Source organism: Aridibaculum aurantiacum, assembly GCF_017355875.1.
GTDB lineage: Bacteria > Bacteroidota > Bacteroidia > Chitinophagales > Chitinophagaceae > Segetibacter > Segetibacter aurantiacus.
In genome coordinates, this window is record NZ_JAFEWC010000002.1 from 115,344 (window position 1) to 230,686 (window position 115,343).

General features: G+C 43.1%; 89 protein-coding genes and 2 tRNA genes (2 of these 91 cut by a window edge). 54 read left to right on the forward strand and 37 right to left on the reverse strand.

Features of this window, described 5'->3' with window-relative positions; translation table 11 throughout:
- The 5 genes from J4N22_RS12145 to J4N22_RS12165 all read left to right on the forward strand — a co-directional run.
- Nucleotides 1-786: the 3' portion of a ribonucleotide-diphosphate reductase subunit beta gene (locus J4N22_RS12145; RefSeq protein ID WP_207494913.1), read on the forward strand. It extends 189 nt beyond the left edge of the window; the window shows 786 of its 975 coding nt (coding positions 190-975); the start codon falls outside the window, past its left edge; its stop codon occupies nt 784-786.
- A gap of 37 nt (nt 787-823) precedes the next feature.
- Complete coding sequence (locus J4N22_RS12150) at nt 824-2,509, forward strand: ribonucleoside-diphosphate reductase subunit alpha (protein WP_207494915.1); 1,686 nt, start codon at nt 824-826, stop codon at nt 2,507-2,509.
- Between the two features lie 419 nt (nt 2,510-2,928).
- The gene (locus J4N22_RS12155; protein ID WP_207494917.1) at nt 2,929-4,023 is read left to right on the forward strand and encodes a hypothetical protein; all 1,095 of its coding nucleotides are present in this window, start codon (nt 2,929-2,931) and stop codon (nt 4,021-4,023) included.
- 221 nt (nt 4,024-4,244) lie between these two features.
- Nucleotides 4,245-5,474 carry an SIR2 family protein gene (locus J4N22_RS12160; RefSeq protein ID WP_207494919.1) on the forward strand — a complete coding sequence of 410 codons (1,230 nt, stop codon included), beginning with the start codon at nt 4,245-4,247 and terminating at the stop codon, nt 5,472-5,474.
- A 225-nt stretch (nt 5,475-5,699) separates the two neighbouring features.
- The gene (locus J4N22_RS12165) at nt 5,700-6,332 is read left to right on the forward strand and encodes a hypothetical protein (protein ID WP_207494921.1); all 633 of its coding nucleotides are present in this window, start codon (nt 5,700-5,702) and stop codon (nt 6,330-6,332) included.
- 96 nt (nt 6,333-6,428) lie between these two features.
- Here the strand turns inward: J4N22_RS12165 and J4N22_RS12170 are convergent, their stop codons facing one another.
- On the reverse strand, nt 6,429-7,595 hold the full coding sequence (locus J4N22_RS12170; RefSeq protein WP_207494923.1) for a serine hydrolase domain-containing protein: 1,167 nt from the start codon (nt 7,593-7,595) through the stop codon (nt 6,429-6,431).
- A 369-nt stretch (nt 7,596-7,964) separates the two neighbouring features.
- Here J4N22_RS12170 and J4N22_RS12175 point away from each other — a divergent pair, with 369 nt between their 5' ends.
- The 4 genes from J4N22_RS12175 (at nt 7,965) to J4N22_RS12190 (ending at nt 12,563) form a co-directional block, all read left to right on the forward strand.
- Entirely contained in the window at nt 7,965-8,468 is a 504-nt protein-coding gene (locus J4N22_RS12175) for a succinate dehydrogenase/fumarate reductase transmembrane subunit (protein WP_207494925.1), read from the forward strand.
- Nucleotides 8,469-8,766: 298 nt separating this feature from the next.
- Nucleotides 8,767-10,044, forward strand: coding sequence for an amidohydrolase family protein (locus tag J4N22_RS12180; RefSeq protein WP_207494933.1), 1,278 nt, complete (start codon nt 8,767-8,769; stop codon nt 10,042-10,044).
- A gap of 654 nt (nt 10,045-10,698) precedes the next feature.
- Nucleotides 10,699-11,052, forward strand: coding sequence for a GIY-YIG nuclease family protein (locus tag J4N22_RS12185; RefSeq protein ID WP_207494935.1), 354 nt, complete (start codon nt 10,699-10,701; stop codon nt 11,050-11,052).
- 404 nt (nt 11,053-11,456) lie between these two features.
- Nucleotides 11,457-12,563, forward strand: coding sequence for a glucose 1-dehydrogenase (locus tag J4N22_RS12190; protein ID WP_207494937.1), 1,107 nt, complete (start codon nt 11,457-11,459; stop codon nt 12,561-12,563).
- Nucleotides 12,564-12,593: 30 nt separating this feature from the next.
- On the opposite strand, the gene J4N22_RS12195 is transcribed toward J4N22_RS12190, so the two are convergent.
- Nucleotides 12,594-13,034, reverse strand: a complete 441-nt coding sequence (locus J4N22_RS12195; protein ID WP_207494939.1) for a hypothetical protein — start codon at nt 13,032-13,034, stop codon at nt 12,594-12,596.
- Between the two features lie 308 nt (nt 13,035-13,342).
- Between J4N22_RS12195 and J4N22_RS12200 the strand changes: the two genes are divergently transcribed.
- The 3 genes from J4N22_RS12200 (at nt 13,343) to J4N22_RS12210 (ending at nt 15,517) form a co-directional block, all read left to right on the forward strand.
- On the forward strand, nt 13,343-14,140 hold the full coding sequence (locus tag J4N22_RS12200) for a CPBP family intramembrane glutamic endopeptidase (protein ID WP_207494941.1): 798 nt from the start codon (nt 13,343-13,345) through the stop codon (nt 14,138-14,140).
- Nucleotides 14,141-14,324: 184 nt separating this feature from the next.
- Complete coding sequence (locus tag J4N22_RS12205) at nt 14,325-14,816, forward strand: DUF4188 domain-containing protein (protein ID WP_207494943.1); 492 nt, start codon at nt 14,325-14,327, stop codon at nt 14,814-14,816.
- A 263-nt stretch (nt 14,817-15,079) separates the two neighbouring features.
- The gene (locus tag J4N22_RS12210) at nt 15,080-15,517 is read left to right on the forward strand and encodes a response regulator (protein WP_207494945.1); all 438 of its coding nucleotides are present in this window, start codon (nt 15,080-15,082) and stop codon (nt 15,515-15,517) included.
- Nucleotides 15,518-15,623: 106 nt separating this feature from the next.
- Here J4N22_RS12210 and J4N22_RS12215 read toward each other — a convergent pair whose 3' ends face one another.
- Complete coding sequence (locus tag J4N22_RS12215) at nt 15,624-16,028, reverse strand: hypothetical protein (protein ID WP_207494947.1); 405 nt, start codon at nt 16,026-16,028, stop codon at nt 15,624-15,626.
- Nucleotides 16,029-16,254: 226 nt separating this feature from the next.
- On the reverse strand, nt 16,255-16,701 hold the full coding sequence (locus J4N22_RS12220) for a response regulator (protein ID WP_207494949.1): 447 nt from the start codon (nt 16,699-16,701) through the stop codon (nt 16,255-16,257).
- Nucleotides 16,702-17,258: 557 nt separating this feature from the next.
- Between J4N22_RS12220 and J4N22_RS12225 the strand changes: the two genes are divergently transcribed.
- The 4 genes from J4N22_RS12225 (at nt 17,259) to J4N22_RS12235 (ending at nt 19,048) form a co-directional block, all read left to right on the forward strand.
- Nucleotides 17,259-17,495, forward strand: a complete 237-nt coding sequence (locus J4N22_RS12225; RefSeq protein WP_207494951.1) for a hypothetical protein — start codon at nt 17,259-17,261, stop codon at nt 17,493-17,495.
- Nucleotides 17,496-17,668: 173 nt separating this feature from the next.
- Entirely contained in the window at nt 17,669-18,262 is a 594-nt protein-coding gene (locus tag J4N22_RS12230; protein WP_242692210.1) for an AraC family ligand binding domain-containing protein, read from the forward strand.
- A gap of 44 nt (nt 18,263-18,306) precedes the next feature.
- Entirely contained in the window at nt 18,307-18,552 is a 246-nt protein-coding gene (locus J4N22_RS19935) for a helix-turn-helix domain-containing protein (RefSeq protein WP_242692211.1), read from the forward strand.
- A gap of 4 nt (nt 18,553-18,556) precedes the next feature.
- On the forward strand, nt 18,557-19,048 hold the full coding sequence (locus tag J4N22_RS12235; protein ID WP_207494953.1) for a DUF983 domain-containing protein: 492 nt from the start codon (nt 18,557-18,559) through the stop codon (nt 19,046-19,048).
- A 231-nt stretch (nt 19,049-19,279) separates the two neighbouring features.
- Here the strand turns inward: J4N22_RS12235 and J4N22_RS12240 are convergent.
- From J4N22_RS12240 to J4N22_RS12255, 4 genes are all read right to left on the reverse strand, one after another.
- A tRNA-Asn gene (locus tag J4N22_RS12240) sits at nt 19,280-19,353 on the reverse strand.
- Nucleotides 19,354-19,434: 81 nt separating this feature from the next.
- Nucleotides 19,435-19,794 (reverse strand): Rieske (2Fe-2S) protein, encoded by a 360-nt coding sequence (locus J4N22_RS12245; RefSeq protein ID WP_207494957.1) that lies wholly within the window; start codon nt 19,792-19,794, stop codon nt 19,435-19,437.
- Entirely contained in the window at nt 19,794-20,984 is a 1,191-nt protein-coding gene (hflX, locus tag J4N22_RS12250) for a GTPase HflX (RefSeq protein WP_207494959.1), read from the reverse strand. The genes J4N22_RS12245 and hflX overlap by 1 nt, the downstream gene beginning before the upstream one ends.
- A 92-nt stretch (nt 20,985-21,076) precedes the next feature.
- On the reverse strand, nt 21,077-21,823 hold the full coding sequence (locus J4N22_RS12255; RefSeq protein ID WP_207494961.1) for an outer membrane beta-barrel protein: 747 nt from the start codon (nt 21,821-21,823) through the stop codon (nt 21,077-21,079).
- A gap of 252 nt (nt 21,824-22,075) precedes the next feature.
- Here J4N22_RS12255 and J4N22_RS12260 point away from each other — a divergent pair, with 252 nt between their 5' ends.
- The 4 genes from J4N22_RS12260 to J4N22_RS12275 all read left to right on the forward strand — a co-directional run bounded on the left by J4N22_RS12260 (nt 22,076) and on the right by J4N22_RS12275 (nt 24,279).
- Nucleotides 22,076-22,837 (forward strand): response regulator, encoded by a 762-nt coding sequence (locus tag J4N22_RS12260; RefSeq protein WP_207494963.1) that lies wholly within the window; start codon nt 22,076-22,078, stop codon nt 22,835-22,837.
- Nucleotides 22,838-22,867: 30 nt separating this feature from the next.
- Complete coding sequence (locus J4N22_RS12265) at nt 22,868-23,233, forward strand: response regulator transcription factor (protein ID WP_207494965.1); 366 nt, start codon at nt 22,868-22,870, stop codon at nt 23,231-23,233.
- 120 nt (nt 23,234-23,353) lie between these two features.
- Nucleotides 23,354-23,716, forward strand: a complete 363-nt coding sequence (locus tag J4N22_RS12270) for a response regulator transcription factor (protein WP_207494967.1) — start codon at nt 23,354-23,356, stop codon at nt 23,714-23,716.
- Nucleotides 23,717-23,829: 113 nt separating this feature from the next.
- A complete protein-coding gene (locus J4N22_RS12275; protein WP_207494970.1) occupies nt 23,830-24,279 on the forward strand; it encodes a response regulator in 450 nt (149 codons plus the stop codon).
- Nucleotides 24,280-24,321: 42 nt separating this feature from the next.
- Here J4N22_RS12275 and J4N22_RS12280 read toward each other — a convergent pair whose 3' ends face one another.
- The 6 genes from J4N22_RS12280 to J4N22_RS12305 all read right to left on the reverse strand — a co-directional run bounded on the left by J4N22_RS12280 (nt 24,322) and on the right by J4N22_RS12305 (nt 35,872).
- Nucleotides 24,322-27,837, reverse strand: a complete 3,516-nt coding sequence (locus J4N22_RS12280; RefSeq protein WP_207494971.1) for a PAS domain S-box protein — start codon at nt 27,835-27,837, stop codon at nt 24,322-24,324.
- A gap of 22 nt (nt 27,838-27,859) precedes the next feature.
- Entirely contained in the window at nt 27,860-28,321 is a 462-nt protein-coding gene (locus J4N22_RS12285; RefSeq protein ID WP_207494973.1) for a response regulator, read from the reverse strand.
- A 1-nt stretch (nt 28,322) separates the two neighbouring features.
- A complete protein-coding gene (locus J4N22_RS12290; protein ID WP_207494975.1) occupies nt 28,323-29,474 on the reverse strand; it encodes a sensor histidine kinase in 1,152 nt (383 codons plus the stop codon).
- A gap of 315 nt (nt 29,475-29,789) precedes the next feature.
- Nucleotides 29,790-30,236, reverse strand: a complete 447-nt coding sequence (locus tag J4N22_RS12295) for a response regulator (RefSeq protein ID WP_207494977.1) — start codon at nt 30,234-30,236, stop codon at nt 29,790-29,792.
- 147 nt (nt 30,237-30,383) lie between these two features.
- On the reverse strand, nt 30,384-31,013 hold the full coding sequence (locus J4N22_RS12300) for a response regulator (RefSeq protein ID WP_242692212.1): 630 nt from the start codon (nt 31,011-31,013) through the stop codon (nt 30,384-30,386).
- A 29-nt stretch (nt 31,014-31,042) separates the two neighbouring features.
- Nucleotides 31,043-35,872, reverse strand: a complete 4,830-nt coding sequence (locus J4N22_RS12305) for a PAS domain-containing sensor histidine kinase (protein ID WP_207494979.1) — start codon at nt 35,870-35,872, stop codon at nt 31,043-31,045.
- 217 nt (nt 35,873-36,089) lie between these two features.
- Between J4N22_RS12305 and J4N22_RS12310 the strand changes: the two genes are divergently transcribed.
- Nucleotides 36,090-38,984 carry a patatin-like phospholipase family protein gene (locus tag J4N22_RS12310; protein WP_207494981.1) on the forward strand — a complete coding sequence of 965 codons (2,895 nt, stop codon included), beginning with the start codon at nt 36,090-36,092 and terminating at the stop codon, nt 38,982-38,984.
- A gap of 435 nt (nt 38,985-39,419) precedes the next feature.
- Here the strand turns inward: J4N22_RS12310 and J4N22_RS12315 are convergent, their stop codons facing one another.
- Entirely contained in the window at nt 39,420-40,034 is a 615-nt protein-coding gene (locus J4N22_RS12315; RefSeq protein ID WP_207494983.1) for an HAD family hydrolase, read from the reverse strand.
- An 87-nt stretch (nt 40,035-40,121) separates the two neighbouring features.
- Between J4N22_RS12315 and J4N22_RS12320 the strand changes: the two genes are divergently transcribed.
- Nucleotides 40,122-40,195 (forward strand) — tRNA-Ile (locus J4N22_RS12320).
- A 345-nt stretch (nt 40,196-40,540) separates the two neighbouring features.
- Here J4N22_RS12320 and J4N22_RS12325 read toward each other — a convergent pair.
- The 6 genes from J4N22_RS12325 to J4N22_RS12350 all read right to left on the reverse strand — a co-directional run bounded on the left by J4N22_RS12325 (nt 40,541) and on the right by J4N22_RS12350 (nt 55,377).
- Nucleotides 40,541-44,725: a T9SS type A sorting domain-containing protein gene (locus tag J4N22_RS12325; RefSeq protein WP_207494985.1), complete on the reverse strand. Its 4,185-nt coding sequence runs from the start codon at nt 44,723-44,725 to the stop codon at nt 40,541-40,543.
- 35 nt (nt 44,726-44,760) lie between these two features.
- Complete coding sequence (locus J4N22_RS12330) at nt 44,761-47,700, reverse strand: PKD domain-containing protein (protein ID WP_207494986.1); 2,940 nt, start codon at nt 47,698-47,700, stop codon at nt 44,761-44,763.
- Nucleotides 47,701-47,796: 96 nt separating this feature from the next.
- Nucleotides 47,797-50,292 (reverse strand): Ig-like domain-containing protein, encoded by a 2,496-nt coding sequence (locus tag J4N22_RS12335; RefSeq protein ID WP_207494987.1) that lies wholly within the window; start codon nt 50,290-50,292, stop codon nt 47,797-47,799.
- A gap of 57 nt (nt 50,293-50,349) precedes the next feature.
- The gene (locus J4N22_RS12340; RefSeq protein WP_207494988.1) at nt 50,350-52,305 is read right to left on the reverse strand and encodes an OmpA family protein; all 1,956 of its coding nucleotides are present in this window, start codon (nt 52,303-52,305) and stop codon (nt 50,350-50,352) included.
- Nucleotides 52,306-52,346: 41 nt separating this feature from the next.
- Nucleotides 52,347-53,372 carry a PorP/SprF family type IX secretion system membrane protein gene (locus J4N22_RS12345; protein ID WP_207494989.1) on the reverse strand — a complete coding sequence of 342 codons (1,026 nt, stop codon included), beginning with the start codon at nt 53,370-53,372 and terminating at the stop codon, nt 52,347-52,349.
- A 322-nt stretch (nt 53,373-53,694) separates the two neighbouring features.
- Nucleotides 53,695-55,377 carry a hypothetical protein gene (locus tag J4N22_RS12350; RefSeq protein ID WP_207494990.1) on the reverse strand — a complete coding sequence of 561 codons (1,683 nt, stop codon included), beginning with the start codon at nt 55,375-55,377 and terminating at the stop codon, nt 53,695-53,697.
- A 320-nt stretch (nt 55,378-55,697) separates the two neighbouring features.
- Between J4N22_RS12350 and J4N22_RS12355 the strand changes: the two genes are divergently transcribed.
- The 6 genes from J4N22_RS12355 to J4N22_RS12380 all read left to right on the forward strand — a co-directional run bounded on the left by J4N22_RS12355 (nt 55,698) and on the right by J4N22_RS12380 (nt 65,047).
- Nucleotides 55,698-59,006, forward strand: a complete 3,309-nt coding sequence (locus tag J4N22_RS12355; RefSeq protein ID WP_207494991.1) for a peptide-N-glycosidase F-related protein — start codon at nt 55,698-55,700, stop codon at nt 59,004-59,006.
- A 369-nt stretch (nt 59,007-59,375) separates the two neighbouring features.
- Nucleotides 59,376-60,419, forward strand: a complete 1,044-nt coding sequence (locus J4N22_RS12360) for a glycoside hydrolase family 53 protein (protein WP_207494993.1) — start codon at nt 59,376-59,378, stop codon at nt 60,417-60,419.
- 103 nt (nt 60,420-60,522) lie between these two features.
- A complete protein-coding gene (locus tag J4N22_RS12365; protein ID WP_207494995.1) occupies nt 60,523-61,296 on the forward strand; it encodes an energy transducer TonB in 774 nt (257 codons plus the stop codon).
- A gap of 39 nt (nt 61,297-61,335) precedes the next feature.
- A complete protein-coding gene (locus J4N22_RS12370) occupies nt 61,336-62,346 on the forward strand; it encodes a pectinesterase family protein (RefSeq protein ID WP_207494997.1) in 1,011 nt (336 codons plus the stop codon).
- Entirely contained in the window at nt 62,346-63,992 is a 1,647-nt protein-coding gene (locus J4N22_RS12375; protein ID WP_207494999.1) for a glycoside hydrolase family 43 protein, read from the forward strand. The genes J4N22_RS12370 and J4N22_RS12375 overlap by 1 nt, the downstream gene beginning before the upstream one ends.
- A 77-nt stretch (nt 63,993-64,069) precedes the next feature.
- Nucleotides 64,070-65,047 (forward strand): alpha/beta hydrolase, encoded by a 978-nt coding sequence (locus J4N22_RS12380; RefSeq protein ID WP_207495001.1) that lies wholly within the window; start codon nt 64,070-64,072, stop codon nt 65,045-65,047.
- A 117-nt stretch (nt 65,048-65,164) separates the two neighbouring features.
- Here the strand turns inward: J4N22_RS12380 and J4N22_RS12385 are convergent, their stop codons facing one another.
- On the reverse strand, nt 65,165-65,605 hold the full coding sequence (locus J4N22_RS12385; RefSeq protein ID WP_207495003.1) for a hypothetical protein: 441 nt from the start codon (nt 65,603-65,605) through the stop codon (nt 65,165-65,167).
- A 320-nt stretch (nt 65,606-65,925) separates the two neighbouring features.
- On the opposite strand from J4N22_RS12385, the gene J4N22_RS12390 reads away from it, so the two are divergent.
- On the forward strand, nt 65,926-66,597 hold the full coding sequence (locus J4N22_RS12390) for an SdpI family protein (RefSeq protein WP_207495005.1): 672 nt from the start codon (nt 65,926-65,928) through the stop codon (nt 66,595-66,597).
- A gap of 57 nt (nt 66,598-66,654) precedes the next feature.
- On the opposite strand, the gene J4N22_RS12395 is transcribed toward J4N22_RS12390, so the two are convergent.
- A complete protein-coding gene (locus J4N22_RS12395) occupies nt 66,655-68,208 on the reverse strand; it encodes a peptide MFS transporter (protein WP_207495008.1) in 1,554 nt (517 codons plus the stop codon).
- A gap of 290 nt (nt 68,209-68,498) precedes the next feature.
- On the opposite strand from J4N22_RS12395, the gene purD reads away from it, so the two are divergent.
- From purD to J4N22_RS12430, 7 genes are all read left to right on the forward strand, one after another.
- Nucleotides 68,499-69,785: a phosphoribosylamine--glycine ligase gene (gene purD, locus J4N22_RS12400; RefSeq protein ID WP_207495010.1), complete on the forward strand. Its 1,287-nt coding sequence runs from the start codon at nt 68,499-68,501 to the stop codon at nt 69,783-69,785.
- A 283-nt stretch (nt 69,786-70,068) separates the two neighbouring features.
- Entirely contained in the window at nt 70,069-71,094 is a 1,026-nt protein-coding gene (locus J4N22_RS12405; RefSeq protein WP_207495012.1) for a rod shape-determining protein, read from the forward strand.
- A gap of 76 nt (nt 71,095-71,170) precedes the next feature.
- On the forward strand, nt 71,171-72,022 hold the full coding sequence (gene mreC / locus J4N22_RS12410; protein WP_207495014.1) for a rod shape-determining protein MreC: 852 nt from the start codon (nt 71,171-71,173) through the stop codon (nt 72,020-72,022).
- Nucleotides 72,019-72,552: a rod shape-determining protein MreD gene (locus J4N22_RS12415; protein WP_207495016.1), complete on the forward strand. Its 534-nt coding sequence runs from the start codon at nt 72,019-72,021 to the stop codon at nt 72,550-72,552. Before mreC ends, J4N22_RS12415 begins: the two co-directional genes overlap by 4 nt.
- Nucleotides 72,553-72,762: 210 nt before the next feature.
- Nucleotides 72,763-74,850, forward strand: coding sequence for a penicillin-binding protein 2 (gene mrdA, locus J4N22_RS12420; RefSeq protein WP_207495018.1), 2,088 nt, complete (start codon nt 72,763-72,765; stop codon nt 74,848-74,850).
- The gene (gene rodA / locus J4N22_RS12425) at nt 74,847-76,196 is read left to right on the forward strand and encodes a rod shape-determining protein RodA (RefSeq protein WP_207495020.1); all 1,350 of its coding nucleotides are present in this window, start codon (nt 74,847-74,849) and stop codon (nt 76,194-76,196) included. Before mrdA ends, rodA begins: the two co-directional genes overlap by 4 nt.
- A gap of 128 nt (nt 76,197-76,324) precedes the next feature.
- Nucleotides 76,325-77,074, forward strand: a complete 750-nt coding sequence (locus tag J4N22_RS12430) for an MBL fold metallo-hydrolase (RefSeq protein WP_207495022.1) — start codon at nt 76,325-76,327, stop codon at nt 77,072-77,074.
- Nucleotides 77,075-77,207: 133 nt separating this feature from the next.
- On the opposite strand, the gene J4N22_RS12435 is transcribed toward J4N22_RS12430, so the two are convergent.
- The 6 genes from J4N22_RS12435 to J4N22_RS12460 form a co-directional block, all read right to left on the reverse strand.
- Nucleotides 77,208-77,615 (reverse strand): hypothetical protein, encoded by a 408-nt coding sequence (locus J4N22_RS12435; protein WP_207495024.1) that lies wholly within the window; start codon nt 77,613-77,615, stop codon nt 77,208-77,210.
- A gap of 11 nt (nt 77,616-77,626) precedes the next feature.
- Nucleotides 77,627-78,388, reverse strand: coding sequence for a hypothetical protein (locus J4N22_RS12440; protein ID WP_207495026.1), 762 nt, complete (start codon nt 78,386-78,388; stop codon nt 77,627-77,629).
- Nucleotides 78,389-78,430: 42 nt separating this feature from the next.
- Entirely contained in the window at nt 78,431-78,976 is a 546-nt protein-coding gene (locus J4N22_RS12445) for an RNA polymerase sigma factor (RefSeq protein WP_207495028.1), read from the reverse strand.
- A 103-nt stretch (nt 78,977-79,079) separates the two neighbouring features.
- Nucleotides 79,080-80,135 (reverse strand): UDP-glucose 4-epimerase GalE, encoded by a 1,056-nt coding sequence (gene galE, locus J4N22_RS12450; protein WP_207495030.1) that lies wholly within the window; start codon nt 80,133-80,135, stop codon nt 79,080-79,082.
- Nucleotides 80,136-80,189: 54 nt separating this feature from the next.
- Nucleotides 80,190-81,209: an inorganic phosphate transporter gene (locus J4N22_RS12455; RefSeq protein WP_207495032.1), complete on the reverse strand. Its 1,020-nt coding sequence runs from the start codon at nt 81,207-81,209 to the stop codon at nt 80,190-80,192.
- 30 nt (nt 81,210-81,239) lie between these two features.
- Nucleotides 81,240-81,887: a DUF47 domain-containing protein gene (locus J4N22_RS12460; protein ID WP_207495034.1), complete on the reverse strand. Its 648-nt coding sequence runs from the start codon at nt 81,885-81,887 to the stop codon at nt 81,240-81,242.
- Nucleotides 81,888-82,135: 248 nt separating this feature from the next.
- Here J4N22_RS12460 and J4N22_RS12465 point away from each other — a divergent pair, with 248 nt between their 5' ends.
- The 6 genes from J4N22_RS12465 to J4N22_RS12490 all read left to right on the forward strand — a co-directional run bounded on the left by J4N22_RS12465 (nt 82,136) and on the right by J4N22_RS12490 (nt 90,042).
- Entirely contained in the window at nt 82,136-84,913 is a 2,778-nt protein-coding gene (locus J4N22_RS12465) for an outer membrane beta-barrel protein (protein ID WP_207495036.1), read from the forward strand.
- Between the two features lie 29 nt (nt 84,914-84,942).
- Nucleotides 84,943-86,310, forward strand: a complete 1,368-nt coding sequence (locus J4N22_RS12470) for a hypothetical protein (RefSeq protein WP_207495038.1) — start codon at nt 84,943-84,945, stop codon at nt 86,308-86,310.
- 69 nt (nt 86,311-86,379) lie between these two features.
- Nucleotides 86,380-86,865, forward strand: a complete 486-nt coding sequence (locus J4N22_RS12475; RefSeq protein ID WP_207495040.1) for a hypothetical protein — start codon at nt 86,380-86,382, stop codon at nt 86,863-86,865.
- Between the two features lie 138 nt (nt 86,866-87,003).
- Nucleotides 87,004-88,209: a hypothetical protein gene (locus tag J4N22_RS12480; protein ID WP_207495042.1), complete on the forward strand. Its 1,206-nt coding sequence runs from the start codon at nt 87,004-87,006 to the stop codon at nt 88,207-88,209.
- Nucleotides 88,210-88,719: 510 nt separating this feature from the next.
- Nucleotides 88,720-89,808: a DNA topoisomerase IB gene (locus tag J4N22_RS12485; RefSeq protein WP_207495044.1), complete on the forward strand. Its 1,089-nt coding sequence runs from the start codon at nt 88,720-88,722 to the stop codon at nt 89,806-89,808.
- A 9-nt stretch (nt 89,809-89,817) separates the two neighbouring features.
- The gene (locus tag J4N22_RS12490; protein ID WP_207495046.1) at nt 89,818-90,042 is read left to right on the forward strand and encodes a hypothetical protein; all 225 of its coding nucleotides are present in this window, start codon (nt 89,818-89,820) and stop codon (nt 90,040-90,042) included.
- A 122-nt stretch (nt 90,043-90,164) separates the two neighbouring features.
- On the opposite strand, the gene J4N22_RS12495 is transcribed toward J4N22_RS12490, so the two are convergent.
- The 3 genes from J4N22_RS12495 to J4N22_RS12505 form a co-directional block, all read right to left on the reverse strand.
- Entirely contained in the window at nt 90,165-90,587 is a 423-nt protein-coding gene (locus J4N22_RS12495) for a hypothetical protein (RefSeq protein ID WP_207495048.1), read from the reverse strand.
- 5 nt (nt 90,588-90,592) lie between these two features.
- On the reverse strand, nt 90,593-90,937 hold the full coding sequence (locus tag J4N22_RS12500; RefSeq protein ID WP_207495050.1) for a phage holin family protein: 345 nt from the start codon (nt 90,935-90,937) through the stop codon (nt 90,593-90,595).
- Between the two features lie 63 nt (nt 90,938-91,000).
- Complete coding sequence (locus J4N22_RS12505; RefSeq protein WP_207495052.1) at nt 91,001-91,402, reverse strand: YtxH domain-containing protein; 402 nt, start codon at nt 91,400-91,402, stop codon at nt 91,001-91,003.
- 230 nt (nt 91,403-91,632) lie between these two features.
- On the opposite strand from J4N22_RS12505, the gene J4N22_RS12510 reads away from it, so the two are divergent.
- From J4N22_RS12510 to J4N22_RS12545, 8 genes are all read left to right on the forward strand, one after another.
- Nucleotides 91,633-92,214: a DUF4142 domain-containing protein gene (locus J4N22_RS12510; RefSeq protein WP_207495054.1), complete on the forward strand. Its 582-nt coding sequence runs from the start codon at nt 91,633-91,635 to the stop codon at nt 92,212-92,214.
- A 13-nt stretch (nt 92,215-92,227) separates the two neighbouring features.
- On the forward strand, nt 92,228-92,503 hold the full coding sequence (locus J4N22_RS12515) for a SemiSWEET transporter (RefSeq protein WP_207495056.1): 276 nt from the start codon (nt 92,228-92,230) through the stop codon (nt 92,501-92,503).
- A gap of 48 nt (nt 92,504-92,551) precedes the next feature.
- Complete coding sequence (locus J4N22_RS12520; protein WP_207495058.1) at nt 92,552-92,719, forward strand: hypothetical protein; 168 nt, start codon at nt 92,552-92,554, stop codon at nt 92,717-92,719.
- Nucleotides 92,720-92,921: 202 nt separating this feature from the next.
- Complete coding sequence (locus tag J4N22_RS20205) at nt 92,922-98,111, forward strand: translocation/assembly module TamB domain-containing protein (RefSeq protein ID WP_483413485.1); 5,190 nt, start codon at nt 92,922-92,924, stop codon at nt 98,109-98,111.
- Complete coding sequence (tamL, locus tag J4N22_RS12530) at nt 98,095-100,365, forward strand: translocation and assembly module lipoprotein TamL (protein WP_207495062.1); 2,271 nt, start codon at nt 98,095-98,097, stop codon at nt 100,363-100,365. Before J4N22_RS20205 ends, tamL begins: the two co-directional genes overlap by 17 nt.
- A 114-nt stretch (nt 100,366-100,479) precedes the next feature.
- Nucleotides 100,480-101,439 carry a hypothetical protein gene (locus J4N22_RS12535; RefSeq protein WP_207495064.1) on the forward strand — a complete coding sequence of 320 codons (960 nt, stop codon included), beginning with the start codon at nt 100,480-100,482 and terminating at the stop codon, nt 101,437-101,439.
- Nucleotides 101,440-101,572: 133 nt separating this feature from the next.
- Entirely contained in the window at nt 101,573-103,450 is a 1,878-nt protein-coding gene (locus tag J4N22_RS12540; RefSeq protein ID WP_207495066.1) for a transglutaminase-like domain-containing protein, read from the forward strand.
- A gap of 3 nt (nt 103,451-103,453) precedes the next feature.
- A complete protein-coding gene (locus tag J4N22_RS12545) occupies nt 103,454-105,709 on the forward strand; it encodes a DUF3857 domain-containing protein (protein ID WP_207495068.1) in 2,256 nt (751 codons plus the stop codon).
- Between the two features lie 3 nt (nt 105,710-105,712).
- Here J4N22_RS12545 and recO read toward each other — a convergent pair whose 3' ends face one another.
- Nucleotides 105,713-106,450 (reverse strand): DNA repair protein RecO, encoded by a 738-nt coding sequence (gene recO / locus J4N22_RS12550; RefSeq protein WP_207495070.1) that lies wholly within the window; start codon nt 106,448-106,450, stop codon nt 105,713-105,715.
- Nucleotides 106,451-106,461: 11 nt separating this feature from the next.
- Nucleotides 106,462-107,913, reverse strand: a complete 1,452-nt coding sequence (locus tag J4N22_RS12555) for an SLC13 family permease (RefSeq protein WP_207495079.1) — start codon at nt 107,911-107,913, stop codon at nt 106,462-106,464.
- 181 nt (nt 107,914-108,094) lie between these two features.
- On the opposite strand from J4N22_RS12555, the gene J4N22_RS12560 reads away from it, so the two are divergent.
- Entirely contained in the window at nt 108,095-109,807 is a 1,713-nt protein-coding gene (locus J4N22_RS12560) for a glycosyl hydrolase family 28-related protein (RefSeq protein WP_207495081.1), read from the forward strand.
- Between the two features lie 72 nt (nt 109,808-109,879).
- Here the strand turns inward: J4N22_RS12560 and carB are convergent, their stop codons facing one another.
- Nucleotides 109,880-111,520, reverse strand: a complete 1,641-nt coding sequence (gene carB / locus J4N22_RS12565) for a carbamoyl-phosphate synthase large subunit (protein WP_207495090.1) — start codon at nt 111,518-111,520, stop codon at nt 109,880-109,882.
- Nucleotides 111,521-111,974: 454 nt separating this feature from the next.
- On the opposite strand from carB, the gene J4N22_RS20105 reads away from it, so the two are divergent.
- Together J4N22_RS20105 and J4N22_RS12575 are read left to right on the forward strand one after the other, a co-directional pair.
- The gene (locus tag J4N22_RS20105; protein WP_207495092.1) at nt 111,975-113,681 is read left to right on the forward strand and encodes a M23 family metallopeptidase; all 1,707 of its coding nucleotides are present in this window, start codon (nt 111,975-111,977) and stop codon (nt 113,679-113,681) included.
- 46 nt (nt 113,682-113,727) lie between these two features.
- Nucleotides 113,728-114,195: an SRPBCC family protein gene (locus J4N22_RS12575; RefSeq protein WP_207495094.1), complete on the forward strand. Its 468-nt coding sequence runs from the start codon at nt 113,728-113,730 to the stop codon at nt 114,193-114,195.
- A gap of 47 nt (nt 114,196-114,242) precedes the next feature.
- Here the strand turns inward: J4N22_RS12575 and J4N22_RS20260 are convergent, their stop codons facing one another.
- Nucleotides 114,243-114,461: a PLDc N-terminal domain-containing protein gene (locus tag J4N22_RS20260; protein ID WP_207495096.1), complete on the reverse strand. Its 219-nt coding sequence runs from the start codon at nt 114,459-114,461 to the stop codon at nt 114,243-114,245.
- 38 nt (nt 114,462-114,499) lie between these two features.
- Nucleotides 114,500-115,129, reverse strand: coding sequence for a dioxygenase family protein (locus J4N22_RS12585; RefSeq protein ID WP_207495098.1), 630 nt, complete (start codon nt 115,127-115,129; stop codon nt 114,500-114,502).
- 188 nt (nt 115,130-115,317) lie between these two features.
- Here J4N22_RS12585 and J4N22_RS12590 point away from each other — a divergent pair, with 188 nt between their 5' ends.
- Nucleotides 115,318-115,343, forward strand: partial view of a 5'-3' exonuclease gene (locus J4N22_RS12590; RefSeq protein ID WP_207495100.1) — the 5' portion only. It continues 814 nt past the right edge of the window; the window shows 26 of its 840 coding nt (coding positions 1-26); the start codon lies at nt 115,318-115,320; the stop codon falls past the right edge of the window.

A 115,343-nucleotide genomic window follows, 5' to 3' on the forward strand; every position in this document is an offset into this window, starting at 1 on the left:
GCACAAATTGAAGTATCGGTAAAGTCTTTCTGGGGCAACTTGTACAATCATTTTCCAAAGCCGGAGTTGAATGGACTGGGTACCACTTTCGCCGAATGCGAATTCCGCCACTCAGAGGCCTATTCGCGTTTGCTGGAGGTTCTAGGCTACAATGATGAATTTGAAAAACTGATAGAAGTGCCGGTTGTGAAGCAGCGTCTGGCATTCCTATCCGGTGCATTAAGTAAGGTTAATTCAAGCGACCAGAGAGAATATGTCATTTCATTGATCCTGTTCACCATCCTGATTGAAAACGTATCCCTGTTCAGCCAGTTTGCTGTCGTGCTTTCTTTTACGCGGTTTAAAGGGCTGATGAAAAACGTAAGCAACATCATTGCATGGACGTCGGTAGATGAACAACTGCATGCAAACGCAGGTATTTATCTTATCAATAAATTGAGGGAGGAATATCCAGAATTGATTGACGATGCTTTGATAGAACAAACAACCAACCTGATAACAGATTTCATCGAAATTGAAGAACAGATCATCGACTGGATCTTCCAGGAAGGCGAGATTGATACGATCACGAAAAGCGACCTGTTGAATTTTATAAAATTCAGGGTAGATGAATGTTTGCAAAAAATCAATTTTCCTGAACAGTTCTTCATTAGCCACAGTCAATACGAGCCGATGAAGTGGTTTGAAGAAGAAGTTTTTGCCAACAGCCTGGATGACTTCTTCGCTAAGCGACCGGTAGAATATACCAAGCACGATAAGAGCATTACGGCCAACGACTTGTTTTAAGCAATCACATTTAATTAGAACGCAAAAGATTTTCGATATGGATATTGTAACACCACTGATTTCTAAAACGCCCCTGACAGAAAAATACTGGTGGAAAAATGAAGAGAGTGAGCAGATGCTCAATCGTGGTTACCTGTTAAAAGGCGAAACGGTAGATGGCGCTATAGAACGTATTTGTAAGGCTGCTGCACAGCGGTTGTATAAACCTGAGCTAGCGGAGTCTTTTCGCGAAATGATCGAGCGGGGATGGATGAGTTTAAGCTCGCCTATTTGGGCTAATATGGGTACGGAGCGGGGGCTGCCTATTTCCTGTTTCAATGTGCATATACCCGACAATATTGAGGGCATTACACACAAGCTGGGCGAGGTGATCATGCAAACAAAAATAGGCGGCGGTACTTCTGCTTATTTTGGCAGTTTGCGTGGTCGTGGCAGCGCCGTTACTGATAATGGTAAAAGCAGTGGTGCAGTTAGCTTCATGCGGCTGTTTGATACAGCCATGGACACTATATCGCAAGGTGGTGTAAGACGTGGTGCATTTGCAGCCTACCTCGATATAGACCACCCGGATATTGAAGAGTTTTTGAAAATTAAAAGTATCGGGCACCCTATCCAGAATTTGTTCAATGCTGTTTGCATACCCGATTACTGGATGCAGGACATGATCGATGGTGATATATCCAAGAGAGAAATATGGGCGAAGGTGCTGGAAAGCCGCCAGCAAAAAGGTTTGCCTTATTTGTTCTTTACCGACAACGTAAATAAAGAAAGGCCGCAGGTTTATAAAGATCATAACTATACCATCAACGCCAGCAACCTGTGCAGCGAGATCATGCTGCCGTCTAACAATGATGAGTCGTTCATCTGTTGCCTCTCTTCCATGAACCTGGAATTGTATGATGAATGGAAGGATACAGATGCGGTGCGCCTCGCTATCTTCTTTTTAGATGCGGTATTACAGGAGTTCATCAACAAGACAGAAGGCAATTATTACCTGGCAAGTGCTAACCGCTTTGCCAAAAGGCATCGTGCTTTGGGATTGGGTGTTTTAGGATGGCATTCTTACCTGCAGAAAAACATGATCCCTTTTGAGGGTTTAAGATCCAAACAACTCACCACGGCCATCTTCAGCGATTTGCGCGAAAAAGCCGACAAAGCCTCGGCCGACCTTGCCCGCATTTATGGTGAACCGGATCTGTTGAAAGGATATGGTCGTCGCAACACTACCACTTTAGCGATTGCGCCTACCACTTCCTCATCGGCTATCCTGGGACAAAGCTCGCCAGGTATCGAGCCATTCAGCAGCAATTACTTTAAAGCAGGATTGGCGAAAGGTAATTTTATGCGCCAAAATAAATACCTGAAGCAATTGCTGGAGTATAAGGGAATCGATACGGAAGATATCTGGCGGAGCATTATGCTGAACCATGGTAGCGTACAGCACCTGAAAGAATTGGCCAGGGAGGAAAAGGATGTATTCAAAACCTTTAAAGAGATCAGCCAGTTGGAGATCATCCAACAAGCCTCCATCCGCCAGAAATACATCGACCAGGGACAAAGCCTGAACCTGAACATACCACCTAATCTGCCGGTAAAAGAAGTAAACAAACTAATGATCGAAGCATGGCAGCTAGGCATTAAAACATTGTATTACCAACGCAGCCAGAGTGTATCAAAAGAAATGGTGACAAACCTTGTTACCTGCTCCAGTTGCGAAGCATAAATAAGCAGGCTAAAAACATAACCGCAGGTTCCCTTTAATTGCACATGTAATAGAAGGGAACCTGTTTTTATTTGGGGGAAATGCTGATGTATAACCCCTTCCTTGTGAATCTATTAAATCAAACATGGTAAGAAGACTACACCACTTCGTACTACTACGATTAACAGCATGTAATTGTAGCCCGACGGAGGATATTCAACCAGGTGTTATTTCCTGCAGATATTGGGAGAACAGAGGATGGAGGGAGAACAGGAACAGGTTTGAACAAGTATAGATGAAAACAGGAAGCGTATTGTGGCAATAACAAAAGTGTTACCTAAAGCAGCATAATACATTGTCAGTTATGCTGTCAATATTTATTTCATACATTGTGGATAGATGACAATACACACGTTGGCTGTAACCAAATTTCAAACCTCATGGCAAAACGAGACCCAGAAAAAACTGCAAGAAACAAGGTTATTAAGGAACTAAAGGAGAAATTGAGAGCATTACTACCGAGTGTTTTAGAAGCAACAGGATTTGAATCAGAATACTCCCTACATGGAAAGATTGGAGGAAAGTTTGGCCAATATCTTGATATAAAAAATGTGGTAGTTGACTCTCCCCAACAGTTTATAGCACTTTGGCTTGACGGCTTCAAGAATTACATAAGAAAAAACATTGACCCCAGATGGAGAGAAGGGAACAATCATTATGAGACTTACAAACTGTTACAGAAACACAAGGTTTTTCAAGACTATCTTTACCTGTTTTTAGAAAGAACGTACATAAAGCATATAGATGCTCTTTCGAAAAAGAGACCTACTATTGAAGAAGCTGAAATATGGATAGGACAAGCAAATGCTAATTACGGTATTTTGGTGACACCAAGATTTAATGGAACTAATTGGGAAAATGACAAAAGTGAAATCAGACATTTCCCCCATAGATATTGGTCAATTGGTCATATTTTAGCCACAGGCTTAGTTGTTCCTTTTAAGAATGCGAAGTTGGAGTTTAAAACGGTAGAAGAATACCTAAACTTTTTCACAAATGTTATAGTTAGAAATTCAGGCTCCGAGTACGAGTACAAGCTTGCTGAAATGTATTCAATATATGTTAATGCGGCTGAAAATCCTCATGAAATACCCTTGCTTATACCTGAATTTCGATATGACGGTCTTGCCAAAAAGCACAAATACCGTCTTGACTTCACGATAATTGAAGCTTCACAGTTGAATAAGATAGGTTTTGAATTGTCTCCTTGGTCAACTCATGGATACTTGTCAAAAACAAAATCTATGTCTCAAGAACAAATAAATGATGTGGCAAAAGGGAATTTTGAAAATGAAATGTCGAAACATAAAAGCTACTTCAAGAAACATGGAATATTTGTCTTAATTTATACAGATTTCGATTTGAAGGATTTGGATTCTGTGTTTCGGGATATGGAACTTTATTTACGACCAAAATCTGTAGGCAGTCAAATGAAATTCCACATCTTTAATGACTTTTTCAATGACCCACTTTGACTTGGCAGCAGCCAACATGCGTAATTGTGCAAATGCGGCAGAATGTTGACAGCTTCGGCTGCTGTTCATTATTTCTGCTGCTGTTTCGGCGGTAGAATATCTATTAAACTTTAGTAAGTAATCATCAACAGCAGTATCTTTAGGCAAGCATTTGTTCAGGCTGAATGTTCCCTGAATACCACACCTGCACAAATACGTCCAACGTTGCCTGCAATGTTACTATGACACCCGAACTTTCAATATTATTAGGCTCTGGATTTTCTGTGCCCGAGGGTTTACCGACAGTTTCGTCTATCAATAATAAACTTCGTAATCTTAAGGAGAACGACTTTTATCTAACCTCAGCGCAAACAGCGGGATTTTATAATTCTGACTGGCGTGACCCTAATGACTGGTCTTCTTACACAGACAAACATTTTGCCCAAGAATTTACCACCTTCTATCGAGATGTAGTTTTGAATGGCGATGTTGAGGCATTTAATTATGAAGTTTTCTACGACTATATTACCGACTTTTTAAGGTACAAGAAGGATGATAATAGAATAAGCAAATTCTGTGATGAATTCCGAAAGCCATTTCACAAAAAAAGTTTCTTAGATGACGACCACAATCTTGTCTGGCGATTTTGTAAAATTTTAAATCAGCTTGTAGCAGACTTGTTAGTAGTGCCACGTTTTTATGAAGACGTCAGCTATTTGAACTACCCACCATATGACCCATTTTTCGGGTTTATCAGAGAAAATTTGACAGACAGGACTGTCAACGTTCATACTTTGAACCATGATTTATTTTTTGACCATATGGCTAACAAGCATTCAGACCTTTGGCAAAACTTCACAGATGGTTTTTCTGAATATGGTTCGCCTTATTACGGTCAAATTTCGATAGACCACAAAACATCTGATGGAGTGATTCATAAAACTTACATGGTTCGATTGAGATTTTATACTGGTGACTACGACAACAAATTACGTTTGTTCAAACTTCATGGCAGCATAGACAATTGTATACTTCACAATACAAGAACGGGTGAGACAGTAAGAGTTAAACGAGGATTTGGAGTTACAGACTTTTACATGGAACGGTTTGATGAGGAAGCAAAAAAATACGCATATGAAGCCCCTTTTGCTGAAAATGAGCCGGATTATTTAACAGGAACGACAGAAAAGATTAGACAATATAATCAACCCTTCTACGAGAACTTGTTTACTCATTTCAAAAAAAATCTTTTAAACTCAAATTTGCTTCTTGTTATTGGATACGGGTTTCAGGACAAGGGAATTAATGAATTTATTGAAAACAATTTCCTTATTTATAACAAGCCAGTTGTAGTAATAGACATAAATAAACCTAATTCGTATATTTTTCAAAAGTATCAAGACCAGATTACATTTTCTTCTAAAGGAGCTACAGGAGTTCCCTTTGAGGAATTTATGTCTTGGAAAAAATGAAACACAGCAGGCAACATCGGCTTGCTGCTATTGAGGGGCGACGAATAGGCTGCCAGCTATAAATCGCCAATCGGCAGCAGTTTGTTCAGACGGAACACAGATGAACATTCAAAATAGACATTAACTTTTGTACATTTATCAGCAGCCGTTCTGGGCTGGATAAGCAATGAATACCGCCACAGCAGCAAGCCCTGTCCGTTGTGTGCAATCTTCAACCCTTTGATTATGGAAAAAGATACAATGACAGCACGCCTAATTCTGAACTTGAACGGCGAAACCAAGGGATATGTACTTTGGAATGATACTGAAGCTTATTATGAAAAACTTCGGTCTGCCTATAAAGACATATCAGACAATAAAAAAAATGACTACCTATATTTTAGCTTCTTTACACTTTGCGCAGCAACCTTGGAGTACTCTTTGAACTTTCTATTGACGGATTTCTGTTTAAATCATTATGGACATGAGAACTATAAAGCTTATGCAGAGGGTTATATTAATTTGCCTTTTGCCAAAAAGCTTCTAATGACACCAACAATTATTTCAAATGGACGATATACATTCAATACTAAAACGGCAACCTATAAAACGTTATGTGAACTAATAACCTTAAGGAATAAAATACTGCATAATAAAGAGTTTCTGAAGACGTTTGACACACCACCAATGACGCTTGAAAACAACCAAGAATCAGTCAACTTTGAAATTCTAAAAGAGCCCAATCATATAGACAGATTAAACAAGTTGTCTTGTTTGAACTATGGAAAAGCACTTGGACAATTCAAAAATATGGTCATGGATTTAGCTATAGCTCATGACTTGACAGAAAATGAAATCATAGTGAAAATTGCTAACTGACTGCACACAACAATCGTATTTGTGCAAGTGCGGCAGAATGTTGACAGCTTCAGCTTTAGTTCATGACCAAGCGAAGGAACTAGTATGAACCTATAATCACTTGCCAACTGCACTTTCCACCAGGTCCACCAATTGCCCTATCATGCGTGGCTCCAGCCAGCGGGTAACAATCACCAGGTCGTTTTTGCTATCAATTACAATAAAGTTTCCACCAAATCCTTCGGCTGCATATACAGTTTTGGATAGCTTTCCCAGGTGACCATCTTCATTGGTCCACCATAGCATGCCATAGGTTTTGTTAGCTGCTGTTGTTTCGGTTACTCCGTTCACCCATCTCTCTGAAAGCAACTGTTTTTCCTGCCATTTTCCCCGGCGGGCAAATAGCAAACCAAAACGTGCCTGATCCAATGTATTGATGAATATTCCGCCACCAAAATGGCCGCCGCCGCTTACGGATTGCATCATCAGGCCGTCTACATTCACAAATGAATTTTCATAGCCATACCAGCGCCAGGTAGAAGAGGCGCCAATCGGGTCCATGATCTTTTCTTTAAGCACCATCGGCAATGGCTTGCGCCACACTTGCAACAAGGCGTAAGCCAATGCATTTATCCGTACATCATTGTATTTGTACACAGTGCCTGGTTCATTCAGCTTTCTTGCCCGCCATTCATCGATGCTGCCGGTGCGCGGCGGACGATCGGCCCAGTCGCATATATCAAAGAGGCAGCCCGACCAGTCGGATGATTGGTGCAGCATATGCCGCCACGTGATCTTTTGATTATGTGCGCCTTCAAAGGTTTCATCCCATACATATTGGCTTACCTTATCATCAAGGCTGCGGATCAAACGTGCATCCTCTGCAAGACCGGCAACGGTAGAGAGGTAACTTTTGGCAACGCTAAACGTCATGTCCATCCTGTCTACGTCTCCCCACTGTGCGACGATAAACCCATTCTTAATGATCAAACCGGCAGGCTTACCGCGGTCTTTCATCGGGCCTATGATCTTGTAGTTGGGTTCGCGGGCATTAACGCCAAACGCCTTGATGTTAGCCAGCCGCATGTCGTAGTCCATGTTCACTTCGTTGTTGATGGCAAAGCGTACGGCACTATCAATAAGGGCTGCATCCAGCTTTAGCTGCTGAGGCGTCCTTGTCTGCCAAACCGAATCAGGGAAGTAGAGCTTTTGGCCATAGATTACCTGGAGACACAGGAAAGACAATGACAGGAAAAGGATAGATCTTTTTACACAACTATTCATACTTCAAGGTAAGAGATTACCAACACACGAACATTCAATATGAGCCAGATTCTATTCTGCAATGGAGATAGAAAAGTAGCGTGGATGAACTAAGCGGTTTACATTCTATTATGTCAATGGCAACTTCATGCTGTGCAGTTGATATAGTTGGTGATAAGAACGAACACAGAAACATAATGATGGCCGGTTGTCGATCGCCAGGGTTTTGCAATACTATTGCACCCCTAAATCCCTTAGTAAACCGCTTAGCTACCTATGTCAACCAAACAGCTTCATTACATATCAGGCCTCATCATTACTGTTTTCGTAGGCCTTCATCTATTCAATCATGTTTGCAGTCTATTTGGGCCAGCCAGGCATATAGAAGTAATGACGTTCCTCAGACTGATTTACCGCAACCTTGTTGTTGAAGCCATTTTATTGATGGCGGTTTGTGTCCAGGTTTATTCGGGGCTAAAGCTTTTTAAACAGAATAGGAGAACGGCTACTGCTGCATTCGACAAGTTGCATATATGGTCGGGCTTGTACCTGGCTATATTCTTTGTTATTCATGTTAGTGCAGTTTTCACAGGGCGAATTTTTTTACACCTCGATACCAACTTCTATTTTGGAGTAGCGGGCATGAATAGTTTTCCGACAAGCTTGTTTTTCATCCCTTATTATACCCTTGCCCTTCTTTCATTTTTTGGTCACATTGCTGCAGTGCATAATAAAAAAATGAAGCGGGATGTATTTGGTTGCAGGCCTGTTGATCAATCCAAACTGGTATTAGCTGCCGGCATCTGTACAACGGTTGTAATACTATACGGCCTTACCAATCATTTTCATGGATTTGATATTCCGGCAGCTTATAATATAATGATAGGAAAATGAGCGAAAGCACAGTGAGTGCTGACGAAGGAGGCGTCCGCTGAAGTTTCTGGTTTAGATGTTTCTGGTTCCTGGTTTTTGTCATGCCGACGAAGGAGGCATCCCATCAAGTTTATAAACAAAAAAAGCATAGTGCTACCAGAACCTGTTCGCACTTCGTATCTCGTACCTGCTAAAATAGTTTGAAAGCAGGCCTGGTGTTTGAAGATCAGAAAAGTGGATCATCTGCGGGTTTAGCTGGATACGCTAGCGACTCGTGTTAAGGTGGTTGTAGCCTTTGGCTAAGCTCAAAAAGCGGTAGATGAAAACAACATACTTTTTCCTGCTTTCCATAATCTTGTTTGCTGCCTGTTCCCCGGCCAGGAATACTGCTGCTCGTGGAAGAATTGCTTTAACCAATGTTACCATAGTTGATGTAAGAAATGGTGGCCTGCTTCCCAACCAGGCTGTAGTTATTGAAGGAGACAGGATAATCGAAACAGGGTACGCGTCCAGCGTGCGAATAGCGCGGGGTACTTCGGTTATTGATGCACAGGGTAAATACCTGGTACCCGGCCTGTGGGATATGCATGTACACCTTGAACTAGCCACCAAACAATCGCTGCCCTATTTTATTGCTTACGGTGTTACGGGGGTAAGAGACATGGGCGCCAATTCTCTTGATACGATAAAGCAGTGGAGAAATGAAATTGAGCAGGGTAAACAGGTAGGGCCGCATATCATTGCTCCCGGGCCTATAATAGACGGGCCGTTTTTTGTGAATGAACTGCGTGTAACGGTTAACACACCGGCTGAGGCACGCAAAGCCGTTGACTCGCTGGTAGCACTGGGAGTAGACTTTATCAAGGTGCATCAACAAATATCGAAAGATGCCTACCTGGCGCTGGCAGACCAGGCTGCAAAACACAACATAGCTTTCGTGGGACACAAGCCTGCTTCACTGCCCCTGCAAGCGGTTATTGAGGCCGGGCAAAGCAGCATTGAACATGTGCTGTTTACACCAGGCCTAAACGACACTACTATCTCGATGATGAAAGATGCCGGAACATTCTTTACACCAACGCTATTGATAATAGACAAGATCGCACGCTATAATGACTCGTCATTACGCAATGATAAACGCTTAGGCCAGGTTTCACCCATACTAAAACACCATTGGCAAAAGCAAACAGAAGCATGGGGCGACAATGTGAGCAAGACAGTGGAATACATGCAAAGTATGATGCCGGTCATGCAACAACGTACTGCCTCCATGCAAAGAGCCGGCGTTCCTTTACTAGCAGGAACAGACATGGCCATCCCCTATGTCTACCCGGGAAGCAGCCTTCACGAAGAACTGGAGTTGCTGGTGAGGTCAGGTCTTTCGCCACTACAGGCGCTGCAGGCGGCAACCATCAATCCTGCACGGTTTTTTAAAAAGGAAGCTGAAACTGGTTCTATACATAAGGGTAAGCGCGCCGACCTGGTACTGCTAAACGCAAATCCTTTACAGGATATATCCAATGCTAAAGATATCAACCTGGTAATCTTTAATGGGAAGGTGTATGACAGGAAAAGTCTTGATGCCATCCTGGAGTAGTTTGAGCATATTCATTATTGTCAAAAGACCCCTTTGTAGTCGTACAATTGATTGGTTAAAATCCACAGGATAAGTAGTTATTGTCCGTCTGGGATCTTCGAAGGGACCTTATACACTTTAGGATGGTCTACCGATGCCTTCCGTACTGCAGGATCCCTGGCAATGGCACAGGAGGCTTGAAGGAGACCCGCAAGGATTAAATTTTCTAAATAAACAGCTCAGGCCGCATGGCCTCGTTACTGCAACGGGACTCCGTCCGCTTCTTTCAAACAAAGCTGCGCAATGTTTGAATGTCTCGTTGCACTCGACACCGAACCGGCCTAATGTCCCTTATGCAGTAACTGTTGTAGAGAGTAGAATAGTAGGAGCAAAAAATTTCATCAAGTAAATGAACATTTTTGTCCGTCTGGGGTCTCCGAAGGGACACCGGACAATCGAGGGATGATCTAACGAATGCCTTCCGTACTGCAGGGTCCCTGACATTCGCACAGTAGGCTTGAAGGAGACCCCGCAGGGACAAAGCTGTACGTCTTGTCACTAGCAGGATGACCTTGTGCATATAACAAAAATCAATCTTGAACAACAATAGATAGCTGCTGTCTAACCTCCAGCAGTGCTTCGTATTTTGCATATACACCTGCAAAGATTGAAGAAATGCCGAAAGTGACATACCGTGTATACGTAGTAGAACTTTCTAAAAAAGTGTTTACCGAAAACTGGAAGTTCAGGGCTGCTAACCCGCAATTCAATGGTACACTGGAGTGCCTTTATGTAGGCATGACGAGTAAGACACCGGCGGAAAGATTGAAACAACACAAGACGGGCTACATTAACGGCAAAGGCCATAAGCTATCTGCTAACATCGTTCAGAAGTATGGCATATACCTTAGGCCAAGTTTATATGAACACCTGAATGTAGAACCCATGACCCGTGCAGAAGCTTTGGCAATGGAAGAGAAGCTTGCGTTGCACTTACGACGACAAGGCTATGCTGTTTGGTTTAATTAAGTGAAAGCTGTTTGGTTTGAAGTTTAAGGTTTAAAGTTTGAAGTGATGCTTCTTACGTGGAAGTTACCTGCTGGATGGTTTTAGGATTAGCCGCAACTCGTTGAATTTTCTGTTCGAATTCTATAATTCGTTTGGCCTATCGAGGTCCTGGTTTCTTTATTCAGTCCTGCAAGAAGAATAGGTGATATGGTGGCAGGCACGCGTGTTGTTGTTTATACAGAGGAGCCTGTTTCCTTAGTTGCTTAAATAATCCAACAATTATTCGCAATTGATGTTGTGTATGGACTTGTTCAGCTATAGCAAACAGAGGAGAATAGCTTGGTCTTTACAATCAGGACTAGCCAGTGCTTAAACTTGAAAAGCAACCAACAATAGTCGGTAACAAAGACATAAATGCATAACATATGAAAGCGATTGCCTTAATTCCAGGAACTTCCAATGTATCGTTGGCCGAGGTAGATGAACCGTTGATCACGCAACCAGGTGAAGTAAAAATAAAGATGCTTCAGGTAGGTATCTGCGGCACTGATAGGGAAGAAGCAGCTGGTGGTAGGGCTGATGCGCCTGAAGGCAAGCGGCAATTGATCATAGGACATGAAATGTTTGGCCAGGTAGTAGAAGTAGGCGACGAGGTAACATCTGTTAAGCCGGGCGATTATGCGGTGTTCACTGTGCGAAGAGGATGCGGCAAGTGTAACGCCTGCAACAACAACCGCAGCGATATGTGTTATACCGGAGATTATACAGAGCGAGGTATAAAAGCTGCTGATGGTTTCCAGTCACAATACGTGGTGGACAATGAGCAATACCTGGTAAAGGTTCCTGAAGCAATAAAAAGTATAGGTGTATTAACAGAGCCTATGTCTGTTGCCGCAAAGGCTATAGATGAAGCAATGATCATGCAGTCTGCAAGGCTGAAGAACTTTGACAGGGAAGAAAATTGGTTGAAAGGAAAAAAGGCTTTAATAGCGGGTATTGGAGCAATAGGATTGATGGCAGCTTTTGCACTTCGTCTTCGTGGCGCCGAAGTACTGGGAATGGATGTGGTAGATGAAGATACCCTTCGTCCACAGATACTAAAGCAGATAGGTGGAAAGTATATAGATGGCAGGCAGGTGAAGGTGACAGATATTGATGATGCATTTGGTCCTGCTGACTTTGTATTTGAAGCCACAGGAATTGCCAAACTTCAAATTCAACTGATAGATACATTAGCCATCAACGGTATTTATGTAGCTACTGGTATTCCATCTGGCGAAAGGCCACTGACCATCATGGCTGGCGATCTTATGCAGCAATTGGTACTCAAAAACCAGATCATACTTGGAAGTGTAAATGCGAGTATTGATCATTATAAAATGGCGGTTGAAGATCTATATGCCAGTTATGAAAAATGGCCTGGTCCAATTCAAGCAATCATTACAGAAAAAATACCTTTTACTGATTTTGAGAAAGCACTGCATCAGCATTCAGCCGATGAGATAAAAGTAGTAGTGGATTGGTCTGTTTGATCTGTATAAGAAAAGAAAAGTAAAGTACCGCTACTTTGATACCGCTACCGTTGGTTCATTTTGCAGGTAATAATCCTGTATTCGCTTCCTGATCAATTTTCTTACTGCTCCGCGTCTTGGAGCAAACGTGAAGCGCATCAGGCTGTTGACTGTAGGTGTTTCAGTTAATTTTGTTCCTGTCTTTGCATCGGAGAATACGGCATGCGCTTCCCGGTCGTTGAAGCCTATCTTTCTCACCTTTACATCCATCACCACATCAGCCTCGGAGGCTTGATCTGTAAGTGTCCACAACCTATACTTCTTTATTTCTTCACCCGCAATTCTTGCCAGGTAATCTCTTTCTGAGGTTACATATACTTTGGCTGAGGCCGGTATTGTTGGCTGATTCGTCGCCTGTGCATTTACAATGCTGCAGCTTGATGAAATTAGTGAAAGGAAGACCAGGCACTGTAGTTTTATTAGTTGTAGCATGTGATTGGTTTTAGTAAGATGTGATAAACTGGTAAGAGATTATCATGCAGTATAGACTGCTGCACTACAATTGTGAATGAAATCCTAAGCTTCGATAAGGATTACCCTTTTAATGATGGGTTGATAAGCTAATAGCACTCCATCATCAAGAACAGTTTTGCTGCGATTATCTATTTCTCTATACTTTTATCTTCATCTTTTACTGCTTTGTAAAAACTTGTTCAGACTTGATGCATGCTCTCAAGTTGTATTAAATAGAATTAAATGAGGTGAATATTTTGAAAGGAAATAAATAGTTCATCGGCTTTATGAAAGATGTGAAATTCATTGCTGGCTTTATTTTTCTAAACCTATACCTGCGATTATTACCTTCCTTATTCAATGGTAACGATGTTCTTTGGCTTATAACCTTTATTTCCTTTTTTCCGCTTACTCATCTTATTGCGAAATGGAGTAGCAGTATAGGATTGAAAAAACTTGGTTTTTGCAGAACGAAGCACTGGAAAAATCATCTCTTTCTTGGATTGGTCGTTGGAGGCGCTACCTGGATACTTTTGACAGTAGCCGAACTATCCTTAGGCAGCCTGCAGTTTATTAAATGGCAAGAAGCAGGAGCAGTATATTGGTTGATTATTCAGGCACTAGTAGTAGCAGTTTTAGGCTCTGCTACTAATGACCTGTTGACGCGTGGATACGTGGTGGGACATTTTAAAAACCGCTTGCCTGCATTTGCTATCATACTATTATCGACCGTCATTTATATTGCTGATGACATTTGGCTGGAAGGATGGAGCATACGCAATATTCTATTTTCTTTTCTCCTCGGGCTGGCATTTGCTATTTCTGTTATCCGCCTGCAATCGCTTTGGATGAACACAGGAATTCATGCCGGGTTGAACTTTATTTATTACCTAGTCTATGGTTTTGGTAATGATCCTATTCACCATGGCGTCTTCGTATCCACCACGCAGCCTAACAAGCTATCTCCCTATTTAGGTTTATTGGCTGCATTGACAGTGTTGGTAGTAACTATTTTCTTGACGAGGAATATTGCGGTGAAGAAAGAAGATTATCGTCAGAAACTGGATAACTTATTAAAGGTGTAAGCTTCTTAAATGGGAGGTTATTATTATTCCGAAGAAACTTCTTTTGATTATGAAAACATCCATCAGGATTGGTCATGATAACAAATTAGTAATAGCAGAACGTAACCAACAGTAGCATTGTCAATAACACCTGTTGTAATATTGTACCAGGGCTAATGCTTCCAAAAATTTTAAAGCGTTCAGTATGGCTAAGACGATCAATCAAAGAATGACTGTGAATATTGAAGGTGATTTTGTAGTGTTCCTTCTAGGAATGCGCATCAACCGTTTGTGGAAGATGCACAAGTGGATACCCGTTGCGAAGGCAATGCCTAAGATGCTCATTGAATTATCACAAAAGCCGGAGAGTGGCTTTCTTGGTTTCCAGATGTTTGGTGGTATACCTCCTGTCATTGTACAATACTGGCGCACTTTTGAACAGTTGGAAGCCTACGCAAAAGATAGCGAGGGCCAACATTATCCTGCATGGAAATCGTTCAACACCAAGATCAGGAGTAATGGCGATGTGGGCATCTGGCATGAAACCTACAAGGTACGAGCAGGCGAGTATGAATGCATTTACAACAATATGCCTAAGTACGGACTAGGGAAAGTTGGAGAACTTGTACCAGCAGTAGGCAAAAAAGAATACGCTGCACAAAGAATAGTAGCTTCTATGTACACTACCGGCAGTTGATGTTGATTTCTAAAACTTCTGTACAGTATTATTGTTAGAACCTAACTTTTTGCTGTTTGCTTTTTTCCATAAAAGGTTGTCTTATTCTGCTTTTCTAGTATTCTTAAACGGGTCAAGTATGTAAATATAGCTGAACATTCAGCTCGTTCTTGCCATAGTTCTACACAACATGATAGGTTAATTAGCTGTTTAGCCGATGGCTCAATTGGTATTACTAAAACGAACAGTTGTATCTTCAGCCACTAATCTACCCCCTTTCCCCAATGAACAAGTCTGGCCCCATTATAATTATAGAAGACGATATCGACGACCAGGAAGTATTATCTGAAATATTTACCGAGCTTAATTATCCAAACGAGATCATCTTCTTTTCTGAAAGTGAGCTGGCTTTAGACTATCTGACGCAGACAGAGATTGAGCCTTTTCTTGTACTGTCTGATATTAATATGCCCAAGCTGAGTGGCATGGAATTGAGGGAAAAGATCATCAACAACGAAGACCTGAGACTTAAATCCATACCTTATCTTTTCTTTTCTACCAGTGCAGAGCAAACTCATGTCATTGATGCTTATTCCCGCTCTATACAAGGGTTTTTCATTAAACCGCATTCGTATGATAAGTTGAAAAAAGTACTGGTGAAGATTGTGGAGTATTGGCAGGAATGTGAATCTCCTAAATACATCAAAAATGCTCAACAATAGATTTAGTAGGTAAATTGGTAACATCTGGCATTTCCGTCAGCGGTTCAGCCTGGTAAAAAAAAGGGAAAGCTGAGCCAGCTTTCCCTTTTACAAAAATGTGGTAGTTCTACTTTTTGTTTTGAAGCTTATTTGCATTGGCTGTTACAAACTTGATCCTGTCCTGGTCGCTTAGTACACCTACAACAACCTGGTTCTTGTTCAGGATATTTGCATTCCTCAACAGGTTGCTTAAGTCTACAGATACATTGTTCAATACGTTGTTTCCATTAAGGGCATCATTCAGCAGGCTGATCTCTGCGTTGTTCAATACATTTTGAACATTGACTACATCCTGTACAGTTACATTACTCACGTTCACCGAAAGGTTGCCCAGGTTGATCAATCCGTTCTGTGTGGTTACCTGGCTCAGTGACTGTGTTAGCGTTTGTGCTGTACTGGTTTTCTTTTGTTGTGCATCGGCATTTACTGCAAACATTGCAAGCAGTGCAAAACTCATTAATAAGGCTTTCATAGTTTCTCGTTTTTAAATTGAAAAAATTTGTACTGCCTTACACTAGCAACAACCGAGCCTCATATTAATGAAAATAATAAAACGATGTGGTGTAGGTACGCTTCAGGCAGGTTGAAGTTCCTGTTTCTGTGAGTGAAAATGAAGAATGAAACATATACTATTTGCAGCAGATGATCTCACACATAACAAACAAGAGCATCCTTAATTTTCATCAGGCAAATACGTATTACTTCGCCTCTCGTATCAGGAACTCTTCTCTCCTGATAAATTCCCGTGGATCATGGCTAAGCTGCCCGAAAAGACGGTTTAGCAGGTTGAGCAGCGATCCATAGCTGGTAGGTTTTATCATATAGAAACGTGCACCGAAATTGTAACATTCTTCAATGTCTTCTTCGTTGCGTGACGTTGAGTATATAACAATGGGCACTGAATCGATGTAGTGCGTTTCCCAAAGCGTCTTCAGGCATTGTTTGCCACTTTTGCGTGGTATGTTCAGGTCAAGGAAAATAAGGTCAGGCTTGGGATTAGTATCCAGGTATTCGAGCAACTGAACGCCATTACGAACGTTGGAGATTGTTGCCCTGGTTGTCTTAACCAGCGCATCTTTGAAGAAAAGAAAATCATCTTCATCGTCCTCTGCTACAAGTATGTGGCTCTTCTTGTTGAATATCATAAGGAGATTGTGAAAATACTAATGAGTAAAAACTAAACCATGAGCGCTACTTGCTATACAAAGCACTTGCCAGTAATTGACAAACAATTTGCGCATATTTTTTAACCACATGTTCAAAACTAAAAAGAAGGCATGGAGCCTTCTATTTAGCAGTATTATCATACAAGATTATTTTCCTGTAACTGTATCAACCACCTTGTCTAATACAGATTCGCTTGCACCAGCCATGTGTTTACTTTGTGCATGTGCTTCTTTACCAGGCACTTTAGCAGGTTTGCCATTGTTGTAAAAATGTGAGGAGCTTTTCCAGCTATCGGTGCCTGCATGTATCTCTAAAACCTGGTAGTATTAAACTCGTTGTAAACGCCATAACTGCATTCAATAGTAATCCTGCACGTATCCCACTTTAGCATTTGCATTGGACATATAAAACCTATGTTTGCTTTAATAATATAATCCGGTTCCTTTTCTTCTTTTGGTATACCTAACAACTAGATCATTAGCGGCAAAATAAATTACAGCTAATGGTCAAAAAATACATCGTCTCAAAAAGGTCAATGGACTTCGAATTATTCGTTGATGGAACAGTTGAAGTGAAAGCTTTACCTAATGAAGCTTTTAGCGAGGAAACAATTATGTTGTTTGCAGAAGTACACAAAACCTTCATCAATTATCACCGCATCAGGAACAACCAGCAAGACCTTCTAGAATTAGCAGTTATGTATTTCGAGAACAAAGGTTTTGAAATAAAGGAAAATGGCGTAGAAAATACAATGCCTCCCGAAGCAGAATAGCTGTCCTTACTTAATAGGCTAATGCTTAGGCTACTATCTCATTTCACTCGCCCTCGTATTCTACATCTCATAACAGTTAAAATATCTTAATCAGTAAAAACTACCATTAACACCATAAATACTACCCCTGCTCGTGGTAATTGCCTTGTAGCTTTGTATCACAAGTAAGGGTAATGTCAAAGCAAAATCTTCCAACATATAGTATCAGTACTTTAAGAGAAGCCCAACTTTCTCCAAAAGATTTTGTTGCAGATCATTTTGCGCATTACCTGGATGAGCACAAGAATTTGAAGTTTCCACACAAGCATTCTTTCTATCATCTTGTCTATTTCACTAAAGGCTCAGGTAGTCACTCCATAGACTTCGTGACCTTTCCCGTTGATCAAGGTCAGATTTATTTTATGGCTCCGGGCCAGGTACATAGCTGGGATTTTACATCAAAGTCTGACGGGTATATCGTGAACTTTTCCGAAGAATATATCAATGCATTGGTTGCAGATCCAAGGTACCTCGACCAGTTTAATTTCTTTTCGGGCATAGCAGCAGAACAGGTGATAATAATACCAGAAGAAGACAGAAGAAGAGTAGAGCAAACTTTAGAAACAATTGTAACTGAAGGCAAATCTAAGGAAGCCTTGAAAGATGACTTTGCAAGAACAGCTTTACTTCAACTCTTGATACTGGTAAGCAGGTATGAAATCAAGGAAGACCGTAAAGAAAAAAGCAGTTATAACTCTGTAGTACTAAGAAATTTCAAAAGCTCATAGAGCAACATTACAGGGAAAAGAAACTAACAAAAGATTATGCTGCCATGCTCTATGTAACACCCAACCACCTCAATGCTTTATGCAAGGATGTAACAGGTCGTCCGGCTGGTGAACTGATACGCGACAGGGTGTTATTAGAAGCAAAACGATTATTAATAAACGCAAAAATGTCCATTTCAGAAATAGCACTTGAACTTGATTTTACAGACAATTCATATTTCACAAAATTCTTTAAGAAGTACGAAGGAGTAACACCTGAAGTTTTCCGAAAGCAAATCATTAAAAAATAACAACATGGAAACGATAACTATTCCACAAGCAGATAATAAAGAAATGACAAGTAGTGAACGAGCACCGAGTATACTTAACCTGTTTGCCTGCAAATGCCCAAGATGTAGAAAAGGGGATATGTTCCAGGATAAGAACCCGTGGCACTTAAAGAACACGATGAAGATGAATAAGGAGTGCCCGGTATGTGAGCAGCCTTTAGATATTGAAGTAGGCTTTTATTTCGGCTCTAGTTATGTTAGCTATGCTTTCACCGTTGCCTTTAGTGTTTTCACATTTGTTGCCTGGTGGTTTACCATTGGTTTTTCTCTTTATGATGACCGGATAATTTATTGGTTGGCAGTAAATGCGTTTTTGCTGGTTGCAGCACAACCCTACTTCATGCGGGTAGCAAGAACAGGATGGTTAGCCTTCTTTGTGCGCTACGATAAAAACTGGTGCACCAAACCGCCTCAACCATTAGAGAGAACGAACAAAGACCAGGAAAACAACTGGTAGGAAGATATCAGAGATGACTTTTTGCTCTTACTTCAGTAAGTGCTTTTTTTTACCAGCTACAGTACTTCTATTCAGCTTCCGTTGTGTCACTCACTTCTACATTCGGTAAGGCTACTGAGCGCCGTAGGTTGCGGCTTAAGGATGCTACCAGGCGGCAATACAATTGCGGGTAAAGCAAGGTTCACAAAAACAAAAAAGCAGCTATGAAACTTCATAGCTGCTTTTCTTTCGCTCCCCCTGTTGGACTTGAACCAACGACCCTCTGATTAACAGTCAGATGCTCTAACCAACTGAGCTAAGGAGGAATTTCCCGACCCGTTTTGTATCGGATGGGGTGCAAAAATAGGAGATAATCTTTTCCGGCAAAATTTTTTTTCGCTTGTTTTTTATCTGAAGATGTCAAGCCAGTTATTCTCCTCAAACCCAATGAAGATGCCGGCTTCACGGGTTTCTACAGGATAGACTTTCAGGTAGTATCCTTCGCCGGTAATGTTGCGTCCATTGTCTAAGCTAAACTTGTAGCGGTGCAGCGGGCAAACGATGTTTCCCAAAGCGTCTAAAAAGCCATTGGCCAATATTCCGCTGGCATGCGGGCATTTGTGTGCGCATGCTTTTATGCTGTCTTGAATGCGTGCTAGCGTTACTGTTTTACTACCCACCTCTACCACGGCCAGTCCGTTTGGCTGCCAGCCAATTGCATCTATATGATCTGTGAGCTTGTGCCACTTAATCTTCTTTTCAGCCATTAATAAAAGTATTCTGACTTGTACGGGTAACGGATCTGGTACATATCCCGCACCTTGTTCAATATCGTTTGGCGCAACTCGTCGATGTTGCTGCGTTCAAGGGCAGATACAAATACACAATTGCCTTGCGTCAGGTTTTGCCACTTCTGTTTCAGGTCGCTGCGTATCTCTTCTTTTACATCGTCTTCCAGCCATTGGTCGAAGGTGTTCTGCTCGTACAGGTCCATCTTATTGAAGATGGTAAGCATAGGTTTATCAAAGGCTTTCAGTTCCTGCAGCGTCTTGTTTACCACAGCGTATTGGTCTTCGTGTTGCGGGTGCGAAATGTCTACCACGTGCAGCAGGATATCTGCTTCACGCACCTCGTCAAGTGTACTTTTAAAACTTTCTACCAGGTGGTGAGGCAATTTCCGGATGAAACCTACAGTATCGCTCAGCAGGAAAGGCGTGTTCTCAAATACAACCTTGCGGGTGGTAGTGTCAAGCGTGGCAAACAGTTTATTCTCCGCAAAAACCTCGCTCTTGCTAAGCAGGTTCATGAGTGTGCTCTTGCCAACGTTGGTGTACCCTACCAGTGCCACACGAATGAATTCTCCCCTGTCTTTACGCTGGGTAAATGATTGTTTATCTATTTCTGCCAGGCGCTTACGCAGCAGGCTGATTTTATCTTTTACTATACGCCTGTCGGTTTCTATCTCGGTTTCACCCGGACCCCTGCTACCAATACCACCTCCCTGCCTTTCAAGGTGCGTCCACATACCGCGGAGGCGCGGAAGAATGTACTGGTATTGCGCCAGCTCTACCTGCACCTTGGCCTGCGCTGTGCGTGCACGGCTGGCAAAAATGTCGAGGATAAGATCGCTTCGGTCTATGGTGGTTACACCCAGAGCTTTGGAAATATTAGAAATCTGAGAACCGGTTAATTCATCGTCGAAAATTACCAGCTGGATATCTTTCGAGTCTACAAACTGCTTTATCTCTTCCAGCTTTCCTTTACCTACAAAAGTTTTACTATCAGGATGCGCCAGCTTCTGGTAAAATTTCTTGATTGCTTTTGCGCCGGCTGTTTCGGCAAGAAATGCCAGTTCTTCCAGGTATTCTTTTACCTGGTGTTCTGTCTGGTCCTTATGCACCAGGCCTACCAGCACGGCACGTTGTTCTTCATTTATTTTCTTCGACTTATCTATCAAGGCAAATAATATTTATGCTTAAAGGTAATGGACTAAAATACAACAGCCACCGGCTGCTTAACCGGTGGCTGCCTCTATTTTATAAATTCAAATTACAGGCCACTGATGGTAAGGCCAATAGAAAATGGTCTTATTTCAGGCCCTGCACCTTCTTTCAGGAAGTTGGTAATCTGGTATGCAGCATGTACAGAGAAGATGCCATAACCTACACGTGCCGTTGCTGAAACGCGGGTAGAGTTGATGAACTTCTTGCTTTTTTCTTTCTCGATGTAGTTGTTGATCGATGTTCCGTTTTTATCCTGCAGGTTCTTGCCTTTGGTGTGTGCGCTTAGTAGCGTCCCTACTTTGGCGCCAATGGCTATTTTATAAGACTTACTAGGTTCCAATGGATTGCTGGTGAAGCGCAGTTCAACCGGCGCTTCCAGGAATACAGTAGCTAGTTTAAACTTCTTAAAGTGATTGCTGCTATCCAAGTTGGTAAAAGGCAATCTTGTTCCAGGAGCTTTCAAGTCGATATAAGTACGGTTGAAGAACATATTGCTGCTTCCAATACCGGCACCAAAACCTACACTCATACGTGGGTTGGTTTTAAATGGTTTGTCGAGCATGAAATACGCGTTGAAATGCCTTGAGAAACCAGAAGTGCGGATGCTGTCCGGAGTACTTCCCCAGCTGTCAGCACCAAATTGAATAACAAAATGATCATTACCCCTATTGCTCAAATCTACATTTCTCCAGTCAGGACGTGTGGTGGGCGCCGTTGCAACTGTAGTATCCTGCTGTGCGTAAGCCGCCTGCAAACCCATAAATAAAGCAGCAGTTAGTAAGAGTTTCTTCATAATTGTATGTTGGTGATGCTTGCAAATGCTTTAGGCTACAAGCTTTTATGGTTTTTGAGTGTGGCAAAAATAGCAGAATTGACTTCATAGGCTTGGTTAAAATAAAGTCAAAGAATTGCTGCTGCTGTTTTACTCCAATATGATGATAGTATATTTTGTTTTTAAGGAGAAAATAAGGGCGCCGGGAAAATGAAGTGCACTTTTTTACGTTTATATAAGTTGTAACTGTAAATAAAGAATCAACAGGCAGTGATGTTAGAAGGAAAAACTGTACTTGTGGCGGAAGATGATAAGGTAAGCCAGTTCGTGCTCAAACTTTTACTTCAGCAATTACAAGTGGAAGCGGATATAGTAAATAATGGCGAACAGGCTGTAGAACAACTGAAACATAAGCATTACGATCTTGTGCTGATGGATCTGCAAATGCCGGGTATGGATGGTAAACAAACTACGCAGCATATTCGGGCAGAGTTAAAGAGCGCTATACCTGTTATAGCCATGACTGCTTTTCTTGCCGATGAGGAGAAACAAAATTGCATAAAAGCAGGCATGAATGACTACCTTTCAAAGCCTTATACAATAGAAGTTTTGAAAGAAAAGATGGAAAGAGTGATCGCCGCAAATGACCATAGACTGAAGGCAGATAACGTAGAAGTAAACCTGGAGATGGTATACGAAGTAGCAGGAAATGATGCCGCGTATATAAAGCTCATGCTGGAGACATTCATATCTACCATGCCTGCCAACCTGCAAAAGATAAAAGATGCCGCAAACGCCGGCAATTGGGACCTGATGTATAAATCAGCACATTATTGCAAGTCGTCGCTGTCGGTAATAAAAGTGGGAGAGATGCTGGAGCTTGCAAAGAAGATAGAGCAGGCTGGTAAGACACTGGAGAACCTTGATACGGTTCATGAGCTGATCCACCAGATGGAAAATCAATATAAAATAGCGGAGAGCATACTGCAGGAGAAATTGAACCTGTCAACTTCTTTCACTGCAAGTGCATCATAAAGAATAAAACTATCATTAAGGAACAGAAACATGAAAATACTTGTAGCAGAAGATGAGCCTTTGATGCTGCTGGCAATAGAAGGAAAACTGAAGAACGAAGGTTACGAGGTAACAGGCGTTCCCGACGGCAGGCAAGCCCTGATGGCGGTAGAGCAAAACCTGCCTGACCTCATCATCACCGACATATTGATGCCTTATACTTCGGGGCTTGAACTGATCAGCATTGTGAAATCAGGCACAGCCAGGAATATACCGATCATCGTGCTTTCGGGTATAGGTGAAGAAGATACTGTAATGGAAGCTTTCCAATTGGGTGCTGATGATTTTCTTACAAAACCTTTCAACCCTACTGAATTGACTGTGAGGGTGAAGCGCCTGCTGAAAAAATCTAAATGATCCCAATAAAAATTTATAACTACTGCCCGTTTACTACAATAAGTAAACGGGCTTTTTAGTTTATATACACATAGAAGAACCACTGGCTCTTCCATTACCCCCAACAAATCCAATATTCTAATGAAAGTACTTTTTGTACAAAGCAAGCCTGCTTTGACTGCTGCTTTGCAGTTAACCTTCCTCAGGCAAGGCTACCAACTTCTTTTTTGCAACAGCGCTATAGAGGCCATAGAAACTTTACTAAAACATGATGTGGCCCTGGTAGTGGTAGATATCATGACACCTGCCATAGGACTGGAGTTTGTAAGTACCATCAAGAAATATGAACTGCCCGTGATTGTACTCAGCGCCCTGGGCCACGAAGAACAATTGCAAAAAGCTTTTGAAATGGGAGCTGATGATTATGTGAACCTCCCGTATAGTTTCAATGAATTATCGCTGCGTGTAAACCTGCTGACTAACAAAGTGAAGGCAATGGCTTAACAACTTTAGGTTATAAGCAGATACATGCCTTATAATGCTACAACGCTAGCTTTTCTGGTTATCAGCCGGTTATAATAAGAAGTAGTTTTCAATCTCTAAGAAAAAAGCCTCTTATGAAGTTAGAAGGTAAGGCGAGAGTTAAAAAAATATTGCTTGCAGAAGATGACGAAGACGACTACATGTTTTTCCAGTCTGCTATTGCAGGAGTAAGTACATCAATTAAATTGCTGCGGACTTCCGATGGTATCATGCTTTCTTCTTTACTGGAGTCATCCATCGAGCCCGACCTGATTTTTCTAGACATCAACATGCCTTATAAAAACGGTATTACGTGTCTTAAAGAAATACGAGAGCAGGAGCAGTTTAAGCATGTGATGGTGGTGATGTATTCCACTACAAAACAGAAAAACTTTATTGATGAAAGTTACAGCGCAGGTGCAGATTTTTACCTGCCAAAACCAAGTTCATTAACCGATATAAAGCGACAGGTAAGCGAGCTTTTTTCCAATGAATATCTTATCAACAATTGCAGGCCCCCACGAGAAGAATTTGTTATAGAATAAAAGAAAAACCTTCCGAAGTTCCGGAAGGTTTTTCTTTTACTACTAATCATTCGTTACAGGGCGATCTCCCTTGATGGTTATGATGAACGTGGTTCCCTTATCTACTTCACTTTCTACATCTATAGTTCCACCCAATGCATTTACCTGCGATTTTACAATAAATAATCCCAGTCCTACACTGTCGGAATTATTGTGAAAGCGCTGGTATAACCCAAACAAATTGTTGCGGTGACGCTTCACATCTATACCCAATCCATTGTCAGAAAAACGAAGTTGTACATCGCCATCGGGCAGGTGCTTGGTTTCTATCTTGATCCTTAGCAACCTGGCGGCCGACCTGTATTTGATAGCATTTGATAGCAGGTTGATCAGGATGCTTTCCATGTACGACTTATTGAAAAGAACTACTTCTGCTTCTATGTTCTTTTCAACCGTGCAGGTAGCCTCCAGTATTACGTGTTGCATAGCAGCGCACACATCTTCTACCAGCAGTTTCATGTTGGTATGCGTGGTACTTACATTCACGTTATTTTTTATGATCAGTATCTGTATCAGGTCGTTGATGGTGTTGTTCAATTGCTGGGTCGACAGTTTGAACATCTCGATGATCTGGCGGTTGTTCTCGTCCAGCGCATCGTAGTCCACCAGGCTAAGCAGCCCAATAAGATTAGACAGCGGCGCCCTGAAGTTGTGCGATGTGATATAAGTGAACTGCTTCAGGTCTTTATTAGAACGTGTTAGTTCCTGTATCAGTAATTCACGCTCCTGCACGCTTTGCTTTATCTGCAGTTCGTGTTGCTTCCTTACAGTTATGTCTTTTATCGACCCGATGATCTTCACTGAATAGTTCTTGCTTGTCTCTTTCAATACCTGCGCTTCGTGGTGCACCCAGATAATGTTGCCGTCTTTATCAATTATCCTGTGGTCAAGCGAAAACTGTGACTGCTTAGCAACCGCTTCTTTATAAGCAGCTTTGAAAGCTTCTTTATCTTCAGGGTGAATATGCTCGCAGAAGGTGGCTATAGGAAGTATCTTATCTGATGATTCTTCTCCAATAATCCTAAGCGTTTCTTCAGAACATTCTATATACCTTGGTTCTTTTGAGTCTTGTAATCTCAACTGCCAGCTGCCCACGTGTGCCACACGCTGCGATGCCAGTAACTGGTGCTGGTATTCATGCAGTTTTTCTTCTGATATCTTCCTCTCTGTTATATCCTGCAGAGCGCCTACAAAACGAACGGCTTTGTTATGTTCATCGTAAACCACAGAGCCGCGGTCGAAAACAAAAGCAACTTCTCCATTTTTTTTAATGATGCGATACTCGTCTTGCCAATGAGCCTGTTTATTGTCTATGGCAGAATAAATGCCTTTTACAACCCGGTCCTTATCATCAGGGTGAATGACCATAATGCTTTCTGCGCCTGTGGTGGTACTGCCGGGGTTGCGATCTGCCAATATCCTGTAATAGCTATCGCTCCAATAGATGCTATCATCGAGCAGGTTCCAATCCCAGATAGCATCATTTGTTACCTTGGAAACTATTTCGAAACGCTCGTTGCTGATACGCAGATTCTCTTCTTTCTCTTCCAGTTTTTTGCGCGCTTCTACCTGCTCGGTTACATCTATGGCAAAAACAAAAATGCCTTCTATATTTCCTTCTGCATCTCTGTTTGGCTGGTATACAAAATCGAGATATACATCTTCTAAAGCACCAGTATTTTTCCGGTCAAGCTTTATCAAGGTTTCTTTAGCAGAAAATGATTCGCCGGTTTCGTATACCTTATTTAGCAGGTTAATAAAGCCCTGGCTTTCTACTTCTGGTATTACTTCTTTTACCTTTTTACCAATGATCTTTCTTTTACCTACCAGCTCCAGGTAAATAGGATTCGCTAATTGATATACATGATCAGGACCATGTAAAACAGCAATAGCAGACGGCGCTTGCAGGAAGATATCAGCAAGACGTTTTCTTTCGTTTTCGTATGCCTTTTCTAAACGTTTTTTCTCGGTAGCATTTTTGGCCACACAAAAGAGCCGTTGTTCCTGCTCATCCCACCTGGCAGACCATAGCGTAGGAACAATGCTGCCATTTTTATGAATATACCTGTTCTCAAACATGGTAACAGGATTACCAGCCATGATGTTGTCCCCGGTATGCAAGGTCATAGCTACATCGTCTACATGTACAAAGTCGATGTAATACTTGCCTTCCATCTCATGTGGGTGGTAGCCCCATATTTCAAGCGACGCCGTACTCACATCCCTGAAACGTCCTTCTCCATCTATTGTACAAATGATGTCCAGTGATGAATCCATGATCTTTTCAAGATCCTTTACGGCTGCTAATAACGCCTTGGAAGTGGAGATCAGTTCCTGTTCTGCAAACTTCCTGTCCGTTACATCGCGTATAATCATGGATGTAAGGGTTTCACCCTTTGCATCTATAAAGTTGGCTGAGGATACTTCACCAGGAAATGTTTTGCCTGACTTCCTTTTGAAGATGATCTCACCTTTTGCCGTGCCTTCTTTTTCGCGCTGTGCACGTATGTTAGCAGCATGAACATCAGAAGCATCCAAAATACCTGCACGTCCTGCTTCTATCAATTCAGCTTCAGTCATTTCAAAAATGGCACATGCAGCAGGATTTGCAGCCAATATCTTTCCTTCTTTTGAAAGCATTAAAATTCCATCCATGCTGTACTCAAAGAAAGCCCTGAACTTCTGCTCGTTCTCTTTTAGTACCTGCTCATATTCTTTTCTAAAAGTGATATCCTGGTTAGTACCAACAATGCGTACTACATTGCCGCTTTCATCATATTCTAACAAAGCTGTAGCACGTATAAAATGGATGCTACCATCAGGCCAAACTATCCGGAATTCAGTATTGAATTCTTCTGTTTTATACAATATGTTATTGAACTCTTCCACTACGAAAGCGTAATCTTCAGGGTGGATATATTTCAACCATCCTTCTATGGTACCATCAAAATCATTTGGACCAATACCATACAGTTGATGAATGAAATCATCTACCAGGAACATTCCTGTTTTTACATCAAACTCCCAAATGGCTACTCCAGCAGCTTTGGTAGCTAGTAGCAATTTATTATTTAACTGTTGCTGGGTTTTTCTTGCTGAAGTATCGCGTACATATGATTCATCAATGATGCTCTTACGCTCTTTTTCATACCTATATTTTTCAATAGCGTTTTGTACAGCTATTGGTAGTCTTTTTAGCCTGTCTTTTAAAATATAATCGTCGGCACCCAACTTCAAAATGTTGTCAGCTACCTCCTCACTCATATGGGCAGTAATGAGGATAAAAGGTATGTGGAGCTTGGTAGACTGCAGGTGGGTTAGTGCATCAAACGAATTAAAAGAAGGTAAGGAATGATCGCAAAGAATCAAATCAGGCTTAAAAGAATGTAAAGCCTCTTTATACTCTTCTTCAGTGTCTACTACCAGTTGCTCAAAATTCAGGTTGCTCTTCTTTAGTTCATATGCTGCCATTTCAGCATCGGTCTGTACATCTTCCAGGTGTAGTATCTTATAAGGCACAACAATTACGGTTAAGGGTTGGTTAAGGAGTTGGATTTATTTTGATAGGTGGTTGGTTTACAAGTACCCAGTACATTCCTAAAGTACTTACGGCTTTTGCAAACCCGGCAAAGTCTACCGGCTTTACCACGAAACTGTTTACACCAATCTCGTAGCTCTTAATTACATCCTGCTCTTCTTTAGAGGAGGTCATGATAACAACAGGGATGGTGCGTGTAGCCGGATTTTGTCTCAGCTGCTTCAGTACCTCTATCCCGTCTACTCTTGGCATCTTTATGTCAAGCAGTATTACCTTAGGCAGTTTAGGCTCTTGTCCTTCATATTCACCATGCGAAAAAAGAAAGTCTAATGCTTCTGCACCATCCTTCAGGTGAACGAGGTTGTTAGCCAGGTTTACTTTCTTCAACGAGCGGATCACTAATTCTGCATCACTCATGTTGTCTTCTACTAAAAGTATTTCCACTGCGTTGCTGTATCTGTTCATGCTATATCTTGGGTAAATTAAAGTAAAAAGTAGCTCCTTCGTTCTCTACAGCTTCAGCCCATATGCTGCCGTTGTGTTTGCTGATGATTCGCTTTGCAAGTGCAAGTCCTAAACCTGTTCCTTCAAATTCATCAGTACGATGAAGCCGCTGAAAAACACCAAACAATTTGTTCGCATATTTCATATTGAAACCAGCGCCATTATCTTTTACATAATAGGTGCTATAACCGGGTGTTTCTATTGTTCCTATCTCAATAACAGGTAGCTCTTTTTTTGAACTGTACTTGATAGCATTGCCTAAAAGATTGACCCAAACCTGCTTCAGCATATTAGCATCACCCCTGCCAGCAGGTAGCGGGTGAATGATAATCTCATGCTTCTTTTTTTCGTGCTGAAGCAGTTGATCTAAGCATTCCTTTGCCATGCCTGTCATATCTATATCATTATACAGCATCTCAAGCCGCGACATGCGTGAGAAAGTAAGCAGGTCATCTATCAGACTTCCCATCATCCGGGTATTGGAAACGATGGCATTGATGATCCTGTTGCCTTCTGCATCCAGTGTTTCACCATAATCTTCCTGCAGCATCATAGCATAACCACCTATAGCACGTAAAGGAGTGCGCAGGTCGTGCGATACTGAGTAAGAGAATGCTTCCAGCTCCTGGTTTACGGTTGCCAGTTCTTTGGTTCGCTGCTTTACTTTTTCTTCCAGTTGATCGTGAAGCAAAGCGTTTTCTACTTCCAGTTGTTTTTGAATGGTGATATCGCGTGTGGCATGGGCAAAACCCAGTAGCACGCCATCAGCATTATATAAAGCAGAAATAATGATGTTGATGTAGATCGACTTACCGTCTTTTCTCGTGTGCCATCCATCTTGCTCATGCCTGCCAGATACTCGTGCAGCGGCTAAGTGAAGCGCCGGTTGCTCTTGATTTGCTTCAGCAGGCGAAATGAGTTCGGATATATGACTGCCGATAATTTCATTAGCAGAATATCCATAAATATGCTGCGCTCCCATATTCCAGCTTTTAATTAAGCCGGTGTCATCAAGCATTATTATTCCATAATCCTTGAACTCGAGGAGCAGCCTGAAGATATCTTCAGAAGCTTCCTTTATCATGTATTTTAAGTCAGGGTTATCAATATTCATATGGGCAGTTACACCTTTACAACAACTCCCATTTACACAGGAGTAGCTGCACGGGTGTTTGGGGGACGTTCTTCATAGGTTTGGATTTCTACAGGGGTTATTTTGTAATAGCCTGCCACATGTGGGGGTGCAGTAAGCAGGTTATTATTTTTTCTAATACAAAGAAAGTCTGAATATGTACCGCAAAAAATAGAGCAATCAGTTATTCTTTCGTAGAGAAAAAACTGCTGCTTTTGTCGTTATTATTCTACAAAATGAACTGGAGAATTTGGCCAATTAATTTGTGGTTAATCAGACATTAATTACTGCTGAAATTCAATTCTTTTTATAGTCCTGGCTTAATAAGAGATTGACTAATGCAGGTATGGTGTCAAAATCAAATGATTTATCAGCAAAGTGAATCGCACCTAATTTTCGACATAGGTCCCGGTAATAAGTAGTGTGGAGGTTTGTTAAAACTATAACATGCATGAAGGGATCAAACTGCTTCATATACTTAAGCAGTTTGATCCCCTCATTGTCAGGAAGATCAATATCTACAATAGCCACCTTTGGCAGGTGATTTACCAGTAGCTGAATGCTTTCTGCATATGTGCTACAGCTATATAAATTTATTATGGTCTTTATCTCGCCCAGCATCTCCTGCATTTTCCAGCAGGTAAGTGGAGAGCTGTCAACCAATAAAACAGAATGTGGCTGCACTGCATAGCTTTTTTGAAAGCCATGACACGATGAAGATTTATCGTAAGATGTGTTTGCCATATTATTGATCACCGGAGATTTTGGGACTAGGGGGCAAAGTAGGTAGATATACCCTCCAACAGGTAAGATGAACCTGCAGAAATAATGTAGAGAAACGAGATAAATTTATGTAGTAAGATAACTACAGGCTGTAGTACTGGAGGAATATTATATTAAACCGTTTGCTATTGCATATTGAGTTAGATCAGCATTGCTTTTCATATTCATCTTAGTAAGAATTCTTGACCTGTACGTGCTGATGGTAGTTACACTCAGGTGAAACATTTGTGCAATGTCGGAAACAGCTTTTCCTGCTGCCAGCAGTTTTAGCACTTCAAATTCCCTGTCTGATAACTGCTCGTGCAATGGCTTATCAGTGTCTTGTCCAAGTGAAGAAGCCATCTTTTCTGCTATAGAAGCGGTGATATATTTTTTGCCTGCTAACACTCTATGCACTGCATTTACCAATTCGTCCGGAGCAGACTCTTTGTTCAAATATCCTGATGCGCCGGATCTCAATACTCTTATTGCATATTGTTCCTCCGGGTACATACTAAGAACCAGTACAGGCATCCGCGGGTGTAGTTGCTTTAGTTGTTGAATACTTTCGAGGCCGCTACGTCCCGGCATAGCAAGATCTGTTATTACTACGCTCCAAGTTTGCAGCATAGCTTTTTGAACCAGCTCTTCGGCGTCGGTAGCCTCTGTTATCTCTGCTGCAGGAAAAGCTTCTTGCAACAAGTTGCGAAGCCCACGCCTTACAATGGCGTGATCATCAGCAATTAGGATCTTCAACATGAGCTAAAAATATTGTATTGCCAGCTTATTTACAATGGAATTTCTACAGCTATGGTTGTTCCCTTTCCGGGAAAAGTGTCAATATGAAAACTGCCATTCAAAATGTTCACCCGTTCGGTGATGCCAAGTAAACCAAAGGTGCGTTTTTCCTTAGCTTCTTCCTTATCGAAACCGCTGCCATTATCCGTGATGCTTAACCTGATGAGGTTATTTTCTTTGTGCAGGGAACTTTCTATCAAAGTGGCATCTGCATGTTTCAATGCATTGGTAAGCGCTTCCTGGTGTATGCGGAAAAGAGCAATAGAAATAGGTTGCGCGAATTGTTCTTCTTCTACATTGGTATGTAATTGAACAATGATGCCCGTGCGGCGCGTAAACTCTTCGCCTTGCCAGCGGATAGCATCTGCCAGTCCAAGGTCTTCCAATATTCCCGGACGTAACTCAGTAGATATTTTCCTTACCGTATGTATGGTTTCATCGAGCAGCAGGAGAGAGCTCTTCATTTTTTGTTGTAGTTCTTCATCGGAAGCCTGCAGCCTTTTACCTATCCACGACAGGTCCATTTTTAAACCGGTAAGTTGTTGTCCCAGTTCATCATGTATCTCCCGTGCTATATGGGTTCTTTCTTCTTCGCGTACCTGTTCTATATGCGAAGCCAGTTGTCGCAATTGCCTGGTGGTATCAAGCAGTTCTTGTTTTGCCAGTTCTTGTTCTGTTAAGTCAACAATGGTGGCAAGCCGTGCATCTTTATTATTGAGGTTGATGGTGTTTATGGTAACATGAGCACGGATAAGCTTACCTGTCTTTGTTTTGTGAGTTGATAGAACTGATGTTTCAGAAGGTATTGATTGCGCAACCAATCCTTGCAGCTTTTCCTTTTCTTCGTCAGGTCTTATGTCAAATAAAGTCATTTGGAGGAACTCCTGCCTGCTGTACCCATAGTGTCGTACTGCGGCGTCGTTCACCTCTAAAAACTGTAAAGTTTCAGCATCAAAGATCCATTTGGGGTGCGCTCCTCGCTGAAACAGCAGGCGATACTTTTCTTCTGAAGATTTAAGTTTCTCCTCTGTAAGTTTTTGTTCTGTTATATCGTTGCTGATAGATAGTAGTTGTTCTACTTCGCCCTGTTCATTTTTAATGGGAATAGCAGTGTAATGAATAATTCTTTTTGTGAGTCTTCTCCTGCTACCTGTAATGAGGTTCTGGACCTCTCCTGTAGTTACTGCAGATTTATAAAGAGGAAGCAAATGTTCTATGGTTGCCGGCTCAAAAACTTGTTGGAGGATTTGACCTACTACCTCATCCTTATCTACTCTTATTGCTTCTGCCAGTGCATCATTGATGGCTTCAAACCTGAACTGATTGCCACTTTCAACTTTAAAGAGAACCATACCGTTGATGGTACTGTTGAAAATTATAGACAGTTGTTGCTGGTTATCTTTTAATTGTTTTTGGTACTGGATCTCTTTGGTTATATCTCTTGCTGCTACCAGCCAAGCTTCTATGTTTTTGTAAAAAATTTTGTCAGTATTTACCTTGGTATAAATTATCTCTCCATTCTTCTTTTTCTGCTTTACTACCGTATCAACATTTTTATTTTTTACAAATAGATCATTCAGGTATGCCAATAATGTTTCGTCTTTTTCTGCCCGCAAATCTTGAACAGACATATTCAATAATTCTTCTTTTGTATAACCATATTGGCTTTCGGTTGCTCTGTTCGCTTCAATAATATTAAAGTCCAATGGCTGGATCATGTAAAGCGGTACAGGGTTTTTATCAAAAAGAACTTTGTAATTTTTTTCTGATGCTCTTAATTTTTCCTCTGTTACTTTTTGTTCAGTCACATCCTGCACAGTACCTACAAATTTTTCCGGAACTCCTTCGCTGTTTCTTACAGCTTCTCCTAATTCGTGCATGTAGCGTATCTCACCAGTAGGAAGTGTTATTCGGTGAATTACGTTATAATCAATTAGCCCCGCTGTAGCCAATTGCAGCATATTGTCAACCATGCTCCTGTCATCAGGATGCACAAAATGCATGAATAATTCAAAAGTAGGTTTAAAGCTTTCCTCTTCTACTCCAAATAGATTATAGATCTCTTCTGACCAGTATACCTCTTCTGTTAGGAGGTTCAGCTCCCAGTGACCCATCTTGCCAATCATTTGGGCTTTCTTATACCTGGCTTCACTATTTTCTATTTCTTCTGCATATTTTTTTACTTGTGTTATATCCCTGAAATTAGTTACAATAGCATTTACAGCAGGGTCATTTAAATAATTCCTGTAGGTACATTCTAACCATTTAGTTGTTCCTGAAGGATGTAAGATTTCAAGAGAGACCGTTTTCTCTAATCCTGTATTGCTGGCCACTTCATTAAATGTGTTCAGCATAAGTGGAACATATTCCGGAACTATAAAATCATGTTTGTTGCTGTTTATTAATTCATCCCTTGGAATGCCTAATATTTCTTCTGCTGAGCTGCTGATCTCAATAATGTTTCCTTCTATAGACATTAAAGCAATTCCATTAACACTATTCTGGAAAATGGCTTTAAATTTTCTTTCGCTTTCCCTGAGTTTGTCAGCAGCTAGTTTTCGTTCTGTAACATCGGTGGCATAACATGCAGCAGCTATTATTTCACCATCATTATATACAGGATGAAATCGAATCAGCATCCACATATTGCCTGTACCCTCCTTTGAAGTGACTATTATTTCGGATTCAAATTCTTCACCTGAAAGTGCCCTATCGTAAAACGCCTTCCACATAGAAAGATGTTCCTCATCAAAATACTCATAACTCAATACAGTTTCCCCCGGGTTTAGTTCCAGGTTAGAAGAAGCCTTCAAGCTTTGCTTAAAAGAATGATTACCTGCTATGAGATGATAATTTTTATCAATGCTCCACATCAGATCGGTGGAGGTATTTATGAGAGCTTCTTTATCTTTTCTTTCCAGTTCCTTTTCATGTTCTGCTTTTAGAATTTCAGTGATGTCACGTGCATTTATCACTATTCCTTGTACATCCGGGTCGTCCAGCAAATTTTTCAAAGTGGCTTCAATCCATCTCCAACTTCCGTCACCATGCTTTAGCCTTACATGTGGCGATATAATGGTTTTTTCTTCAAGGACCTTATTTACAGTGGCAAAAGCAATCTCAAGATCGTCAGGATGTAAAAGATCAGATATGTGTTTGCCATCAAAAAACTCAGGATCATAATTCAAAACTTTTATTGAAGTAGGACTGTTATAAATAAAGTTTCCTTCCCTATCTATTATAGAAATTAAATCGTTTCCACCTGTGACTAGCTTTTTAAATCTTTGTTCACTATGCTGTAATTGTTTTTCAGCAAGCTTTCTTTCAGTAATATCCTGGAAGTAAATGGCTAAACCTTCCCTGGAAGGATACATGGCTGTCTGATACCATTTATCTATCCCCTGTAGATACACATCCTTATAGACAGGTTTGTGTGAGGCGATTGCAGCTGCCATGTGTTCATGCAGCTCCGGGGTAATTAGGGGGTTTTCTTCTTCAAATGCATTTTTATTAATGAGTTCTCCAGTTGTTTTTCCTGATATAGTTTCTGCCTGGTGGTTCAGGTAAGTGTATTTTAAATTACTGTCAAATGCGATAAATGCATCCGATATGCGCTCATAAACATGAGCAAGTTCTTCTCCTTTTTTATTTACTTTTTCTTCCAGTTGTTTGTTTAACTGGAGTAATTGTTCGCCTAAGTTTTTCCGTTCTGTGATGTCCTTGCCAATAACTATGTATCCTGTTTCTTCACCTGCTTGATCTTCTATTTTGGATGCAGAAAATATGATCCATTTTTGAGTATTGGTTTGTTCATCAAAAAACTGCATTTCAAATTGCCAGTTCTCATCCTTTGTCTGAAGATTTACAATATCATTTTTAAGTTCGGTAGTGTTTGAATGTCCGAAAATGTTCAGAAGGTTTTTACTTATTGCTTCTTCTTTTTTAATTCCGAATAATAATTCTGCACCGTGATTCCAGTTTAAGATCTTGTAAGCATCATCAACATAGATGATGGCATCACTTACTTTATTGAGTAAAGCAGATAAATAATTAACTTGGTTATGTAATTCTTTTTGTTTGGATAGATCTCTTATCACACAAACAGTTCCTGTTACTTTTCCTTCTATATCTTGTAAAGTGTTCACTGATATATACGCAGGAAATTTATTTCCATCTTTTCTGTGCGTAATGATCTCACCTTGCCAATGGCCTTGATGCAGGAGCATAGCAGCAACTTCATCTGGAGTATTATGCGGGTAAATACTTGCTGTGATTTCTCTTACTGGTTTGCCGATAACTTCTTCCTCTTTCCAGCCAAAGATTTCACTTGCGGGCTGGTTGTAGCTTGTAATTTTAAAATTTTCATCAGTAGCAACAATTGCATCAGAAATAACATTGTATAGCGCTGAATGCTCTCTATAACTTTCTGCCGCTTTACTCGGCACTACCTGGTCCGTGATTGTCACCAAGACCAGCCTGGTACCCTCCACATTTATAGTCGTATAGAATACTTCAGAATGAATGGGTGTTCCATCTTTTTTTGTGAACGTCGTATGGGAAACCTCGCGTTTGCCATTGTTGTCAATGTCAAACAAATTCTCAAACATGGTTTGAGAAGCGGATAAATCAATTGTTGTAAATTCTAATCCCCGTATTTCTTCCATTGTATAACCGAGCAGTTGAAGTGCTGCTTTATTAGCGGCTTCTATTTTAAGCGATACGGCATCTAATAGCAACATGCTGATAGGCGCATTATCAAAGCTGATCTGCCTGGTCGTGTTATCCCAATCTTGCGAATTATTAAAATGGCTCTTTGTCATATGGAAGAGGATTAGAAATAGAACAAACTTTAACCAATTGTACTATATAAACAAAGGTAGCTTGTAAAGGCTCAACCTGGTGAAGTGCTTTGTGGACCTAGGTTTAACCACTATGGTAGTAGGAAAAAAATTATGGTTGAGTTGGTTGATGCGCTTGCACCTATGGAAAAAAAGAAGCATATTTAAGAAGTTGTTCACTCTCCTCAAATACCTATTTATGAAAGCATTCAAAGACCTGTCCACTGCATCTAAGCTTGAAATTATTGATGAAGCGAGAAGTGTTTTAAACGGCTCGTACCGAACATCTAGCGAGCTGGAAGAACTGTATAAGCTGCTGGCCAAGATGGACCAGTTTGCTTATGCTACAGAAGTACTGCTGGCTAAAATGCGTCAGGATGAGTGTGAGGGTAGGGGCAAATCGGCTGGTGAATTGGCTAAAGAATATGAAGTGCTTGCAAAGTTTATCTATAAAGATCATGCTCTGCCTTCGCATTTCAAGTTTGAGAGAGCTGTAAGGGAGTTGAAAGTGCATAACAGTCTTTCTACCACACACAGTTGCGAAACATTAGGACTGGCTGGTGCTATTTATAAAAGAAAGTGGCAGTTCGATCACCAGTTTAAGAACCTGATTTTGTCAAGATACTATTACCAAAGAGGTTTTGCCAGCTGGAAGCAATGCCTGAAGCAGGCGGAGAATGAGAAAGAAAAGGATAAAGATGATAAAGGATATACCGCTATTAATTATGCTTACATCAACGAATTGATGGCTGTAGATAAACTGGAAGAGCATGGGCGCATCACAGGCATTACCAATAGCATCTACACGCTTTTTGATACAGCAGATGACACCCGGATGTTTATTTTAAAAGAGTTCATCAAAGATCCTTTTGATGCAGAACCACAACTACTTCATCACGATGTGGATCACTGGGTGCTGGCTACTTTGGCTGAGGCATATTTTGGTTTGCGGCTTTACAACCAAGCTATCATTTTTATCAAAGAATATGTTCAACTGCAGGGTACGCTACCGTGGCAAACGCGTTCATTTCAACAGCAGCTATTTTCGCTGGCTTACCTGCAGATGTACCAAAAGGATTATGCTGAACAATATGGAGCAATGGATGCTAAAGACGCAGCAAAATTAAAAGGAGTGGCGGCTTCTGTTCACCCGGCAAAGATCAATGAGTGCCTTGCAATGCTTGATCGCTCTTCGCATACAGCTACTGCGGCCAATGTAGAAGTAAAGAAAGATGGCAAGTTCGGGCTGGCTTTATCGGGTGGTGGTTTTAGGGCGTCGCTATTTCATATTGGTGTCTTGGCTTCGCTGGCTGAAAAGGATGAGCTGCGCCATATTGAGGTGATTTCCTGTGTATCGGGCGGCTCTATCATTGGCGCATATTATTACCTGAAACTAAAGATGCTTTTAGAGACAAAAGGTGATGACGAAATAGTGCGCAACGATTATATAAGACTGGTGCAGGATATTGAAAAAGATTTCCTGGAAGGTGTACAGAAAAATTTACGCATGCACCTGTTCAGTGACCTGCTATCAAACTTCAGGATGTTTAAGAAAAGCTACTCTCGTACACACAGGCTTGGGGAACTATATGAGGAGCATCTTTTCAGCAGGATATTCAAAGATTTAGATGCCTATAATGCTATGAATGGCACCGATTATAAGATCATCCCGGATGCAAATGAAGGAAAGTTTTATATGCATGATCTTTTGATAAGACCCAAAGGAGCGCCTGAAAACTTTACCCCTATCACCGACAATTGGAAACGAAAGAACAGGGTGCCTCAATTGGTGCTGAATGCAACAAGCGTGAACACAGGTCACAACTGGCAGTTCACCGCTTCATGGATGGGAGAGCCACCTAATTATATACAAGTGGATGTAGACGCAAAGCCAAGACTTAGGCGGATGTATTATAAAGAAGCGCCTAAGGCTTACCAAAACTTCAGGTTAGGATATGCTGTAGGGGCATCTTCTTGTGTGCCTGTAATGTTTCACCCTATGCCGCTGCCCGACCTGTACGAAGGCGTAGACCTTGAACTGATTGATGGTGGCCTGCATGATAACCAGGGAATAGCTACACTTATAGAACAGGAGTGTACCAACATGTTTATAAGTGATGCTAGTGGTCAACTGCCTACCAACAAAACAGCCACAGGTGATGGTCCGGGGATATTTATGCGCAGCGATAATATACTGCAGGAAAGATTGCGCGAACTACAGTTCCTCGACATAAAACAACGTAACGAAACCAGCCAGATCAGCAAGTTGTACAAAGTGCACCTGAAGAGCAACCTGCAGGAGCGCCCGGTAAACTGGAAGTACTGTAACGACCCTGCACGCACACTCATGGAAGAATATTATAGGAACAACAATGCATGTACCGTATTTGGGATTGATAGGAAAGCACAAAAGCTGCTGTCGGAGATACGTACTGACCTGGATTCGTTCAATGACGTAGAGGCGTATGCATTGATGTACAATGGCTATGTTCAATCGAACTACGAGCTAAATAAGCAAAAGCAGAATGTATACCTGCCCAACGAAAACCTGTGGCGATTTGCTGCCATTAAACCTTATGTTACCAATCCAGCCCTTTTTCCTGAAGTAGAGAAAACACTTTCCATAGGTAAAAAACAATTCCTGAAGGTTTATGCAGCAAGTAAAGTGCTTAAATACGCCGTATTGGCGCTTGCTGTGCTGCTGGTAGCGGGTGCTGCCTGGTTCATTTACCTGTCGTGGGATGCAAAATACCAGTACAATTTTACTATGAAAGCAGTGGCGATCAGCGTAGGAGTTTTCATTCTTGCCTTCTTATCTCGGTGGGTAGCAGCTGTAGTTAATTGGAAAGGAACAATTAAAGAATATGCTGCTTTATTGGCATTGACTATAGTAGGGTGGCTAGCATTTAACGCATACCTGCGATTTTTTAATGGCAGGTACAACAACAGCGGCAAATTGCCCGGGAATAGCGACTCCCAAGAAGACAAAGGAAGCGAAGCAAAAATAACCGCTACACCAGGTGATACCCCATCTAATGATATGGGAACAATCACTGTATTTGAAAACACGGATGCAACGATCCGCTTGAATTAGAGATTTTTGGTAATAGAAAAAGAGCCTGTAAGGGCTCTTTTTGTTTATGTGAAAAAAGTTTTACCAGTTAGTTTCTCTTGCAATTTCAAGTACAATTGCAAAGAGGAGATCCGGGTAAGGCTACGGCTTATAATGTTGTTTTTTCCAATTGTAAACAATGCTGAGAGATTCCGACTTCCACAGTAAAAACGTGAGGCGTTGCTTGAGGTGAGCGCTTTCCAAAGGTTGTTGCTTGCAGGCAGCCTCAAGTCGGGCTATTTCTCTATGCATTGCAGCTAATGTTAGGTCAGTGGTTTCTTTGGGCGGATGTTGTACTATCATGCAACTAAGAATTACAAATGGATTATAAAATTACAATATGTATTCTTAAAACAGCAACTGTAGCAACTAAAATTGTCTCTTCTCCTTCAGATTTAATCTGGATGAATAATGCCTTTAAAGATCCAGGTCGAGAACAGTCTTAGGTGACTGCAGCAGTATGGTATGTAATCCTGCCTGCCTCGCCCCATCTATGTTTTTAGGAGTGTCATCTATAAAAAGTGTTTCATCAGCCTCTAGTCCTTCTATTTCCAATAGCTTGGTAAATGCTTCAGGATAGGGTTTGCGTACACCTATTTTGTGCGAGTAGTGGGCTTTTATAAAGAAATCATCAAAGTTCTTGTAGCCGGTGTTGTCGCGGAATATTTGCTGAAAGCAGTCGTAGTGAATTGCATTTGTATTAGAGAAAAGATAGATTTTGTACCTGTTGCTGATCTCTTTAAGCCACTCCAGTTTCTCTGGTGCAAAAGTGCCCAACATGGCATTCCATGCTTCTTTTATTTGTTTATCAGAAAGTTCAAGCTGAGTTGCCTCCCTGAAAGCCTGGTAAAAGCCATTTTCATCCAGTTTACCTGTTTCCAGTTGTTCAAAAAGGGGGTTAGCGTGGTGCTGGTTGTACAGCTCAGAAAAATTAGTAACGCCCAGTTCAATGAAGGCGTTTTCTGTTTTGAAATAGTCAATATCGATAAATATGCCGCCCAGGTCGAAGATGATGTTTCTAAAATTTTCCATGGCAGCAAAAATAAGTTAGGTTGGAAAGTGAAAAATTTTATATTTGCAGCCGCTTCCACCGAAGCAGTTTCCTCGCAAAAGGAAGCAGGGCCTATAGCTCAGTCGGTTAGAGCACCTGACTCATAATCAGGTGGTCCTAGGTTCAAATCCTAGTGGGCCCACAACCTCAAAAACAATGACTTGTACTAATACTACAGGTCATTTTTTTTGCCCTGTGCATTAGGAAATGTATTGGAATTGCAACATGCAGGATTGTCATGCCTTCAAGCCGACTGAATTATAGGCGTGCTTCATTTTATACTTACCATTGTTGCACATCATGATGGTCAGTTATCTAGATTTTCTACCGCTTGTTTTGACGGACTGGATGACAGGAATAAAATCAATTGGATGAATACAACGTGAAAGCCAAAAGCTTTTAGAGCAGCAGGAAGAACATCAACTACCAGGGTGCAAATAAAAAAGGCTGCCAGTTACGGCAGCCTTTTTTGCGTCTAAAAAATAATCTACAGCTTGATAAACTTCACGCTGCCTGTTGATCCATTTTCATGTACCAATCTAATAAAGTACTGACCTGCTGCAAGGCTGGAGACAGGAACAACAATATTGTTGCTACCCTGTTCAACCTGTTGCTGTTGGTTGTACACAACCTTACCTGCCAGGTCTGTGATGACCAAAGTGGTACGTAAAGTTCCGGGAGCCTCTACTACTACTTTTACGTCACCTGCAGTTGGGTTAGGATAAACAGTTCCTACAATCATGACGTTTGTCTTCTCACCCTTTAGCAGTACTACATTACTTACTGTTTCTCTTGCATCCTGATCCACCTGGCGTAACCTGTAGTAACTGCTGCTCAATTTTGTTTTATTGTCAATAAAGCTGTAGGTATTGCCAAACGTGCTGTTGCCACCAATGGTTTTACTTTCAACAAATACAATTGGACTGAAGGAGCGGCCGTCGGCACTGCGTTCCAGGTAGAAGCCTTTGTTGTTGATCTCGCTGGCTGTGCTCCACGATAGCTTGTTACCCTGTACTGTACGTTCACCTTTGAAGTGTAGCAGCACTACCGGCAGTGTATTTCCGAAATCACCGGCATCAGCACCTATATCTGTAGGCGTAAGCTGCGTCCTGTCTTCGCCATCAAAATCAATGGTAACAGATGGTATAGCCACACCCGCTCCTTCTACCGGTGAAGAAACACCGCTCTGGATGTGCAGGTTTGCCATATCAGCGGAGCCTGTAGCATTGATGAATTTAGGATCACCTGTTAGGCTATTGTCGTCGCCTGCTATCCATCCTGCTGTATAGCTGGCTACATCAGCAGTGCCGGTGTAACCGATGAAACCATCAGTACCACCTGCCTGGTAAAGGTTGTAGTTGATAGATGCACCGGCAGCACTCGTTGTAAAGTGCAGGCCATAGTGCTTACCACCGCTACCAGCATTGGAGCGAACATTTGCAAAAATATTGTTGCGTATGTCGTAGGTGCCCGACGTAGATGTGCGGGTAAACGCAAAACTGCTCTTAACAGTTGGGCCAACACCTGTTCCACCGATGTAAATCGTGTTGAACCAGATATTGTTTGTTGATGAAGAAGAGTTGCTGGAGATACCACGAACAACCACGGCGTTTGATAGTGGTGTACCATCCGGCTTAATACCTAGCCTGAAGATATTGTTCACGATGTTAGAAGTAGAAACAGCATGATCCAGTGCTGTCATCACAACGTTGGTGTTAGCAGATACTAAATCAAAGCTGTGCACGTAGTTGCGGCTGATGTCGTTCACCACCGACGATGTGCCGCTGTAGAAAATACCCGTCATATTGCTGGCCGCTGTAGAAGTAGCATTGGATAGGCTAAGTGAGTGAATGGTATTTCCACTTACAGTACAGCCTGCTGCATTGCTGTTCGACATAATGATACCAGATACCGCACTGCTTAGTCCACCGCCGGTAGCAAGTGAATTGGTAGAAAGATTGCGCACAGTATTACCTGTGATAGAAGATGCTGAAGTAGTAACTGCGATACCCCTTGTAAAGGAAGAAGTACCACCACCGGTATGAGTATTATGAATGTTTGAAACAATGTTGTTGCTGATGCTGCTGGTAGTAACGCCACTGGTTATATTGATACCAGTAAATGAATTGCTCAAGGTGCCGGTGTAGCCAGAAGCCATCTGGATGCTGTTAGGCGTGGTAAGGCTACCAACGACGTTGCCTGTTATGGTAACAAGGTTAGCTCCACCATTTGTAATACCTGATCCGATACCAATAAAATTGGTAGCTACTGTTGCACTAGAACCGTTGATTGTAATGGCTCCAACGGTGTCTTTTGCTACCGTGATGTTGTTGCCTCCACCTACTCTTATACCGAATGAAGTACCACCACTTCCGTTGGTAACTGTTATAGATCCTGTGCCTGTACTTGCGCCTATCGTATTGCCTTTTGCACTTCCTATGTCAATGATTCCGTTAGCTGTGTTGATACCTATAAACACGCCGCTGGTGCTGGTGCTGGTACTGGTAAGGGTGATATTGCGGATTACGTTGCCAGCAACAGAAGAAGCCGTTCCTGCACCCAATGAAAGATCCATACCCCAGAAAAGGGTAGCGTTAGATGCTGTCATAGTATAAGGAGTACCGCCGGCATTAGGTTCTGTACCACCGATAAAGTTGTTGGCGATATTGAAGTTGTTAGCTGAAGTAGCAAGAGACCCAACGTTTGGTGTTATCCACAAACCACGATGTGTGGCACCAGTAGTATAGGTTCTATTTGCAGTTTGGTAAAGATGGTTGCCATTTATTGTCCATGCAGTATTTCCCTGGTCTACTTTTATACCGGTAGAAGAGGCTGATGCGTGGAAGAAATCATACACGTCATTGCCAACTATCATATTGCTGTCGTTATTAGCCACAATGTTGCTGGTGTTGCCATACGCTGAAATGCCCATCGCAGGAAAGCCCCCTGCTGTAGCATGGATATGATTGTAGCTAATGTGGTTATGATCGTTGCCGTTGGCTCCTGTAGTTCCTCCTAGGTACACAACGCCAGTAGGCGAGGTCGACGTAGTAGATGTATTTTGACCTGCGATATCGCAGTAGGTAAGTGTATTGTAAGACGCTTCGTTCACAAACCTGACTGCTACACCGGCAGCAGCTGTATTTTCTATACGTAAACCGGGTGCATTACCCACACCTCCAGGACGTCCATCCAGCACAAAGTTCCTTGAGCCGTTGAAGTCGATGGTAGCAGGTGTGGCGTTGCTGGAAATCACCAAGCCAAATGCTCCTGCTGCAGGAACCAACTTGATCACTGGTGCTCCTGTGGCACATGGCCCGGTAGAAAGATTAGGTATAGTGATAGGGAAGGTTTCGCCGCTGCTCGAGTAGGTTGGCTGCAATTCAAGCGTCACATTTCCTGTGGCGCCACCTGCAAGGTAAATGGCTTGCAAAGCTGAAGTAATGCTGGTGTAGTTGCCACTTGGACCTACACTATATGTACCGCCAGCTATTGGTGCACATGCAGGTGTACTGGCAGATTCACTTATTGGTGAAGCTGTATTGTAAGCCACGTTGTAACATGATACATCATTGTAAGCGTATACTGTATACGTGTAAGTGGTGTTTCCTGAAACGGTGACATCATCGAAAGTAGTGGCTGCACCTGCACTTATCACAGTAGCATTGCCGAGCATAGATCCTACAGTGTATGTTGTACCATTGGCAGGTAGTACAGTTGGTGCGGCAGTTCCGTTTGTGCGAAGCACCAGGTACTTATCTGCTGTAGGTGCAGCAGCACTGAAGCTACCAGTTATGTTGTATAGTGTGGGAGTTAGCGACAGCGCAGAAGCTTGTGCTACAGGCGCAACACAGGCAGGTAATTCATTTACACTAATACCCATCACTACTACGGTAACACCAAGCGTTGTATTTGTTTTGGCCACGTTCACACTGGTGATCTGCTTAGAATAATTAGCAGCATTAAGCGTGAGCTTTATCTCGTATAGCCGCGGGTTGGTGGCGCTGCCATCCTGCCCATTGTCTGACAATGCTACACGACCTATACCCTGGCGTGCTATAGGTGTTCCATTATACCAATCGGCAATGGAAACGTTAGTAAAAGTTTGCGTTGAACCATCAGCAAAATTTAATGTAAAAGTTGCTGTAGAAGCACCCGTGCCTGACAAGGCGAGTACGTATACTTCACTGGCATACTTAGGTGTGGCAAAACTTAGTAGCCCTGCATTTGTGCCAGTCAAGCGCAATGCATTTGGTACTGAGTAATCTTCCAATTGAAAGACAACGCCACTTGTGGCGGCACTATTGATGGTGCGGTTTGCGGGCAGGAAATAAGTAGGTAATGCGCTGCTGGAAGTAGCTTGGAAATCAGCAGCTACTAGTGCATAGCCGGGCGAACCACCATCGGCATTGGCTGTAACAGATGAGGTAGCCGCTCCCACACCGTTAGCCACTACATCGGCATTATAACCTGATACAACTACTGGCTCGTAGCCTGCCTGTACGGCTGCACTGCTTACCAATCCTACGGCTGTCAATACAATCGGCATCCATCGCCTGGCGCGCTGGCCGGAACGCTGGCAAATTAAAGGTGAGTAGGGTGGGGGTGCCATTTGCCCTCTCATGCTCGTATTCCACCAGGAGCGGAACAACGTGTAAAGCTTAACCATCATGTCTGATTTTATTAGTGAGAAATTATGTTGATCAATCATCGTATCAATAGCAGCCAACCTGCTATTGGTTTTTCTTCGCGCCGTAGCTGTACTATGTAGTAGTAGGTAGCCAACGGTAAATCCTTCCCGTTAAACCTGCCATCCCACGGCCTGTACGAATGCTCCCATTTTGCCACTACCTGTCCATACCTGTCGTACACAAACACCTTCGCCTGCGGGTAGCCAGCCAGTCCCGGTATCACCCATGTATCATTGATACCGTCGCGGTTGGGCGAAAAAGAATTAGGAATGTGAATAGCCGTATCTGGTATTATCCGGAAATATTGCATTGAAAAACTGTCGGTACAACCCAGGCCGTTGCTTGCAATCAATGTAACAGTATAGCTACCGATAGCGCTGTACTGGTGGAATGGATTGGCAAGTTGTGAAGTAGTACCATCGCCAAAGTTCCAGCGGTATTGGGTGGCGTGCTGCGACTGATTGGTAAAGCTTACGCCGGCAAGGCTTAGCGGAATAGCCACTGCTGTACCCGGCGATGCAGTAAAACGTGCTACTGGTGGTGCTGCTACATTAATGTAATTCGTTCTTACGGCGGAGTCGATGCAATTGCCTGCCGCAGCTACCAGGGTAACGCTATAGGTTCCGCGGTTAAATAGATGGGATGGCGCCGCATCAATATAGCTGGTGCCATCGCTTATTCTCCAGGTAAAACTGGTAGCTTGGGTTGATGTATTATTGAACTGTACCTGCAGCGGTGCACAACCACTAACAGGCGTAGCAGTGAAGGCAGGTACAGGCATAGGCTGAACATAAACCGGTTGGCTTACAACAGGTGATGTGCAGGTTAGATTGGAAAGCGACAGGCTGATGACCTGGCTGCCACTGGTGCTGAAGCGCACATTGTATGGACCTGCTCCTGAACCCTGCACTACATTTCTCGAACCAAAGTTCCAGTTATAGGAAGCAGTGGCAGGTGCTGTTCCGGTAAATGTCACCGTCACATTTGATCCTGCGCAGATGGTATCAGCCGATACACTGAAGGAAGCAACAACCGGCGCATCTACCCGTACAGTTTGCTGCGCCACAGTAGATGTGCATCCATTCTCTGTTACCTGTAGCGTTATCGTTTTAGTACCCGCATCTGCAAAGGCAATGGTTTGTTCTCCAGCACCGGGGCCGGGAGTGGCTGTGCCGCCGTTCAGGTTCCAGTTATAAGTAGCAGTAGCAGAAGCACCACCCGTATAGGTTGTTACCACGGTTTCGCCAGCGCATATAGCTGCTGGTGCTACCGAAAAGGCAGCCGAAGGAATAGGATGTACCACCATCGGAAGTGAGGCTGTATCGGTGCAGCCACTATTATTTACAAGCACGGAAACAGTGGTGGCTGATGTGTTGTTATAAACCACTGTATACGGTCCGGCAGCAGTGCCCTGCTGTACATTGCCACCACCAAAGTTCCATGTGAAGGTGCTACCTACTGGCGCACTTCCGGTAAAACTAACAGTGACAGATAAACCTGCACAGATGCTGTTATTGTTCAACGATAGGCTGGCAGCAGGCGAGGCATTTACCTGTATAGGCTGCTGCGTGGGCTGCGAGATACATCCATTATCTACTGTTAGCGAAATAGCAGTATTACCTGCTGTGTTATAGATGAGTGTATAAGGTCCGCTTCCAGAACCTGACAATACAGTTGCTCCACCAAAGTTCCAGTTGTAGGTAGCGGCCGCGCCTGCATTGCCGGTATATGTCACCACCACCGTATCGCGTGCAGAACAAACAGTAGCGGGCACTGCCGTAAAAGAAGAGGTAGGTGGTTGATTAACCGTTACTGCAGCGTAGGCGGTATCACGACAACCGTTGATGTCTTGCGCCCACACCATATAATTGGTAGTAGCGGCAGGCGATACCGTAGCCTGGCTGCTGTTGATATTGCCCGGCTCCCACTGGTAAGTAGAGATCGTTCCGCCTGTAGCTACAGCAGTCAATGTACTTGAGCCACCTGCACAGATAGCTGCAGGCTGTGCACTGGCCGCCAAAGTGAAAGCAGGTGTAGATGGTACTGTAGCTGTATAGGTAGAAACGCAGCCAGCACTGTTGGTGATGGTAGCAGTATAGCTTCCTCCCGGTAGGTTCAGGGCGGTTACTCCGTTTTGCACAGGTGTAGTATTCCAGCTGTATGTATAGCTTCCAGTAATGCCCAACGCGATGCTGCCGTTGCTCTGTCCACACGATGCAGGCGTGATAACAGGCGCAACAACAGGTGGTGTATAACCCATACCCGATACCGCAAAAATGAATGCACGGCTAGACGAGGAGCTGGTGTTGGTAATACTGATAGAGGCTAATGTTTTGGTGCAGTTTACTGTGATGTCAATTGCATACAGGCGCGGATTGTTCGGCGCCTGCTCGTAGGTACCGGCACCAAACGGTCCGTTGATACGTTTGATACGGCCAAAGCCTTGAAGCATGGGATTTGCTCCTCCTATCCAATCAGGCAATACCCGGTTGGCAACCGTTTGAAAGGTGCCATCAGTGTACCGTAATACAGCAGTGACAAATGCATTGCCTTCGGTAGCAGTACCGAGTAAACTGATATTGGAGAAAACGCCTGGCGTAGTAAGTGTCAGTACACCATTTTCATTTTGCAAAAGATAAAGCGCATTATTGCTGGTGCCACTGCCGGTGCCAAAGGAAACCATCTGGTACAAGCGATTACCAGATACCACCGTTCCGTTGTTTGGCAAACCGTAACCCGCAGGAATATTATTGGCTGCAGCAAATTGTTGCGTACACATAACAAAGTTGGAAGGCGTGATGGCATCCATCTCCCTTGTAGTAGTGGCGAGGCTACTGGTACCTGTTCCTTCAGCTACCACATCGTGGTTGAAACCTGTAACTGCTATGGGATTATACTGGGCAGCGAGTGCCAGTGGAGCTAATGTCAGTAGTACTGCAATTATTCTTCGCATCATGTGTACCAGGTTGTGAGGCTGCAGCCTTGGGTGTAAGGCTGCAGCTTCTAAATTTTATGTTCTTCTCATGTATCGCTAATGAAGTTGTAGCCCTGTTTATCGAACGAGGCTAAACGAACCTTTTTTCACAATGTTGCTTCCATCGCGCAAGGTGATAGAGGCAGCATATACATACACGCCCACAGGTTGCTGCCTGCCTTTGTAGCTGCCATCCCATCCTCTCTGCATGTCACGCGTTTCATAGATCATTTCACCCCATTGATTGAAAATGCGCAGGTCGACTGCCGCCAGGTCGTTGCCATACACGCGGAAAATATCGTTGCGGCCATCGCCGTTTGGCGTGAACACGTTAGGGATGAAAATATTGTTGCTAAGTGTGGTAGGGTTGGCTGTGCCTGCACTGCTTGCCTGGCAAGCTTGTGCACCCAGTGCACGAACAGCAATGGTGACAACAGTGCCCGGGGCTAGTCCTGAAACCTGGTGTTGTGTACCCGTAGGTCCTGACGACGGTGCACCATAGCTTCCGCCATTTACAGCCACTTCGTAGCCTGTAGCGCCGGTTACAGGTGCCCAGGTAAATGTGACGCTGCTGGCGGAAATATCACTAGCTGTTACAGTAGGCGTGGCAAGTACGGTAGCCATAGAAACCATCACTGCACCACGTGATGCGCTCACACATCCTCCTGTATTCTGCGCCTGGATGTAATAAGTGGTAGCGGCGGTAAGAGCTGGAGTTGTATAGCTGTTCCCGGTATGTAAGGCGGTGCCGCCGGTAGCTGCAGCAAACCAGCTATAGGTAGTACCGGCCTGCGGGTTGGCTACAGCAAGTGTAGCAGTAGCACCACTACAAATGGTTACAGCATCTGCAGCAGGTACTGCCAGTGGAGCAAGTATAGTAACGGCAACAAATGTTCTGTCGCTGGTGCAGCCAGCGATGGTAGTTGCCTGCACGTAATAAGTTGTGTTACTGCTTAAGGCAGGTGTAGTGAATGATGTACCGGAAGCTATTGCCGTTCCGCCTGTAGCAGTGGTAAACCAGCTATAGGTGGTGCCAGCCTGTGCACCCGAAACGGTGAGCGTAGCAGTGCTGCCACTACATACCTGTGCCGCCGCAACGGTAGGTGCCGCAACAGTTGGTAGCACCGTTACTGTAACATCAGTCCTGCTGCTGGTACAGCTGCTATTGTTGGTGGCAGCTACATAATAAGTGGTAGAGGCAGTAAGTGCTGGTGTAGTAAATGAAGTGCCGGTGGCCAAGGCCGTACCGCCGGTAGCAGCACTATACCAGTTGTAGGTAGTACCGGTTACAGCGTTAGATATGGTTAGTGTAGCGGTTGCGTTGTTACAGATAGTGGCAGCAGTTACCTGTGGTGCTGCAGGTGCAGGGTTGACTGTTACTGTTACGGCCTGCCTTGTACTGGTACAGCCGTTAGCTCCTGTAGCCTGTACATAGTAGGTTGTATTGGCCATTAGCGCAGGTGTAGTAAATGATGTGCCGGTATGAATAGCTGTTCCGCCCGTAGCAGCAGTAAACCAGTCATAGGTGCTGCCTGCATCCGGGTTGGTGACAGATATAGTAGCAGTACTGCCGCTGCAGATAGCGGGTGCCGTAGCCGCTGGTGCAGCAACTGGCGCAAGTACGGTAACTACCACCGTAGTGCGTGGGCTGTTACAACCGGCATTGTTTGATGACTGCACATAGTAGGCAGTGGTAGCGGAAAGATTGGGGCTGTTGAAAGTCGTTCCTGTGCCTACGGCGGCTCCTCCCGATGGCGTAGCGTACCATGTGTAATTCAGGCCTGCTACCGGTGATTGTACGCTAAGGCTAGCCGATGTTCCGGGGCAGATAGTTGCCGGTGCTATTGCAGGCTGCTGCGCTACTATCACCTGTACACCCGAAACGGCAAATATGAATGCCCTGTTTGATTGGGTATTGGTGCCGGTGCTCATATTGGTGAAACTGATGGAGGCCACCATTTTATTGCACTGCACCGCTATATCAGTAGCATACATACGTGGATTGGTAGGAGCCTGCTCGTAGGAGCCTGCAGCAAAGGGGCCGTTCTGGCGTTTGATCCTTCCAAAGCCCTGTAAGATCGGGTTGGCGCCGCCTACCCAATCCTGGATGTTCAGGCCGGGAAAGCTCTGGATGGTGCCATCGGTATAGGTAACAATAGCACTTACCGATGCTGCGCCTTCAGTAGCCAGGCCAAGGAAACTTAGTTGAGAGAAAGCTGCAGGTGTGGTCAGTGTTAATGTCCCGGTCTCGTTCTTCATCAGGTATAGCACGCTGTTTACTGGTGCTGTGCCATTACCCAAAGGGGCCAGCTGGTACTGCCGCGTGCCTGATGTGATGGTGCCATTATCAGGTATACCATAACCACCGGTGATGGCATTGGCGGTAGCAAACTGCTGTGTGCAGATAACAAAATTGGACGGTGTGAAGGCATCCATTTCGCGGGTGGTGGTGGCAAGGCTGCTGTTGCCGGTGCCATCCGCAACCACATCTTCATTATACCCGGTAACCGTTACAGGCGTAAAAGTTTGTGCATGTGTCACCTGTACCAGCACTACCATTAACATTATTGCCATTAATTTCCTTAGCATACACTTGTAAGTTTATTCGCTTAGTAATCTTTTGTTGTTGCGCTAAAAGCCGATGATCTTGAATTCGGCACGCCTGTTTAGCTGGCGACCTTCAGGATTGTCTTTGCCATCGCTCGTCGTTTCGTTGCCCACATGGCAGCATTCGCCATATGGCATGATCACGATGCGGCTCGCATCAATCATCTTTGTTTCGACTAAATATTTCATACATGCCTTCGCCCTGTTCTCAGAAAGGCGCATGTTATAGGTCTCGTTGCCTTTGCCATCGGTGTAGCCGCCGATCTCGATCTTCATGCCGGGTACTTTGGTCATAGCAGCGGCAAGAGAGTCGAGTGTTGACTTTGCTTCATCGCGAAGTGTAGCTACATCAAAGTCGAAGTAGACGAACATCAGTTTGGAAGGTGGCTGTGGTTTGTCGATCGGCTGCAGGCATAGCAGCGGGCTTTGCATTGTATCGAAAACGCCACCCGCAGTAGTTATGGTTGCAGTATGATAGTTGTCCTTTTCGCCTGTTACTTTACCGGCAGCGTACTGTGCAGGTAGTTCGTGCAGGTAGCGGCCATCGGCACTGGTGGTAATGCGGATGTTGCGGCCGCTGCCATCTTCTATGGTAAGCTGAGTGCCGGCAAGTGGTTGCTGTGTTTTGCAATCCACTACCAGCCCGGTCATATATCGTTTGTATTCGCGGTCAAGCGTAAGCAGTTCCAGGCAGCAGGCAGAGTACCTGTCGGAACTGATGAAGGCGCTGGTAAACAACCTTTCATTGCTGTTGGTAAAAAAGTGCAGGTCATCTTTTACTGAGTTAACCGGGTAACCGGCATTTACCGGCTGCGCCCATATATTAAAATCTCCTGCAGAAGTGAAGAGATCGAAGCCGCCAAGCCCTACGCGGCCGTTAGAAGCAAAAACCAGCGTGTTGCTAGCTGCATGGTAAAATGGTGAAACATCATCGCCTGCAGTATTAATGGTGCTGCCCAGGTTCTTTGGTGCCGCAGCCACATTGCCATCGGCATCAAGAGGTGCCACCCATAGGTCAAGCTTACCCATAGTGCCCGGCATGTCAGAAGCAAACAGCAGGAATTTGCAATCGTTTGTTACGAACGGGTGCTGCGCATTGTAGCCGTCTGTATTTACTAAGGGCAGTTTCACCGGCTCGCTCCAACCGCCGGCAGCAGGTTCACTTGTATAAATAGCTGCACCCTTGGCGCCTGTAGATTGCCAGCGCGTGAAATACATTTTACCAGATGGTGCAAAGGCTGCAGCGCCTTGCTCCTGTATGCCGCCCGGTACCGCTAGCCTAGTAGGCATGCCGAAGCTGTTTTGGCTGTAGCTGGCGCTGTAAATATGATTGGTGTACGGACCCGTTGTTGTGCTATCGTTCCTGGTAGAAGTGAAGTAGATATCTCCCTTGCTGATAACAGGCGCATAGGTGGCTCCGGTGCTGTTGATGGCCGCCTTGCTTACCTTATATAGAGCCGTATCTGCACGCTGCATCTGCTGGCTTGCAAAAGCATAATTTTTTACCTGCTGCTTCGCCTGTACTAGCAACTCTTTATCGCCTGCGTTGGCGGCAACATAGCGCTGCATTACATCGTTTGCTTCAGCTGTTCTGTTGGTGGCGGCAAGGCAGGTGGCATACCAGTACAGCAGGTCAGGATTAGCCTGCTGATCGCCTTGTGCAAGCGAGGCATAGTGTGGCGCTGCTTTGACAAAATGGTTAAGCTTGCGATAACTTTCAGCCAGTTGGTAAACAGCCTTGCGCTTCGCTGATGCCGGCAATTGTGCCTGCACGGCCTGCTGTCGTGTAACTGCAAAAGGATTATTCACAGCCGGTTTTACCGGCGCGTTCTCATCAAGGTATTTCTCGTAATAGCTGGCAGCGGAGAAGAAATCTCCCTGTTCAAAATATTTATCAGCAGCTTTTAAAAAGTCGGTGCGGGTTTGTGCCGCTGCTGGTAGTAGCTGCAGCAACAGCAACGCAATAAGCAGGTATCTCATGTAGCTAGTTCAGTTTTGGTAAGTGGTTAGGTGCGGCGCAATTACAGTCGTGGGCAGATGAAGTGGTGCCGCTCCGGCGTGAACTTCTTTTTGCCAAACAGTGACAGCGATATCTCGAAGCTGCTGGCGTTGCCCGCCATCTTGCCCAGGTTCGATGTATTGACATCGTAGCTAAGTCCCAGCAGCATGTTCTGGTAGTACAGCCCTACAAATGGTGATACTGCATCACCTAAGCGGTAGTTGGCGCCCAGCAGCAGGTCTGTCTTTTCGTTGGCGGAAAGTTGTGCATAAGCTCCTGCCATCACTTCCTGTGCAGTGCCCTGGCGCATGTAGATTACGTTTGGTATCAGGCTGAACTTGTCTGCTACTGCCAGTTTTACGCCGCCATGGGCAGCATAGCGAACCGGCAGTTTTTCATCATATCCCGATGCGCTGAATGGGTCCGTAGGAGTGGTTAGGTGAAACGCAGAAACGCCGGCAAAAACGTTGGCTTTTTTTCCAGGCGTACCGTCAAAATATGCGATGCCTGCGCCTGCATCGAAGGTGCTGGCTGAGCTGGCGTTCAGGATGTCGTTGGATGGAGCAGCAGGATTGTAACCTGTTGAGGCATTCCACTGTTCGCCATACTCAAATTTGGAAGGGTTGAACCTGCGGTTGATAATGCCACCGGACAAGGCCAGCGCCACCTGGTGGTTGCCGTTTGTGCCAAACCTCAGTCCTGTGTAAGCCAGCGATACGTAGCCATTCAGGTAGTTATAAGCACCTCGTGCAGCCGATTGGTTCATCACGTTCATGCCAATGTTCAGGTTTTTGCCGGTGGTGAAGTCGGCTGAAAGGCCAGGTGTGGCAAAGGCGCTGCTGATGCCGGACCACTGGTTGCGGTAAATGGCGGTCACGCGGTAGTCGCCATCAATGGCGCCGGTAAGGGCCGGGTTGAGTGCCATGGGGTAGACGTAGTACTGCGAAAAGTGTGGGTCAACCTGCGATCTTACTGGCTGCACACCCACAAAAAGAGTTGCTACCAAGGTAAAGAGAAGGAAGTAAAATAGAGGAGTAGATCTCTGCATGTGCGTTAGGTTTGGTGGTAAGGAAGCTGGCAAGCGACCAAAAGAAAGGCGGTGAACTAGCAGTAAAATGCTATCGGTATGAAAGTAGTTTTAACCTAAGCGGCAGATTGTATTTACGTACGGACAAAATGCGGACAAATCGTAACCTGCTGATAATGCTACAGTTAAAGATGAAAAAGCAGGCCATTTGTTATTGTGCTGTATAGTGGCTGCAGTTGTTTCTTCCATAAATGGCGGGTTGGACAGAAACTGGACATACTTTCTGCTGGCAAACTGCCGCATTTGGAATTCGGCGACGGCAGCAATCGTTTTGTGTACTGGATCAGATGGAAGCAATGAGGCTTTCAAGCTCTTTTTCGCTTTCGAGTTCTAGCTTGGTGCGGATGCGCTGGCTGGTCTTCCTGATAGCATCTACCGAAACCACCGACATCTCAGCCATTTCCTTTTTAGATAGGTTGAGTTTGCTCAGTGCTATCAGTCGTATCTCTGCCTGCGTCAGGTGCGGGAAGCGTTTCTTTAAATTTTGGAAGAAGTCTTTGTGCACTTTTTCGAACAGCTGCCTGAATTCATTCCAATGGTCATCGGTGAGGATAGTGAAATTCTGCAGCCGCGCCAGTATCTCTTCTTTATCGGCCTGCGACGCTTCTACCAGTGATTCTATTTGCTGCTTGAATGATTCGATCAGCATATTCTTTTCGCGCAGGCTGTCCACATACTGTTGCAGCTGTTCTTTTGACGCTTGCAGGTTTTGCTGGTTCTGCTTGTGTCGCTGCCGCTGCCGAACTATTAGCTGCACGGCAATTATAAGGCTAAGGATGGTGCAGATGATGATGGCATTGCGCAGCAAGATCTGGCTCTTTTTCTCGCTTTCCAGCAGTTGCAGGTTAGCGTCATATTCTTCTGCTTTCACCTTTTCTTCTGCTTGCTTAGCTACCAGCGCATTCTTGGCTTCCACATCTGCATTATAATAATGTTGCGCGCTATCTGAAAACAGAAGGGCGTTCTTATAGTCGCCTTTAGCTTTGAATAATTTTGCTTTAGCACTATAGTAACTGCTTTTAATGTGCGGGTAGCCGAACTTGCTCCAGATGGTATCTAGCGAGAAGAACAGCTGGTGTGCCTTGTCAATCTTGTTGTACTTCAGGTAAACTTCGGCAAGGGTGCTGCCGGCGTGGGTGGCGCTTGCCCACTCCTTGCTTTTCAGGCAAAGACGAAAATCTGTTTCAAGTAACGGTATGGATTCTTCAAACTTCGATTGTAAATAATAGTTGTAGCCTAAGTTGCCGGAGATAATGCCATACCAGGTAGAATCCTGAACCTGTTCTGCAATAGAACGAGCCAGTGCAAATTCTTTATTTGCCTCTTCCAGCAGCATCAGTTTCCGGTTGATGACTCCGAGGGTATTGTGAGCTCTCATGTAGTTCTTCATCAGGTACATTTCGCAGGTGAGCGCCTGGGTGATCAGCTTTTTAGCATTGTGGTAGTCCTGGTACTGCAGGTAGCCAACACCTACTTCATATATATATGGTCCTGCGCTGGGCGATGAGCAGGTGCCATTGCGCTGAATAATGCTATTCGCTTTTAGAAGAAATTCCAATCCTTCCCGCTTTTTCTCTAACCTGTTATATTGAAGACCGGTGTAGTGGTAATAGTCAGCCAGCAGCATGTCATCTTCGTGTTTTACAGCAATGTCCAGCACCTGCTTCAGGCTTTGCTGAATCAATGTGTCGGGCCTGGGTGTTTGGCGGAGCATGACCTCTACCTGTGCAATTTTTTCAAGGCCAGCTAAAATAGGATCAGAATGGCGTTCTGCCAGTTCATGTAGTTCAGAAGTAAATGCGTTGATATTGCTGCCGTTGATCGATTCCTGTGCCCTGAAGATAACCTGTCGGGCCAGCATGTGGCGTTCAGTCTTGCTATTGGATTTTGCTACTTCGTCAAAAAAACCGGCGTACAGCAGCTGGACATTAAGCAGAAGCAGGGTAAGAGTTGTGATAATTCTCATGGGGGGAGCAGTTTATTTCCGCTTTGGCAAACGATCATCAGGTAACATTTCAAACCTCGTCCACCGCCCTCTCTCACTGATTATGTATTCTCAAATATAAGTGTAGCAGCCCGCTTTCCCAAAAAGTTCCGTCCTGTACTATCGGACATTTAGATAATAAAAAAGGTTTCAAAGAAGAATGTCCAGCTATTGTCCCACCCGCAAAAGCATGGGACAAAGTCAAAAAAAGCTACCATTGGAGAAGGTGAAGGCTCCTTTTGCATGGCACCATTAGGAGACGTCAAAAATCTTCACCTCGTACCTTTTAAAACCGATAACTAATGCATAAGATGAGAACTGCTCTTCAATCACTACGTAACATCTTTTTATCCGCAATGGCCATAACTGCGGCACTGGTCAGCACGCAGGCTGACGGGCAGAGCTATACCCGCGTGAGCCTAAGTGGCTACAATGTTGATATGATAGCTAATGGCGTTGGCTCAGCTTCTGCCTCGACCACAGGTGGTCTAGGCAGCTATGCTTTTATAGCGGAAGATTTTCGTGCTACTTCGGGTAGTGTAGCGCCAACTTATGCACTGCCAGCAACAGGCCTAGTGAATAGTACCACCGAAACAGGGTTAAGTTTCCATCTCGCACCATATGCAGGTTTAAATACGCTGCGCATCAATAACCAGGAGCCGACAGGCAGTTTGTCTTTTGCTACACCCGTTGCAGGTTCTAAATTGTTCGTGTTGGCTACATCGGGCGATGGTAGTGCAACGGTAACTATAACGGTGAATTTTACAGATGCTACTTCACAAACGTTCACTGGCATCAGCATCAGGGACTGGTACGATGGGTCTACCATTAACTTGGCTACCGCGGGTGTAGGAAGAGTGAATCTTACCAACAATGCTGTAGAAGGCAGTGCGACCAATCCTCATTTTTACCATATACCGCTAACGCTTGCAGCTGGCAATTATACCAGGCAGATTGCAAGTATAACTGTTACAAAAACGGATGCTACGGGTGCCACAGCTGCGGTGCTGGCTGTAACAGTTGACACAAATATTCCTTCGGCATGTGTAGCGCCTGCAGCGCAACCCACCGCACTTACTTTTACCACCACTACCACCACCGCTACCGGCAGTTTTACAGCCTCTGTGCCGGCCGCTAACAAATACCTTGTGCTTCGCACTACCGGCAGCAGCAATCCCTCGGCCTTACCGGTAAATGGCACTACTTATACGCCGGGTACTACTTTGGGTAATGCACGGGTGGTGAGTGCCGGCCCAGCAACCTCTTTCACTGATGCCGGCCTAACACCTGCTGCCACTTATAAGTACACGGTGTATGGTTACAACGATGTTTCTTGTTTTGATGCAGCTTATAATACCACAGCTCCTCTGCAAGCAAGTGCCACTACACAGCAGCTGCCACCGAACACAGTAAGCGGTGATACAACATGGGTGCAGGCGCACGCAGGCGTGCAACTGGATAACTACAACAACTTTGATGCGCCGGTACTATTTCCTGCTGGGAACACCAGCTACAGGAAGATACTGATGGTGTTTACTCTTGGAAAATATCCTTGTCCTGCAGGCACACAATATTGTGGCGACTGGGACTATACCATCCAGAATTTTGTAATGACGCCGACGGATACTTTTGAGGTGGGCAGGCTGATTACGCCGTACGCCAATGCTGGTGCGCCGCGTACACCTATGAACTGGAAAGAGCGCTACTATTTTGATGTAACGGATTATTATCCGCTGCTGAAGGATAACGCCAATGTTCGCCTGAACTACCAGGGATATTCCGGAGGTTTTACTGCCGACATCAAGTTTGCATTTATAGAGGGAACTCCTGCTCGTAATGTTACAGGCATCCAGAAGCTGTGGAATGGCAGCTTTACGTATGGAAGTGCATCAAATTCTATAGAAACAAATTTTCCGGCAACACCCGTAACGGCGCCGGCAGGTACACAGGCTGCCGCAATGAAGTTCACCATTACCGGGCATGGCAGCGACGCCAGCAACTGCGCTGAATTCTGCAGCAGGTACTACCAGGTGTACAATGGTATTAATATGCTGGAGCAAAAGCAGATCTGGCGCGATGACTGCGGTAAGAATAACATCTACCCGCAATCGGGCACGTGGATATACAACAGGGCCAATTGGTGCCCGGGCAACCTGGTAGAGCCTAATGTGCATCGTTTTGGAAACGTGACTGCAGGCACTGTGCTGAACCCGGATGTCAACTTCCAGGCGCATAGTGGTAATGGCAGTGCTTCTTATACTGTAGCATCTGCTATGTTCTTCTATGGCGGGTATAACTTCACGCATGATGCTTCGCTGGAACGTATTATCTCTCCTTCCAATTTTGAAGGTGACTTCAGGAGCAATCCAACCTGCGACAACCCTGTGATAAAGGTGAAGAACACAGGTGCAACTACTATTCAGTCACTCACTATTACCTATAGCATCAGTGGCTACCCCTTGCAAACTTTCACTGCAACCGGCTTATCTATAGCGCCGGGGTTTGAACAGGATATCACCCTTGCGACCATGACCGCAATGGCTGACATGCCTACTAACAGTGCCGCGCAGTTCCAAGCTAATATTACTCAAGTAAATGGTGTGGCTGATGGCTATGCGAATAACAACAGTCTTACCACCACTTTTGTAACAGCGCCTACATGGCCATCATCGTTTGTGGTATCGTTGCGCTCCAATAACAACTATACGCAAACAAGTTGGAAGCTGCAGGACATGAGCGGAAACATCATTGCGCAGCGCACACCAACAGCAGCGCTTACGTTTTATAATGATCCAATTGGTACACTTGCGAATGGGTGCTACAAGCTTACAGTAGAAGATACGCAGTGCGATGGCTTGTACTGGTGGGCCAATGCCAGCAGCACAGGTTTAGGTGCTTTCTTTGTTCGCACACAAGACCTAGGCACGTTAATTCCATTCACCAACGGTTTACCTACACCATTTTACAATGGTTCACAGATATCTATTCCTAACTATTCGCAGGATTTTGGTTGTGGCTTTACCCAGTATTTCAGGGTTGGTGCGCCATTGCCATTGTCGCTGCTAAGTTTCTCTGGCTATGCTGATGCAGACCAATACCATCACCTAAGCTGGAAAACAGGCGGTGAGATAAATACAAGTGTATTTGAAATAGAGACTTCAACGGATGCTATCAACTTCCAGAAAATAGCTACCAAACCAGCAGCAGGAAACAGCAGTAACGAACTGAAGTATGACCATGTGTATAAGCCGCTGCTGCAGGCCGACAACTACTACTACCGGCTGAAGATGGTGGATATAGATGGAAGCTTTAAGTACAGCAATACGATACTGATAAAGCGACTGGCGAACAGTTACGTGCTTGCTGCAGTAGCTCCAAATCCTTTTAAAGAAAAGCTTGCGGTTAGTATCACAGCTACCAAACCAGGTAATGTAGAATTTGCTTTGTACGATATGGAAGGAAGACTACACCTGAAGCAAGCAGCTACTCTACTAAAAGGTCAGAATGAGATAAACCTGCTGAATGCAAGCAAACTGGCTGCAGGTGTATATATACTACAGGCGGTGGTAAATGGGGAAGAGAGAATGGTGCAGAAAGTGGTGAAGCATTAAATTTTTAAAGACTTGAAGTGCTGGCAGAATGAAAAGGCTGATGCCTCAAAACATATAAGGTGTTTTATTTCTGAATGGTTCCAGGTTGAGTTTTTGTGAACACACGCATGAAGGAGTTACAATTTTGTAACTCCTTTTTGTTTACCTGCACTTTCTTTTCAATATCACTTGCTACCAATTCCTGGTAGCACTACAGAGTAAGTTGGACCTTATACATATACATTATAATATCAAATTTGGAAGCTCGATTGTAACCCACAAAAATAAGTTTAGTATTCCGCCTCTATCTTGCAGTTTCTGCCTGATCTGCTGCTGTTTGGCCGCTGATCTACATCTTACTCATAACTTAGGCTATTTAAAATTCTCAAGATGCCTAGAACAAACGCTTTAATCTTCCTTTGGTTTTTACTGATGATCTTTTCAGCGGGATGTAGTGTACTAAAACCAGGTACAAAGAAAAAAGCATTTGTAAAAGGAGCAGACATAGGTTGGCTACAGCAGATGGAAGCCACCGGATACAAGTTTTATAATGATGATGGTAAGGAAGAAGATTGTTTCAAAATCTTAAAGGATCATGGCATTAACACTATCCGCTTAAGAACATGGGTGAACCCGTCAGATAACCGTGCGAGTGGGCATAACAGCAAAGCTGAGACAGTTGCAATGGCAGTAAGAGCGCAGAAATGGGGAATGAGAGTAATGATCAATTTTCATTACAGCGACAGTTGGGCAGACCCGGGGAAACAGAAAAAGCCGGCTGCTTGGGAAGGACATGATTTTCCGCAATTACTAAAGGATGTTTACGACTATACCTATGACGTAATGAGCGACTTGAAGACCGCGGGTGTAACACCGGAATGGGTACAGGTAGGAAATGAAATACCCGGTGGCATGATCTACCCTGAAGGCAGCGTTAAAAATTGGCCGCAGTTGGCGCAGCTTATCAATCAAGGTCACGACGCCATTAAAGCTGTAAGCCCACGTTCTAAGTTTATCCTTCATCTCGATCGTGGTAATGACAGCGAACTATTTAAAACCTGGTTCGATAATGCTAAAGCTCATGGAGCTAAGTACGATATCATAGGGTTATCTTATTATCCATATTGGCTGCCCGGCAAGCCAGATTATACACTTTCCATTGATGATCTTGGTAAAAACATGAATGATCTGGTAGCACGATATGCTAAAGAAGTGATGGTGGTAGAAGTAGGTGGAGAGGATACGAAACCGCAAAACACTTACGACATGTTGGTAGCTGTCATCCAAAAAGTAAAAGCCGTTCCAGGCGGAAAGGGTCTGGGAGTGATTTATTGGGAACCACAAGGCGCAAGAAGTTGGAGTAGATATAACTTAAGTGCTTGGGGTGATGATGGCAGACCTACAAAAGCATTGGATGCCTTTCTAATCAAATAGAGCGTATTGAAATAAAAGATTGGCTGAATAATTCTATACATCAGCATTCCCATCAGCTTCTGTTTCGCATCATGCGGTTATATTTACGCCATCAACTTTTACCATGAAACACCTATGCCTGCTGGCATTCTTTGCCTGCACATCTATTTTTAGCTACGCGCAAACCGACAGCACGATCATTTATTACTCCGACTATGTTGAAACTACGAAGGACAGCGCGAACAGCTATGCCGTCATCAGGAAAAATGATGAAGGTTGGTATAGCAAAAGATACTCGATGAAGACGGGCAGGCTTATTTCGGAAGGTAATTTTCGCGATGAAAAGCGTGAGAAGCCAGTGGATACGTTCAAAAATTATCATGAAGACGGATGGCTGAAGACACTGCAAACCTACAACGATACGTCGCTGATGCTGCAGAAGGTTTACTTCTATGCTAATGGAAAAAGGCGCTCAATGATGGCGCTTGAAGGGACCAGCTACAGCAACACCTGCTGGGATGAAGCCGGGAATGAAACCAAAGGATGTGTCATAGAAAAAGAAGCAAGGTTCCCGGGAGGCTTGACCGGCTGGAGAATTTTCCTGGAGAAAAATCTGAATGCAAATGTTGCCGCTGATGTAGGTGCACCCGATGGAACCTACCCGGTGAGGGTGCAGTTCAGGGTGAATAAAACCGGAAAGCTCAGCGATATCAAGGTGCTATCCGTTTCATCGCATTGTTTAGCATGCGGCGATGAGGTAGTGCGCGTGTTGCAAAAAGGTCCTGATTGGGAGCCTGCTACCATCAATGGAGAGCCGGTGATTTACCAGGCTATACAGCAAGTAAGTTTTATGGTGATGACGGACGACTCGCCAAAGAAAAGAAGGAGGAGAGGGTAATACTGCCACTTCTACCTATCGATAAACAAATTGAAATTTATGAAACATCTTCTCCTGCTCCTGGCAGTGATCCTTGTTGCAAAGCTGCCGTTAGATGCACAGACAACCACTGCGCCCGTAACCTATCCATCGTCTTTTACAGTAGCAAAAGATGGTTCAGGAAATTTTAAAACCATACAGGAGGCCATCAATGCAGTGCGCGATCTCTCGCAGCAGCGGGTTACCATTTACATTAAGAACGGTACTTATAAAGAGAAGGTGGTAGTGCCGACATGGAAAACAAATATTTCATTGGTAGGTGAAAGTGCCGATGAAACAATTATTACCTACAACGACCACTCCGGTAAACCTTACACGGGTGGTGTAGATGCTTTTGGCAAAGACAAACACGGCACGTTTACTTCTTACACTGTGCTGGTACAGGGAAATGATTTTTCGGCCGCAAACCTTACCATTCAAAACACGGCAGGCAGAGTAGGACAAGCTGTTGCACTACATGTAGAGGGTGACAGGGTTTCCATAACTAACTGCCGTTTACTCGGCAACCAGGATACTATTTATGCAGCCACCAGTACTAGCCGCCAGTATTACAGCAACTGTTTCATAGAAGGCACTACCGATTTCATATTTGGCGAAGCCACCTGCTTGTTTGAAAGGTGTACTATCAAGAGCTTGAGTAACTCTTATATTACTGCGGCCTCTACCCGACCTGGCGACATGGGTTTTGTTTTTATTGACTGCAAACTGGTAGCTGATACAGGCGTTACCAAAGTTTTTCTTGGTCGCCCCTGGAGGCCCAATGCCCGTACGGTTTTTATAAATACAGAAATGGGTAAACACATCGTTCCTGCGGGATGGGACAACTGGCGTAATCCTGAAAATGAAAAGACTGCTTTTTATGCAGAATATAACAGCACCGGTGAAGGCGGCAATACTACCTTGCGTGTACCCTGGAGTAACCAATTAACTCGTAAACAGGCAAAGCGTTACACAATCAAAAATATTTTTTGCGCATCCGGTAGTTGGGTGCCAACACAAACTTTGAGATGATGAGAAGAACATTTTTAATAGCAGGACTTATAGTAGGATTAACAGCCGGTGCTCAGCAGACTAAGGTGGCGCCAAAGAATTTCGTATCTAAAGTGTGGGTAGCAGACAACGGCAATGGCACCTATAAAAATCCTGTGCTCAATGCAGATTATTCGGACCCTGATGCCATACGTGTAGGCGATGATTATTACATGACATCTTCCTCTTTTGAGGACGTGCCGGGCTTGCCTGTACTGCATTCGAAAGATCTGGTAAACTGGCGGCTGATAGGACATGCTTTGCCACGCCAGGTGCCTGTGGATCATTTCTCTAAAACACGCCATGGCGAAGGCGTGTGGGCGCCTGCTATTCGCTATCGCAATGGTGAGTTTCTCATCTATTATCCTGATCCGGATTTTGGTATTTATGTAATAAAAGCGAAAGATCCTGCAGGTCCGTGGAGTGAACCCATACTGGTAGAAGGTGGCAAAGGATTGATTGATCCATGCCCGCTATGGGATACGGATGGAAATGTATACCTGGTACATGCATATGCTGGCAGCCGTGCAGGTATAAAGAGCATACTGGTAGTAAAGAAAATGAACAAGGAGGGAACCAAAACATTAGAAGCAGGTAGTATTGTTTACGATGGTCATGAATTAGATGCAACCGTAGAAGGGCCAAAGTTTTACAAGCGAAATGGCTGGTACTACATATTTGCTCCAGCAGGCGGCGTATCTACAGGATGGCAGTTAGTGCTTCGTTCTAAAAACCCTTATGGTCCCTACGAGAGACGTGTAGTGATGGAGCAAGGCTCTACCACTATCAATGGACCACACCAGGGTGCCTGGGTGCAAACACAAACAGGTGAAGATTGGTTCCTGCACTTCCAGGATAAGGACCAGTATGGCCGCGTAGTACATTTAAACCCGATGAAATGGGTGAACGATTGGCCAGTAATAGGCGTGGATAAAGATGGCGATGGTAAAGGTGAGCCTGTGTATACTTACAAGAAACCAAATGTTGATAAAACTTATCCTATAGTTACGCCGCCAGATTCAGATGAATTCAATGATCATAAACTTGGTCTTCAATGGCAGTGGCAGGCTAACCCGCAGGCTACCTGGTCGTTTATGAATGTGAGCAAAGGCATGTTGCGCCTGTATGCGCACAATGCTTTTGACAGTGCCAGTAACCTGTGGACTGCAGGTAATGTGCTGCTGCAAAAATTTCCTGCTGATTCTTTTATGGTAACAACTAAAATGACATTTACCCATAACCCAAAACTGGAGAATGAAAAAGCAGGATTGGTAGTGATGGGCTTTAGTTATGCAAACATTGGCCTGCGCAGCCGGAAAGACGGGCTGGACCTTGTTTATACGCATGCAAAGGATGCTGTAAAAGGTAAGGCTGAAAAAGAAGATGTAATAATGAAAATGGCATCAAATACTGTGTACCTGCGCGTGAAGGTAACTGCCGGTGCCAAGTGCCAGTTTAGCTATAGCCTGGATGGTAACAAATTCACTAATGTTGGGCAGGTCTTCCAGGCGGAAGTAGCACGATGGAAAGGATCAAAAGTGGGTTTGTTCTGTACAAGGACTACAACTACCAATGATTCCGGCTATGCAGATTTTGATTGGTTCAGGGTGGAGCCGGTTGTTGATTAGACTAGTTGTTAGGTGATAGTTGTTAGGTGGTAGAGAATACAAGTGAGTATTATGTTTGTTTATCTAGCAAGCAGGTAATGATCAGAATAAAGAAGTGGATGAAGCAGGTAAAGTGGTGTAGAGGTATGCAGTGGCTTTTATTGCTGCTAATGGCAGGTAATGCAGCAATAGGCCAAGCAGTGGTTAAGGATACTTCTTTTACGGTGTATAGTAGTTATACAAAGGAGAAGAAGCGTTTCCCACAGATTGAAATCCCTTCTTATGCTGTGCCGGAAGGTGTACAGGTAGTGAAAGATGTAGGTTATAGAATTATTGGTGACAGGAAGCTGCTGGCGGATGTTTATATGCCTTCAGGTAATCAGCGTTCATACCCGGCTGTGCTGCTGGTATTTGGAGGCGGCTGGAAGAGTGGCAACAAAGATCATTGGATACCTTTTGCCCAACAGTTGGCAGCCAATGGTTTTGTGGCTGTAGCTGTTGAGTATCGGCTTTCGCCTGAGGCGCCTTACCCGGCTGCTATACACGACTTGAAAGATGCCGTCCGCTGGATGCGCAGCAATGCAAGAAAATACAAGATCAACAAACGGAAAATAGCTGCACTCGGTGCATCAGCAGGCGGGCACCTGGCCAGTTTAGTTGGCAGCACCAACAGGAACAAAGCATTTGAAGGAGAGACAAAAAGCTGCCTTCGTAAAAGCAGGGTGCAGGCAGTGGTAAATATTGATGGTGTACTTGCTTTCAAACATCCATTATCAATGGAAGGTAAAGTAGCCGGTGAGTGGCTGGGAGGTTCATACGAAGAGAACCCAACAAATTGGGAAGCCGCTTCTCCGCTAAATCATGTAGATAAACATACTGCACCTGTTCTTTTCCTCAATAGCTCTACGCCACGTTTTCATGCCGGAAGAGATGAAATGATCAAGAAGTTAAACGCGCTTCGTATTTATTCGGAAGTGCATGATTTTCCTAACACACCGCATACGTTTTGGTTATTTCACCCCTGGTACAATGAAGTGCTCAGCCGCACGATTGCTTTTTTGAATAAGATGCTATAGCTGTAGTAGAGCCTGGTTTGGTCGGTAGATCAATTGTTTATTTTCCTCCCATCTACCCAACAAAAAGACCCCTGTTTTACAGGGGCCGGAACCTAAACTAGTGCCCAACACTAATTTTTACTTGGAAGTTCTTTTATAAACAGAAACGATATCCGTAGCACTTACTTTCAACACGAGTTTTTCATGGCTATTATCAGCTGAAATGTAATAAGCACTTTCATCTACACCATCAAACTGTATAGCTTCCGTTACTGTGTAGTCTGCAAACTTTTTAGCCAGTGCTCTCTTTGCAGAAGTAGGAATTGCATCCACTGCTATGGCTTTGCTTGTTCCTATGTTATTACCTTCTACGTCGTAGAAAGCTTCCATTTTTTCTCCATTCAACTGGAACGATGCTTTAGCAAAATTGTCGCGCAAAGTCCAGTTTACATTTTCAATGTTACCATAGTCAGCTTTGAAAGAATTGTGTACGCGGACACCAATTTTTTTAGCGTCGGTAGCGAATGCTGTTGTTGCTACTGTAGTTGCAATCAAGGCGGCGAAGAATAGCTTTTTCATAATAATTGTTTTAGTTAGTTTATAATCTTTTGTGTGTTTGTCTTCTGGTTTGTTGACAAGTCAAAAGTAGATGGCCTCACCCCCTGTTCAAAGGCTATTGTGATAGGAAAAAATAACTGCTATCCCTGATGTGATGAGTGGTAGCATTTGATGCCTTCATTTTAGCCCGGAATCCGCTGAAACCCTTTACCAGCCTGATCTACGAAAGATTTCATAAATAAGTGCTAAAGGCTGTTATTTAGGGGTTAATTTTTAAAAGTGGTTTTAACAAGTTGAGGAATGGCAACAAATTTTATTTGTATGTGGTAAAAGGAAACTTTATGAAGAAAACTGGGCTATATGTCTTTGCATTCTTAGTTATTCTTATACCGTGGATTTACCTGCTGATGGCGTGGTCGCAAATGGCTGAAACGGTGCCTACTCATTTTGGTTTGGATGGTGAGCCAGATGATTTTGGAAGCAAGGCTTCTGTTTTACTACTACCATTAGGCATGATCACTATAACGGGAATAGGAATCTTCCTTTTGCTCATGAACATTCATAGAATAGATCCGAAAAGACAGCATAATTCGCCGGAGTTAGTGGCGAGGATAGGTTTAGGTATCCTGATCTTTATGGCGGTAATTGGAGTGTTGATTGTAGACTCTGCACGCTCAGGTGCTTTACATTTTGACAAGATCTTACTGCCACTCATGGGCTTTTTCTTTGCCTTTTTAGGCAGCACCTTTACTTCTTTAAAACCAAACTACTTTATTGGCTTAAGAACACCATGGGCACTAGAAGATGATAACAACTGGCAATACACGCACAAGTTAGCTGCAAAATATTGGATGGCGGGCGGCCTGTTAGCAGCAGTTATCTCGCTGTTCCTGCCATTCGAAACCTCTTTCATCGTCTTTTTTGTCATCATACTCCTCATAGCAGGAATTCCATTTTATTGCTCCTATCGTTTTTACAAAAGAACAAAAGCACACAAGTTAAAAAGTAAATAATGTAGAATAAAAAAAGCGGCCTAATGAGCCGCTTTTTTATAAAGATTGAACCGTTTACTACCTGATGCCTTTCATCATTGCTTTTAGCTTAAATGAAAGCAGGAATAAGATGACAGCAGCTGCACCTGCAAATCCAACAAAGATCATGAAGTAGGTATACAGGTTGTCGATGGTTATGCCCAGGAAAACCGGTGGTGGCGCTGTAGACGAAGGATCAGGATACAGCGCACTCATAGTACCTGCAAGTTTGTTACCTGTAGCTATTGCCATAAACCAAATACCCATCATCAGCGAAGTAAAACGGCCCGGGGTTAATTTATTCACCATTGACAAACCGATCGGGCTAAGGAACAATTCACCCACTGTATGAAGGAAGTACAATCCGGTAAGCCAAAGGATACTCACTTTTATTGCAGGACTATCAGTTACTCCAAAAGAGATGAATAAGAAACCAAGCGCAAGGAAACCAAGGCCCATTGCCTGCTTCATAGGAGCCGGTGGTTCTATACCTCTTTTGCCGAGGAAGCCCCATAATCCAGCAAAAATGGGAGCTAACAATACAATGAATACAGGGTTGAAACTCTGGAAGTAACTAGCAGGCATTTCCCATCCAAACACCCTTCTATCAGTTTGCTCATTAGCAAAGAAGGTTAATGATGCACCTGCCTGCTCAAAACACATCCAGAAGAAGATAACAAACAGCATGATTATGATGATCACCGTTAGTCTTGACTTCTCAACTTTAGTAAGGGAGCGGTCTGTAAGAATAGCAAATGGTAAACAAAGTGTCATACCATATATAGCAGAACCCCAAAAGTCAACATTCAGGATAAAGTACATCAATGCTATAGCTGCTATGATGGATCCTACAAGAAATAGCACTTGCCCGGTGCTGAAACCTGTTTTGCCAGTTTCTGAGATACCAGTGTCTTTAAGTTTGTTGGCGTGTACACCCAGCTGTTCTCCCGTAGAAGAAACAACATATTTATTTTTGGTATAGTAGAAAATGATAAGGCTGAGAATCATACCTACACCAGCTGCAAAGAAGCCCCATTTGAAGTCGATTTTCTCACCGAGGTAACCACATACCAGCGGTGCAAGAAATGCACCTGCATTGATACCCATGTAAAAGATAGTATAGGCGGAGTCTTTGCGGCTTGCCTGGTCCTCCGGGTATAGCTGGCCAACCATGGTACTAATGTTTGGTTTAAAGAAACCATTACCAAAGATCAAGAGAGCTAATCCACCCCATAACAAAGAGGTAGTAAGTGCGGAGGCGCCGGGTTCACTCATAGATGCAGAAGCAAACAGTACAAACTGGCCTAGTGCCATTAATATTCCTCCAACAAATATTGACTTCCTGTTGCCCCAGTACCTGTCGGCCATATAACCACCTAACAATGGAGTCAGGTAAACTAATCCTGTATAGCTTCCATAAATATTTGCTGCGTATGCTTTATCAAACAAAAGCTTATCAGTCATGAAGAGAACGAAAATGGCGCGCATACCATAATAGCTGAAGCGCTCCCAGAATTCAGTTGCGAAAAGCACATACAGCCCTTTTGGATGGCCTTTCTGTAAGATTGCCTGGTCGGCAGGTGTCACATTCATATCTGTCTTTTTTCAGATGAGAGTTAGTAAATAAATCTTTGTTAACGGCTCAAAATACTGATTATTCCAATACTCCGCCGAGAAGCTATATTGCCTTACAGTATTACATTATATAACGCCTGTAAGGTTTCAATACACGTGGTGTAAAAGTCGGTGGCATCATCATTGCGTGCTTAGCATATTGCTTCCGTGGTTTCCTGTTGCCACCATATGAATTCTTTTACCAGCGATTGCTACCACAATTAGTTTTTACATTCGCTGCTTCATTACAAATTCTTCAATTACATATCATGAATATTTTACTTCTTGGTTCGGGTGGTCGTGAACATGCATTGGCAAGAGCCCTCAGGTATAGCAAAACCTGTAGCCGCTTATTGATAGCACCTGGCAATGCAGGTACTACGGAATATGGTGAGAATGTAGATATTCAGCCTACCGATTTTGAAGCTATCAAAACGCTTTGCATCACCCAATTTATTGAAATGATAGTGGTGGGTCCAGAAGAGCCACTGGTAAAAGGTATTTATGATTTTGTGGTAAATGATCCGGAACTGGAGAAGATAACAGTTGTTGGTCCTTCGGCAGGTGCAGCGCAATTAGAGGGAAGTAAATCATTCTCAAAAAAATTCATGCAGCGCTACCAAGTACCTACTGCTGGTTTTGCAGAATTCAATGAAGGAAATTTTGAGCACGGTAAAAATCATATTCATGCGCAAAAGCTACCGATCGTTTTAAAAGCTGATGGACTGGCAGCAGGTAAAGGCGTGATCATTTGCGACAGCTATGAAGAAGCAACCAAAGCTTTTGAAGAAATGGTGATTAATAAGCAGTTTGGTGAGGCTTCAGAAAAAGTGGTTGTAGAAGAGTTTTTGCAGGGAATAGAACTAAGCGTATTTGTGGTAACCAACGGCAGCCAGTACAAGATAATAGGACATGCGAAAGATTATAAACGTATAGGTGAAGGCGATACCGGGCTTAATACCGGCGGTATGGGTTGTGTTACGCCTGTGCCTTTCGCCAACGACGAATTCATGCAAAAGGTAGAAGAGCGGGTAATAAAACCTACCATTCGTGGGCTGCAAGAGGAGCAGTTAGCATATAATGGCTTTATCTTCTTTGGCCTGATGAATGTTAATGGTGATCCTTATGTAATAGAATACAACTGCAGGCTAGGCGACCCTGAAACAGAGGTGATACTTCCGAGACTAAAAACTGATCTGCTGGAAATTCTTACAGCAATGCGCCTTGGTCGGTTGGATGATGTGGTGATAGAATATGATGAAAGAGCCGTGGCCACAGTGGTAGCGGTTAGTGAAGGATATCCAGGTAAATATGAAAAGGGTAGAACCATTAATGGTTTACCTGCTGATACCAACCAGCAGCAGGATACCATCATCTTTCATGCAGGCACCAAAACAGAAGGCGATACAGTAGTAACCAATGGAGGAAGAGTACTGGCAGTAACTTCCTTTGGTACAGACATCAGTGAAGCGGTTAAGAAGTCGAAGGCTGTTTTAGATACCATCCATTTTGAGGGTATGACCTATAGGAAGGATATCGGTTATGAGTTTGAATAGAGGTTTCTATAAGTCGATCAGTCGTGCTGCTAAATAGTAGTTTTACGCTTTATGTAAGTGGAAATTCGGGTTGTAATCATGTTGATTTTCACGATGGCATCCATAGATCATAATCATTTCATGTTTAATACTATTTTAATTAGTGCAGAAGAAAATATTTCCTGCTAAATGCATGGTTCGTTCTACTTTCGCGGCAGGCTTGCAAGGGCTATGGCTGCTTTGTTATTTCAAATTATTTCATACAACTTTGCACGCATCATTCTAAACAAGGAATTAAATATACATGGGACTTTTCAACTGGTTTACACAAGAGATTGCAATGGACCTGGGTACCGCAAATACCCTGATCATTCATAACGAGGAGGTTGTAGTGAATGAGCCCTCAATAGTAGCACTTGACCGCAACAACCTGAAGACCGTATTGGCAGTTGGAAAACGCGCATTGATGATGCACGAAAAGACCCATGAAAGCATTCGTACCATTCGTCCACTAAAGGATGGTGTGATAGCCGACTTCAACGCTGCCGAGCTGATGATAAGGGAGATGATCAAGATGATCTATCCTAAAAAGCCTTTGTTCCCACCGAGCTGGCGTATGATGATCTGTATCCCATCAAGCATTACCGAAGTAGAAAAACGTGCGGTGCGCGATAGTGCAGAGCAGGCGGGTGCAAAAGAAGTTTACCTTCTTCATGAACCTATGGCAGCAGCACTTGGTATTGGTATAGATGTGGAGGAGCCGGTTGGTAACATGATCATTGATATAGGTGGTGGTACTACCGGTATTACGGTAATTGCATTGGCTGGTATCGTTTGCGACCAGTCTATTCGTATAGCAGGAGATGAGTTCACTGCAGATATCATGGAAGCGCTTCGTCGTTACCATAGCTTACTGATTGGTGAGCGTACTGCCGAGCAGATTAAAATCCAGATAGGTGCGGCTATGAAAGATCTTGATAACCCACCAGATGATATTCCTGTGAACGGTCGTGACCTTGTGACCGGTATTCCTAAACAAATCATGGTTAGCTACCAGGAAGTAGCAGAAGCTTTGGATAAGAGCATCTTCAAAATAGAAGAAGCTATTTTGAAAGCATTGGAAACTACACCTCCTGAGCTGGCTGCAGATATTTACCGCCGTGGTTTGTACCTGACAGGTGGTGGAGCTTTGCTTCGCGGGCTGGATAAGCGTTTGAGCCAAAAGATCAAACTTCCTGTACACGTAGCCGACGATCCGCTTAAGAGCGTAGTTCGTGGTACAGGTATAGCGCTAAAGAACTACCAGCGTTTTCCATTTATCATGAGATAATCTTGTTGAAAATATAAATCCGAAATGCGGACGCCTGTTCGTTTTTCGGATTTTCAATTTCTAAACTTCCTCCCTAGTGCGTAATATATTTCTCTTCATCAGAAGATACTTCACTTTCCTCTTCTTCCTGGTGTTGCAGATTTTATCTATTACTCTTATTGTAAAATACAATCCTTCGCAACAGGCTGCATATGCAGGTGTGGCGAACGAGGTTACCGGCTGGATCAACCTTCAGTACAACAAGGTTCAATATTATTTTCACCTGAAAGAGGCGAACAAACAGCTGTCGCAGGAGAATGCTCAATTGCGCAACATGCTGGGGCTAAACTTCGAAAGTCCTGACAGTACAAGAATTACTGTGCTGGATAGCCTGGTACGGGATACAGTTGGAAGGATGCGTAAGTTTATGTGGCTTCCATCTAAAGTGGTAAGCAATACAGTAAGTTCTCAAACCAATTACCTTACACTGCATCGTGGTGCTAACCAGGGTATAAAAAAGGATATGTCGGTTATTGGTCCCAATGGTGTGGTAGGAACGGTAGTGGAGGTTAGTGAAAATTATGCTTTGGTGATGAGTTTGCTGCACCGCAACAGCACCGTTAGCTCAATGCTGAAAAAAGGAAATATTGCTGGTAAAGTGGATTGGGACGGGCAGGATCCAAACTTCCTGACGCTTCACAACATTCCAAAGAGTGCCGAAGTAGCCAAAGGCGATTCAGTTGTAACCAGTACTTACTCAGCCAATTTTCCACCTAACATAATGGTAGGAACAGTGCATTCAATAGAAGCTGATCCGAGTAGCAACTTTGTGACCATCAAATTGAGAACGGCAACGAATTTCTTTAGCATTCAATATGTAAATGTGGTAGAGAACGTACAGTGGGAAGAACAACGCAGGCTGGAGGCTGCTATGCAAAAAACCAAATGAGCCAGCTAGTTAGAAATATCATCCGTTTTATCGTTTTCATCCTGATACAGGTGTACGTGCTCAACGAGATACCACCGTTGCACCAGTTCATTACACCCTACCTATACTTCTTATTCATTCTGTGGCTGCCTTTCAATATTTCCAGGTTTGGATTGCTGTTGGTATCATTCCTGTTTGGTCTTTCGCTCGATTATTTTACCGGGCGATTGGGATTGCATTCCGCACCTTGTGTGCTGATAGCGTACCTGCGTCCTTTTCTTATCAACCTCCTCATTTCGCAGGAAGGTCAAGAACTGAACTATGCTGAACCATCTGTAAAAAGTTTAGGCTGGGCGCCTTATTTCCTGTACGTGCTGGTGCTCACATTTCTGCACCACAGCTACCTGGTATTTATACAATGGATGGAGTTCGGAAACATCATCTTCTTCCTTGGTAAAGTCACAGCTACTACTGCTGTAAGTTTCCTGCTAATCTTCATTGCCGAAATGCTGTTCTTCCGCAAGCAAAAGTTTAGAACGAACACAGCTTAGGCAGCTAATTCATGTAAAAAGTAGAGCAGCAAAAACCTGCTGCTTGTGCTTTATTAACACCGGATTGTCTGCTAGATAAAACAGATGCAGAAATGCACATCATTGTTAACAACATTTAAGGAGTAATAACAGAGAGAAATGATATGTCTAACTACAATTCATGCATTTTTGCAGTATCATTTCTATATCTAAAGTAACACCATAGGCGACATGCCGTCATTCAATCAATCGAGGAAGAGGGTTATCCAGTTTATTTTCATTGCGGTTTTTTCAGTCATGATCATCCAGCTGTTCAACCTGCAGGTGCTTACCAGCAAGTATGCTTCGCTGGCAATGGATAATGCTGTTTACAAGAAGATCGTATACCCTAGCCGCGGTGTTATTTACGACCGTAAAAAGCGTCCCATTCTTGATAATATTGCACGCTTCGACCTTACTGTTACTCCGTTTCAGGTAAAAGGTGTTGACACGTTTGCTTTATGTAACATCCTGCAAATAGATACCGCCGAGTTCAGGAAAAGGATGATAACATCTATCATCAAAAATGGCCGCTATCGCCCAAGCGTGTTTGAACCACTGGTAGCCCCGGCGCTTCAAGCTAAGCTGGATGAGAACATGTACAAGTTCCCGGGATTTGACCTTACTGAACGACCTATCAGGACCTATCCTTATAAATCAGCTGCACACGTATTAGGTTATGTGGCTGAAGTTGATACAGCCATCATCCGTAAATCCGGTTACTTCTACCAAATGGGCGATTACATAGGTCGTGCAGGTTTGGAAGCTACCTACGAAAAAGTGTTGATGGGGCAGCGGGGTATAAAATACCTGATCAAGGACAACAAGAACAGGATACAAGGTAGCTATGAAAAAGGAATTTTTGATACTGCTGCTGTTGCAGGCCGTAATCTTTATTCCAGTATAGATATCGAATTGCAGCAATTGGCAGAAAAGCTGTTCACCAATAAAATAGGTGGTGTTGTAGCCATCAATCCTAAAACAGGTGGAATTCTGGCTATGGCTTCAGGCCCATCTTACGATCCCAACGATCTTGCAGGGGCACAATTCAGGAAAAACTGGGGTAGAATGGCGCTGGATACAGCACGTCCTCTTTATAATCGTGCAATTAAAGGTCAATACCCGCCGGGATCTACCTTCAAACCTCTGGGCGCTTTGGTCGCACTTGACCAAAAACTTATTACGCCATCTTTTGGCTATGGTTGTGGCGGTGCCTACTTCCAATGTGGCCGACCTGTAAAATGTACACACGCCGGTGGTGGACACGCTGCTAACCTACGTGCTGCATTGGCAAACTCCTGCAACTCGTATTTCGTTCACATATTCAGGATGGCTGTTGATAATCGCCAGTATGCTAATACCACCATGGGCTACCTGAAGTGGAAGGAATACATGAACGCATTTGGCCTTGGTGTAAGGCTGGGCGTGGATCTTCCAAGTGAAGACTATGCAAGTATCCCGGATACAAGCCGCTACAACCGCGATTTTGGCGGCAGCCGCAGGTGGAACAGCTGTAACATTGTGACCCTTGGTATTGGCCAGGATCGTATGACGAGCACACCACTGCAGCTGGCTAATGCCATGTGCCTGATTGCAAACAAAGGCTACTACTACACACCACACCTCATAGATAGCATCCAGAACGAAACTATTGAAGACACAGCATTTCTTGCCAAATACCGTAAGCGCCACGATGTAACACACATTGCCGACTCCACCTACGAAATAGTACAGCTGGGTATGCAGGATGTGGTTACCCATGGTACTGCCCGCAATGCAATGATCCAAGGTATAGATGTATGTGGTAAAACAGGTACAGCACAAAACCCGCACGGTAAGAACCACTCCTTGTTCGTGGCTTTTGCCCCGCGTAAAGACCCAAAAATCGCAATTGCTGTTATTGTAGAGAATTCAGGTTACGGATCTACCTGGGCTTCACCTATAGCTGCACTTATGATGGAGAAATACCTTACGGACTCAATTTCTGACAGGCGTAAACCCGAGGTAGAACGCATTTCAAAAGCAGACCTTATACCTGCAGCAATAAAAAAATGGTATTTCGTGAAAGATTCTATTCGGCAGGCAAAGCTGGCTCGCCTGAACAAGCAGGCAGAGGTAGTGAATGTGCAGATAGAAGCACCACCAGCACCAAGCAAGAAAACTACATTCGACCCTGAGGCAGAACCAAACAGGAAAGACTCAGGCGATATCAATACCGACAGAACACCGATGATGCTGCCTGATAACCGTAAAAACAAAAGAGATACAACCCGTCCATGAGTAACCAGAACCATATTTCCAAAGGCATCGACTGGAGTATGATCTGGTTGTACATCGCCTTAGTCACCATCGGCCTGTTCATGATTTTTGCAAATGAATACAAAGAAGGTGAAAGCATCCTGGAACCTATTCTAAACCAAAGCAAAGATTACGGTAAGCAGGTACTGTGGGTTGGTATCTGTACGGTTCTGGCCATTTTCATTTTACTAACCGACAGTAAATTCTTTACAGCCACCGCCAATTTATGGTATGGCTTCGGTATCCTGTTGTGTATACTCGCACTGATTATAGGTACAGAGGTCAAAGGTTCAAAATCATGGATTGTCTTAGGAGGATTCCGTTTACAGCCATCGGAGCTTTCCAAAGTTTTTACCTGTTTGGCTTTAGCCAAATATATCAGCCGGCAAGAAACAGAGTTCAGTAAAACCAGTGCCCAGATAATAGGAGGTGCTATAGCTTTATTACCCGCAATCATCACCGTGGCTCAGAACGAAACAGGTCTTGCACTTGTGTATTTCTCGTTCTTCCTGGTAATGTACAGGGAAGGATTACCACCATTCATCCTCATTGCCGGAGCATCCATCGGTATTCTTGTTATCCTGTCGCTCATATTATCTCCCGAAGTCCTGATGATTTCTTTTGGGATAACGGCCTTCCTCGCAATTCTTCTATTGCGCCGCCAATTCAGGCGCAATCGCTGGCTGTTGTGGATCATCCTGGGAGCATGGGCTTTTGCCAATTTTATATCAGCTTTTGCCATACCGTATGCTATTCATACTATGATGAAGCCTTACCAGCGCGACCGCATCTACAGCCTGGTAGGTAAACCATATGTACCACAAGACGCAGCAGAACAAGCTGAACTGGAGCAGCAAAGGGCAAAAACGAAAGGCAAACAGCAGAACCAGAGCGAGTACAATGTTATCCAGTCTAAGATAGCCATTGGTTCGGGCGGTGTATTGGGTAAAGGATATTTAAAAGGCACCCAAACCAGGTACGATTTTGTGCCCGAACAGCGGACCGATTTCATCTTCTGCACCATTGGCGAGGGCTTTGGATTTTTAGGAAGCGTCATATTCCTGGGGCTCTACGCCATCCTCCTCTTCCGGATGGTGGTGATAGCCGAGCGACAGCGAAGCACCTTTAGCCGGGTGTACTCGTATGGTGTCGCCAGCATCTACTTCTTCCACATCGCCATCAACATATGTATGACCATTGGTCTTGCGCCGGTGATTGGGATCCCGCTTCCGCTCATAAGTTATGGCGGTTCATCATTGCTTACCTTTACCATTCTTCTGTTCATCATGATCCGCTTGGATGCCGACAGGCAAATGGTGTTGCGGTAAGATTTTTATGGTACCAGCATTGGTTCACTGATTAAACATCCGTTGCGTCGCACTCTTGTGCCTTAGTGCCTTGGGCATCTACAGGGGCATAAGCAGAGCGATCTGCTGCATAATCACATATTGATAATATGAAGATCATCCCACTTTCTGAAGGCTCATTCACCATCGATAAAACCAAAGTTTTTGTTCCTTACGAAGAAGACCAGCACCAACTGAATGACAGACCTACTGGTAGCTTGCTGGTGGAGGTGCAGCCATTTTTAGTCGTTACCAGCAAAGACGTGCTGCTGTTGGATACTGGTCTTGGCTTTAGTAAAAATGGCAGCCTGCAAATACATGACAATCTTCGGCAGCATGGTTACGAGCCGGCGCATATTAGCAAGGTGCTGATGACCCACCTGCACAAGGATCATGCTGGCGGTGTTAGCTTCAAAGACCGGTTGGGACATTATTCTTTAGCCTTTCCACAAGCAATCTATTATGTGCAGCGGCAAGAGCTGGATTATGCTTTTGAAACAGGCTTCCCATCGTTCATGACAGATGAGATCGACATGCTGCAGAATAATTCGCGGGTGGTGCTTTTGGAGGGAGATGGCACTATAGATAATTATATCCGTTACCAGCTTACCAGTGGACATAGCCCTTTTCACCAGGTATTTTGGATAGAGGAAGAAGGTGAAACAATATTTTTTGGAGGTGATGAAGCGCCGCAACTCGGGCAAATGCGCCGTAGTGTAATTGCCAAATACGATCATGATGGGCGCAGGGCTAATGATCTTCGCAAGCAGTGGTGGGAGCAGGGGCAACAAGAAAATTGGAAGTTCCTCTTTTACCACGATGTAAAGCGGCCTGTATGGCCTGAGGAGGCTGTAAGTTAAGAGTACTGGCTTGAGAACAATTTTGAGAAGAAACCTAGTTGGTTTAGTATGGTATTAAAAAAAGCTGGCCGGCCCTGAAAAGAGCTGGCCGTTGCTAACCTATGAAAAACACCAAGTTTAAAATGAGGTGTAATTAATTCTTAAATGGTTTGCCTCCACCGCGATTTCCTCTACGCTCCATTAGTTCCTTTCTCAGCATATCGCGGAAGTTCTTATCTGCCTGGAATAGCTTATTTACCCGCTGATCGTTTCCTAAAACTTTCTTGAACTCCGGCTTGTACTTCTTCCTGATGTTTACCACCTTTTCTTCCAGTTCTATTTCGTCATTTCTCGTAGAACGCCTGGTGGCTATTATTTCCTGCTTGTAGTTGTTGAAAACCGGCCAAAATTTCTGTGCTTCATCTGGTGTTAGACCCAGCTCCTTGGTAAGAAAAGCTATTTGAACTGCTTCTGCTTTGTTCCTACCATCATCAGGTTGAGCAAAACAAATATAACTAAGGTTAGTAATAAATGCCAGTAATATAAATAATTTTTTTTTCATATTTGGAAGGTTTAGATACCGCCTTTAGCGGCTGCTCTTGGTTCAGAATATTGTTGTAAGAATTGCTGCAGATCTTCATCGCTCAATTCCTTGATTACTTCGTTTAAATCCATCTCATCTATAGGTAACAAGTAGCTGCTATAGTTGGTGTTAAGCGTAGTTGAATGCGCCTGCAAGTACTCTACTATTTCCTCGTCAGTAAGTGCATCTAAAGCAGCAGAAATATTTCCTATTGTATTAGTTGCATTGCTGGCTGTACCGGTGGCTTCAGGCTTATCCAGGAATATATATGCTGATATAGCCATGATAGCAATAACCACTGCAGCAGCCAGGTATTGCATCACACGTTTTACGCTATACATTTTCACCACCTTAGCCTGTACTTTAGGTGTCTTATCAACTTGTACATCCAGCTTGTCGAAATAAGCTGCTGGTGCAGAGTAAACCTGTTTTTTATTTAAGCCTACTAAAGCCGGGGCAATGGCCATTAGTTCTTCATCTACCTCATTGGTAGCGATAGCCTGCTGTTTCACTTTTGCCAGGATATTATCTGCCAGTCCATCAAAATAACCAGCCGGCGCTGAATAGGGGTCTTTGGTTATTGCTTCAAAATTGAAGGCTGCCTTTTCCTCGGATTGTAGCAAATGCATGATTGTACCAGGCAGCTCATCAAAATAAGTGGCTGGTACTGAATAAACCTGCATTGCTTGTAATTGAGCAAGTGCAGGTGCTATTTCAAGTATTTCGGGTTGTATGTTATCTTTCTTCCACATAACTTTTCTAACCTACTTCTGACTTCATATTAGCATTAAGGTTTAACGATTGAGAATAAAATCCTCAATTTTCTTGGCTGCATGATGGTAGCTGGCTTTCAAAGCTCCTTCGCTGGTTTCTAATACTCGACTCATTTCCTCGTACGGCATTTCGTCGTAATAGCGTAGCATAAAAACAATTCGTTGCTTTTCAGGTAGTTGCTGAATGGCCAGTTGCAGTTTCCACTCTAATTTATTCGCATCAAAACCTTCGTCTGCCCTTATTTTATTGCTCAGTCCACTCTCCATTTCATCAAAACTGGCTGCGGCTTTCCGCTTCTGCTGCTCCAGGAATGTTAAGCATTCGTTGGTAGCAATGCGGTAAAGCCATGTGTACAACTGGCTGTCCTCTCTAAAGTTGCCGAGTGCATTCCAAACCTTTATGAAAACATTTTGGAGAACATCATTAGCATCATCATGAACAACTACCATCCGGCGTATATGCCAGTAAAGCTTTTCCTGGTATTTTTTTATGATAGCAGTAAAAGCCTTTTCTTTCTGATCTGGTTGTTTAAACTGTAGAAGAAGCTCGCGATCGTCTTGATGCATGTAGATCCTTTAGTTGTAAAATTACACAATTGATTGGCGGATACTGTTGTAGAAACAAAAAAGCCATACCGCAGTATGGCTTTTCCAATATTATCCTGAAAATTTAGTTCAATTGGAACTGCTGGCTCTTGATGATCTTCTCATCTTCCTTCACTTTTAGCTCCCATGCCCAAGCTGTCCGCATCATTTCTTTCAGGTCGTATTTTATTTCCCAACCTAAAGCGGTACATGCAAGATTGTTGTTGGCATAAATGGCTACCACATCGCCTGGACGGCGTGGTCCTACCTGGTAATTTAGTTTCTGCCCGCTTACTTCTTCAAAAGCTTTGATTGCTTCCAAAACAGTTACCCCATTACCGGTGCCTAAGTTAAAGATATCGCAGTTGGTTTTGTTTCTTCCTTCTTCCAGGTAGCGAATAGCTAAAGTATGTGCGTGTGCAATATCACTAACGTGAATGTAATCGCGGATGTTGCTGCCATCGCGGGTGTCGTAGTCGCTGCCAAAAACCTGCATTTGCGGAAGTTTGCCTATGGCAGTTTGTGTGATGGCAGGAACAAGATTAGCCGGTCTTCCTAACGGAAGTTCACCGATGTGACCAGATGGATGTGCTCCAACAGGATTAAAATAACGGAGTAGGATAGCTTTAGCACTAGAAACTTTTACTGTATTCTGAACCACTTCTTCACCCATTTGCTTAGTGGCACCATAAGGTGATTCTGCTTTCTTAATAGGCGACTCCTCAGTTACAGGTATGCTATCTGGATTACCATAAACAGTACAGGAAGATGAAAAAACAAAGTGCGGGATCTCGAATTCCTGCACACATTTTAGCAGGTTGATAAGCGAAAACATGTTGTTTTCGTAGTACATCAAAGGTTGTTCTACAGACTCACCAACTGCTTTATACGCAGCAAAATGAATGATGCCGTTGATGTCCTCGTTTTCCTGGAAAACAGCACGTGTATCATTATAATCTTTCAGGTCAACCTTATAATTCTTTACTTTTTTGCCCGTGATCTTTTCTATACCATCGAGCAGGTAAGAAGTACTACGCGAATTATCATCTATAGAAATGACATCATATCTATTCTCTAAGAGGTCTACAATAGTATGCGACCCGATATATCCACAGCCACCCGTTACCAATATTTTTCCCATAAAATGTTGAATTAAGCTTTTACACTTGCAAAATAAACCAAATGAGAGGGAATATTACGGGGTGACGAAGAATTTTATAATGTATAGCAAGAGAGCCGCCATTAAAGCACTGATAGGTATAGTGATGATCCATGCCCAAAGTAAGCTGATAGTAACACCCCAACGCACCGCTGATAAACGCTTGGTAGCGCCCACACCAATAATAGAACCGGTGATAGAGTGGGTGGTACTAACAGGAATACCAAAATGTTCTGCTATATAAAGAGTCATCGCGCCGGCTGTTTCTGCACTCACACCTTCTAGTGGCGTTACTTTGGTGATACGTGTACCCATTGTTTTTACAATCTTCCAACCTCCGCTCATGGTACCAGCACCAATTGCCAGGAAACATGAGATAGGAACCCAAGAAGGTGTTTCGGAGAACTCGTTTATATAACCACTGGCTATCATTGCCGCACCTATAATACCCATAACTTTTTGCGCATCATTACCTCCATGACCTAAACTGAAAGCCGCTGACGATACCAGCTGTAATCGCTTAAACCATCGTTCTGCCCGGTAAGGATTTGAGCGTTTGCTTATGTGTACAATAATAATAGTAATAATAAAAGCAATCACCATCCCAATGAGCGGTGCTAAAAAGATGAACAGGATGATGGGTAAAACTTTGGCTGAAACAATTACTGCAAAAGTGCCATAATGTGCTACCGCAGCTCCCATGAATCCACCTATTAAAGTGTGGGAAGAGCTGGAAGGAATACCAAACCACCAGGTAATCAGGTTCCATGCGATGGCTGCTATCAATCCTGAAAGAATTACATAAAGCGCTATAGGATCTCCTTCCTGTAGGGTTACTGATTTAGAAATTGTATTCCCGATCTTGAATTCTCCTATGATATATTTTGAAACAAAATATGCCGAGAAGTTGAAGAAGGCGGCCCAACAAACAGCCTGGAAAGGGGTAAGTACTTTAGTAGAAACGATGGTTGCAATTGAGTTAGCTGCATCGTGGAAACCATTGATATAGTCGAAAATGAACGAAAATATAATGATGATAATAAGAAGCGTTGTCATACAGGTTCTTTAGGTTGATCCGACTACTGATTAAGCGTATTTAACAATGATTGACTCAATTACATTGGCCGCATCTTCACATTTATCAGTAGCTATCTCCATTACCTGGTAGATCTCTCTTTTCTTGATCACTTCTTTGAAATCGTTCTCTTCATTGAAGAGTTTTTCAATACTTAGGTCAAAAATATCATCAGCCTGGTTCTCTATATCATTCACCCTTACCAAAGCTTCTGTTATCTGGCGAAGGTTCTTCATATTGCGAAGCTCAGATACTGCACTGGCCACGTGGATAGTAGCCTGCTCTATCAGTTCCGCCATTTTTTGAATTCCTGTATCATTAGGATTAACCCGGTAGAAGTTTATCTTTTTGGCAGAGGCATATATATAGTCTGCTATATCATCAAGCGCTGATGCCAGGTAGTGGATGTCTTCACGATCGAAAGGCGTAATGAAGTTTCTGCCAAGTTCAGTAAAAAGCTTGTGCGTATGGTCATCATTCTCATGCTCCAGGTCCTCTAATTGCGATGTTAGTTGAGCTCTTCTATTTATATCTGGTTCATTCACCAATTGCTTCAAAACCCTTCCCATCTTGCTAACCGTTACACCTACATCTTCAAACAGTTTATAGAAGATCTGGTTCTTGGGCATAAACAACTTCCCAAACGAATTAAGTCCCATACATTTTTTTTAGAGGGCAAAAGTATAACTATGATAGCAAGGTGCAGCAGGTAACATAGACTTAATGATAACTTAATATTAAACCTGGTGCCGAGCTTAAAAATGGCTTATATTTTATTTCTTACCGACTGTGTTCTTATACAACTTGCAGCACCTCAGTCTCTTGCCAATGATAACCTTGCGGTAACATTGGCTTAACAACCGCTTCATATTGGCCTTCTACTTTTGCCGCAACAAAATCAGTTATAGTGAAACGTTTTACCCTCTCTCTTCTCTTGTGTTCATTGTTTACCTTCTCTTTTGCACAAACAACTGTATTGCACGGAAAGATCTCCAACGAATCAAATGATCCATTATCTGGGGCAACCATCAAAATTGAAGGTGGAAAATCAACTGCTGCGGACGTTGAAGGTCGTTTTACTTTCCGCTTGAATCCTGGTACTTATTCTTTAGTGATATCAAGGGTTGGTTATACAGCTAAGACCATTGCAGATGTGGTAGTTAAAGCAAATACTGAAAACGTAGTAGATGTTGTATTGGATCTGAATAAATCAAATGTAGAAACTGTTACCGTTCGATCTTCTATAAGGAGAGAAAGTACTAATGCACTTATCGCATTTCAGAAAAATAATTCTTCAATGTCTAGTGGCCTTGCTGCTGACTTCATTAGAAGAACACCAGATAAGAATACCGGCGAAGTATTGAAGCGTGTAAGTGGTGCCAGTATACAGGATAACAAATTTGTGGTAGTGCGTGGATTGAGTGACCGCTACAACCAGGCTATGATCAACAATGCATTGATGCCTAGTTCTGAGCCTGATAAAAAAGCTTTCTCTTTTGACCTTATTCCTGCTGCGATGATTGATAATATCATCATCAACAAAACAGCAACTCCTGATCTGCCTGGTGAATTTGCAGGTGGACTTATTCAAGTAAATACAAGAGATATTCCTACACGAAATGTTTTGACTGTAGGTGTTTCTTTGGGTTATAACTCTCAGTCTACTTTCAAGCCTTTTACAAGTAACCCACGTAACTCTACAGATTGGTTAGGTTTCGATAACGGTAACCGTCAGCTTCCTTCAGCTGTACCTTCTATTGAAGAGTTTCGTTCATTGACAAGTGCCCAGAAGATAGAACTGACAAAGCAATTCAGGGGTGATGTTTACCAGGAAGTAACCACTACTGCATTACCTATCACTACTCTTAATCTTACCTGGTCTAATACCAACAACTTTAAGAATGGTGGAAAGTTCGGTACAATCATCTCAGCATACCACCGCAATTCTATGGTAATGTATGATGATGTAGAAAGGGGCAGGTACGAGTTTGTAAGAACACCTATTTTCTCTGGTACTGAAACTCAAAACAGGTACTCTGTGAATGCAGGTGTACTTGCTAACTTCAGCTATGTAAAAGGTGGTCACAAAATATCTTTCAGAAACTTATTCAACCAGTTTTATGAAGACAACTACTTTACAAGAGAGTTGAATAACGTGGGTCGCTTACAGATCGTTTCGCTACGCTCTTCTTTTGTAAACCAAAGATGTTTGTATAGCGGCCAGTTAGAAGGTGAACACCAACTTACTTCTTCTGGTATCAAGTTCCTTTGGAATGGTAACTTCTCTTACAACAATAAATCACAACCTGATTTTCGCACAGCACAATATGTAAGAGGTTCAGATAATCCTAATTCACATTTTGAATTGGATGATGATGATACACGCAGGTTCTTCTCTAATTTAAATGATTATTCTACCGGTGGTAATGTAGCCTTGACTGTTCCAGTTCAGATAGGTGATTACAGGCAGATCGTAAAAGTTGGTGGTTCTACTTTGCTACGCATAAGAGATTTTAATGCAAGGGTTTTCCGCTTCAGGCCAGCCAGCACTGCAAGTGATCTTACTACTCCTTTCGACCAGGCTTTCTTGCCAAAGAACATAAACGAAAATGGTTTTTACCTTGATGAGCAAACACAAAATACTGACAGGTACTTCGGTGTTTCTGCACTCAATAGCGGCTATGTAATGTTCGACAATAAACTGAACAGCAAGCTGCGTATGATCTGGGGTGGACGTCTTGAATTCTTTGAGCAATTCTTGTCGAGCAGGGACCTGTCTATGAAGCGCATTGTAGTGAACAACGAGAAGTATGACTTCCTGCCTTCAGTGAACATCACTTATTCTATCAACAATAAGCAGCAGCTGCGCCTGGCGGCATCTAAAACCATTGCACGCCCAGAGTTCAGAGAGATTGCTCCATTCCAGTTCTTCGATTACGAGCAGATATGGGGTATAAGTGGAGACACCACTCTTAGAAGAACTTCTATCATCAACGGAGATATCAGGTACGAGTTTTATCCAAAGGCAGGTGAGTTGATCTCTGTTGGTCTGTTGTATAAGAAATTTACTGACCCAATCGAGCTTCGTATGGATGCAGGTAGTAATGGCGACCGTTGGTTGTTTAGCTACGCAAATGCTGGTAGCGCTACATTGTTAGGTGCTGAAGTTGAGATCAGGAAAGGTCTTGATTTTATCAACCACTCACTAAAGAACTTCACGTTCATGGGTAACCTTACTTTGTTGGACTCAAAGGTTACATTGAACACGCAGCAAGCAGATGGTAAAAACATTTCAGTTGATCGTCCGCTGTATGGCCAGTCACCTTACCTGGTAAATGCAGGATTACAATACACTAACAACGGCTGGAACGGTAGCCTGCTTTACAACCGCATAGGACCACGTCTTTCATTGGTGGGAGATCCTAATGGTGCAGGTTTTTTCGATATCTATGAGAAGCCAAGAAACGTAGTTGACATCATGGTATCTAAAAAGGTACTGAAGGAAAAAGGAGAACTACGTTTAACAGTATCAGATCTACTTAACAACCGCTATGCTTTTTATGATAATCCATCGGGCAAAGCAGGTTATAATTATAGCCAGGGCGACAGGATCAACTATGCTTACCGCACAGGTACTACAGTTACCGTTGGCTTTACCTACGATATAGAACGTTCTAGAAAATAATCTCACTAAAATTTTCAATAACAAAAAACATGAACAAGTTTAAACAACTGTTATTTGCAGCATTCGTTGCTGTAGGGTTATCCTCTTGTGTTAAAGTAAGCTTTAACGACAACATGGGTACAACCGCTGGAGCCAACAACAATGATGATCCAAATGTATCTCGTGTACTACAAGGGTCGTATGAAAGGAACATTACCCTTAGCGGTGGCACTTACACCATCAGGGGTTATGTATACTTCACTGCTGGTACTACTTTATCAATTCCTGCCGGTACCATTCTTAAGAGTGACATTTCACAGAAAGGTGCAATAATTATAGAGCGTGGTGCTAAAATAGAAGCTATGGGTACTGCGTCTCAGCCTATCGTATTTACAAGTGGTAAAGCTCCTGGCCAGCGTACTCGTGGCGATTGGGGTGGTATCATCCTTCTTGGAAATGCTCCTACTAACCGTCCATTATCTCCTGCTCCATTGGTTGAAGGTGGTGTAGACCGTCGTTATGGTGGTACTAATCCTGCTGATAACAGTGGTACAATGCGCTATGTAAGAATTGAGTGGGCTGGTATAGCTGCTGAGCCAGGAAGTGAGATCAATGGATTAACGCTTGGTGGTGTAGGTTCTGGAACTACTTTAGAATATATCCAGGTAGCATATGCAAATGATGATGCTTACGAGTTCTTTGGTGGAACTGTAAATGCTAAATACCTGATGTCGTATGCAAGCTCTGATGATGATCTTGATTTCGACTTTGGTTATACAGGTAAGATCCAATATGCAGTTGTTATGCGTCGCCCTGAGATCGCAGATACTGATGCGGGTAACGGAGTAGAAGCTGACAATGATGGTTCTGGCACTTCAGCAAAACCTTACACACGTCCTGTATTAAGCAACATCACATGGGTTGGTCCAAACGGAGATCCTAACACAAACTCTTTCCTGAACTTTGCTAACCGTTGGAGAAGAGCAGTAAGATTTGAAGTAAGGAATTCAATCATGATGGGCTTCCCTAAAGGTGGTTTCTCAATGGAAAGTGCTTCTACGGCTGCAGCTTACAATTCAGATACATCCATTTTTGCTAACAACCTGGTTCATGCATTGGCTGATCCTTACAAAGTAGATGCAACTGCTGGTGGAGTTATAACAGCAGCACAGGTTCGTGCAAAGGCTGAGGCTAATGGATCTATCACTTATACTGATCCTAATGCTATCATGCTGGAAGCTCCATTTAATTGGGATGCTCCTAACTTCATGCCTAAAGCTGGTTCACCTGCTTTAAGCGGTGCTAACTTCACAGAGCTTGATGCTTTCTTTACACCAGGTGCTTTCCGTGGTGCATTGGGTACCAACAACTGGACAACTGGTTGGGTTAGCTATACTCAACAAACAAACGTTTACTAGTTTTCATTTTTCTCATAACTTTTCAAGCCACCTGCTATGCAGGTGGCTTTTTCAATAACTGTATTACCAATGAGACTTTTACTTCTACTGATTTTTACTTCTTGTTTGTTTGCCTGCAATAACGAGCCGAAAGAAAATGCCGCAACAGCACCAGCTTTTAAAGATGGATTGAATGCAGCGCCTATGCTTGCCAACACCGATAGCATTCAGATCATTTACTATGATGAACCTGAAGGAGACTCGCTACGCTACGCACGATTTTTTACCTACACTTCTGTTAGTAAAAAAGAAACTATTAATGCGCTACTGGCTAATTTGGATAAGTCGTATGTTACACTACAGGAGAAAAAACCTTGCAGGTCGTTTGGAAAGATATACTGTTATAAAAAGGATGAGATATTGAAGACGATTTATTTCAGTACAAAGGGTGGTGATTGCTCTTATCTATACTACATCATAAATGGGGAGTTTTTATATTTTGATATGGATGAAAAATTGAAAACCTTGATCACAGAACATAAGAAAGAAGCTGTTGCACCTGTTGCTACTCAATAAAAGCTGATTTTCTCTTACAATAAAGGCTGCTTCGGCGGCCTTTGTTATTTCGCCATAGTTAAAATGAATTAAGGATGATCAATGTCATGTTATCTTTTTGTTACCAAAACAAATTATGGTGTAAATTGAAGCGTGAGTTTGAGAAAGATCATATTGCTTCCAATTTTCTTTGTGCTATGCATGTTTGCTAATGCACAAAACCATCGGGTGTTTCATTTCGACTTCTATGGTAATCCTGTAAATGTTTCAGTAGCGCCCTCTTTCCACGTTCCCTACACATCTTCCTTATCTAACCAATCTGTTCAGTCATTTTATTCGGCTATTTCCTCCAGTGAATATGAGCCTATAGTAGAGGCACTCACATCTTTCAGAGAGCAACACCAGCTAGATGATTGGTTGTATTACCAGTTGATAAGAGCTACAGCTGAAAGAATAAGTCCAAAGGCAGAGAACTACCACCGTTATACTTTGTACAAATGGTTCTTGCTATTAAAGTCGGGTTATGCTTCTACATTGAGTGTTAGCGAAAATAAACTGCTACTGTATGTGCAAAGTGATGAGGCTGTTTATAATATTCCCGGTCAGAACCTGAATGGTAAGAATTATGTATGCCTGAACTACCACGATTACAATAACAATATTGATTTTAGTAAAGAGCAGTTTAGTAAGCTCCTAGTTGATGTTCCAGCCACTCCAAAACCTTTCTCGTACAAAATAAACAGGCTGCCTGATTTTGATGAGGACAGTTATGAAGATAAAGAGCTGCGGTTTGAATATTACCAGACTGGCTACAACTTCAAAGTAAAACTGAACAGGCAGGTTAAAAAGATCTTTGCGAATTATCCCGTTGTTGAATATGAAAGCTATTTCAATATTCCATTAAGCAACGAAACGTACAGCTCGCTTATTCCATTATTAAAAGAGAATATAAAACGCAAGAGCCAGAAAGATGGCATTGACTATTTGATGCGATTTACCCGCTATGCCTTCTTGTTTGAAACAGATACAAAAGTGTTTGGAGCCGAAAAACGCTTATCACCTGAACAAACTTTACTGTCAGAGTATAGTGACTGCGAGGATCGGGCTGCTTTGTTCTTTTACCTGGTAAAGGAGATTTACAACTTGCCAATGATCGTATTGTCTTACCCTGATCATATTACCATAGCCGTTGGTTTTGATAAGCCTATCAAAAATCCAATAGTTTATAATGGTAATGCTTATTGGGTATGCGAGCCGACGCCACAAAAAAGAGATCTGAGAGTGGGACAATTGCTGCCATCGTTAAGGAAGCAACCTTATGAAGTAGTTTATGCCTATCATCCTTCAGCAGTTGCCATCAAATAAGGTTAGAAGGAAGTAACAATTTCTTAAAAGTATTACTACCGCTTTATCAGCTTTTCCTAAGCATATTTGTATCTCTTTGATTGGGGGCAATCAAATTCTCTCACCCTTCCAGCAATGGAAGGGTGTTTTTATTTGTACCTATCATCAAGATATCTACGAAAAAGCTCCGAAATAGCATTAGCGGCTACATGTAATTATGGGGAAGTTGGGGTTTGTAAAAAAGCATTTTGAATTACATCATTACCCTTTATTTAGAAAGCTTTGTTACTAAACAAGAATAGAGGTAAGTTCTGTGGCAAAGTTTTTTCTTCTACTAGTATTATACTCTAACAATCTTTCTCTCCAGCTGAGATATAAGTGATTTTCTCAGACAATACTCCGCACACGTTTGTTTCTAATGTAGAAGATTTTCCTCAAGTTCCTGCTGCACAACCTGAAGCAAAAATTGCTAATGTATTGGTTAGCAGACCAACAAAATTCGGTACGATTTACGCTTAAATAGAAGAGGCAATGACGGAAGATGAATTAATAGCACAGATTCCCAAACGGAAGATTAGGTCATTACTAAAAGATCCGGAAAAAAGTGCTGAAGCGGTTAACCTGGTATACGTAAGCGATTGCCAGCCAGGAATATCCAGGGTAAAAAAAGGAAGTTCTTTTGAATATTGGTACGAAGGAAAACAGGTTAAAGACGAGGAAGACTTACTTAGGATAAAACGGCTGGTTATACCACCAGCCTGGGAGAAAGTTTGGATCTGTAAACACGAAAATGGGCATCTGCAGGTTACTGGTATAGATGCACGTGGTCGTAAGCAATACAAGTATCATCCTAACTGGAACATACTGCGTAACCACACCAAATTTTATCGGTTATACCAGTTTGGACTTGCGCTACCGTGTATGCGGGTTCAAATGGAGAAAGATTTGAATTTACCAGGTTTGCCTTTAGAAAAAGTGTTAGCTACTGTTGTGAGCTTGATGGAGAGAACGAATATCAGGATAGGAAATGAGGCGTACGAAAAGATCTATGGTTCATATGGAATCACAACACTAAAGGATAAGCATGTAAAAATTTCAGGTCATTCGCTGAAGTTTTCTTTTAAAGGCAAAAAAGGTGTTTACCACGATATTGATATTAAGAGTAAACGCCTGGCTTCTATAGTTAAAAAGTGCCAGGATATTCCTGGAAAAGAGCTCTTTCAATATATAGATGAGGCAGGAAACAGGAGATCTATTGACTCAGGGCAAGTAAATGACTATATTAAGAGTATCAGTGGTGGAGATTTCACTGCCAAAGACTTTAGAACCTGGTCAGGAACTGTACAGGCACTGCTGGCATTTAAAAGCCTTGGTAACAGTGATACAGCCACTGCTACCAAAAAGAATATTGTATCGGCTTTAGACAGTGTATCGCAAGCATTGGGTAACACGCGTACAGTCTGTAAAAAATATTATGTACACCCGATCATAATTTCGCTTTACGAAAATAATGCATTGGACAGGTACTGGAAGAAGCTGGAAGAGATGCAAAACGATGATGGGGTTGCTGGCCTTACCGCTGAAGAGCAACTGGTGATGAATATTTTGAAAAACAACTAAAAACCTTTTATGACAGTATCAAATTTTCACATGGAGAGCAAGGGTGCGGCAAATCTTTTCAATGGTGCTACCATCAATGAGCCGCATGAGTTTACGTATGTTGTGGCAGATGAGAGCCAGTCTAATTTTCATGCATTTTTCGACGAGCATGAAACCTGGATCACGCACCGTGATGATGGACATTCATTGAATGTTGATGCGGATATTGTGCAAAAGCTTATGGGCAGAGCCTAAATCTACAAGAAGAAAAAAATAGAAAGCAGCTACAGGTATTGTAGCTGCTTTTTTGTTGGCATATATATCAATAAAAAAGGCCGGGACATTTTCCCGGCCTCAGCTATATTCAAAAAACAAGATCAAGTTGTGCTCCTGTATCCAATATATTGGTGCAGCGCAGAGTCTGCAGGAGTATTTCTGCGTAGCATAGTTATCCCTTTACTAATGATACTATGCCTATCGCGGGTTTCTAATTTTGTGAGGGTAGAATCTATAATATTCTTGGCAAGTCTATCTAGTGATTGTTCATTTAAAACTTCAGAAGCTTTTTTAAATGCAAACCCCATCACAAAACCAAGTATAGTATTAATAAGCGTTCGCTGAAGTTCAGGCGTTTCTGCTATATGACTATAGGTGTTTTTTAAAACATTCTTCGGTTGCAGGTTTTCCTTTACTTGCTCGTAATGATCCTTCATCTTTACTTCCTGCACATCTATTTTCTTTTGCAGCTCAGTCATTGCATTTTGCAATTCTGCGCTGTTCGATACATTGTATTTTCCCATACAGGTTATAAGAATTTTTTGATGATCATTCCGGTAAAAGTCGATTTCATCCACGTGTTGCGGCCTGCAAATAAAACAAGCCCGATGATCAGGTAGAAAGCCGCCAGGAGCAAAAAGCCTAGGTAGGATTTACCCACTAAGTCACCAATTAACAGCGCCAGCCCAATATTAAGTATCACAAAAAAGATAAAGAATACTACAAAGAATATAACTCCTGATACAACGGCTGAAAATACAGAGGCTGATTTATCAACCGCTTTCAATTTCAGTAGTTCTATCCGGTTCTCTATATAATCCTTCGACTGGCTAAAAAGGGACTCTATTAAAGTTAAAGTAGGTTGTTTGCTCATAGAAGACTTTTACAATCACCGGGACATGTTAATCACAAATTTTTCTTTCTCGAACTACCAATACTACATAGTGCTAGTGCCTAAGTTGCCAGTTGTACCTGAAGTACTTCCTGCTGCTCCTGACGTGCTTCCGGAAGTGCCTGAAGTACCGGTGCTTCTTCCTGTGCTAGCACTGCCACCGCCGTTGCTACCGCTGGCAGCACCATCGCCCATTACGTTGGTAGCCATGTGTCTTCCTTTTTCTACCAAGTCGGAAGCCCCTTCACGTACATGATCATATTTATCAGCAAGGCCATCTACAAAATCAGAAAACCTTTCTTTTAGTCCGCTTAAAGTATCGCGGCTTCCTTCGCCAAGTTTTCTGCGTGTTTCCATTCCTCTTTCGGGAGCAAACAAAACACCTAAAATAGCACCTGTAGCTGCGCCAGCTAATACACCTAATAATACTTTTGATCCTGAGTTCATAATTAAGATTTTTTAGAATTGATTAAAAAAATTGAATATGCTGTAGCCACCTAAAATTTAAAAAAATAGTGCCAAGTGCACTCTTATTCAACCTGCTTTCGCATGCGTACGTGGAATAATTTGCACAGCAGCATTCAACAGTTGAAGCTGTAGATGATGCTATAAATCAATGAAATGCTTTACTGGCACGGGTTTTACTCCTGTTGTAAGTGATTACTTAAAGAGATAACATGATCAATAGGCTTACAAAAATTTTATTGCTTGCTATAGTGGTATTTTCTTCTTGCCAAAATGTGCAGCAGGAGGAAGCGCAGGTAGTGAAGCTTTCCGGGAACGACGCGGAGTTATTAATAAACACTTACTCGAACTTATTGCTAACAGTGAAGATGGCCGAAGAAGCAGTTAACAGGAGTGCTTTACCAGGCACTCGTCAACTGGCAATAACCATCAGGAATGACCACCAGGCGATGCTAGACAAATTGGAGGACGTTGCCAATAAACATAAAGCTGACCTGCCGCTGGATCTTACGCCTCAGCAATTGAAGCAATGGCAGGCACTTGTAAGAGAAAAAGGAATTGCTTTTGATAAAGCTTATGCTGCCATTGTGCAGGAAAATCATGATAATAACCTAGTGGTACTAAAATCAATCATGAGTAAAGCAGAAAATCCTTCACTTCAGAATGTAGCAAAAGAAATAAATGCAACTGCTATCAATCATTTACAACAAGGTGAAGAGCTGCAGGAACTAATTGAAAACAGGAGAAGCCGAGATACCATAATGGAAATAACAGCGGTTTCTTTTAAACAATAAAAACGAGCTCATTTTGAATACTACCAGTATTGTTGGAATTATTGCAGGCATCCTTACTTCTTGCTCTCTGCTTCCGCAATTGATTAAGATCATAAAAGATAAACGGGTGGAAGACCTTTCGCTAGGAATGTTTATTACGTTGGTAACGGGAATAGGCTTATGGATAGTGTATGGCATCCTGCGGGATGATATGCCCATAATGGTAACTAATGGGTTTGCTTTTACCCTTAATATAGCTATTCTGTTTTTTCATTTTAAATATAAGCGTAAACCAGCTGTTAGCAAGTAGTGGCACTATTTTGTCATCTCTGCAAGCAATTCACTAAAACAGAATAATATGAAGCCGGTTAAAATCTTTTCAATACTAGTATTGGCATCTGTATTTCTTTCGGGTTGCGAAGTTGTAGGAGACATTTTTAAAGCAGGAATGTGGATTGGTGTTATCATTGTTGTTATCATTATAGCAGTAGTACTTTGGTTGCTTCGTAAGATCAAGGGTAGGTAAGAAATTTGATATCCTATTGAAAGCCATGAACTTCCATGAGGAATAATTTCTACAAAGCACCCTTGAGCTATACATCAACTGCTTTAGCTGAAGCCCTGTTTCTCGGTAAATCTTCGTTTTAATTATCAGTTCCTTATGGTGCACATTTTGACTATTATTCCATGTTCCATCATGGATGGTCCTAATGCATTACATACTAAATATGGAATCAAAAAAACAACCCAGGAAGAAGAGGTCGATACCCGTGCGCATACTTAGAGGGTTTGGGATATTCCTGCTTTCCTTAATTGGGCTTATTGTACTAATACTGCTTCTTATACAAACTGCTCCCGTGCAAAATTTTGCGCGTGGTAAAATTGTAACCTTTCTCGAAAACAAGCTGCAGACAAAAGTTGCTATCAAGCGACTGGATATTGATTTTCCGAAAATGCTGGTGCTGGAAGGAGTTTATATTGAGGATAGAACAAAAGACACATTATTGGCAGGTAACCAGTTGAAGGTGGATATCGCCATGTTCAAATTACTGAATAACGAGGTCCAGATAAACGAGATAAACCTGAATGGGATTACGCTAAAAGTAAAACGGCAACTTCCTGATACCATATTCAATTATCAATTTATCATAGATGCGTTTGCTACACAGCAAGCGCAGCCTGCTACCAAGGATACTGCAGCCATGAAAATGGCAATTGATAAAATAATTATTGATGATACAAGGCTTGTATATTTTGATGTAGTTACAGGTAATGATGTGGATGTTTACCTTGGGCACTTCGACACGCGGATAGATAAGTTTGACCCGGATAATCTTGTTTACGATGTGCCTAGCATCAATCTGCGTGGTGTGAAGGGTAGGGTAAAACAAACAGCGCCATTAGAAGTTACCGTAGCTAAAACAGATCCCACACCTACAGTTGCCAATGCGCCACAGCAATTTGTAAAATTCACCAATAGGGAAACAAAACTACACGACATAGATATTGCCTATAGCAATGGTGTTTCTGCTTTAGACACACGTTTTAAATTCAGAGAATTAAATATTTACCCGGAGAACATTGACCTGGAGAATTTCCTGGTTGCTATTCGTGAAATAGAATTGAACGAACTGGATGGGCATGTGACCATGAATGCTCCACCACAGGGTGAGGTAGTACAATTAAAAACACAAACTGGTAAAGAGGTAGAAGCTGAATACCTTCCATGGAAATTTACAGTTGGTGCTATCCGGTTCAACAAGAACAATTTTGCTTTCAACGATAACACAAAGCGACGTACAGGAAGGGGAATGGATTATGCGCATCTTGGCATAACTGATCTTACACTGCATGCCGATGATTTTCTTTTTAACCAGGATACTATAGCTGGGAATATAATAAGCGGATCTATGCGTGAGCAAAGTGGATTCGTGCTAAATGAATTAACTACCGACTTCCGATATACCAGCCGAGGTGCAACACTTAATAATCTATTGATACGCACACCGGGAACTGAGTTAAAAAGAAGTGCTGCGGTTCGATATCCTTCGCTTGCTGCATTAGAAATGAATATGAACCTGATGGAGTTGAACCTGGATATTGACAACAGCCGCGTAATGGTTAAAGATATTCTCACGTTTGCTCCTGATCTTGCTTCGCAGCCTGCTTTCAGAAATCCAAATGCTATACTGTACCTCAATAGCCGCATAAGTGGAAGCATGGCGCGGTTAAATATCCAGGAGTTGCAGTTCAGGGGTTTCCAAAATACTAAAGTTGATATTTCTGGCACGCTTGCCAATGCTACAGATCCAAATGCTTTTTCTGCAGATCTTAATATCAGGAATATCAGCACCAGCCGCAGCGATGTGTTGTCATTTGTTCCACCTAAGAGTATTCCTAATAACATCACTATACCTGAGGCAATGGCACTGAGTGGTACTGTGCGTGGTGGTGCCAGCAGTACTTATGCTAACCTGTCGTTGAATACATCTTTGGGTGGGGCCAAGGTTCATGGAAGGATCAACAATGCTATGAACCCAGCGGCAGCTACTTATGCTGCAGACATATCTACAAGTGGTTTAAATGTAGGCCGTATCATTCAGCAACCGCAAACTGTGGGAACAGTGTCATTGGGCTTCACCGTACGCGGAAGAGGTTTTGATCCTGAACGTGCCAATGCAAGCATTAAAGGTTTGGTGCGCAGTGCGCAGTACAACGGGTACACCTATCGCAACCTTGATCTTAATGCAACACTGGCAAACCAGAAGTTCACCGCTAATGCAGCAATGCAGGATCCAAACCTGCACTTTGCATTACAAGCCGAAGGCGATATGGGAGGAAGCCTTCCTGGATTTGCTGTTACCGCCACCATTGATAGTATAAAAACAGGTCCTCTTAATCTTACACCAGATCCTATGATCTATCGGGGTAAGATAGTCGCCAATTTTCCTGAGCTAAACCTGGATGCACTTTCAGGACAGATATATCTTACAAATTCTCTGCTTGTTGCAAACAATCAAAGGATAAAACTTGATTCGGTAGAAGTGTTGGCTAACTACGAAGCAGGACAACAACTGATCACTGCTAAAACAGATTTTGTAACAGCAACATTAAGCGGTCAGTACAAACTTGCTCAACTAGGAGACATCTTTATTGATGCTATACAGCCTTATTATGCTATCAATACTACACCGTCTAAAACTATTCCTGATCCATATAATTTTACCATCAATGCGCATGTAATAGATCATCCGACCCTAAAAGCTTTTATACCTGACCTAAAGCGGATGGATGATATAGCAATTGATGCAAACTTCTCCAGTGCTGATGGTTGGAATGCTGATGTTCGATCGCCTATGATAGTGCTCGGCACCAATCGCATAGCTGATATGAACCTAACGGCCACTACTGCCGGCGACAGGCTACAAATAGAAACCAATGTTGGTGAAATAAGTGCAGGCGAGAACCTCTCATTATTAGGAACACGTTTACGCGCCAATATCAATGATAATAAAGTTGATTTTGCCTTAAGAGTGGGTGACAAAGCCGGTAAAGATAAATACCGATTACAGGGGCTCTTTGCGCAAGAACCCAATGATCTGTTTTCTCTTTCGCTACGGCCCGATAGCCTGATGTTGAACTATGATGTATGGAGCATTAACAACGACAACCTGATACGTTTTGGTGCAGACCTTGTGAATGCTAACAATTTCAACCTGAGCAAAGGTGATCAGCAGCTTTTGATCAATAGCCAGGGCACCACTGCCACCAGCCCAATGGAAGTACGTTTCAACAACTTCAGGTTGGCTACGCTTACAGGTTTTGTACAGGTTGATACAGCAATGGCTGATGGTACGCTCAATGGTAATATCCTGTTGCGCGACCTAACCACGCAACCCAATTTTACTACAGATCTTACCATCAACAATCTTGCTATTAACCGCGACACTATAGGTGATGTAAATGCTAAAATCGACAACAGGAACGCGAATGTATTTGCTACCAATGTAACCATTACAGGTCGTGGCAACGATGTGGCACTTACGGGTAATTATTACCTGAAACCACAGAACAATAGTAATATGGATTTGAATCTTGCCATTCGAGCTCTTCAATTAGAAACATTGGAAGGTGCTAGTATGGGAAGTATTCGTGATGCACATGGGTACATGAGTGGAAACGTAAAAATAGGAGGAACAGCAGCCTCACCTGATATTGACGGCCGGATCAATTTCAATGATACAAGAATGGTCGTGTCTATGTTGGGTAATGAATTCAAAATAGATAATGAAGCCATTGTTGCTGTTGATAATCGTGGTCTTCGTTTCGATCGTTTTACCATACGGGACTCTGCTGAAAACAGGTTGACGATAAATGGTACGGCCGCTACCACCAACTTCATGAATTACAATTTCGACCTAGGTATACGGGCTAGAAATTTCAGGGCATTGAATAGCACGAAAAGGGACAATGAGCTTTTCTACGGCCAGCTTTATTTTGATACGGATCTGCACATAGGAGGAACTGAAACTTCGCCAGTAATAGATGGTTCTTTAAAAGTGAATGAAGATACCAGGATGACGGTTGTGCTTCCGCAATCGCAGCCGGGTGTAGTAGAGCGTGAAGGAATAGTAGTGTTCGTTGATAAAGATGATCCGCTGTCAGATTCTTTATTCCTGGCAGCTATTGATACACTCAATCGTACGAGGCTGGTGGGGATGGATCTTACAGCCAATATAGAAGTAGATAAAAAAGCAGAACTCAACCTGGTGATTGATGAAGGAAACGGTGACTTTGTAAAGTTGAAAGGAGAGGCCAATTTGACTGGTGGTGTAGATAAGAGTGGAAAAGTAACACTTACCGGTTCTTACGAGTTAGAAGCAGGGTCGTACGAAATGTCGTTTAATTTCCTGCGTCGCCGCTTCGATATACAGAAGGGAAGTACCATAACATGGACAGGTGAACCAACAGATGCAAATCTTGACATCACTGCTGTATATGTAGCTAATACTTCTGCTATAGAGCTAGTGCAGGACCAGGTGCCAGCTGCAACACGCGATCTTCGCTTCAGGCAAAGGTTGCCTTTCCAGGTGCACCTAAATATGGAAGGAGAGCTGATGCGACCGACTCTTACTTTCGATATCGTTCTTCCTGAAGAAAGCAGCGTAAGGGTGGATAATGAAATCGCCGGTTACGTGGAAACACGTTTGAACCAGCTAAAATCTGAGCCATCCGAACTTAACAAGCAGGTATTTGCACTTCTTCTACTTAACCGATTTGTTTCAGAAAATCCTTTTGAAAGTTCGGGAGGCGGAACCACAGCAGGAACGCTTGCCCGCCAAAGTGTAAGCCGGATGCTAACAGAGCAGTTGAATAATATGACCGAAAACCTGATAGCAGGAGTTGACCTGAACTTCGACTTGGTTTCAACTGAAGATTATACTACAGGTGAATTAAGAAATCGTACAGATCTGAATGTTGCGGTTTCTAAGCGATTGCTCAACGACCGTTTGAACGTGTCGGTAGGTAGAAACTTTGAACTGGAAGGTGGCCAGCAAACTAACCAGGGTAGTGCCAATAATACAGCATCAGCACCAGATATAAATATTGAATACTTCTTAACCCGCGATGGCAGGTACCTGCTACGTGCTTACAGGCGCAACGAGTTTGAAGGTGTGGTAGAAGGATATGTGCTGGAAACAGGTGTAGGCTTTGCAGTTAATGTTGATTACAATCGCTTCAAAGAAATATTTGAAAGGAGAAGAGACAGGCGCGCAATGGCACGTGAGAGAAGACGTGAGAGATTAGAACACAGAAACACCCCGGCGCCTGAGCAACCTGCAAATCCACAAGGTAGCAGCAGCACAAAGTCTGAAGCTGCGCTAGATACTTCACGTAAAGATGAAAATGAAAACTAACAGCAATAGTTACATACATGTACTGGCGTTATTGCTACTGGTGTCAGTGGCTGTGGGCTGTAGTACCACAAAAACGGTCCCGGATAATGATGCACTGTACACCGGAGCTACAGTAAAAATAGAGGAGACAGAAGTACCAGCGAAACAGCGGAAGGCTCTTCGCAACAGTCTTTCCGGCCTTACAAGGCCTAAGCCTAATTCAAAGGTGTTAGGAATGCCTATCAAGCTTTGGATCTATAATATGGGTAGCGAAAAAGGTATTGGCGGGTGGTTACGCCGCAAGTTCGGTGAGCCTCCTGTGCTGCTCAGCCAGTTGAGCCTCGACAGGAATGTAGAGGTGCTGAATAGTTACATGGAGAACCGCGGATTTTTTCATGTAAGAGTAAGCGGGGATACAACTGTAAAGAATAAAAAAGCAAGTGCCACATACGGCGTTGTTACAGGTCCTGAATATCAGGTAAGAAATATCACCTTCCCTCCTGATTCGGGTGCATTGGGTGATGCTATCCGGGGCACTAAAGAAAGATCACTTTTAAAAGGAGATGTACCCTTTAACCTGGACCTGATAAAAGGTGAGCGAACAAGGATAGATGTGGCACTGAAAGAACAAGGATTTTATTACTTTAATGAAGATTACCTGCTGATAGAAGCAGATACTACGGTTGGCGGTAACAAAGTTGACCTATACCTGAGAGTTAAGCCTGAAACAGCTCCCGAGGCTAGAAACATTTATAGGATCAATGATGTATTTATTTACTCTAACTACAACTTAACCACAGCCGCAACCGATACAGTGCTGAGGCATGCAGATAAGCACGCAGGTTATTATGTAGTTGACTCCGGAAAGATTTTCAAGCCACAGGTGTTTGAGCAAATGATGCAGTTTGAGCCGGGTGATATTTACAGCCGTAAAGACCATAATACAACTCTTAGAAGGCTGATAAACCTGGGTACCTATAAGTTTGTAAAAAACAGGTTTTCCCCGTTGATAGACTCCGGCAGGCATATGTTGAACTCGTATTACTACCTGACGCCGCTTCCTAAGAAATCATTACGGGCAGAATTACGTGGTACTTCTAAAACAAATAACCTTACCGGTTCGGAAATAACAGTGGGCTGGCGCAACAGGAATGCTTTCAGGGGCGCTGAACAGCTGATGGTGAATTTATTTGCGGGTTCTGAAGTACAAATAAGCGGAAACTTTGGCCGGTCAAATACTTTTAGAGTGGGTGGCGATGTTACTTTAAGCATACCTCGATTTGTTATTCCATTTCTTGATGTACGAGGACCAGGAGAATTTGTCCCACGTACAAACATTACGGCAGGCTATGAATTGCTGAACAGGTCGGCGCTATATACTCTTAACAGCATCCGTGGTAACTATGGATATACCTGGAGAGAAAGTATTCAGAAAGAACACCAGTTAAATCCTATTTCTATCAATTATGTAAAGCCGCTAAATGTAACAGCCGAGTACGCTAATAGAATGCAGCAAAATCCAACATTGGCGCGTATCGTAGAGCAACAATTTATCCTTGGCTCTACTTACAACTACAATTACAACCAGCTTGCTAATTCTACCAACAGAACTGGGATATTCTTCAATGGCTTGTTGGATGTAGCGGGTAATGTTATGGGTTTAGCCACAGGCGCAAACTGGAAGACCAATGATACTGCGACTCTCTTTGGAACACGATTTTCACAATATTTAAAAACTGAACTGGATGCGCGGTACTACAGGCAGATAGGCCTGCGCAGTCAATGGGCAAACCGCATCATCCTTGGTTTTGGTTATCCTTATGGAAACAGCCAGCAAATGCCATTCGTGAAGCAATTTTTTGCAGGCGGTAATAATAGCTTGCGTGGATTTAGAAGCCGTACTGTTGGTCCCGGAACTTCCACACCTGCAAATGCCAACAATCCCCGAATGTTCTTTTTGCCTGATCAATCCGGAGATATAAAACTGGAAATGAATACGGAGTACAGGCCTAAGATTACCAATATTGTAGAAGGAGCTCTCTTTGTAGATGCCGGAAATATCTGGTTGTTCAATGAAGATCCCAACAGGCCCGGGGCAAAATTCTCAGGTAATTTCTTAAAAGAATTAGCGGTGGATGCTGGTGTTGGTGTGCGTTTAGATCTTACGATCCTATTACTAAGAGTTGACGTTGCATGGCCACTAAAAGTACCTTATGCTGCTAAACCGCCCCGGCAAGATATGATCATCAACCTGGCTATTGGATATCCATTCTAAAATTTCACCTCGGTCTTCCGGGGTTTTTTATTAAAAAATGGTATAAATCTTCAAAAACATGTTTTGGTTTCATTTTCCTGATATTTTGCAGCGCTAACCAAAACAACCCTTATCATGAAACCCTTCCCGCTGCAAAGACTGGCTGTGCTCGTCTATTTATCTTTCTTTATTGCCACCGGCTTTACATCCTGCCTAAAATCAATGGCACGTGCATCGCACAATTCCAAAGTATCACCTGATGAATTCAACAGGCTGAAAGGTAAAACCGTAGTGTTCGTAGTACCTAAATCTGAATATGCTTCTTTGGAAGATTATAAAGAGTTATTGCCGAAAGCATGGACCCTTACACCCATGGAAGTGATCCGCTATAGCGATATAGATGCGTATGCAGATCCTAGCAAATATGCTTTCTTCCAGATCAATGGCATCACCACTACTACCACTAATAGCCGTGGTTTTAGTTATTCAAATACGCATTACTACCTGGCACTTTCATCAAGCTATAGTACAGAGACAAAAAAGGGCAAAGAGAAACAACATACAGATGTACTGTGCAGGGTAGAGCTTTATCCTGAATTTGCAGCTACCGGTATCAATTTCTCTGCTAAAGATGCCAGTGATAAAATTTATGAGAATGTAACCATGCGCAACTTCTCGGTGCCTTATATGATGGCTTATGTTCGCTTTGTACAAAAGAACCTGCAAAACAAAAAGAACCCTTGGGTGTATGAGAATTACTCCGATGATGTACTGCGCGACAGGATAAAAACGGATACGCTTTACGTACCAGAAAACGTCTTATTCAGCCGCAGTAAGTTTACGGGAAAAGAAGCTGCAAAAGGTGCCGACTTCTTTGCTAAGTATGATGGCCGCTACAAGATCGTTTCTAATAAAGAATTGACAGAAATCGTAAGGCACCGCAATCCTAAGAAGCCACTTTTCTTGTTTGAATACGTGCAAAGCAGTACCGATAAATATGTAGGTGTTTTAGAAGTTAATTCAGGAACAGTTGCATACCGCAGGTATACTGGCGTTACTTACAATCTTAAGTCGAAAGACCTGAAGCGTATTTAAACTTTGATATTTACCGTAGTAAAGCCGCCAACAGTCACTGGCGGCTTTCTTCTTATAGCAATTTTCCTACCTGTTTTTCGTTCTGAAATCATCACATTATCTAAATTGCCGGACAACCTCAGCCCCTGATCCTATGCCCTTGAAGTTTTTACTTACCATAACCAGCCTGTTTTATTTAGCCCCGCTATTTGCTGGCCCTGCCGATAAAGACACCAACGTTGTTATTTCTTCTAAAAAAGAGGCTTATCTATTCGAATACAATAAAAAGCAACAAAGGGTAGAAGTAAACGAGAAAACCAACACCATCTACCTGTGCAACCAGTTTAGAACCACTGTTCCTGTTGTTGAATTTTATAACGATCAAACCGCTATTAACGACGTAAAGATCATTGTGAATGGTGAAAGGAATAAGCTCATTAAGCCACAGTTTGATTATCATTCTGTCTCAGGTATTTTTTATTCCGATGCACGTGTCTGCTATTTTAGATTGCCATTGGAAAAGATAGGTACTACCAGCGAAGTTCAATTTGATAAGACAGTAACCGACCCTCGTTATTTCACCAGCATCTATTTTCCTGAAGAATATAAAGTGGCCAATAAAGAAGTCACTGTCACCATTCCACGATGGATGAAGGCGGAATTGAAAGAATACAATTTTGCCGGAAATGATATAACCCGCAGTCAGCGCTACGACGAACGTGCTGATGCTGATATCTACACGTATACTATTAAGCAACTGCCTGCACGTGTGTCAGAAAATGATGCACCCGGACCAAGTTATATCTATCCGCATGTTTTGGTACTTACCCGCTCTGCACAGGTAGAAGGAAAAAGCTTTACCTATTTCAACACTACCAAAGACCAGTACAACTGGTACCGCAGCCTGGTAAAAGAACTAACTACTGATGAAGCAGCAATGAAAGCTAAAGCTGCTGACATCACGCAGGGAAAAACAGCTGAGCTTGATAAAGTAAAATCCATTTTCTATTGGGTGCAGGACAACATCCGCTACATTGCTTTTGAAGATGGAATTGCAGGTTTTAAACCTGAAAATGCGCAGGAAGTTTTGCGCAAAAAATATGGTGATTGCAAAGGCATGGCTAACCTTACAAAAGAGCTATTAAAAGCTGCCGGCTTCGATGCCCGCCTTTGCTGGATAGGCACCAACCATATTGCTTATGATTATTCTACTCCATCGCTGGCGGTTGACAACCACATGATCTGTGCGCTCAACTACAAGGGCAAACAGTATTTTTTAGATGCTACTGAGAAATATATTCCTATCGATCAGTATGCAGAAAGAATTCAAGGGAGGCAGGTGCTGATAGAAGACGATGACAATTACATTTTAGAAAAAGTACCTGCAACGCGTTACCAGCAAAACACGATGTATGAAAAACGGGTACTCGCATTAAGCAATAATAGCCTGGAAGGAAAAGCATATCATAAATACAACGGGGAAAGCAAGGAATACCTGCTATACCATGTAAACAACTTGAAGAAAGACAAAGCCAGCAATATACTGGAGCAATACCTTGCCGGCATGGATGCTAAATACCAGCTGACAAAATTAGAGACATCGGATATGAGTGACTGGGATAAGGATCTTACGATCAACTACAATGTGGTGCAAAAAGATGCCATTACATCTTTTGGCGACGAGCTATACGTGGATGTAGATTTTAGAAAAGAATTTGCTGACCTGCTGATAGACACCAGCGACCGCCGGCACGATTACGTGTTCGACTTTAAGCGTCACCTGCTGCATGAAACGGAGATAGATATTCCTGCCTCGTATAAACTACAACAGCTGCCTGCTGCATTGTCTATTGACAGGAAGATGTATACGTTCAAAACCAACTTCATAAAAGAAGGTAATAAGCTGGTGTACAAAAAGGAGATCATCGTAAAAGATGTTACACTTCCGAAGAACATGTTTACGCAGTGGAACAACGATATTAAAGAACTTAAAAAAGCTTACCTGGAGCAGGTGATCCTGGTAAAACAATAACCTATGAACAAGATGGTAAGAGCGGTGCTGGTTATAGCAACTGCATTTATTACAACAGCAGTGTTTGCTATAAGCGACGAAGAAAAGTATAAACTGCACGCAGCAGAAGTACGTAAAGAAGTATGGGGATGGAACAAACCTGAATTCCAGCAACGTACGGTTCCGGCGGAGTACAACAACTTTTCGTATGTCACCATTGCCAAGCACCTTGACATCTCTGCTACAAGTCGTACCAAGTTCCAGTTTGGTATGGGCAGTTGGTTCAAAAAGGAATACACCTACACCCGCACCATCCGCGAGTTGGTGAAGATAAACGACAAAGCTGCGCTGGAAGAATATTCAGAACTTTCTTACCAGCAGTTTAAGCGCAGGCAATCCATTTTAGAAACAGGTACCTCAACTACGATCATTGGCGTTCGCATTGTAAAACCAGATGGCACAGTGAAAGAAGTAAATGCTGATGAAATCGTACTTACTAAAGATCAAAAGACAAACAAGCAGGCTAAGCTTGCCATATCCGATCTGCAGGTTGGCGACATGGTAGATTATTTCATAACCACTGAAGACAAGATGCTGGATGGTAAGGCACCAGAGGCTTCTTATTTTGTTTTTGGCGAAGACAATCCCATTATGCATTATTCGGTTCATTGTCTTGTTGGTAAGAAGTACGCAGTAGAATATCGTGCATTGAATGGTGCGCCAGAGTTCAAGCAATCACGTGGCGAAGACGATGATATAGTGCTGGATGTAGCAGCCAAAGACATTCCTGCTTTTCCTACCACTCTTTGGATGAGTTCTATGCGGCAGATTCCTATCCTTCGCATGAACATCATAGTTGGTTACAATGGAATGTATGCAGGCAGAATTAATGCGCGCAAACCAGGCGAGGTATATCGCAATCAACCCATGTCGGAGATTGTAGAAGACGAGGTGATACAAATGCAAATGGAGAAGGCGCAATTACGAATGGGCACATCCAAGTCTGCATTTTACGACCGCGTAAAGACTGCATTAAAAAAGGTGAATAAGGATTACGATAAACTTCCAAAGGACGAACTGGCTTCTCTTATCTTTTATACTTTCCGCTTTCTTACTACCTACGATGTCAATTCATCTGAAAATATAGAGGTGGGTGTGAGCCGTAATTACGCCAACCTGTATAGCAAGAAATACCTTTTTTACCTGAGCGAGGTTTTTAAAGATTTTGACATAAGGGCTGAACTGGCATTGGTAACATCTAAATATGGTCCGCACCTGCAGGAAGTAATGGACAAAGATGATTTTGAATATATAGTAGTAGTTAAAGAAGGTAAGCCTGCTTACTATGGTATAGAAAATCTTTTCTCACCTGCCGGTTATATTCCTGCTCATTATGAAGGAATAGATAAAGCACCCAGCTTCAATACCGGCGGCAACATGTCGCGCAGCCGCAAAGATTTTGCAGAAACAACATCAAGTATCCCTGCCAGTTCATGGAAAGAGAACATGCAGGTAGAACGCCTGCAGGTAAAACTGGATGCCGATAATATGCAGGTATTGGATGTAAAAAGAAAAACATCTAATACAGGTCATTTTAAAATTGATGATCAGAAGCGGCTATTATTATTTGAAGAATACTACGAATCAGAAAGGAAAGCTTTGGGTTTAGAAAAATCATTAGTAGAAGAATTAAGTGAAAAACGCCGCACCCGTAGCCTGAGCGATGAATACAAGAATGCCTTTGCTAAAGCTCGCGAAGATGTAAAGGAGCGTTTTAAATCAGAGATACAAAGCCAGTTTGAGATAGCTCCAAAAGAGTTGTTGGAATTTAAAGTAGATACTATTGGAATACGTCATACAGAACCGGCTTTTGTCTATTCATCGCATTTTACTTTTGATGGGCTGGTGAAGAAGGCTGGCAACAATTACATTTTAGACATAGGCAAATTTATAGGCGGGCAGCTGCAGCTAAAGCCATGGCAGCGCGATAGAAAAGTGGATGTATACATGCCTTTTGCCCGTGCATTTGATTATGTTATTTCAGTGAGCTTACCTGATGGCTACAAAGCTGAAGGTTTAGATAAGTTGAACCTGAATGTTGAGACTGCTGCAGGAAGTTTTGCAGTTACTACTACAGCCGAAGGCAACCAGGTAAATATGTTTGTAAGAAAGATCTATGCACATGCATACGAGCCTGTAGCCAATTGGCAGAACCTGGTACATGTGCTGGATGCAGCAGTAGATTTCAACGGAGCCAAATTGCTGATAAGGAAAATATAGCCGCTAGCTCAATACCTCCTGCAATACCTGCAGGCTCTTTAGCTCACCAAAGTCTTGTACGTGCAGGCTGATATAGTTCTGGAAAGCCTGCAGCAACAGGCGGCGCTGGTTACGGTTCAGTTTGAAGTTCTCCAGGTCGTTGTAAAAATGTATGGCTAATAGCTCTGAAGTAAGCTTTGCCTGCTCTCCATCCAGGTAGTAAGAATGGTTTGGTCGTTCTTCTGCAAATTGACCATCGTGCAGGTCGAGGATAGGTGTAGAAGGCTCATATCCCCCCTGGATTCTAAAACCAAGTTCACCACCCAGGTGAAGCATAAAGTAGAGTGGAAGGTTGGCTGTAAGTGTAGCATTTCCTTTATCCAGTTGTTTCAATGTATCCTCTGCCAGGTAATAGAGTTCAGGGTTTGCTTCAGGTTGTTTCAGGCAGTGATGCAGCATTTCCACTATATACATGGCTACTGCATTTTTTACCACATCAAACAAAACATGATCGTATAAATATCCCCACTGGTAGTCTTTGATGAAGTTCAGGTTCTTGAGCTCATTGTGGTAAACAACCAAGTCCAGTATAGCTGCAGGTTGGAAAAATATTCCCTTACCCTGCGATCTTTTAGAGCTTTGCCGAACGCCTTTTACTATGTATGACTGCAAACCAAAAAGCTCTGTATACACAGTGGTGATGACGCTTGTTTCGCCATATTTCACCGTGCGTAAAACAATGCCTTTGGTCTTAAATGTCATGAGTGCTGTAGCTATTTAAGTTCCGGAACGATCATCGGCACCAGGTAGTAGCAAAACAATGCGATCAATATCACCGATAGGATATTAACCACAAAACCAACTTTCAGCATATCCTTCAGCCGTATATGTCCGCTGGAAAAAACAATAGCATTGGGTGGTGTACCCATGGGCAACATACCGGCGCAACTTGCACCTAAAGTCATAGGTATGCCAAGCAGTAATGGATTTATGGTTAACACATCAGCCATACCTGCTATCACAGGTGCAAACACTATTACCTGCGCTACATTACTCATCAGTTCACTTAAGAAAACTGCTATCAGTGCAATCATCAGTACAAGTATAAAACCACCACTGCCAGAGAAGCCGGCAAGCCATGTACCCATCATGCCTATCAATCCTGCTTTCTCCATTTGGTTAGCCAGTGTGATACCACCGCCAAACAGCAACAATATTCCCCACGCCATTTTGGTAGTATCGCGCCACTGCAGTACAAATTTTTCTTCTGGATTTTTTTCGCCGCTGGGCGTTAAAAAAAGAGCAACAGCTCCCATAACAGCTATCATGGTATCATTTAATGCAATTACACCAAGGCGGTTGATAAGATCCTTTGTTATCCATAATAAGGCGGTTGCGGCAAAAATCACCAGCACCCTGCTTTCTGCTTTTCCTATTTTACCCAAGGCTTTTATCTCCAGGTGTATCATCTTTTTGGTGGCATCGCTCGATGCGATCTTGTTTGGATACATCCACTTTACCATTACAAAATAAAGTGCAGTAAGTAGCAGTAGTGCAATAGGTAAACAGATCATCATCCAGTCGAGGAACTCAATGGTGTAGTTGTATTTCTTTTGAATGAAAGCTGCAAAAGCCACATTGGGCGGCGTGCCAATGATGGTGGCAATTCCGCCAAGATTAGCAGCATAAGCAATGGCCAGCATGATGGTAACTGCAAAATTCTGGATGCTGCCTTTGCCGTCGTCATTGTCTTTCATCACCGTTATCACCGAGGCTGCAATAGGAAACATCATCATGGTGGTGGCTGTATTGCTGAGCCACATACTTAAGAAGCCAGCTGCTATTATAAAGCCCAATACAATCCTGTCGCCACTGGTACCGGTCACCTTCACAATGTTGAGCGCAATGCGCCGGTGCAGGTTCCATTTTTCTATGGCCAGGCCTATCATGAAACCACCCATGAAAAGAAAGATAACCGGGTTAGCATAAGGCGTAGCTGTTTCATCAATGGTTGCTATGCCCATAGCCGGAAACAGGATCAATGGCAGCAGTGCTACTACCGGCATGGCAGCAGCTTCTGTTACCCACAAAGTGATCATCAACCCACCAATAGCCAGTACTTTGGCTGCTGTAGGTTCTACATTGAAAGGGTTACCAAACAGCAGGTAAAAGAATATAGCCGCTGCTGAAAAAATCGAGATCCAGAATTTACGGTTAGATGGCATATGCAAATAAAGGCAACAAGATAAGTAGTAAAAACATCCGAGGAGCAGGAGAGGAAAGTGTCTCGTTTGATCAATGCCGGGTAAAGGAGCTGGCTAACTTAATAAGTCTTTAAGATTATCTTTCAGCAATTGTCTTACTTAGGCATATTCATTGAATACCCTCTGTTCTAATATTTTGTCTATGCGCCAACTTCACATGTTGTTCATTTTATTGCTGGTTTCATTTACTGCTATTTCACAAGTAGCACAAGAAGCTGTACCAGCTAACCAGGTTTTTTCCGATAAGAAGAATAGTGCAGCCGCTTCACGAACAGGTACTACACAAAGCCGGCAGGTAATTTCCGGGCTGGTTGATGATTTTACCGGTGAGCCTGTAAGCTATACACGCGTTACCAAATGGATTGATGGTACAGCTATGAATGATAGCAAAGTAGATGGCGTTATCTTCAGGAAAAGAGGCAATGAATATTACCAGCGAAATACAACCAACTCCGACATCAATGTGAAATGGTTTGGTGCCAGGGGCGACGGTGTAACAGATGACACCAAAGCTATTACTGATGCAATATCTTTTTCATCGGCAGCCTCTCAGATTGATGTTCATACGCGGTCACGGGTTCTAAACCTAATTTTCCCTGCAGGCACCTACATCACCAGCGCTACCATAAGGCAAAATGAAAACGGCAAGTTCGTTCACCTGGTGGGAATGGCTGATGCTACTATTTTATACCGCGGTTCCGGGGCTGCAATACATATTGGAAACAATACGCCACACGGCATCATGCCTATTGAAGTAAAAAACCTGACGATCAAAAAAGAGAATACTTCTGCTGGCTCAGTCGGTCTATTACTGGAACATGCAGCTTATTCTAAAATCATCAATGTTGGCTTCGAAGGTTTTGAAACTGCATTTTTAAATAAAGGATCTATAGGTGTACTAGCTGACGGTGGCGGCAAACAAATAGCCGGATCCACAATAGGTGTACATGTCATCAGTTCTAAATCGAATAATAAAGATGTGTTGCGTTTTGCCTCAAATGCTTTTGCATTGCGCAACTATACTTTAGGCAAAGGAATCAAGAATGCTGTTGTCATAGAGCCTGGAAAAGGTGTTTCACCCGGCGGTTCAGGAGGAATGATAACTCTTGACAGGCTGATCTTTGAAGGTGTGGAAGGAACTTCTTTGAAAGTAGTTAATAATGGTGAGGTGGGTGGCCTGGACGTAGTGCAGGTGCGGGATTGCTGGTTTGAGCATTATGGCGATATCGGCATAAATATCTTCAATGCAAGGGTAAAGGTTCAGAACTCATTTTTTGCCGGCGCAAAAAAAACTGTTGTTCTTGTGAATGATGACAACTCTTCCATCACAATGCAGGATACGCATGGATATTTTTTAGACACCAGGCCAACCAATAATGTTTTGATCCAGGCTACAGGTGCTGCCACAAAGGCTGTTTATAAGAACATCAAATTACTCAACTGCGACTTCAGGGGCTTGACAAAGTTGCATGCAGATTATCCTGTTTCCAGTTCCGGTATCAGTGCAGAGGGTAATGTGTATACCATATCGTACAATTCAAAGTACCCGTCAGGCAATAACGACTACAATAGGAACCTTTCAATCAATTTATTCGCAGAAATTGAAAAACTGGTTGGCCCTGCTGATCATGTTACTGAGTTGGTCCTTGCAGGAAATGATGGAACACCAACAATAGGTTTTGCGAAGCTGACAATAGTAAAAAGGGGAAGTGGTTACACTGTAAAAGATGATTCTGGTAACTCACCAGGTTTTACTATTCGTGGAGAAGGTAGAAATACTGTTTTAGCCATAACAGATGCTACAACAGGTAGATGGTTCAATGCTATTGGGAAATATTCTGTTACCCTGCTTTAGCTAACCAACAAATTAAATGCATAATAAATGAGGCGCAACACGCGCCTCTTTTACTTTTATAAGCTTTTCAATTTATTCAAACGTACTATAGAAGTAAGGCGTCTTTGCTTCAAACTCAGCAGCACAGGTATCTACCATTTTGTAAACACGTGTAATGCCTAGAGCCTTACGCTTGTTGTACACATCATCTTCTGTGCAGTTGCGCATGATGCGAGCAATCTGCTCGTCGCTAAAGCCATTCTTCTTAGCTTCTTTTAGCAGGTCAGCCGGCAGCGACTCCAGTGTGTGGTTAGCAATTTCCTTTTCTATATCACATATCTTCTGGATCTGGTACAGGAACCACTTATCAATACCTGTAGCCTGGGCAATTGTCTTCACAGTAATACCTTGCATCAGCGCATCCTTAATCCTGAATATCCTGTCCCATTTTGGTGTCTTGATATACTCCAGCAGGTCGTTGCTCTTCTGCAGGCTCTTGCCATAATAGCCTAAGCCTACTGCTTCATTCTCCAGGCTTTGGCAAGCCTTCTGAATCGCTTCGGTAAAGCTTCTGCCGATAGCCATCACTTCACCTACACTTTTCATTTGCAATCCAAGTGTATCATTGGCTCCTTTAAATTTATCAAAGTTCCAGCGTGGCACTTTTACAATTACATAGTCAAGTGCAGGCTCAAAATATGCTGATGTCGTTTGCGTGATCTGGTTCTTCAGCTCGTGCAGGTGGTAGCCTATAGCAAGTTTAGAAGCTACTTTAGCAATAGGGTAACCGGTAGCCTTTGATGCAAGTGCCGATGAACGGCTTACACGCGGGTTTATCTCCACGGCTATTATCTCTTCCGTTTCAGGATTAAGTGCAAACTGTACGTTACATCCACCGGCAAAGTTGCCCAGGCTGCGCATCATCAGTATCGCCTGGTTGCGCATATCCTGGAAAGCAGTATCGCTTAGGGTCATAGCAGGAGCAACAGTTATACTGTCCCCGGTATGAACACCCATTGGATCTAAATTCTCTACGGTACATATGATCACTACGTTGTCTGCCTGGTCGCGCAGCAGTTCCAGCTCGTATTCTTTCCAGCCAAGTACCGCTTTTTCTACCAGCACCTCGTGAATTGGAGAAGCTGTCAATCCTCTTTCCAGCGCTTCATCCAAGTCATCTTTCGTGTGAACAAATCCACCGCCGCTACCACCCAGTGTAAATGAAGGACGGATCACCAGCGGGAAACCGATTTCCTGTGCAAACTCTTTTCCTTCCAGGAAACTGTTAGCCACGCGGCTAGGCGCCACCGCCACACCAATCTTCACCATCAGCTGGCGAAACTGTTCGCGGTCTTCAGCAGTATTGATGGCTGCTACGTCCACACCGATCATGCGGCAGTTGTATTTCTTCCAAACTCCCAATTCCTCGGCCTCAATGGCAAGGTTCAGGGCTGTTTGTCCACCCATGGTAGGCAGCACCGCGTCAATCTCATTCTCTTCCAGTATCTGCTCAATGCTTTCCACCGTTAGTGGCAGCAGGTAAACCCTGTCCGCCATCATAGGGTCCGTCATAATGGTGGCGGGATTGCTGTTTATCAGCACCACCTTGATGCCTTCTTCGCGAAGGCTGCGGGCCGCCTGGCTTCCCGAATAATCAAACTCGCAGGCCTGGCCAATTACAATTGGTCCTGATCCAATGATCAATACTGATTTTATAGAAGTGTCTCTAGGCATAGTAAAAAATTGTTGGGGTCGGCTTTTCCAGCACTGTTCATCATCCGTTGCGTCGCACACTGCAGCTATTGGTATGCTTTTCAGCTATTAGCTCAGCACCTAATCTCCATTCTACGGCAGGAAAAACAAATTGTGCAAATGTAGCTTCATCAACGAAACATAGTGGTTAATTTTTCTAAAGCTTTTGGATCAGAGGTCAGAGGTCAGAGATCAGTGGTCAGAGATCAGAGATCAGAGATCAGGTATCAGGTATCAGCAATCAGCATTCAGAGATCAGAAGAACCAGGAATAAGGAACCAGGAACCAGGAACCAGAAACTAGAAACCTACCTCATCAATCCAGCATCCCTCATCCAGCATCCGCCTTAGCTCCTCCCGCCTCACAACTAATGCTCAGCTCCGCTGGTAAGATTTTTGTCGCCCTTAAGAGCCACACCTATGTAAAACAAATGATGATGAAGAAGTTGTTACTGTTGTTGTTTACCTGTTCCTGCTATTTTTCTTATGCTCAACTGTTTCCGCCTGTAAATTATCCTTCCAACTATTTCCGTAACCCAATGGGGATTCCACTGCAGCTTAGCGCCAACTTTGGTGAGCTGCGCACCAACCATTACCACATGGGTTTTGACATACGCACCAACCAGCGCGAAAACCTACCTGTATATGCCGCGGCTGAGGGATACATCAGTCGCATCAAAATTGAACGCTATGGTTACGGAAGAGCCATTTACATCAATCATCCCAATGGCTATACGACCCTCTATGCACATCTTAATGATTTTTACCCGGCTCTCAATAGCTATGTAATCAACAAGCAATATGCTGACGAGCAGTGGGAGCAGGATATCACTTTTGCTCCCGGGCAGTTCCCTGTAACCAAAGGACAGTTCATAGCATATAGTGGCAATACAGGTGGATCAGCAGGACCTCACCTGCACTTTGAAATACGTGATACTAAAACAGAGGTCAATATAAACCCATGGCTTTTCAATTTTGGTTTGCCCGACAATATTCCGCCGGTTATTTACCAGTTGTACTATTACGACCGCCGGTTCAGCACCTACCAGGTTGGTCCCAAAACCATCCCCATCAGGAAAGCAGGACAGGCTTATTCGGCTACCAGTAGCGTAGTCTCCATTCCTACATCTACATTCAGTTTAGGCATAAGTGCTGAGGATAAAACCAATACATCGCCGTTCATGTTTGGCATTTACCAGGCGGAAGTATATATAGACGATACAGCACGTTTTGGCTTTAGGCTTAGCGAGGTATCCTACAATGAAACGAGGGCAATGAATGGAGCGATTGATTTCAAAACCAAGTATGCTGGTGGTCGCTACATTCAGCACCTGAGCCGCCTGCCCGGTAACAACAGCAACATCTTTGCAACCACAGCAGGAGATGGGGTTTATATTTTTCACGATACCCTTGTTCATAATGCAGAGATTAGGGTGCGCGATGTAGCAGGGAATCTTACCACTGTTCGCTTCCGCTTTCGCTACGACCCATCCGGCAGCCGCGATATTGCATTTTCATCCAATAGCATCCCTATGCTTCCTAACCAGGTAAACCAGCTAATGCTGAACGATATTCAGGTTTCTTTTCCTGCGTCGTCTTTTTACCACCTGGTGCCTTTCGTACATGTGGCTACAGCTGCAAGAGATATGGTGGCTGCTTCAAAGATCCATTCACTGCATACATTCCAGGTGCCGGTTCATGATAGCTTCACTGTGAAGATCAGATCCGATATACCGGCTTCTGACCCAAGGCGGGATAAGATTGTGATGCAGCTGGTAAATCCAAGAAAAACAGTAGCAACCAAAGGCCCCTGGGATGGCGACTGGATGACCGCAAAGTTTTGGGACCTGGGCGAGGTAAGGCTCCTGGTAGATACAATTCCGCCCACCATTACGGGTGGTTTTGCCAACAATGCTAACCTGGCAAAAAGCCGCTCAATAGCTTTTACTGTAAAAGACAATGCAGGAGAGATCAGGAGCTTCAGGGCAGAACTGGATGGTAAATGGTTGATGTTTCGGAGAAGGGATTATGCATTCATTCATGATTTTGATGAACGGACAACTCCCGGTCGTCATGATCTGCGAATAATAGTGGAGGACGAAGCAGGAAATGTGACAGAACGCAGGCTTAGTTTTAGCCGCTGATAAAACGAACAAAAGCGAATACTGTAATGTTGTAAAAGCTAAAGAAGTGTCGAAAGTTTATTCACTACGGGCGGTACAGCGGATACCAGTTACATTACAGGAGGCGTGGGATTTCTTCAGTCGCCCGGATAATTTAGCCGACATTACACCTAATGACATGGGCTTCGTAGTAAGGAGTACCAGCCACAGTAAAGAGATGTATCCAGGCCAGCTGATAGAATACACAGTACGGCCGCTGTTTGGTATACCTGTTTATTGGATGACGGAAATTACGCACGTGCAGGAGCCGGTATATTTTGTAGACGAACAGCGGTACGGCCCTTACTCACTATGGCATCACCAGCACCATTTCAAAGAAATACCTGGTGGCGTTGAAATGACGGATATAGTACATTATAAAATTCCTTTCTGGTTTATTGGTGACATTGCAAATACTTTACTGGTCCGTAAGAAACTGCAGCAAATATTTGATTTCAGAAAGCAGGCTGTAGAGCAGCGATTTGGAAAGATGTAAAAAGATTTATTACCAGTTGTCAATAATTGTTTCAAAAAAGTAAGCAGTTAATCAACTATCACTTTTTGTTTTCTATCAAAAACGAAATAAATAATGGATCCTGCAACGGGTACAAAAACAATAATTAATACCCAAATAAGTTTGGTTGTTCTATCCCTAAAATTTGTTTTTATAAGATGAACAAGAGCAAATATTGGCAATACCAATATTGCCAATGCCAATAACATCCAAATTATCAGCCCGACCTCAGGGAGTAGAAGTTCCATTTAAATATTTTTTTTATGACAAATAGTTCTTTGCTTCACTATTTATAAGCTGGAATATTTTTTCCCAGGATTATATCTCTTTTTCCAACCCAAATATCACCTTCTTTTTTCAAAGTAAGAACTCCTGTGCTACCACCCCTTGGTGAAGTTGGATTAATATGTTTTTGCTTCAATAAATTATCTCCTTCAAAGTAATAATCTTCTATCCAATAATATTTTCCATCAGGTTCTAAAATAGTTGCATGTATATGTGCAGGTTCTGTTCTGTCGGGATACACTGCAGGTTTTAGCGTATAAAATTCATATTGCCCATTGCTGCTTGTTTTGATCCAGCCTCTTAAATAGCCATGTCGCTTAGCCCAACCTGTTTCATCTCCTTTCGTTGGATAAATACCTTTTTGATTTGTGTGGTAAACATAAAGTATCACATCATTAGCGGGAGATCTTCCATCCTCTTGGAATATAGTTCCGGTTATTTTTATTCTTATTCCGTCTTCATAAAAACCTGGCAAGGTGTCTACTGGTTCTAAGATCTTATTTCCGAATTCAAAAACAGCTTCACATCCCTCACATGGTCCTCCAACAAGATGGGGAGTAGGTTGTTTTTGCGAATTAGCACAGGATGAAAATAAGGTTGTCAAGAAAAGTATAATCAATAGATGTTTCATGCTAAGATCATTAAAAGGCAACTAAAGGTTATTGAACAATCGATAATAGAAAATTAATTCATTTACTTAAAAATACTAATGTATTGTAAAGCAGCCTGTGGCGCTGATGTTGCTATTGACTATTAAAAGGCTTCAGATATTTATTCGCTAAAAGAAATTCAGGAAGTCAATCAAAAATGTATTCATCCATGATGGTTCATCTCATCGACGGCAC

Excerpts from the sequence above, each read along its gene's own strand:
- J4N22_RS12375 (WP_207494999.1), top strand. The coding sequence starts at position 62,346 with ATGAGAAGAACATTTTTAATAGCAGGACTTATAGTAGGATTAACAGCC.
- J4N22_RS12170 (WP_207494923.1), bottom strand. The coding sequence starts at position 7,595 with ATGAATAGTTGTGTAAAAAGATCTATCCTTTTCCTGTCATTGTCTTTC.
- J4N22_RS12365 (WP_207494995.1), top strand. The coding sequence starts at position 60,523 with ATGAAACACCTATGCCTGCTGGCATTCTTTGCCTGCACATCTATTTTT.
- J4N22_RS12260 (WP_207494963.1), top strand. The coding sequence starts at position 22,076 with ATGTTAGAAGGAAAAACTGTACTTGTGGCGGAAGATGATAAGGTAAGC.
- J4N22_RS12395 (WP_207495008.1), bottom strand. The coding sequence starts at position 68,208 with ATGAATGTGACACCTGCCGACCAGGCAATCTTACAGAAAGGCCATCCA.
- J4N22_RS12190 (WP_207494937.1), top strand. The coding sequence starts at position 11,457 with ATGAAAGCGATTGCCTTAATTCCAGGAACTTCCAATGTATCGTTGGCC.
- J4N22_RS12255 (WP_207494961.1), bottom strand. The coding sequence starts at position 21,823 with ATGAAGAAACTCTTACTAACTGCTGCTTTATTTATGGGTTTGCAGGCG.
- J4N22_RS12300 (WP_242692212.1), bottom strand. The coding sequence starts at position 31,013 with ATGTTGAAGATCCTAATTGCTGATGATCACGCCATTGTAAGGCGTGGG.
- J4N22_RS12245 (WP_207494957.1), bottom strand. The coding sequence starts at position 19,794 with ATGGCTGAAAAGAAGATTAAGTGGCACAAGCTCACAGATCATATAGAT.
- J4N22_RS12485 (WP_207495044.1), top strand. The coding sequence starts at position 88,720 with ATGACGGAAGATGAATTAATAGCACAGATTCCCAAACGGAAGATTAGG.
- J4N22_RS12415 (WP_207495016.1), top strand. The coding sequence starts at position 72,019 with ATGAGCCAGCTAGTTAGAAATATCATCCGTTTTATCGTTTTCATCCTG.
- J4N22_RS12295 (WP_207494977.1), bottom strand. The coding sequence starts at position 30,236 with ATGGCAAACACATCTTACGATAAATCTTCATCGTGTCATGGCTTTCAA.
- J4N22_RS12155 (WP_207494917.1), top strand. The coding sequence starts at position 2,929 with ATGGCAAAACGAGACCCAGAAAAAACTGCAAGAAACAAGGTTATTAAG.
- J4N22_RS12215 (WP_207494947.1), bottom strand. The coding sequence starts at position 16,028 with ATGAAAGCCTTATTAATGAGTTTTGCACTGCTTGCAATGTTTGCAGTA.
- rodA (WP_207495020.1), top strand. The coding sequence starts at position 74,847 with ATGAGTAACCAGAACCATATTTCCAAAGGCATCGACTGGAGTATGATC.
- J4N22_RS12310 (WP_207494981.1), top strand. The coding sequence starts at position 36,090 with ATGAAAGCATTCAAAGACCTGTCCACTGCATCTAAGCTTGAAATTATT.
- J4N22_RS12185 (WP_207494935.1), top strand. The coding sequence starts at position 10,699 with ATGCCGAAAGTGACATACCGTGTATACGTAGTAGAACTTTCTAAAAAA.
- J4N22_RS12540 (WP_207495066.1), top strand. The coding sequence starts at position 101,573 with ATGCCCTTGAAGTTTTTACTTACCATAACCAGCCTGTTTTATTTAGCC.
- J4N22_RS12380 (WP_207495001.1), top strand. The coding sequence starts at position 64,070 with ATGATCAGAATAAAGAAGTGGATGAAGCAGGTAAAGTGGTGTAGAGGT.
- J4N22_RS12585 (WP_207495098.1), bottom strand. The coding sequence starts at position 115,129 with ATGAAACATCTATTGATTATACTTTTCTTGACAACCTTATTTTCATCC.
- recO (WP_207495070.1), bottom strand. The coding sequence starts at position 106,450 with ATGACATTTAAGACCAAAGGCATTGTTTTACGCACGGTGAAATATGGC.
- J4N22_RS12545 (WP_207495068.1), top strand. The coding sequence starts at position 103,454 with ATGAACAAGATGGTAAGAGCGGTGCTGGTTATAGCAACTGCATTTATT.
- J4N22_RS12305 (WP_207494979.1), bottom strand. The coding sequence starts at position 35,872 with ATGACAAAGAGCCATTTTAATAATTCGCAAGATTGGGATAACACGACC.
- J4N22_RS12495 (WP_207495048.1), bottom strand. The coding sequence starts at position 90,587 with ATGGGAAAATACAATGTATCGAACAGCGCAGAATTGCAAAATGCAATG.
- J4N22_RS12555 (WP_207495079.1), bottom strand. The coding sequence starts at position 107,913 with ATGCCATCTAACCGTAAATTCTGGATCTCGATTTTTTCAGCAGCGGCT.
- J4N22_RS12315 (WP_207494983.1), bottom strand. The coding sequence starts at position 40,034 with ATGGAAAATTTTAGAAACATCATCTTCGACCTGGGCGGCATATTTATC.
- J4N22_RS20105 (WP_207495092.1), top strand. The coding sequence starts at position 111,975 with ATGAAGAAGTTGTTACTGTTGTTGTTTACCTGTTCCTGCTATTTTTCT.
- J4N22_RS12265 (WP_207494965.1), top strand. The coding sequence starts at position 22,868 with ATGAAAATACTTGTAGCAGAAGATGAGCCTTTGATGCTGCTGGCAATA.
- J4N22_RS12285 (WP_207494973.1), bottom strand. The coding sequence starts at position 28,321 with ATGAACAGATACAGCAACGCAGTGGAAATACTTTTAGTAGAAGACAAC.
- J4N22_RS12165 (WP_207494921.1), top strand. The coding sequence starts at position 5,700 with ATGGAAAAAGATACAATGACAGCACGCCTAATTCTGAACTTGAACGGC.
- purD (WP_207495010.1), top strand. The coding sequence starts at position 68,499 with ATGAATATTTTACTTCTTGGTTCGGGTGGTCGTGAACATGCATTGGCA.
- mrdA (WP_207495018.1), top strand. The coding sequence starts at position 72,763 with ATGCCGTCATTCAATCAATCGAGGAAGAGGGTTATCCAGTTTATTTTC.
- J4N22_RS20260 (WP_207495096.1), bottom strand. The coding sequence starts at position 114,461 with ATGGAACTTCTACTCCCTGAGGTCGGGCTGATAATTTGGATGTTATTG.
- J4N22_RS12455 (WP_207495032.1), bottom strand. The coding sequence starts at position 81,209 with ATGACAACGCTTCTTATTATCATCATTATATTTTCGTTCATTTTCGAC.
- J4N22_RS12490 (WP_207495046.1), top strand. The coding sequence starts at position 89,818 with ATGACAGTATCAAATTTTCACATGGAGAGCAAGGGTGCGGCAAATCTT.
- J4N22_RS12335 (WP_207494987.1), bottom strand. The coding sequence starts at position 50,292 with ATGGCAATAATGTTAATGGTAGTGCTGGTACAGGTGACACATGCACAA.
- J4N22_RS12330 (WP_207494986.1), bottom strand. The coding sequence starts at position 47,700 with ATGATGCGAAGAATAATTGCAGTACTACTGACATTAGCTCCACTGGCA.
- J4N22_RS12340 (WP_207494988.1), bottom strand. The coding sequence starts at position 52,305 with ATGAGATACCTGCTTATTGCGTTGCTGTTGCTGCAGCTACTACCAGCA.
- J4N22_RS12360 (WP_207494993.1), top strand. The coding sequence starts at position 59,376 with ATGCCTAGAACAAACGCTTTAATCTTCCTTTGGTTTTTACTGATGATC.
- J4N22_RS12230 (WP_242692210.1), top strand. The coding sequence starts at position 17,669 with ATGTCAAAGCAAAATCTTCCAACATATAGTATCAGTACTTTAAGAGAA.
- J4N22_RS12430 (WP_207495022.1), top strand. The coding sequence starts at position 76,325 with ATGAAGATCATCCCACTTTCTGAAGGCTCATTCACCATCGATAAAACC.
- J4N22_RS12370 (WP_207494997.1), top strand. The coding sequence starts at position 61,336 with ATGAAACATCTTCTCCTGCTCCTGGCAGTGATCCTTGTTGCAAAGCTG.
- J4N22_RS12150 (WP_207494915.1), top strand. The coding sequence starts at position 824 with ATGGATATTGTAACACCACTGATTTCTAAAACGCCCCTGACAGAAAAA.
- J4N22_RS19935 (WP_242692211.1), top strand. The coding sequence starts at position 18,307 with ATGCTCTATGTAACACCCAACCACCTCAATGCTTTATGCAAGGATGTA.
- J4N22_RS12560 (WP_207495081.1), top strand. The coding sequence starts at position 108,095 with ATGCGCCAACTTCACATGTTGTTCATTTTATTGCTGGTTTCATTTACT.
- J4N22_RS12440 (WP_207495026.1), bottom strand. The coding sequence starts at position 78,388 with ATGTGGAAGAAAGATAACATACAACCCGAAATACTTGAAATAGCACCT.
- J4N22_RS12220 (WP_207494949.1), bottom strand. The coding sequence starts at position 16,701 with ATGATATTCAACAAGAAGAGCCACATACTTGTAGCAGAGGACGATGAA.
- J4N22_RS12390 (WP_207495005.1), top strand. The coding sequence starts at position 65,926 with ATGAAGAAAACTGGGCTATATGTCTTTGCATTCTTAGTTATTCTTATA.
- J4N22_RS12160 (WP_207494919.1), top strand. The coding sequence starts at position 4,245 with ATGACACCCGAACTTTCAATATTATTAGGCTCTGGATTTTCTGTGCCC.
- J4N22_RS12445 (WP_207495028.1), bottom strand. The coding sequence starts at position 78,976 with ATGCATCAAGACGATCGCGAGCTTCTTCTACAGTTTAAACAACCAGAT.
- J4N22_RS12385 (WP_207495003.1), bottom strand. The coding sequence starts at position 65,605 with ATGAAAAAGCTATTCTTCGCCGCCTTGATTGCAACTACAGTAGCAACA.
- J4N22_RS20205 (WP_483413485.1), top strand. The coding sequence starts at position 92,922 with ATGGAATCAAAAAAACAACCCAGGAAGAAGAGGTCGATACCCGTGCGC.
- J4N22_RS12210 (WP_207494945.1), top strand. The coding sequence starts at position 15,080 with ATGAACAAGTCTGGCCCCATTATAATTATAGAAGACGATATCGACGAC.
- J4N22_RS12205 (WP_207494943.1), top strand. The coding sequence starts at position 14,325 with ATGGCTAAGACGATCAATCAAAGAATGACTGTGAATATTGAAGGTGAT.
- J4N22_RS12195 (WP_207494939.1), bottom strand. The coding sequence starts at position 13,034 with ATGCTACAACTAATAAAACTACAGTGCCTGGTCTTCCTTTCACTAATT.
- tamL (WP_207495062.1), top strand. The coding sequence starts at position 98,095 with ATGAAAATGAAAACTAACAGCAATAGTTACATACATGTACTGGCGTTA.
- J4N22_RS12225 (WP_207494951.1), top strand. The coding sequence starts at position 17,259 with ATGGACTTCGAATTATTCGTTGATGGAACAGTTGAAGTGAAAGCTTTA.
- J4N22_RS12500 (WP_207495050.1), bottom strand. The coding sequence starts at position 90,937 with ATGAGCAAACAACCTACTTTAACTTTAATAGAGTCCCTTTTTAGCCAG.
- J4N22_RS12235 (WP_207494953.1), top strand. The coding sequence starts at position 18,557 with ATGGAAACGATAACTATTCCACAAGCAGATAATAAAGAAATGACAAGT.
- J4N22_RS12470 (WP_207495038.1), top strand. The coding sequence starts at position 84,943 with ATGAACAAGTTTAAACAACTGTTATTTGCAGCATTCGTTGCTGTAGGG.
- J4N22_RS12275 (WP_207494970.1), top strand. The coding sequence starts at position 23,830 with ATGAAGTTAGAAGGTAAGGCGAGAGTTAAAAAAATATTGCTTGCAGAA.
- J4N22_RS12435 (WP_207495024.1), bottom strand. The coding sequence starts at position 77,615 with ATGAAAAAAAAATTATTTATATTACTGGCATTTATTACTAACCTTAGT.
- J4N22_RS12520 (WP_207495058.1), top strand. The coding sequence starts at position 92,552 with ATGAAGCCGGTTAAAATCTTTTCAATACTAGTATTGGCATCTGTATTT.
- J4N22_RS12200 (WP_207494941.1), top strand. The coding sequence starts at position 13,343 with ATGAAAGATGTGAAATTCATTGCTGGCTTTATTTTTCTAAACCTATAC.
- J4N22_RS12355 (WP_207494991.1), top strand. The coding sequence starts at position 55,698 with ATGCATAAGATGAGAACTGCTCTTCAATCACTACGTAACATCTTTTTA.
- J4N22_RS12350 (WP_207494990.1), bottom strand. The coding sequence starts at position 55,377 with ATGAGAATTATCACAACTCTTACCCTGCTTCTGCTTAATGTCCAGCTG.
- J4N22_RS12345 (WP_207494989.1), bottom strand. The coding sequence starts at position 53,372 with ATGCAGAGATCTACTCCTCTATTTTACTTCCTTCTCTTTACCTTGGTA.
- J4N22_RS12270 (WP_207494967.1), top strand. The coding sequence starts at position 23,354 with ATGAAAGTACTTTTTGTACAAAGCAAGCCTGCTTTGACTGCTGCTTTG.
- J4N22_RS12325 (WP_207494985.1), bottom strand. The coding sequence starts at position 44,725 with ATGATGGTTAAGCTTTACACGTTGTTCCGCTCCTGGTGGAATACGAGC.
- J4N22_RS12290 (WP_207494975.1), bottom strand. The coding sequence starts at position 29,474 with ATGAATATTGATAACCCTGACTTAAAATACATGATAAAGGAAGCTTCT.
- J4N22_RS12505 (WP_207495052.1), bottom strand. The coding sequence starts at position 91,402 with ATGAACTCAGGATCAAAAGTATTATTAGGTGTATTAGCTGGCGCAGCT.
- galE (WP_207495030.1), bottom strand. The coding sequence starts at position 80,135 with ATGGGAAAAATATTGGTAACGGGTGGCTGTGGATATATCGGGTCGCAT.
- J4N22_RS12175 (WP_207494925.1), top strand. The coding sequence starts at position 7,965 with ATGACGTTCCTCAGACTGATTTACCGCAACCTTGTTGTTGAAGCCATT.
- J4N22_RS12460 (WP_207495034.1), bottom strand. The coding sequence starts at position 81,887 with ATGGGACTTAATTCGTTTGGGAAGTTGTTTATGCCCAAGAACCAGATC.
- J4N22_RS12475 (WP_207495040.1), top strand. The coding sequence starts at position 86,380 with ATGAGACTTTTACTTCTACTGATTTTTACTTCTTGTTTGTTTGCCTGC.
- J4N22_RS12405 (WP_207495012.1), top strand. The coding sequence starts at position 70,069 with ATGGGACTTTTCAACTGGTTTACACAAGAGATTGCAATGGACCTGGGT.
- J4N22_RS12180 (WP_207494933.1), top strand. The coding sequence starts at position 8,767 with ATGAAAACAACATACTTTTTCCTGCTTTCCATAATCTTGTTTGCTGCC.
- J4N22_RS12535 (WP_207495064.1), top strand. The coding sequence starts at position 100,480 with ATGAAACCCTTCCCGCTGCAAAGACTGGCTGTGCTCGTCTATTTATCT.
- carB (WP_207495090.1), bottom strand. The coding sequence starts at position 111,520 with ATGCCTAGAGACACTTCTATAAAATCAGTATTGATCATTGGATCAGGA.
- J4N22_RS12510 (WP_207495054.1), top strand. The coding sequence starts at position 91,633 with ATGATCAATAGGCTTACAAAAATTTTATTGCTTGCTATAGTGGTATTT.